This window comes from Actinophytocola oryzae (genome assembly GCF_004364325.1).
GTDB lineage: Bacteria > Actinomycetota > Actinomycetes > Mycobacteriales > Pseudonocardiaceae > Actinophytocola > Actinophytocola oryzae.
Map to the genome: position 1 here is coordinate 1 of NZ_SOCP01000015.1, position 113,049 is coordinate 113,049.

Annotated in this window: 113 protein-coding genes and 1 pseudogene (1 of these 114 only partly in view); 71 read left to right on the forward strand and 43 right to left on the reverse strand. The window is 71.5% G+C overall.

Going from position 1 to position 113,049, the window contains the following annotated elements; translation table 11 throughout:
- Positions 1-530: 530 nt before the first annotated feature.
- The 3 genes from CLV71_RS32800 to CLV71_RS32810 all read right to left on the reverse strand — a co-directional run bounded on the left by CLV71_RS32800 (position 531) and on the right by CLV71_RS32810 (position 4,321).
- Entirely contained in the window at positions 531-2,777 is a 2,247-nt protein-coding gene (locus CLV71_RS32800; protein WP_166664356.1) for an RCC1 domain-containing protein, read from the reverse strand.
- Positions 2,778-2,930: 153 nt separating this feature from the next.
- Complete coding sequence (locus tag CLV71_RS32805; protein ID WP_133906775.1) at positions 2,931-3,416, reverse strand: glutathione peroxidase; 486 nt, start codon at positions 3,414-3,416, stop codon at positions 2,931-2,933.
- A 68-nt stretch (positions 3,417-3,484) separates the two neighbouring features.
- Entirely contained in the window at positions 3,485-4,321 is an 837-nt protein-coding gene (locus tag CLV71_RS32810) for an aldo/keto reductase (protein WP_133906776.1), read from the reverse strand.
- Between the two features lie 110 nt (positions 4,322-4,431).
- Here CLV71_RS32810 and CLV71_RS32815 point away from each other — a divergent pair, with 110 nt between their 5' ends.
- Positions 4,432-5,040 carry a DedA family protein gene (locus CLV71_RS32815; RefSeq protein WP_208297866.1) on the forward strand — a complete coding sequence of 203 codons (609 nt, stop codon included), beginning with the start codon at positions 4,432-4,434 and terminating at the stop codon, positions 5,038-5,040.
- A 2-nt stretch (positions 5,041-5,042) separates the two neighbouring features.
- On the opposite strand, the gene CLV71_RS32820 is transcribed toward CLV71_RS32815, so the two are convergent.
- Positions 5,043-5,528, reverse strand: coding sequence for a WD40 repeat domain-containing protein (locus CLV71_RS32820; RefSeq protein ID WP_341771689.1), 486 nt, complete (start codon positions 5,526-5,528; stop codon positions 5,043-5,045).
- 227 nt (positions 5,529-5,755) lie between these two features.
- Here CLV71_RS32820 and CLV71_RS32825 point away from each other — a divergent pair, with 227 nt between their 5' ends.
- Entirely contained in the window at positions 5,756-8,479 is a 2,724-nt protein-coding gene (locus CLV71_RS32825; protein ID WP_208297867.1) for a glycosyl hydrolase family 95 catalytic domain-containing protein, read from the forward strand.
- Between the two features lie 151 nt (positions 8,480-8,630).
- On the opposite strand, the gene CLV71_RS32830 is transcribed toward CLV71_RS32825, so the two are convergent.
- The 3 genes from CLV71_RS32830 to CLV71_RS32835 form a co-directional block, all read right to left on the reverse strand.
- Positions 8,631-9,086: a GNAT family N-acetyltransferase gene (locus CLV71_RS32830; RefSeq protein ID WP_133906778.1), complete on the reverse strand. Its 456-nt coding sequence runs from the start codon at positions 9,084-9,086 to the stop codon at positions 8,631-8,633.
- 10 nt (positions 9,087-9,096) lie between these two features.
- On the reverse strand, positions 9,097-9,273 hold the full coding sequence (locus CLV71_RS48070; protein WP_166664357.1) for a hypothetical protein: 177 nt from the start codon (positions 9,271-9,273) through the stop codon (positions 9,097-9,099).
- 72 nt (positions 9,274-9,345) lie between these two features.
- Complete coding sequence (locus tag CLV71_RS32835; protein WP_133906779.1) at positions 9,346-10,014, reverse strand: esterase/lipase family protein; 669 nt, start codon at positions 10,012-10,014, stop codon at positions 9,346-9,348.
- A 229-nt stretch (positions 10,015-10,243) separates the two neighbouring features.
- On the opposite strand from CLV71_RS32835, the gene CLV71_RS32840 reads away from it, so the two are divergent.
- Both CLV71_RS32840 and CLV71_RS32845 read left to right on the forward strand, forming a co-directional pair.
- Positions 10,244-12,061, forward strand: a complete 1,818-nt coding sequence (locus tag CLV71_RS32840) for a pectate lyase family protein (RefSeq protein ID WP_133906780.1) — start codon at positions 10,244-10,246, stop codon at positions 12,059-12,061.
- Between the two features lie 70 nt (positions 12,062-12,131).
- The gene (locus CLV71_RS32845; protein ID WP_133906781.1) at positions 12,132-13,874 is read left to right on the forward strand and encodes an ABC transporter ATP-binding protein; all 1,743 of its coding nucleotides are present in this window, start codon (positions 12,132-12,134) and stop codon (positions 13,872-13,874) included.
- 4 nt (positions 13,875-13,878) lie between these two features.
- On the opposite strand, the gene CLV71_RS49595 is transcribed toward CLV71_RS32845, so the two are convergent.
- Positions 13,879-14,064 carry a hypothetical protein gene (locus CLV71_RS49595; protein ID WP_243866947.1) on the reverse strand — a complete coding sequence of 62 codons (186 nt, stop codon included), beginning with the start codon at positions 14,062-14,064 and terminating at the stop codon, positions 13,879-13,881.
- Here CLV71_RS49595 and CLV71_RS32850 point away from each other — a divergent pair.
- The 3 genes from CLV71_RS32850 to CLV71_RS32860 all read left to right on the forward strand — a co-directional run bounded on the left by CLV71_RS32850 (position 13,991) and on the right by CLV71_RS32860 (position 16,271).
- Positions 13,991-14,260, forward strand: a complete 270-nt coding sequence (locus CLV71_RS32850; RefSeq protein ID WP_341771694.1) for a Pvc16 family protein — start codon at positions 13,991-13,993, stop codon at positions 14,258-14,260. The two genes, CLV71_RS49595 and CLV71_RS32850, sit on opposite strands and share 74 nt — an antisense overlap.
- A complete protein-coding gene (locus tag CLV71_RS32855) occupies positions 14,239-14,568 on the forward strand; it encodes a hypothetical protein (protein WP_133906782.1) in 330 nt (109 codons plus the stop codon). The genes CLV71_RS32850 and CLV71_RS32855 overlap by 22 nt, the downstream gene beginning before the upstream one ends.
- Positions 14,569-14,777: 209 nt before the next feature.
- Entirely contained in the window at positions 14,778-16,271 is a 1,494-nt protein-coding gene (locus tag CLV71_RS32860; protein ID WP_166664358.1) for an arabinofuranosidase catalytic domain-containing protein, read from the forward strand.
- 40 nt (positions 16,272-16,311) lie between these two features.
- Here the strand turns inward: CLV71_RS32860 and CLV71_RS32865 are convergent, their stop codons facing one another.
- Positions 16,312-16,860, reverse strand: coding sequence for a hypothetical protein (locus tag CLV71_RS32865; protein ID WP_133906783.1), 549 nt, complete (start codon positions 16,858-16,860; stop codon positions 16,312-16,314).
- A 495-nt stretch (positions 16,861-17,355) separates the two neighbouring features.
- On the opposite strand from CLV71_RS32865, the gene CLV71_RS32870 reads away from it, so the two are divergent.
- The 5 genes from CLV71_RS32870 (at position 17,356) to CLV71_RS32890 (ending at position 24,746) form a co-directional block, all read left to right on the forward strand.
- Positions 17,356-18,393, forward strand: a complete 1,038-nt coding sequence (locus CLV71_RS32870; RefSeq protein ID WP_133906784.1) for a radical SAM protein — start codon at positions 17,356-17,358, stop codon at positions 18,391-18,393.
- A gap of 217 nt (positions 18,394-18,610) precedes the next feature.
- Complete coding sequence (locus tag CLV71_RS32875) at positions 18,611-19,195, forward strand: hypothetical protein (RefSeq protein ID WP_133906785.1); 585 nt, start codon at positions 18,611-18,613, stop codon at positions 19,193-19,195.
- Positions 19,196-19,328: 133 nt separating this feature from the next.
- Complete coding sequence (locus CLV71_RS32880; protein WP_133906786.1) at positions 19,329-20,078, forward strand: RNA polymerase sigma factor; 750 nt, start codon at positions 19,329-19,331, stop codon at positions 20,076-20,078.
- A gap of 129 nt (positions 20,079-20,207) precedes the next feature.
- Complete coding sequence (locus tag CLV71_RS50215; protein ID WP_133906787.1) at positions 20,208-23,798, forward strand: S8 family serine peptidase; 3,591 nt, start codon at positions 20,208-20,210, stop codon at positions 23,796-23,798.
- Positions 23,799-23,897: 99 nt separating this feature from the next.
- Positions 23,898-24,746 carry an RlpA-like double-psi beta-barrel domain-containing protein gene (locus CLV71_RS32890; RefSeq protein WP_133906788.1) on the forward strand — a complete coding sequence of 283 codons (849 nt, stop codon included), beginning with the start codon at positions 23,898-23,900 and terminating at the stop codon, positions 24,744-24,746.
- A 57-nt stretch (positions 24,747-24,803) separates the two neighbouring features.
- On the opposite strand, the gene CLV71_RS32895 is transcribed toward CLV71_RS32890, so the two are convergent.
- From CLV71_RS32895 to CLV71_RS49605, 3 genes are all read right to left on the reverse strand, one after another.
- Positions 24,804-25,106 carry an antibiotic biosynthesis monooxygenase family protein gene (locus tag CLV71_RS32895; protein WP_133906789.1) on the reverse strand — a complete coding sequence of 101 codons (303 nt, stop codon included), beginning with the start codon at positions 25,104-25,106 and terminating at the stop codon, positions 24,804-24,806.
- A 23-nt stretch (positions 25,107-25,129) separates the two neighbouring features.
- On the reverse strand, positions 25,130-28,396 hold the full coding sequence (locus tag CLV71_RS32900; RefSeq protein WP_133906790.1) for a DUF4132 domain-containing protein: 3,267 nt from the start codon (positions 28,394-28,396) through the stop codon (positions 25,130-25,132).
- A gap of 96 nt (positions 28,397-28,492) precedes the next feature.
- Positions 28,493-28,717, reverse strand: a complete 225-nt coding sequence (locus CLV71_RS49605; RefSeq protein ID WP_243866949.1) for a hypothetical protein — start codon at positions 28,715-28,717, stop codon at positions 28,493-28,495.
- Between CLV71_RS49605 and CLV71_RS32905 the strand changes: the two genes are divergently transcribed.
- Positions 28,646-29,356, forward strand: coding sequence for an AfsR/SARP family transcriptional regulator (locus CLV71_RS32905; RefSeq protein WP_279588772.1), 711 nt, complete (start codon positions 28,646-28,648; stop codon positions 29,354-29,356). The genes CLV71_RS49605 and CLV71_RS32905 overlap by 72 nt on opposite strands.
- Here the strand turns inward: CLV71_RS32905 and CLV71_RS32910 are convergent.
- Positions 29,325-29,606 (reverse strand): hypothetical protein, encoded by a 282-nt coding sequence (locus CLV71_RS32910; RefSeq protein WP_133906792.1) that lies wholly within the window; start codon positions 29,604-29,606, stop codon positions 29,325-29,327. The genes CLV71_RS32905 and CLV71_RS32910 overlap by 32 nt on opposite strands.
- Before the next feature lie 214 nt (positions 29,607-29,820).
- On the opposite strand from CLV71_RS32910, the gene CLV71_RS32915 reads away from it, so the two are divergent.
- The gene (locus CLV71_RS32915; RefSeq protein WP_133906793.1) at positions 29,821-30,741 is read left to right on the forward strand and encodes an AraC family transcriptional regulator; all 921 of its coding nucleotides are present in this window, start codon (positions 29,821-29,823) and stop codon (positions 30,739-30,741) included.
- A gap of 52 nt (positions 30,742-30,793) precedes the next feature.
- On the opposite strand, the gene CLV71_RS32920 is transcribed toward CLV71_RS32915, so the two are convergent.
- Positions 30,794-31,684 carry a hypothetical protein gene (locus tag CLV71_RS32920; protein ID WP_133906794.1) on the reverse strand — a complete coding sequence of 297 codons (891 nt, stop codon included), beginning with the start codon at positions 31,682-31,684 and terminating at the stop codon, positions 30,794-30,796.
- Between the two features lie 161 nt (positions 31,685-31,845).
- Here CLV71_RS32920 and CLV71_RS32925 point away from each other — a divergent pair, with 161 nt between their 5' ends.
- Positions 31,846-32,598, forward strand: coding sequence for an AfsR/SARP family transcriptional regulator (locus CLV71_RS32925; RefSeq protein WP_166664360.1), 753 nt, complete (start codon positions 31,846-31,848; stop codon positions 32,596-32,598).
- A 587-nt stretch (positions 32,599-33,185) separates the two neighbouring features.
- Positions 33,186-33,659 carry a DUF4383 domain-containing protein gene (locus CLV71_RS32930; protein ID WP_133906796.1) on the forward strand — a complete coding sequence of 158 codons (474 nt, stop codon included), beginning with the start codon at positions 33,186-33,188 and terminating at the stop codon, positions 33,657-33,659.
- Here CLV71_RS32930 and CLV71_RS32935 read toward each other — a convergent pair.
- Positions 33,647-36,343 carry an exo-rhamnogalacturonan lyase family protein gene (locus CLV71_RS32935; RefSeq protein WP_133906797.1) on the reverse strand — a complete coding sequence of 899 codons (2,697 nt, stop codon included), beginning with the start codon at positions 36,341-36,343 and terminating at the stop codon, positions 33,647-33,649. The genes CLV71_RS32930 and CLV71_RS32935 overlap by 13 nt on opposite strands.
- Before the next feature lie 274 nt (positions 36,344-36,617).
- Here CLV71_RS32935 and CLV71_RS32940 point away from each other — a divergent pair, with 274 nt between their 5' ends.
- A complete protein-coding gene (locus CLV71_RS32940; RefSeq protein WP_243866892.1) occupies positions 36,618-37,919 on the forward strand; it encodes a ferredoxin reductase family protein in 1,302 nt (433 codons plus the stop codon).
- 60 nt (positions 37,920-37,979) lie between these two features.
- Positions 37,980-39,059, forward strand: coding sequence for an acyltransferase family protein (locus CLV71_RS32945; protein WP_133906799.1), 1,080 nt, complete (start codon positions 37,980-37,982; stop codon positions 39,057-39,059).
- Here CLV71_RS32945 and CLV71_RS32950 read toward each other — a convergent pair.
- A complete protein-coding gene (locus tag CLV71_RS32950; protein WP_133906800.1) occupies positions 39,056-40,444 on the reverse strand; it encodes a serine/threonine-protein kinase in 1,389 nt (462 codons plus the stop codon). The genes CLV71_RS32945 and CLV71_RS32950 overlap by 4 nt on opposite strands.
- Positions 40,445-40,559: 115 nt before the next feature.
- Here CLV71_RS32950 and CLV71_RS32955 point away from each other — a divergent pair, with 115 nt between their 5' ends.
- From CLV71_RS32955 to CLV71_RS32975, 5 genes are all read left to right on the forward strand, one after another.
- Positions 40,560-41,696, forward strand: coding sequence for an acyl-CoA dehydrogenase family protein (locus CLV71_RS32955; RefSeq protein ID WP_133906962.1), 1,137 nt, complete (start codon positions 40,560-40,562; stop codon positions 41,694-41,696).
- Positions 41,693-42,829, forward strand: coding sequence for a CaiB/BaiF CoA transferase family protein (locus tag CLV71_RS32960; RefSeq protein ID WP_133906801.1), 1,137 nt, complete (start codon positions 41,693-41,695; stop codon positions 42,827-42,829). The genes CLV71_RS32955 and CLV71_RS32960 overlap by 4 nt, the downstream gene beginning before the upstream one ends.
- Positions 42,826-43,596, forward strand: coding sequence for an HTD2 family dehydratase (locus tag CLV71_RS32965; protein WP_133906802.1), 771 nt, complete (start codon positions 42,826-42,828; stop codon positions 43,594-43,596). Before CLV71_RS32960 ends, CLV71_RS32965 begins: the two co-directional genes overlap by 4 nt.
- 44 nt (positions 43,597-43,640) lie before the next feature.
- Positions 43,641-43,970 (forward strand): PH domain-containing protein, encoded by a 330-nt coding sequence (locus tag CLV71_RS32970; protein WP_133906803.1) that lies wholly within the window; start codon positions 43,641-43,643, stop codon positions 43,968-43,970.
- 61 nt (positions 43,971-44,031) lie between these two features.
- Positions 44,032-45,117: a carboxylate-amine ligase gene (locus CLV71_RS32975; RefSeq protein WP_133906804.1), complete on the forward strand. Its 1,086-nt coding sequence runs from the start codon at positions 44,032-44,034 to the stop codon at positions 45,115-45,117.
- A gap of 7 nt (positions 45,118-45,124) precedes the next feature.
- On the opposite strand, the gene CLV71_RS32980 is transcribed toward CLV71_RS32975, so the two are convergent.
- Positions 45,125-46,066, reverse strand: coding sequence for a helix-turn-helix domain-containing protein (locus tag CLV71_RS32980; RefSeq protein ID WP_133906805.1), 942 nt, complete (start codon positions 46,064-46,066; stop codon positions 45,125-45,127).
- 89 nt (positions 46,067-46,155) lie between these two features.
- Here CLV71_RS32980 and CLV71_RS32985 point away from each other — a divergent pair, with 89 nt between their 5' ends.
- The 5 genes and pseudogenes from CLV71_RS32985 to CLV71_RS33000 all read left to right on the forward strand — a co-directional run bounded on the left by CLV71_RS32985 (position 46,156) and on the right by CLV71_RS33000 (position 53,000).
- The gene (locus CLV71_RS32985; protein ID WP_133906806.1) at positions 46,156-49,437 is read left to right on the forward strand and encodes a S8 family serine peptidase; all 3,282 of its coding nucleotides are present in this window, start codon (positions 46,156-46,158) and stop codon (positions 49,435-49,437) included.
- 571 nt (positions 49,438-50,008) lie between these two features.
- Positions 50,009-51,880 (forward strand): DUF2339 domain-containing protein, encoded by a 1,872-nt coding sequence (locus tag CLV71_RS32990; RefSeq protein ID WP_166664361.1) that lies wholly within the window; start codon positions 50,009-50,011, stop codon positions 51,878-51,880.
- A 9-nt stretch (positions 51,881-51,889) separates the two neighbouring features.
- Positions 51,890-52,135 (forward strand): annotated as a pseudogene (locus CLV71_RS50740) (PadR family transcriptional regulator); the annotation flags it as partial.
- 170 nt (positions 52,136-52,305) lie between these two features.
- A complete protein-coding gene (locus CLV71_RS49610; RefSeq protein ID WP_243866894.1) occupies positions 52,306-52,545 on the forward strand; it encodes a hypothetical protein in 240 nt (79 codons plus the stop codon).
- Positions 52,546-52,685: 140 nt separating this feature from the next.
- Positions 52,686-53,000, forward strand: coding sequence for a YciI family protein (locus tag CLV71_RS33000; protein WP_133906809.1), 315 nt, complete (start codon positions 52,686-52,688; stop codon positions 52,998-53,000).
- Here CLV71_RS33000 and CLV71_RS33005 read toward each other — a convergent pair.
- Complete coding sequence (locus CLV71_RS33005; RefSeq protein ID WP_243866896.1) at positions 52,981-53,478, reverse strand: winged helix-turn-helix transcriptional regulator; 498 nt, start codon at positions 53,476-53,478, stop codon at positions 52,981-52,983. The genes CLV71_RS33000 and CLV71_RS33005 overlap by 20 nt on opposite strands.
- A gap of 85 nt (positions 53,479-53,563) precedes the next feature.
- Here CLV71_RS33005 and CLV71_RS33010 point away from each other — a divergent pair, with 85 nt between their 5' ends.
- Positions 53,564-54,361, forward strand: a complete 798-nt coding sequence (locus CLV71_RS33010; protein WP_133906811.1) for an MBL fold metallo-hydrolase — start codon at positions 53,564-53,566, stop codon at positions 54,359-54,361.
- 10 nt (positions 54,362-54,371) lie between these two features.
- Here the strand turns inward: CLV71_RS33010 and rox are convergent, their stop codons facing one another.
- Both rox and CLV71_RS33020 read right to left on the reverse strand, forming a co-directional pair.
- Positions 54,372-55,784, reverse strand: a complete 1,413-nt coding sequence (rox, locus tag CLV71_RS33015) for a rifampin monooxygenase (RefSeq protein WP_133906812.1) — start codon at positions 55,782-55,784, stop codon at positions 54,372-54,374.
- Between the two features lie 343 nt (positions 55,785-56,127).
- The gene (locus CLV71_RS33020; protein WP_133906813.1) at positions 56,128-56,592 is read right to left on the reverse strand and encodes an NUDIX hydrolase; all 465 of its coding nucleotides are present in this window, start codon (positions 56,590-56,592) and stop codon (positions 56,128-56,130) included.
- Positions 56,593-56,649: 57 nt separating this feature from the next.
- Between CLV71_RS33020 and CLV71_RS33025 the strand changes: the two genes are divergently transcribed.
- The 4 genes from CLV71_RS33025 (at position 56,650) to CLV71_RS33040 (ending at position 60,536) form a co-directional block, all read left to right on the forward strand.
- Positions 56,650-57,909 (forward strand): glucarate dehydratase family protein, encoded by a 1,260-nt coding sequence (locus CLV71_RS33025; protein WP_133906814.1) that lies wholly within the window; start codon positions 56,650-56,652, stop codon positions 57,907-57,909.
- 178 nt (positions 57,910-58,087) lie between these two features.
- Positions 58,088-58,324 (forward strand): DUF6403 family protein, encoded by a 237-nt coding sequence (locus CLV71_RS49615; RefSeq protein WP_341771695.1) that lies wholly within the window; start codon positions 58,088-58,090, stop codon positions 58,322-58,324.
- A 26-nt stretch (positions 58,325-58,350) separates the two neighbouring features.
- On the forward strand, positions 58,351-59,658 hold the full coding sequence (locus CLV71_RS33035; RefSeq protein WP_243866897.1) for a hypothetical protein: 1,308 nt from the start codon (positions 58,351-58,353) through the stop codon (positions 59,656-59,658).
- A gap of 80 nt (positions 59,659-59,738) precedes the next feature.
- On the forward strand, positions 59,739-60,536 hold the full coding sequence (locus CLV71_RS33040; RefSeq protein WP_243866899.1) for a hypothetical protein: 798 nt from the start codon (positions 59,739-59,741) through the stop codon (positions 60,534-60,536).
- A gap of 3 nt (positions 60,537-60,539) precedes the next feature.
- Here CLV71_RS33040 and CLV71_RS33045 read toward each other — a convergent pair whose 3' ends face one another.
- The gene (locus CLV71_RS33045) at positions 60,540-61,430 is read right to left on the reverse strand and encodes a LysR substrate-binding domain-containing protein (protein ID WP_243866901.1); all 891 of its coding nucleotides are present in this window, start codon (positions 61,428-61,430) and stop codon (positions 60,540-60,542) included.
- A 97-nt stretch (positions 61,431-61,527) separates the two neighbouring features.
- On the opposite strand from CLV71_RS33045, the gene kdgD reads away from it, so the two are divergent.
- Genes kdgD through CLV71_RS33065 form a run of 4 tightly spaced genes read left to right on the forward strand, consistent with a single transcriptional unit; the run spans position 61,528 to position 66,234 of the window.
- The gene (gene kdgD, locus CLV71_RS33050; protein WP_243866903.1) at positions 61,528-62,442 is read left to right on the forward strand and encodes a 5-dehydro-4-deoxyglucarate dehydratase; all 915 of its coding nucleotides are present in this window, start codon (positions 61,528-61,530) and stop codon (positions 62,440-62,442) included.
- Positions 62,439-64,022, forward strand: a complete 1,584-nt coding sequence (locus CLV71_RS33055; RefSeq protein WP_133906819.1) for an aldehyde dehydrogenase (NADP(+)) — start codon at positions 62,439-62,441, stop codon at positions 64,020-64,022. Before kdgD ends, CLV71_RS33055 begins: the two co-directional genes overlap by 4 nt.
- Complete coding sequence (locus tag CLV71_RS33060) at positions 64,019-65,341, forward strand: enolase C-terminal domain-like protein (RefSeq protein ID WP_243866904.1); 1,323 nt, start codon at positions 64,019-64,021, stop codon at positions 65,339-65,341. The genes CLV71_RS33055 and CLV71_RS33060 overlap by 4 nt, the downstream gene beginning before the upstream one ends.
- Positions 65,338-66,234 (forward strand): 2-hydroxyacid dehydrogenase, encoded by an 897-nt coding sequence (locus CLV71_RS33065; protein WP_208297868.1) that lies wholly within the window; start codon positions 65,338-65,340, stop codon positions 66,232-66,234. Before CLV71_RS33060 ends, CLV71_RS33065 begins: the two co-directional genes overlap by 4 nt.
- Here the strand turns inward: CLV71_RS33065 and CLV71_RS33070 are convergent.
- Both CLV71_RS33070 and CLV71_RS33075 read right to left on the reverse strand, forming a co-directional pair.
- On the reverse strand, positions 66,218-66,559 hold the full coding sequence (locus CLV71_RS33070; RefSeq protein ID WP_133906821.1) for a DoxX family protein: 342 nt from the start codon (positions 66,557-66,559) through the stop codon (positions 66,218-66,220). The genes CLV71_RS33065 and CLV71_RS33070 overlap by 17 nt on opposite strands.
- Complete coding sequence (locus CLV71_RS33075) at positions 66,556-67,371, reverse strand: NAD(P)H-binding protein (protein ID WP_133906822.1); 816 nt, start codon at positions 67,369-67,371, stop codon at positions 66,556-66,558. Before CLV71_RS33075 ends, CLV71_RS33070 begins: the two co-directional genes overlap by 4 nt.
- Before the next feature lie 133 nt (positions 67,372-67,504).
- Between CLV71_RS33075 and CLV71_RS33080 the strand changes: the two genes are divergently transcribed.
- Genes CLV71_RS33080 through CLV71_RS33105 form a run of 6 tightly spaced genes read left to right on the forward strand, consistent with a single transcriptional unit; the run spans position 67,505 to position 71,437 of the window.
- Complete coding sequence (locus tag CLV71_RS33080) at positions 67,505-68,002, forward strand: pyridoxamine 5'-phosphate oxidase family protein (RefSeq protein ID WP_133906965.1); 498 nt, start codon at positions 67,505-67,507, stop codon at positions 68,000-68,002.
- A 19-nt stretch (positions 68,003-68,021) separates the two neighbouring features.
- Positions 68,022-68,426, forward strand: a complete 405-nt coding sequence (locus CLV71_RS33085) for a YciI family protein (protein WP_133906823.1) — start codon at positions 68,022-68,024, stop codon at positions 68,424-68,426.
- 5 nt (positions 68,427-68,431) lie between these two features.
- A complete protein-coding gene (locus tag CLV71_RS33090) occupies positions 68,432-69,577 on the forward strand; it encodes an RNA polymerase sigma factor (protein WP_133906824.1) in 1,146 nt (381 codons plus the stop codon).
- Positions 69,578-69,603: 26 nt separating this feature from the next.
- Positions 69,604-69,942, forward strand: a complete 339-nt coding sequence (locus tag CLV71_RS33095; protein ID WP_133906966.1) for a YciI family protein — start codon at positions 69,604-69,606, stop codon at positions 69,940-69,942.
- Entirely contained in the window at positions 69,939-70,271 is a 333-nt protein-coding gene (locus tag CLV71_RS33100; RefSeq protein ID WP_133906825.1) for a YnfA family protein, read from the forward strand. Before CLV71_RS33095 ends, CLV71_RS33100 begins: the two co-directional genes overlap by 4 nt.
- Entirely contained in the window at positions 70,268-71,437 is a 1,170-nt protein-coding gene (locus CLV71_RS33105; protein ID WP_133906826.1) for an RNA polymerase sigma factor, read from the forward strand. Before CLV71_RS33100 ends, CLV71_RS33105 begins: the two co-directional genes overlap by 4 nt.
- Before the next feature lies 1 nt (position 71,438).
- Here the strand turns inward: CLV71_RS33105 and CLV71_RS33110 are convergent, their stop codons facing one another.
- Positions 71,439-72,620: a tyrosine-type recombinase/integrase gene (locus tag CLV71_RS33110; RefSeq protein ID WP_424923929.1), complete on the reverse strand. Its 1,182-nt coding sequence runs from the start codon at positions 72,618-72,620 to the stop codon at positions 71,439-71,441.
- 102 nt (positions 72,621-72,722) lie between these two features.
- On the opposite strand from CLV71_RS33110, the gene CLV71_RS33115 reads away from it, so the two are divergent.
- The 3 genes from CLV71_RS33115 to CLV71_RS49625 all read left to right on the forward strand — a co-directional run bounded on the left by CLV71_RS33115 (position 72,723) and on the right by CLV71_RS49625 (position 74,821).
- A complete protein-coding gene (locus tag CLV71_RS33115) occupies positions 72,723-73,793 on the forward strand; it encodes a hypothetical protein (RefSeq protein WP_133906828.1) in 1,071 nt (356 codons plus the stop codon).
- A 282-nt stretch (positions 73,794-74,075) separates the two neighbouring features.
- Complete coding sequence (locus CLV71_RS49620; protein ID WP_243866908.1) at positions 74,076-74,264, forward strand: hypothetical protein; 189 nt, start codon at positions 74,076-74,078, stop codon at positions 74,262-74,264.
- A 53-nt stretch (positions 74,265-74,317) separates the two neighbouring features.
- A complete protein-coding gene (locus tag CLV71_RS49625) occupies positions 74,318-74,821 on the forward strand; it encodes a monodechloroaminopyrrolnitrin synthase PrnB family protein (RefSeq protein WP_243866939.1) in 504 nt (167 codons plus the stop codon).
- Here CLV71_RS49625 and CLV71_RS33125 read toward each other — a convergent pair.
- The 4 genes from CLV71_RS33125 to CLV71_RS33140 all read right to left on the reverse strand — a co-directional run bounded on the left by CLV71_RS33125 (position 74,794) and on the right by CLV71_RS33140 (position 78,318).
- Positions 74,794-75,786: an inorganic phosphate transporter gene (locus tag CLV71_RS33125; RefSeq protein WP_133906829.1), complete on the reverse strand. Its 993-nt coding sequence runs from the start codon at positions 75,784-75,786 to the stop codon at positions 74,794-74,796. The two genes, CLV71_RS49625 and CLV71_RS33125, sit on opposite strands and share 28 nt — an antisense overlap.
- A gap of 4 nt (positions 75,787-75,790) precedes the next feature.
- Positions 75,791-76,405 carry a DUF47 domain-containing protein gene (locus CLV71_RS33130; RefSeq protein WP_133906830.1) on the reverse strand — a complete coding sequence of 205 codons (615 nt, stop codon included), beginning with the start codon at positions 76,403-76,405 and terminating at the stop codon, positions 75,791-75,793.
- 97 nt (positions 76,406-76,502) lie between these two features.
- Complete coding sequence (locus CLV71_RS33135; protein WP_166664362.1) at positions 76,503-77,585, reverse strand: helix-turn-helix domain-containing protein; 1,083 nt, start codon at positions 77,583-77,585, stop codon at positions 76,503-76,505.
- A gap of 79 nt (positions 77,586-77,664) precedes the next feature.
- The gene (locus CLV71_RS33140; protein WP_133906832.1) at positions 77,665-78,318 is read right to left on the reverse strand and encodes a hypothetical protein; all 654 of its coding nucleotides are present in this window, start codon (positions 78,316-78,318) and stop codon (positions 77,665-77,667) included.
- Positions 78,319-78,643: 325 nt separating this feature from the next.
- Here CLV71_RS33140 and CLV71_RS33145 point away from each other — a divergent pair, with 325 nt between their 5' ends.
- On the forward strand, positions 78,644-79,270 hold the full coding sequence (locus CLV71_RS33145) for a hypothetical protein (protein WP_133906833.1): 627 nt from the start codon (positions 78,644-78,646) through the stop codon (positions 79,268-79,270).
- A gap of 1 nt (position 79,271) precedes the next feature.
- Here the strand turns inward: CLV71_RS33145 and CLV71_RS33150 are convergent, their stop codons facing one another.
- Together CLV71_RS33150 and CLV71_RS33155 are read right to left on the reverse strand one after the other, a co-directional pair.
- The gene (locus tag CLV71_RS33150) at positions 79,272-79,910 is read right to left on the reverse strand and encodes a response regulator (protein ID WP_133906834.1); all 639 of its coding nucleotides are present in this window, start codon (positions 79,908-79,910) and stop codon (positions 79,272-79,274) included.
- A gap of 1 nt (position 79,911) precedes the next feature.
- On the reverse strand, positions 79,912-80,994 hold the full coding sequence (locus CLV71_RS33155) for a sensor histidine kinase (RefSeq protein ID WP_133906835.1): 1,083 nt from the start codon (positions 80,992-80,994) through the stop codon (positions 79,912-79,914).
- Positions 80,995-81,083: 89 nt separating this feature from the next.
- Here CLV71_RS33155 and CLV71_RS33160 point away from each other — a divergent pair, with 89 nt between their 5' ends.
- The 7 genes from CLV71_RS33160 (at position 81,084) to CLV71_RS33190 (ending at position 86,823) form a co-directional block, all read left to right on the forward strand.
- A complete protein-coding gene (locus tag CLV71_RS33160) occupies positions 81,084-81,983 on the forward strand; it encodes an ABC transporter ATP-binding protein (protein ID WP_133906836.1) in 900 nt (299 codons plus the stop codon).
- Positions 81,980-82,744, forward strand: coding sequence for an ABC transporter permease (locus CLV71_RS33165; RefSeq protein ID WP_133906837.1), 765 nt, complete (start codon positions 81,980-81,982; stop codon positions 82,742-82,744). The genes CLV71_RS33160 and CLV71_RS33165 overlap by 4 nt, the downstream gene beginning before the upstream one ends.
- Positions 82,745-82,764: 20 nt before the next feature.
- The gene (locus CLV71_RS48805; protein WP_208297869.1) at positions 82,765-83,994 is read left to right on the forward strand and encodes a TetR/AcrR family transcriptional regulator; all 1,230 of its coding nucleotides are present in this window, start codon (positions 82,765-82,767) and stop codon (positions 83,992-83,994) included.
- A 67-nt stretch (positions 83,995-84,061) separates the two neighbouring features.
- Positions 84,062-84,385, forward strand: coding sequence for an NmrA family NAD(P)-binding protein (locus CLV71_RS33175; RefSeq protein ID WP_133906838.1), 324 nt, complete (start codon positions 84,062-84,064; stop codon positions 84,383-84,385).
- A 15-nt stretch (positions 84,386-84,400) separates the two neighbouring features.
- On the forward strand, positions 84,401-85,633 hold the full coding sequence (locus CLV71_RS33180; RefSeq protein ID WP_133906839.1) for a hypothetical protein: 1,233 nt from the start codon (positions 84,401-84,403) through the stop codon (positions 85,631-85,633).
- A gap of 63 nt (positions 85,634-85,696) precedes the next feature.
- On the forward strand, positions 85,697-86,212 hold the full coding sequence (locus CLV71_RS33185) for a PadR family transcriptional regulator (protein ID WP_243866909.1): 516 nt from the start codon (positions 85,697-85,699) through the stop codon (positions 86,210-86,212).
- A complete protein-coding gene (locus CLV71_RS33190; protein WP_133906840.1) occupies positions 86,209-86,823 on the forward strand; it encodes a GyrI-like domain-containing protein in 615 nt (204 codons plus the stop codon). The genes CLV71_RS33185 and CLV71_RS33190 overlap by 4 nt, the downstream gene beginning before the upstream one ends.
- Here CLV71_RS33190 and CLV71_RS33195 read toward each other — a convergent pair.
- Both CLV71_RS33195 and CLV71_RS33200 read right to left on the reverse strand, forming a co-directional pair.
- Positions 86,820-88,250, reverse strand: coding sequence for an MFS transporter (locus CLV71_RS33195; protein ID WP_133906841.1), 1,431 nt, complete (start codon positions 88,248-88,250; stop codon positions 86,820-86,822). The genes CLV71_RS33190 and CLV71_RS33195 overlap by 4 nt on opposite strands.
- Before the next feature lie 123 nt (positions 88,251-88,373).
- Positions 88,374-89,042, reverse strand: a complete 669-nt coding sequence (locus tag CLV71_RS33200; protein WP_133906842.1) for a hypothetical protein — start codon at positions 89,040-89,042, stop codon at positions 88,374-88,376.
- A gap of 229 nt (positions 89,043-89,271) precedes the next feature.
- On the opposite strand from CLV71_RS33200, the gene CLV71_RS33205 reads away from it, so the two are divergent.
- Both CLV71_RS33205 and CLV71_RS33210 read left to right on the forward strand, forming a co-directional pair.
- Positions 89,272-89,769 (forward strand): RNA polymerase sigma factor, encoded by a 498-nt coding sequence (locus CLV71_RS33205; protein ID WP_279588773.1) that lies wholly within the window; start codon positions 89,272-89,274, stop codon positions 89,767-89,769.
- Positions 89,766-90,494 carry a hypothetical protein gene (locus CLV71_RS33210; RefSeq protein WP_133906844.1) on the forward strand — a complete coding sequence of 243 codons (729 nt, stop codon included), beginning with the start codon at positions 89,766-89,768 and terminating at the stop codon, positions 90,492-90,494. Before CLV71_RS33205 ends, CLV71_RS33210 begins: the two co-directional genes overlap by 4 nt.
- Positions 90,495-90,496: 2 nt before the next feature.
- Here the strand turns inward: CLV71_RS33210 and CLV71_RS33215 are convergent, their stop codons facing one another.
- A complete protein-coding gene (locus CLV71_RS33215; RefSeq protein ID WP_243866911.1) occupies positions 90,497-91,273 on the reverse strand; it encodes a glycerophosphodiester phosphodiesterase family protein in 777 nt (258 codons plus the stop codon).
- Positions 91,274-91,354: 81 nt separating this feature from the next.
- Between CLV71_RS33215 and CLV71_RS33220 the strand changes: the two genes are divergently transcribed.
- From CLV71_RS33220 to CLV71_RS33235, 5 genes are all read left to right on the forward strand, one after another.
- Positions 91,355-91,714, forward strand: coding sequence for a hypothetical protein (locus tag CLV71_RS33220; RefSeq protein WP_133906846.1), 360 nt, complete (start codon positions 91,355-91,357; stop codon positions 91,712-91,714).
- Between the two features lie 64 nt (positions 91,715-91,778).
- Positions 91,779-93,473, forward strand: coding sequence for a putative bifunctional diguanylate cyclase/phosphodiesterase (locus CLV71_RS33225; protein ID WP_243866913.1), 1,695 nt, complete (start codon positions 91,779-91,781; stop codon positions 93,471-93,473).
- Positions 93,474-93,565: 92 nt separating this feature from the next.
- Positions 93,566-93,760 (forward strand): hypothetical protein, encoded by a 195-nt coding sequence (locus tag CLV71_RS33230; protein WP_133906847.1) that lies wholly within the window; start codon positions 93,566-93,568, stop codon positions 93,758-93,760.
- Between the two features lie 577 nt (positions 93,761-94,337).
- Positions 94,338-94,649 (forward strand): hypothetical protein, encoded by a 312-nt coding sequence (locus CLV71_RS48075; RefSeq protein WP_166664355.1) that lies wholly within the window; start codon positions 94,338-94,340, stop codon positions 94,647-94,649.
- Positions 94,555-94,821, forward strand: a complete 267-nt coding sequence (locus CLV71_RS33235; RefSeq protein WP_166664363.1) for a M20/M25/M40 family metallo-hydrolase — start codon at positions 94,555-94,557, stop codon at positions 94,819-94,821. The genes CLV71_RS48075 and CLV71_RS33235 overlap by 95 nt, the downstream gene beginning before the upstream one ends.
- Here CLV71_RS33235 and CLV71_RS33240 read toward each other — a convergent pair whose 3' ends face one another.
- Positions 94,822-95,247 (reverse strand): VOC family protein, encoded by a 426-nt coding sequence (locus CLV71_RS33240; protein WP_133906849.1) that lies wholly within the window; start codon positions 95,245-95,247, stop codon positions 94,822-94,824. It lies immediately after the preceding gene.
- Positions 95,248-95,333: 86 nt separating this feature from the next.
- Here CLV71_RS33240 and CLV71_RS33245 point away from each other — a divergent pair, with 86 nt between their 5' ends.
- Positions 95,334-96,299 (forward strand): helix-turn-helix transcriptional regulator, encoded by a 966-nt coding sequence (locus CLV71_RS33245; RefSeq protein ID WP_133906850.1) that lies wholly within the window; start codon positions 95,334-95,336, stop codon positions 96,297-96,299.
- Here the strand turns inward: CLV71_RS33245 and CLV71_RS33250 are convergent.
- Positions 96,266-97,405 carry an FAD-dependent oxidoreductase gene (locus CLV71_RS33250; RefSeq protein WP_133906851.1) on the reverse strand — a complete coding sequence of 380 codons (1,140 nt, stop codon included), beginning with the start codon at positions 97,403-97,405 and terminating at the stop codon, positions 96,266-96,268. The two genes, CLV71_RS33245 and CLV71_RS33250, sit on opposite strands and share 34 nt — an antisense overlap.
- A 96-nt stretch (positions 97,406-97,501) precedes the next feature.
- On the opposite strand from CLV71_RS33250, the gene CLV71_RS33255 reads away from it, so the two are divergent.
- From CLV71_RS33255 to CLV71_RS33265, 3 genes are all read left to right on the forward strand, one after another.
- Positions 97,502-98,119, forward strand: a complete 618-nt coding sequence (locus CLV71_RS33255; RefSeq protein WP_133906852.1) for a TetR/AcrR family transcriptional regulator — start codon at positions 97,502-97,504, stop codon at positions 98,117-98,119.
- A 207-nt stretch (positions 98,120-98,326) separates the two neighbouring features.
- Complete coding sequence (locus CLV71_RS33260) at positions 98,327-98,539, forward strand: cold-shock protein (protein WP_133906853.1); 213 nt, start codon at positions 98,327-98,329, stop codon at positions 98,537-98,539.
- Positions 98,540-98,603: 64 nt separating this feature from the next.
- Positions 98,604-99,551, forward strand: coding sequence for an SDR family NAD(P)-dependent oxidoreductase (locus CLV71_RS33265; RefSeq protein WP_133906854.1), 948 nt, complete (start codon positions 98,604-98,606; stop codon positions 99,549-99,551).
- Between the two features lies 1 nt (position 99,552).
- Here CLV71_RS33265 and CLV71_RS33270 read toward each other — a convergent pair whose 3' ends face one another.
- Together CLV71_RS33270 and CLV71_RS33275 are read right to left on the reverse strand one after the other, a co-directional pair.
- Positions 99,553-101,298: an ABC transporter ATP-binding protein gene (locus tag CLV71_RS33270; RefSeq protein WP_133906855.1), complete on the reverse strand. Its 1,746-nt coding sequence runs from the start codon at positions 101,296-101,298 to the stop codon at positions 99,553-99,555.
- A complete protein-coding gene (locus CLV71_RS33275; protein ID WP_208297870.1) occupies positions 101,291-103,012 on the reverse strand; it encodes an ABC transporter ATP-binding protein in 1,722 nt (573 codons plus the stop codon). The genes CLV71_RS33270 and CLV71_RS33275 overlap by 8 nt, the downstream gene beginning before the upstream one ends.
- Positions 103,013-103,132: 120 nt before the next feature.
- Between CLV71_RS33275 and CLV71_RS33280 the strand changes: the two genes are divergently transcribed.
- Positions 103,133-104,014 (forward strand): sucrase ferredoxin, encoded by an 882-nt coding sequence (locus tag CLV71_RS33280; protein WP_133906856.1) that lies wholly within the window; start codon positions 103,133-103,135, stop codon positions 104,012-104,014.
- On the opposite strand, the gene CLV71_RS33285 is transcribed toward CLV71_RS33280, so the two are convergent.
- The 4 genes from CLV71_RS33285 to CLV71_RS33300 form a co-directional block, all read right to left on the reverse strand.
- Positions 103,992-104,429: a protein-tyrosine phosphatase family protein gene (locus tag CLV71_RS33285; protein WP_133906857.1), complete on the reverse strand. Its 438-nt coding sequence runs from the start codon at positions 104,427-104,429 to the stop codon at positions 103,992-103,994. The two genes, CLV71_RS33280 and CLV71_RS33285, sit on opposite strands and share 23 nt — an antisense overlap.
- Positions 104,430-104,556: 127 nt before the next feature.
- Positions 104,557-105,861, reverse strand: coding sequence for an SPFH domain-containing protein (locus CLV71_RS33290; protein ID WP_133906858.1), 1,305 nt, complete (start codon positions 105,859-105,861; stop codon positions 104,557-104,559).
- 85 nt (positions 105,862-105,946) lie between these two features.
- Positions 105,947-106,336, reverse strand: a complete 390-nt coding sequence (locus CLV71_RS33295) for an NfeD family protein (protein ID WP_243866914.1) — start codon at positions 106,334-106,336, stop codon at positions 105,947-105,949.
- A gap of 74 nt (positions 106,337-106,410) precedes the next feature.
- Entirely contained in the window at positions 106,411-107,223 is an 813-nt protein-coding gene (locus CLV71_RS33300) for a DUF3097 domain-containing protein (RefSeq protein WP_208297871.1), read from the reverse strand.
- An 83-nt stretch (positions 107,224-107,306) separates the two neighbouring features.
- On the opposite strand from CLV71_RS33300, the gene CLV71_RS33305 reads away from it, so the two are divergent.
- From CLV71_RS33305 to CLV71_RS33320, 4 genes are all read left to right on the forward strand, one after another.
- Positions 107,307-107,828, forward strand: a complete 522-nt coding sequence (locus CLV71_RS33305; RefSeq protein WP_133906860.1) for an RNA polymerase sigma factor — start codon at positions 107,307-107,309, stop codon at positions 107,826-107,828.
- On the forward strand, positions 107,825-108,730 hold the full coding sequence (locus CLV71_RS33310; RefSeq protein ID WP_133906861.1) for a VOC family protein: 906 nt from the start codon (positions 107,825-107,827) through the stop codon (positions 108,728-108,730). Before CLV71_RS33305 ends, CLV71_RS33310 begins: the two co-directional genes overlap by 4 nt.
- A gap of 66 nt (positions 108,731-108,796) precedes the next feature.
- Positions 108,797-109,396, forward strand: coding sequence for a TetR/AcrR family transcriptional regulator (locus CLV71_RS33315; protein ID WP_133906862.1), 600 nt, complete (start codon positions 108,797-108,799; stop codon positions 109,394-109,396).
- Positions 109,396-110,433: a winged helix DNA-binding domain-containing protein gene (locus CLV71_RS33320; protein ID WP_133906863.1), complete on the forward strand. Its 1,038-nt coding sequence runs from the start codon at positions 109,396-109,398 to the stop codon at positions 110,431-110,433. Before CLV71_RS33315 ends, CLV71_RS33320 begins: the two co-directional genes overlap by 1 nt.
- Before the next feature lie 262 nt (positions 110,434-110,695).
- On the opposite strand, the gene CLV71_RS33325 is transcribed toward CLV71_RS33320, so the two are convergent.
- Both CLV71_RS33325 and CLV71_RS33330 read right to left on the reverse strand, forming a co-directional pair.
- Positions 110,696-111,487, reverse strand: coding sequence for an SCO1664 family protein (locus CLV71_RS33325; RefSeq protein WP_133906864.1), 792 nt, complete (start codon positions 111,485-111,487; stop codon positions 110,696-110,698).
- 5 nt (positions 111,488-111,492) lie between these two features.
- The gene (locus CLV71_RS33330) at positions 111,493-112,068 is read right to left on the reverse strand and encodes a DUF3090 domain-containing protein (protein ID WP_133906865.1); all 576 of its coding nucleotides are present in this window, start codon (positions 112,066-112,068) and stop codon (positions 111,493-111,495) included.
- A gap of 179 nt (positions 112,069-112,247) precedes the next feature.
- Between CLV71_RS33330 and CLV71_RS33335 the strand changes: the two genes are divergently transcribed.
- Positions 112,248-113,049: the 5' end (the start) of a S9 family peptidase gene (locus tag CLV71_RS33335; RefSeq protein ID WP_133906866.1), read on the forward strand. It continues 1,121 nt past the right edge of the window; the window shows 802 of its 1,923 coding nt (coding positions 1-802); its start codon is at positions 112,248-112,250; its stop codon lies beyond the right edge, outside the window.

Below are 113,049 nucleotides of genomic sequence, written 5' to 3' on the forward strand. Positions count from 1 at the left end.
GGGCTCGTTCCTCGCGCAGGGACCTTCGTGCTCGTCAGTCCAGACGCCGGCGGCCCGCTCACGGTGACATTGGCTCGCTCCGCTCGCTGGTGAGCGGGCCTTTGTCCGGCGTCTTCCCTCCTGCGCGCGAAGGTCCCTGGGCTCGTTCCTCGCGCAGGGACCTTCGTGCTCGTCAGTCCAGACGCCGGCGGCCCGCTCACGGTGACATTGGCTCGCTCCGCTCGCTGGTGAGCAGGCCTTTGTCCGGCGTCTTCCCTCCTGCGCGCGAAGGTCCCTGGGCTCGTTCCTCGCGCAGGGACCTTCGTGCTCGTCAGTCCAGACGCCGGCGGCCCGCTCACGCGTTGCGGGGTTGCACGGTCTCTTCGCTTTGGATCGGGGTTTACCGGAGCCTGCGTTTTCCTCGCTGGGTTGGGTCGGCTTGTTCGCTTCCGCGCCCTCGCTGATCGGTCTGCCCCTGCGTTGGTGGGCCGCCCACGCGCTTCCTGGTTTCACCGTCCGCTTGGCTTTCTGTGCGGCGGGTGTCGGGTGGGTCACGGGATGAGTGCGTAGCCCCTGCCGGAGCCGCTGCCGATCGATCTCGCTTCCGTGACGCCGTGCACCGCGATCGGTACTCGGCTGGTTCCGGTTACTGTGCCGGTGCCCAGTTGTCCGTAGTCGTTGCGGCCCCACGACAGGACGGTTCCGTCGGCGCGCAGCACGTAGGCGCCGTTGTCGAAGCTCGCGACCGCGGTGGCGTCCGCTACGCCCGGCACCCGCACCGGTGACCACGTGACGCACGAGCCCTCGCACGCCGCGCCGGTGCCCAGTTGCCCGTCCGTGTTCAGGCCCCACGCCCACACCGTGCCGTCGTCCGTCAGCGCGTAGCCGTTGTCCCAGCCACCCGCCACCGACGTGACATGCGTCAGCCCGGCTACCTGGACCGGCACGGTCGACACGCACGACTCACCCGGCGTGCACGGGTCGCCGTTGCCGAGTTGGCCGGTGCCGTTGTAGCCCCACGCCCACGCGGTGCCGTCGTCGCGCACCGCGTAGCCGCCCATGGCCGCGCCCGCGATCGCCGTCACGCCCGTCAGGCCCGAGACCCTGACCGGTACCGCCGAGCCGTCGTCGTTCGTGCCGTTGCCCAGGCCACCCCAGCCGCTGCCCCACGCCCACACGGAGCCGTCGACCCGCAGCGCGTACGCGTTGGTGTGCGTGCGCGTCGCGGCGATCGCGACCACACCGGTCAGGCCGCTCACCCGGACCGGCACGGTCGCGTGGTCGTGTGTGCCGGTACCCAGCTGGCCGTTGAAGTTCTCACCCCACGCCCAGACCGAGCCGTCGCCACGCAGCGCGTACCCCGACGCCGCCCCCTCCGCGATCTCGGTCACGCCCGTCAACCCGACCACCGGCACCGGCACGGGCGACCCGCCGTACTGTCCCTGGACGGTCCAGCCGTTGCCGAGCCGGCCGTGGTAGTTGTCGCCCCACGCCCACACGGTGCCGTCCGCGCGCAGGGCGTACGTGCCGGTCGCCGCGCGGACCCGTGAGAGGCCGACGACCGGCGCGGGGGTGCCGGAGGAGCCGACGGTGGGCTCGGCGTCGGCACGTGGGCCGCCGCCCCAGACGTACAGGCAGTCCGCCGTGCACGGGTCCTCGTCGACCACGGCGAACACGCCCGCCAGGTCGGCCACCAGGTGGATCGATCCGGTGTTGTTGTAGAACGCGACGTCGCCGCCGTACCAGAACGCGACCGACGCCGCGTTGGCGACGGTCCGGCCAGGGGAGACGTTGAGGGTCGAGGTGCCGGGAAGGCTACCGACCGGCGCCGTGGCGGCCACGTACGTCGAGGCGGTCGCGTCGACGCCCGTCACGTTGAGCAGCACACCGGTCGAGCTGGTGGGGAGCCTCGCCCCGAGGTTCACGTACACGCTCGAGCCCGATCCGACCGGCCCGGCCTGCGCGCCGGTGCCGTCGCGGGTGTCGAGCACCCGTGTCGGGCTCACCGGGGTGAACGCCGCGCCGTACTGGGGGGTGTAGAAGCCGGTGAGGTCGGCGAGCAGGTCCGCGGTGCCCGCGTTGTTGTACAGGTTCACCCTCCGGTCCGGGCCCAGCGCGACAGTCACCAGGTTCGGCCGCGTCTCACCCGGCGTGACGTTGAGGTTCGACGCGTTGGGCCGAGGGGTGTCCGCCCGCCAGGCGGTCACGAACGTCGGGGCCGTCACGCCGGTGGCGGTCAGGTTCACGGTCACCGCGGTCGCCGACGCGGGGACGCGCCCGGTCAGGTCCAGCACCCTGGTCGCGCCCGCGCCGAGCGAACCACCGTTCGCGCGGGTGTCGAGCACCCGGCTCCCGGCCAGCGCGGTGTACTTCGCGCCGCTCGCGGGCGTCGCGTAGTACCCGGCGAGGTCGGCGACGAGGTGGACGGCGCCGTCGTTGTTGTAGAGGCCGACCTTCCGTTCCGTGCCGAGCGCGACCGTCACCTGGTTGGCCCTGGTGTCCCCGGCCGCCAGGTTGAGGTTCGACGCGGTCGGCACCGCGACACCCGCCGGGAAGACCGTGACGTAGGTGGGTGCCGTCGGCGTCACACCGGTGACGTTGAGGGTCACCGCGGTCGCGGTGGCGGGTACCCGCTCCGCCAGGTCGAGGGTGAGGAGCCCCTGTGCGCCGACGGGACCGGTGTCGCGGGTGTCGAGCACGCGCACGGGGGACAGCGGTGTGAACGTCGACGCCGTCGGCGTCTCGGGTGCCGCGCTCGCCGGTGGGCAGGCGAGCAGGGACCAGAGGACGGTGAGCATGCTGAGGACAGCAGGCAGCGACCTGCGCATTGTGTCGACCCCCCAGGTAGACAGATTCCCCCGACCCAGAACAGACGGTAACGACGAACCGGCTGTATGTCACGGGTGCGGGGGAACCAGCGGACGACCTCGCCGTCCGGTGCGCCTGAGAGGTCAGGCGGGCAGCACGGCCTCGATCGCGGCGATCACGGCGTCGTCCTCCGGCGTGGTGGTCGGTCGGAAACGCGCGACGACCTTGCCGGAGGGGTCCAGGAGGAACTTCTCGAAGTTCCACTGGATGTCGCCCGCGTTGCCGTCGCTGTCCGCGGTGTTCACCAGCTCGGTGTAGACCGGGTGCCGGTCGGGGCCGTTGACGTCGACCTTCTCCATCATCGGGAAGGTGACGCCGTAGGTGGTGGAGCAGAACGTCTGGATCTCCTCCGCCGTGCCGGGCTCCTGGCCGCCGAACTGGTTGCAGGGGAACCCGACGACCGAGAAGCCGTCGAACCGCTCGTGGATCCGCTCGAGCCCGGAGTACTGCGGGGTCAGCCCACACCTGGACGCGACGTTGACGATCATGACGGCCTGCCCCCGCAGGGCGGCCAGCGAGGTGGGTTCACCGGAAAGCGTGTGCAGCGGGATGTCCTGGACGTTCGTCATGGCGCCACACTAGATCCAGTCGCTCGCACTGCTCACGCCCCGGCATGGGGTCCGCGTCACACCCCGCTTCAGCTCTTGGTCAGCGCCTCCACCTCGGCAGGGGAGAGCCTGATGCCCGCCGCCGCGATGTTGTCCTCCAGATGGGACACCGTGCCGGTGCCCGGGATCGGGAGGATCGCGGGGGAGCGGGCCAGGAGCCAGGCCAGCACGATCTGACGCGGCGTCGCGTGGTGGTCGCCCGCGACGTCGTTCATGACCGAGTTGTCGAAGTCCTGGATCGGCGCCCACGGCAGGAACACCATCTGCTCCTGCTCGCACAGGTCGACGATCGACTCCGAGCTGCGGTCGGACAGGTTGTAGCGGTTCTGGATGGACACGACCGGCGTCAGCTTCTGCGCGCGCCGCAGCTCGTCCTCCGTCACGTTGGACACGCCGATGTGGCGGATCTTGCCCTGCTCCTTGAGCGTCACCAGCGCGCCGATCGACTCCTCGATCGGGACCTCCGGGTCCGGGCGGTGGAACTGGTAGAGCGGGATCTCGTCCAGTCCCAGCCGCCGCAGGCTGCCCTCGCACGCCTCGAGCAGGTGCTCCGGCCTGCCGTTCACCGGCCACCTGCCGGGGCCGGTCCGCTCCAGGCCGCCCTTCGTGGCGATGACGAGGTCGTCCGGGTACGGGCGCAGCGTCTCGCCGATCAGCTCCTCGCTGATGTGCGGCCCGTACGAGTCGGCGGTGTCGATGAAGTTGACACCCAGCTCGACCGCGCGGCGCAGTGTCGCCCTGGCCTCGTCCACGTTCGCAGGCGCACCCCAGATCCCGTCACCGGTGATCCGCATGGCGCCGTAGCCGAGGCGGTTGACCGTGAGGTCACCGCCGACGTCGATGGTTCCCGCTTCTCCAGCATGCACGTTTCCCGATTCTGGCACGGTCGCGCGGCCCGCGCCCCGTGGAGCGGCTCCAGGAGCGCCACCACCCGGCGGGACGTACGGTCGGGGGCACGCGTCGTCAGGAGGTACTGGTGCTGGACCAGCTGCAGCGGCTCGGCGAGCACGTCGGGGCGTGGCTGTATCTGATCGCGGGCGGACTGGCGTTCGCCGAGGCGGCGGTCCTCGTGGGGATGGTGCTTCCCGGCGAGGTGGCGCTGCTCGTGGCCGGGTTCGGCGCGCACCAGGGGTGGGTCTCGCTGTGGCCGATGGTCGTGGTCGCGGTCCTCGCGGCGGCACTGGGCGACAGCGTCGGCTACGAGGTCGGCAAGTGGCTCGGGCCGAAGTTGCTCGGGTCGGGGATCGGGCGGCGCATCGGCGTCGAGCGCTGGGCGAAGGCCGAGGCGTTCCTGCACCGCCACGGCGGCAAGGCGGTCCTGCTCGGCCGGTTCACCGCGGTGCTGCGGGCACTCACCCCCGGGGTCGCCGGCGCCGCGCACCTGCCCTACCTGCGGGTCTTCCTCCCGTGGAACCTGGCGGGCGCCGTCATCTGGGGCGGCGGCTGCGTGCTGCTCGGCTACGGCTTCTCGGCGTCCCTGGCGGTGGTCGGCCGCTACCTCGCGTGGGGCCCGATCGTGCTCGTCGCCGTGGGCCTGGTCGTGTACCTGGTCGTGCGGTCGGCCCGGCGCCGCCGCACGACCTGAGGTCACGGGCAGGGCGCGTCGAAGGGCAGGCCGGTGAAGTGCTCCTCCCACTGCGCCTCGGTGACGCGCGGAGAGGACGACGCGCACAGCCGGGAGGCGACGCGGTCCACGTCGACCAGCCACAGCCGGGCCGTGCGGTCCTCGCTCGCGGTCACGAGCCGCGTGCCGTCCGGGGCGAACGCCACCGAGTACACACGGTCCGTGTGGCCGGTCATCGTCGCGAGGCCGTGGGGTCGGCGCGGGTTCGTCACGTCCCACAGCCGGACCGTCCGGTCCAGGCTCGCCGACGCCGGCGTCCGGCCGTCGGGGCGCCACGCCACGCCGTCCACGCGGTCGGTGTGACCGGTCAGCTTCCCCAGCAGCTCGGGGCGACGCGGGTCGCGCACGTCCCACAGCGCGACCGTGGTGTCGATGCTGCCCAACGCGAGCACGTTCCCGTCGGGTCCGAACACCGCCGCCTTCACCGGGCCCCCGAGGCCGGTCAGCACCGCGCCGGGACGCGGCTTGTCCGAGTCGGCCAGGTCCCCGCCGGCCGGGGCTGAACAATCGCCACCCTCCCCGCCACGGGTGATGCGGACGGTGATTGATCGGATCTAATGGGCGATTTTCCCGTTGCTGTCGCGATGTTGCGTATTGACGTCCCATATACATCAGATGTTAACTGGGCGTGACAACGTCCCCCGTACACCTTCACCCCTGCCTCGGAAGGTGCGCCATGAGGTCGCTACGACTCCTGCCCGTCGCCGTGGTCATCGGCGCCGCGCTCACCGCAGTACCCGCCACCACCCCCGCGCTCGCCTCGCCGACCGACGCCGCCTTCTCCACCTCGGCCGGCCGTCTCGACGTCGACTACGCGAGCTACCTGGCCAAGCACGACATCGTCTACAACCGGCCCAACACCAACCCCGCCTACGGGCTCACGGCGGGCAACGGCCGGACCGGGGCGATGGTGTGGCAGGCCAACGGGCTGACCATGCAGGTGTCCAACGTGGACGCCTCACAGCAGACGGCGTTCGGCGCCGGGCTGGTCAACCTCAACACCTCGCCCGCCATGGACTCCGGCTACAGCGCCTACCAGCAGCGCCTGTCGCTCTACGACGGCACGCTGACCACGAAGTACGACAGCAACCGCACCGTCACCATCATGGGCCAGCCGGGCTCCGAGGTGATGGGCATCCACGTCGACGACACGCGCGGCGGCGTGAGCAGCGTGACCGTCGAGCTGTCGCTGTGGGACGTGGCGAACCTCGGCAACAGCGGCGACGTGCCGGACATCAACACCTGGCGGCAGGTCTCCAGCTACGCCGACTCGACCGGTGCCGGCATCAGCCGCGGCCAGAACGACCCGCAGAAGTTCGGCTACACCCTGGCCGCGACGGTCGAGGGCGCGAACTACAGCGCGTCGGTGGTCAACAACAGCCGGGTCCGGCTGACGATCACCCCGACGTCGAGCTACACGGTCTGGTTCACCGCCAGCACCAGGCTCAACGCGCCGAGCAACAACTCGATCAACCAGGCCAAGAACGCGCTGGCGTCGGTGAAGTCGACCGGCTACGGGACGACCTTCACCAACTACCGCAACTTCTGGCACAATTTCTGGGGCAAGTCGTTCGTGCAGTACGGCGGCCTGTCCGGCGACGCGGACTACCTCGAGAACGTCTACTACCTGTCCACGTACCTGATCGCGGCGGGCGGCTACGGCAACTACCCGTACCACTTCATCAACGGCGTGTTCCGCTCGACCGGCGACTCGACGAAGTGGAGCAACGCGTACTGGTACTGGAACCAGCGCGACGTCTACAACTCGTTCCTCGCGTCGAACCACACCGACCTGATGAACACCTTCAACAACCTCTACAGCCGCAACTACAACGCGCTGAAGTCCTACACCCAGACGAGGTACGGCGTCGACGGCCTGTGGGTGCCGGAGACCATGGGCTGGGACGGCAACGCCCGCGGCACGGTCGGCAGCGACTACACCAAGAACATCCTGTCGACCGGGTACGAGGCCGCGTACAACATGTACCTGCAGTACCGGTACACCAACGACGCCAACTACCTGCGCAACGTCGCCTACCCGTACATCCGCGAGACGGCCAAGTTCTACTCACGCATGCTGTCGGTCGACGTCAGCGGCAGGTACTACATGGCGAACTCGAACTCCCACGAGACGTACTGGAACGTGCGCAATGCGATCACGGACCTGGCGGCGGTGCGGAGCATCTTCCCGATCGCGCTGTCGGTGTCCCAGCAGCTGGGTCTTGACTCGGGGCTGCGGGCCGAGTGGCAGCGGGTCCTCGACAACCTGGTGGCCTACCCGCAGCAGAACGGCCAGTACCTGCCGCACGAGCCGCCGCTGTCGCAGACCCGCAACGGCGAGAACGTGGCGTCGGAGCTGATCTGGCCGTACAACGTCACCGGCATCGGCTACCCGGACTACCAGACCGCGGTGAACACGTGGAACGCCAGGCCTTTCCCTTACGGCAACGTGTGGGCCAACGACGCGGTCCAGGCCGCCCGGCTGGGCCTCGGTGACCAGACGTTCAACGGCATGAAGCGGATGCTGCAGCAGTACCAGAACTACCCGAACGGGTTCACCAACAACACCAACGGTGTCTTCGAGTACCACGGCGTGCACCTGTCCGCGATGAACGAGGCGTTGCTGCAGTCGTACAACGACAAGATCCGCGTGTTCCCGGCGGCGCCGAGCAACTCGAACTTCGTCGGCAAGTTCACGCTGCTGGCCAAGAACGGCTTCCTGGTCAGCTCGGAACGCGAGGCGAACGAGACGAAGTACGTCGGCCTCCGCAGCCAGTGGGGTGCGACCGCGCGGGTGGTGAACCCGTGGGGCACGCAGCAGGTGCGGGTGCGGCGCGCGTCGGACAACGCGATCCTGCTGACCTCGTCGTCGGCCGAGTTCGAGTTCGCGACGGCGTCGAACACGGTCTACGTCGTGGAGCGCACGGCGAAGCCGCTGACGTCGTACTCGACCACCAGGCTGACCGGCTCGCAGAACCAGGGCGCGAAGTCGCTGAGCGGCACCGCGTCGACGCTGGGCCTGAACGGGTCCGGCAGCAGCGGTCTGGTGAACGACACCGAGGGCACCTACGACAGCAACTGGCACCTGACCACGGCCAGGGGCTACGGCGACTACAACGACGACACCCACCACTCGACGGTCGTCAACGCCGCGGCGTCGTACACGTTCACCGGCACGGGCATCCAGTACCTGTCCGAACGCAACGGCGACATGGGTTCCGTGGACGTCTACCTGGACAACGCCTTCCAGGCCACGGTGAACCTCAACGTCTCCGGCGCGCGACAGGTACAGCAGGTAGTGTGGCAGAAGTCGGGCCTGTCGAGGAGCCAGCACACCATCAGGATCGTCAACCGCAGCACGTCGGTCGGCATGATCGACGCGTACCGGGTCACGGCGTAGTCCGCACCGACGGAGGCACCCTCCTCCCGGACCGGGGAGAGGGTGCCTCCGCGAGTGCGAGACGCGGTACGGGGCGAGGAGGTCCGAGACGACACAGGCGTTCCTGACGGCGGCCGGATCGATCACGTGCCGCCAGGCGGCGCCGTCGGAGCTAGAGGTCCCTGGTCATGAAGGTGTTGTGCGGGCTCGGTTCGTACTCGCCGAAGGCGTCGCAGTAGGTGAAGCCGAACTTCTCGTAGAGCCTGCGTGCCGGGAGGAAGAACTCGTCGGTGCCGGTCTCGAGGCTCAGCTTCGTGTACCCGCGCCGCCGTGCCTCGCCGACGAGGTGGTCGAGCAGCAGTGAGGCGACGCCACCTCGCGTCCGGTTCGCGCTGGTGCGCATGGACTTCACCTCACCGTGCGTCGGCGACAGCTGCTTGAGCGCCGCGCACCCGAGCAGGACGCCGTCGTCGTACGCCGTCCAGAAGGTGATCTCGGGCCGCCGCAGCTCGTCGAGGTCGAGGGCGTAGGCGTGCTCGACCGGCGTGATCGTCCGCATGTCGCGGAGGTGCTCGCCGAGCAGCTCGGCGACGTCGGCGCCGGTCAGGTCGTCAACCAGGATCTGCACGGTCGCCACCCTAGGACGGACCGGGGTTGTTCACCGTGCTCGTGTGGGTGACCTCTCCGTCGATGACCGTGAACAACCGGCGCCCCGGCAGGTCGACGAACGGGCACCCGGCCACGCCCTGCCGCGGCGTGGCCGACTCGTCACCGGGCTCGACCCGCAACGCTGGCAGCCCACGCGTCGCGGCCACGTCACACGCACGTCACCGCCCACCGGTACGGGAGCCGGTGGGCGGCGCGTCCTGCGCGTCCGATGTGGACGGTCAGGATCTCACGTAGTTCGCGATCTGCCCGAGCACGCCCACGTCGGTGAGGAAACCGATGTGGGTCTGGCAGGCGACCAGGTTGTTGGTCGCGCCGTCCAGGCGGGTGCTCGTGTAGGGGAGGATGACGCCGTCGCACGCGGAGTACCACGTGGCGTAGCGGGTGGCACCCGGCGTCTCGTCACCGGCGGAGATCTGCGCGATGAACGACGAGCCGGGGTACATCTGCTGGCAGGTGATGAAGACCAGACAGGCCCCCGCAGAGGTGGTGCCGTGGTTCGCGCCCGCGATCGAGGCGAGGTGGCTGACGCTCGACGCGCCACCCAGCACCTTCAGGTAGTACTGGCTGACCAGCCCACCCATCGAGTGGTTGACGATCGCGACCTGGGACGCGCCGGTCCGCGACTTGACCTGGTTGACGTAGGACTGGAGGCCCTGCGCGTTCGTCACGTTGCTGCCGTAGGAGTTGTACTCGTAGGCGAACAGGTTGCTGCTCGACCAGCCTGCCGACCGGAACACCGCCATGGCCGTGGTCCAGTTCGACGCGCTGCCCGTATAACCGTGCACGAAGATCACCGGCGTCGTCGTGGCCGCACTGGCCGACGGCGCCGGTGAGAACACGGCGAACGCGACCGCGAACGCCGCGACTATCCCGAGAATTCGACGCATGAATCCCTCCAAGCAGGGAAAAGAGGTGGGACTCATCCAGGGTGCACAACGCGAGCCGGCCGCAACATCGGCGTAATCACCAGTCTTCACGGCCGACACATCGCAGCTCGGGGTGATTGTCCGGTTGCGTTCCGTGTGTGGGGGTCGACGTGCGGATGGCGACCCGGTACAACATGAGAGCGCTTCCACGGGATGCGCGAAGACTTCCTCGCCGGAGAGGGTTCAACGCATGTCGAAAGCACGTCGCCGGATGGGCCGGGTCCTCGTACTCGCCGTGGTGGTGGCCGCCGCGGTGACGGTGCCCGCAGCGCAGGCGTCGCCGCCGCCGAACCTCGGGCCGAACGTGACGGTGTTCGAGCCGAGCATGCCGGTCGAGCAGATCCAGGCGACCCTCGACGCCGCCCACGCGCGCCAGGTCGACGCCGAGATGGGCACCGCGCGCCAGGCGTTCCTCTTCGCGCCGGGCACCTACGGCACCGCCGAGCACCCGCTGCAGATCAAGGTCGGCTACTACACCGAGATCGCCGGGCTCGGCGCCTCGCCCGACGACGTCGTGATCAACGGCAAGGTCGAGGTCTACAACCGGTGCCTCGCCGACGGCGGCACGAGCAACTGCCTCGCGCTGGTCAACTTCTGGCGCACCCTGTCCAACCTCTCGATCGACATCAACGCCACCGGCCAGGACGACTGCCGCGCGTCGGCCAACTTCTGGGCCGTGTCGCAGGCGGTCTCCCTGCGGCGCCTGGACATCAGGGGCGGCACACTGTCCCTGATGGACTACTGCACCGCCGGTCCGCAGTACGCCAGCGGCGGGTTCATCGCCGACTCGCGCCTGCCCGCGACCACCAACGGCTCCCAGCAGCAGTGGCTCACCCGCAACAGCGAGGTCGCGAGCTGGTCCAACGGCGTGTGGAACCAGGTGTTCTCCGGCGTCGTCGGCGCCCCCGACGACGCGGCCTTCCCCAACCCGCCCTACACCACGATCGACCGGACCCTCGTCAGCCGCGAGAAGCCGTACCTGTTCCGCGACACGCGTGGCCGCTACAACGTCCGCGTGCCCTCCGCACGCACGAACTCCCGGGGCGTCTCCTGGGCCGACGGCCTGACCCCCGGCCGCACCGTCCCGCTGTCGGACTTCTACGTCGCGAAGCCCGGCGACGACGTGCGGAAGATCAACGCCCAGCTCGCCAGGGGCAAGAACCTGCTGCTCACCCCGGGCGTGTACGACATCGCCCGGGGCATCGAGGTCAGGCGCCCCGGCACCGTGGTCCTCGGCATCGGCCACGCGACGCTCACCGCCGTGCACGGCGCCGTCCCGCTGGACGTGGCCGGGGTGCCCGGCGTGGTCGTCGCGGGTGTGACGATCGACGCGGGCCTCACGGAGTCGCCGGTGCTGCTGCGGGTCCGCGACGGCCGGTCCGACCCGCACGACCCGACCACCCTGTCGGACGTGTACTTCCGGGTCGGCGGCCCGCACGTCGGCAAGACGAGGACCGCGCTGCAGGTCGACGCGGACGACGTGCTCATCGACCACACCTGGGTGTGGCGTGCCGACCACGGCGTCGAGGGCTTCACCGACACCCAGCGGTGGCAGACCAACACCGGCCGGGGCGGCGTGGTCGTCAACGGCGACCGGGTGACCGCGACCGGCCTGTTCGTCGAGCACTTCCAGCAGTACAACACCGTCTGGAACGGCGAGAAGGGCACCGTCGTGCTCTACCAGAACGAGCTGCCCTACGACCCGCCGACGCAGGCCGACTGGATGAACGGGCGGGTCGAGGGCTACGCGGGCTACAAGGTCGGCGACCGGGTCCGCACCCACACCCTCCACGGCGCCGGGGTGTACGTGTTCAACCAGAACAACCCGTCGATCCACACCGAGAACGGGTTCGAGGCGCCGAACCGGCCGGGGGTGCGGCTGCACCACATCATGACCGTCAACCTCGCCGCGGGCACGATCGACCACGTGGTCAACGGCGTCGGCGACCCGGCGGACACCACGAAGGTCGGCGTCCCCGTGTACGTGACGGACTACCCGGCGTCGTGACCCGCCGCCTCCCCCTTCCCTTCAGGTTCAATGAGGGTGATGAACCTGGCGGGAAGGGGAGGGGCCGCGGGTGACCGTACAGCTTCAGACACCGGTGTGGCGGGTGCTGCTCGGGTATGTCCGGCCGTTCCGGTGGGTGCTGGTCGCCGGGGCGGTGCTGAGCCTGATGACCGGCGCGACCGGGCTCGCGCTGCCGCTGGTGGTGCGCGAGCTGGTCACCGGGCTGCAGTCCGACCAGGGCGTTGCCGGGCTGCTCGCGCTCATGACGCTGCTGATCCTCGGCAACGCGGCCATCGGCGCGTACGGGTCCTACCTGCTCGAACGCACCGCGGAGTCGGTGGTCCTGCTCGCGCGGCGCAGGCTCGTGTCGCGGCTGCTGTGGCTGCGGGTCCCGGCCGTCGACGCGGCGGAACCGGGTGACCTCATGTCCCGGGTCACGTCCGACACGACCCTGCTGCGGCAGGTCACGACCGGCTCGTTCGTCAGCGCGGTCACCAGCACGCTGACCCTCGTCGCCACGGTCGTGCTGATGGCGACGCTCGACCCGGTCCTGCTGGTCGTCACGCTCGGCGCGCTCCTCGTGGCGCAGGTCGTCATGCGCCTGGTGATCCCGCGGATCCGCAGGGCAAGCAAGCAGGCGCAGGAGTCCGTCGGGATCATGGGTGCCGCGCTGGAGCGGGTGCTCGGCGCGCTGCGCACGGTCAAGGCCTCCGGCGCGGAGGAACGCGAGCGCGACCGGCTGCACGCCGCGGCGGGTGACGCCTACGGCGCCGGGGTGCGTGCCGCGAAGTGGGAGGCGATCGTCGGGAACGTCGGCGGGCTCGTGATGCAGCTGGCGTTCATCACCGTGATCGGGCTGGGTGGCAGCCGGGTCGCGTCCGGCGCCATCGACATCGGCACGCTGGTGGCGTTCCTGCTGTACCTGATCTACCTCATGCCGTCGCTGCGTGAGCTCGTCAACGCGGCCACCCAGTACCAGCGGGGTGCCGCGGCCGTCGCCCGCATCAGCGAGGTGGAGTCGCTGCCGGTGGAGACGCCGGGGGAGCCGCCGTCGGTCACGCACGAGCCCGCGTCGGTGACGTTCGAGCGGGTGCGGTTCCGCTACCAGCCGGACCTGCCGGAGGTGCACCGCGGCGTCAGCTTCACGGTGCCACCCGGCGGGATGACCGCGTTCGTCGGGCCGTCCGGCGCGGGCAAGACCACCGTCTTCTCGCTCGTGGAACGGTTCTACGAGCCGGAGTCCGGCCGCGTGCTCGTCGACGGCACCGACGTGCGGGACTGGCCGCTGGCCGGGCTGCGTGCGGCGATCGGTTACGTCGAGCAGGACGCCCCGGTCCTGTCCGGCACGCTGCGGGAGAACCTGCTGTTCGGCGCCCCGGCCGCGACCCCCCTGGAGATCGACGACATCCTGGGCGTCACGCGGCTGTCCGCCATGGTCGCCAGGCTCCCCGACGGCCTCGACACGCCCGTCGGGCACCGCGGCATCAAGCTCTCCGGCGGGGAGCGCCAGCGCATCGCGATCGCCCGTGCGCTGCTGCGCAGGCCGCGGCTGCTGCTGCTCGACGAGGTCACCTCGCAGCTCGACGCCGTCAACGAGGCGGCGCTGCGGGCCACGATCGCCGACGCCGCCACCACGACCACGGTCCTGGTGGTCGCCCACCGGCTGTCGACGGTCACGATGGCCGACCGCATCGTCGTGATGGACGCGGGCGAGGTCCGCGCGGTCGGCACGCATGCCGATCTCGTCACCGGGGACCCGCTCTACGCGGAATTGGCGACGACCCAACTCCTGGCGACCGCGCACCTCGAGTGAGTGGTCAGTCCACCGGAATTCCGGTGACGGTCGTCCGAAATCCCCGGTCCACTGTGGACGATCTGGCCGAGAACGTCCCGGTGACCGGCCACAAGCTCACGATCTTCCTGTACGAGATCGCCGAGGACCCGACCTCACGCAACCGGCCGCCGGTCCGCGTGCTGCCGCCGAACGCGCCGACGTCGCGCAAGCCGCCGATGGCGTTGCTGCTGCGCTACCTGATCACCCGGTGGGGCGGCGACCGCCCTCGAGCTGGACGCGGCCTACGAGCGCGTCCACGCCTACGTCGTCGACAACCTGAACCGCCGGGCGCCGAGCGTGGCGCTCCTGGTGGCCGTCGGCGCGGAGACCCCGGCCGCCCCGCATGGCGATGCGCCGGGCGCTGAGCGCGACGGTACGGCTGCGGCGGAACGGCCTGCTGCGAGCCTACGGCGAGGCCCCGGTGGCGCTGGCGCAGGAGCTGGCTCTCGGCAACGGCGTGTTCGAGTACCCGATGGGCTGGGGCGGCGACGTCGGCCTGCTCGGCCACGACCCCGGCGAGGTGACCCTGCCCGAGGTGACGGACGCCGGCTCGATGACCACCCCGTCCCACGTGGCCTCGACACTCGTGGCGGGCCAGGACCGGGTCGGCAACGCGGCGGTGGCGGGCGCGGCGATGCGCGTGGTCCCGATGGCGGTCCCCAGCAAGGACTGACCCGCCCTGACTCGCCAAGTCTTGACACCACGATTGTTAGCGATAACACTCTTTAGTGACGCGACGCCGCTCACGCACATGATCCACCAGTATTCCTGCTACTGGCATGACTGTTTTCCGTCTCGGCATGTGCTCGATCCAGTATGAGCGTTAACACTCAGGCGGGTTTCCGCCGAGTACGGCGTTGCCTCACTCCCGAAAGGCTCACCATGAAGCTCTGGTCCTCGCGGACTGTGTGGCGAACGACCCTCGCCGCCGCCGCGACCGTGGCGGTGGCCGCCGCGGCACTGGTCGCCCTGCCCGGTGCGGCGCGGGCGGCGGGCACCCTGCCCTGCGACATCTACGCGAGCGGCGGCACGCCGTGCGTCGCCGCCCACAGCACCACCCGCGCGCTCTTCGGTTCCTACAGCGGCTCCCTCTACCAGGTGCGGCGCTGGTCCGACGGCGCGACGACCAATGTCGGCGTGCTCGGTGCGGGCGGTTACGCCAACGCCGCGACGCAGGACTCGTTCTGCTCGGGCACGTACTGCACGATCGTGCGCATCTACGACCAGACCTCGCGGCACAACGACCTCACGATCGCACCCGGTGGCGGCGCCAACCCCACCGCCGACCAGGGTGCCAACGCGGCGGCGCTGCCCGTGACGGCGGGCGGCCACAAGGTCTACGGCGTCTACATCTCCGCGGGCAACGGCTACCGCAACAACGCGACCAACGGAGTCGCCACCGGCAGCCAGCCGGAGGGCATGTACATGGTGACCGAGGGGACGCACGTCAACGACCGCTGCTGCTTCGACTACGGCAACGCCGAGACGAACAACCTCGACACCGGCAACGGCGACATGGACGCGATCTACTTCGGCAACCTGTGCTGGTTCTCCCCGTGCTCGGCGGGCCCCAGGGTCGCCGCCGACCTCGAGAACGGCCTCTTCGCCGGGGGCAACGGTTCCTGGACGGCGAACACCGGGCGGGGCAGCGCCTTCGTGACGGCCGTGCTCAAGAACAACGGCACCTCCACCTACGCCATCAAGGACGGCAACGCGCAGTCCGGCGGCCTGGCGACGCGGTACGACGGCGCGTTGCCGAGCCAGTCGGGCTACCGGCCGATGACCAAGCAGGGCGCGATCATCCTCGGGATCGGCGGTGACAACAGCAACGGCTCGGTCGGCTCGTTCTTCGAGGGCGTCATGACGAGCGGCTATCCCAGCGACGCCACGGAGAACTCGGTGCAGTCCAACATCGTCTCCGTCGGCTACGGCAAGAGCGTCACGTTCCCGGTGAACGGAGCCACCTACCGGCTGACGAACCTCGTGAGCGGCAAGGTCCTCGACGCGGTCAACTGCGGCACGGCCAACGGCACCCAGATCGACGTGTGGCAGTCGCTGGGCAACACCTGCCAGCAGTGGCGGTTCACCAGCGTGGGCGCGAACAAGTGGACCATCACCAACGTCAACGCGGGCAAGGTCCTGGACGCGGTCAACTGCGGGCTGGCGCTCGGCACGGCGGTCAACCTGTGGCAGTCGCTCGGCAACACCTGCCAGCAGTGGGCGGTGATCCCCGCGGGCAACGGCCGTTACGAGCTGGTGGTCGAGAACAGCGGCATGGTGCTGGACGACCAGAACTGCGGCACGGCGAACGGCACGAAGGCGCAGCTGTGGATGTGGCTCAACAACACCTGCCAGCTCTGGTCGATCGCGGCGTGAGGCCCGGCTGTGGCGCGGTCACCCGACCGCGCCACACGTCTCAGCCGCGGCCCCGGGCAGACACCCGGCGGCGCAGCTCCGCGATCCGGGTGAGGTACTTCCGCGCCAGCCGGGTGTCCTCGCCGCTCGCGGCCGTTCTGCGGTCCTCGGCGGCGGTCCTCGCCAGGTGCGCGGTGTGGTGCTCGTGCAGTGCGGCGAGCAGTGAGTCGGCCCGGGGCACGATCGGGCTCGTCGCGGTCGGGTGCTGCTCGACGCTGTAGACCGTGGTCCGGTCGGCCGCGAGGTCGGTGAGGCGGTAGCAGAGGAACAGGCCGCCGAAGCCCGCGTCGATGTCCAGGCACCGGCCGAGGGGAAGCAGGTCGCCGTCGCGGGAGAAGATCTCCCGTTCCAGGGCGGCCATGGGCGCGGCGGTCGCGGGCGGGTGGGGGAGCGCCAGCTTCCACGGCTGGTTGGTGACGTCGAACAGCAGCGTCGGGTCCGCCTCGGCGAGCACGAAGAACTCCCGGGGGAACTCGACGCCGTAGCACTCGTCGAGGACCTCGCCGGGGTCCAGCCCGGTCTCGTGGAGGGCCGTGGCGAGGCGGGCCATCGAGGGGTAGTCGTCGCGGGAGGCCGCGGCACGCAGGCGGTCGAGCTGGCTTTCCCTTATGGCTGTTCGCCTCCACCCGGTTCGGCCGTGACCCGTGCCGCGAGTCTATTGGCGGACGCGTGACCCTCTCTGAGGCGTCTCTGGATCCCCATCACCCGAAAGTCACGAAAAAGCCACCATAAGAGTGATCTTGACACGTCCGGGGTACCCGCCGGGCATAGCGGAGAAGAGCGGCGGTTGGGGTTGTGTCATGTATGAGCACCGTTTGCACCAGGTCGGAGGGTGGTCCACCAACACGGTCGCGCGTCGGCGCAGGCTTCGCGCGGCACGACGGCGAGTGACCGGGCTGCGTGCCCGGTTGGCGGAAGGTTGTATCACGTCGGCGGTTCCCGACGCGGTGCGTGAGGAGCAGACGCCCGGCGTGTGACGCCCGGTGTGCGGTTGGCGTCCGGATACGGCCGGAACGCACCCGGCGAGGTCGGATAGAACGTTCCCGTGCGGTGGAGCGGGCAGCGGACGGACAGGGTCGACGGCGGCACACTGCCGGGACTGGCGCGGCTGTCCGGCTTCGTGCGGAGCGTGCGGACACCCGAGTTCCGGGGCGTGACCTTCCACGAGGTGCACGCCAGGAGCGCGCTCAACCACGTGCCGGAAGACGCGCGGATGCTGCCCGGTGAGTGGACCCTCAACCCCTACCGGGGCTGCACCCACGCGTGTCAGTACTGCTTCGCCCGCCCGACCCACACGCGGCTCGGGCTGGGCGTCGCGGAGGACTTCGACCGCGAGATCATCGTCAAGACCAACATCGTCGAGGTGCTGCGGGCCGAGCTGTCGCGGCGGCGCAGGCTCCCGCCGCGTGTCGCGTTCGGCACCAACACCGACGTGTACCAGCGGGCCGAGGGCCGCTACGAGCTGATGCCCGGCATCATCGACGCGCTCGCGGGCCACCGGGTGCCGTTCTCGATCCTCACCAAGAGCCCGCTGATCCGCCGCGACCTCGACCGGCTGGTCGCGGCGAGCGCGGTCACGACCGTCCACCTGGGCCTCTCGATCTCCCTGCTGGACGAGGACCTGCGGGAGTCGGTCGAGTTCGGCACGGCCACCACGGCCGCCCGGCTCGCCACCGTCCGTGCCATCGCGGACGCCGGGCTGGAATGCACGGTGTTCCTGTCGCCGGTCCTCCCGCACCTCAACGACACCGAGGCCCAGCTCGAGGAACTGGTCGGCGCGGTGGCGGGCGCGGGCGCGACCAGCGTCCTGTACACGCCGCTGTACCTGTCCTCGGGCGTGAAGGACGTGTTCCTCACCTGGCTGCGGCAGGCACGGCCGGACCTGCTCGACGTCTACACGCGGCTCTACTCGTCGGGCTCGGAGGCAGTACGGTCGTATCGGGACGGCCTGCGCTCCCGCATCCTCCCGATCATCGAACGGCACGGCCTGCCGGCTCCCGACGAGACGATCGAGGACAGGTTCGCCCTGCACGGCTTCCGAGGCGGTCGCCCGCCGGAACCGACCGCGCTGACGCTCTTCTGACCATGCCCGGGTACGGGTGGCGCTGTCCCCCAGGTCACAGCGCCACCCGCCTTCCCCCCAGGTTAGGGCTCGAGAGGGGCACTCACGAGCCGTGGTCCCGGTCCCGTTCCTGTCTAACGCGACCGGGAGTTGTCCACGACCGCCAACCACGCCGGACAATTGATCTCGCGAGGTCGCGGGGGAAGAATGAGTGCTTCGCGGGTTCGGGAGCGATGTGATGCGCGAGGGCGCCGACGGCAGGACCGGTCTGGTGTTCGTCGCATCGTCGGCTCTGGTGGCACTCGTCGTCGGGCTCGTGCTCGGCCTGCCGTGGCCGGTGACCGTGCTGCTGCCCGTCGCGGCGGGCGCGACCGGGCTCGTCGTCCTCGCCATGTCCGCGGCGGGCACACGTCGCGACATCCTGCGCTGGCAGGACGCCGCGGTGGACGTGACCGCGTGGGCCGTGCGCCACGACGGCCGCAGTGACACCAGCGTCGCGGGGCTCGCCGGGTACGCGGTGGCCGACAGCAGGCTGTTCACCGGCGGCATCCTCGCCGCGGGCCGGCTGGCCGGGTTCGACGTCGGGGTCGCCTGTTTCGAGGTGACCGAGGGTCAGGGCGCCGTCTCGCCGCACACGGCGGTGCTCGTCCGGCTGCCGAGCCCGCACCCCCCGATGCGCGGCACGCCGGGAAGGCTGCCCGCGCGTGCCGAGTCCGTCCAGGTCGACGGCTACGACCTCCGGATGGTGTTCCGGGGGTGGCCACCCGCCGTCGACCTGGACCTTCGCGTCGGCGAGGCCGTGGCGGTGGCCCGCGGACTGTGACTCAGGGTCACGGCCGTTCGGACGATCTTCCGGAATCCGTGAGTTGAAACAGCAACCTTCGCCCGTGCTCGTCGTTTAGTGTGTGTCAGACCACAACGTGCACGTGCAGATGCACGATTCTGGGGAGGTGTGGATGCGCCAGGCCGTAGCCGGGGCGGGGACCGACGAGGTCGCCGGACGTAGCGACGCGGAGTTGACGGACGCGGTGCGGCAGGGCGACGCGACCGCCTACGCCGTGCTGTACGAACGTCATCTGCTCGCGGCCCGGCGGGCGGCGGGGTCGCTGACGGCCACTCCCGCCGAGCGGGAGGACCTGGTCGCCGAGGCGTTCGTCCGGCTGCTGCGGGTGCTGCGCGCGGGCGGGGGGCCCAGCGAGGAGTTCCGTCCGTACCTGATCACGACCATGCGGAACGTGCTGATCAGCTGGCGCCGCCGCGACGCGGCCGTGTCGGTGGTCGCGGACGTGCCGGAGGTGGCGCCGACGACCGGCCCCGAGACCGTGGTGGCGGGCAGGATGCACGCGGCGCTGGCCGCCGACGCCTTCGCGTGCCTGCCCGAACGCTGGCGCCTGGTCCTGTGGCGCACCGAGATCGAGGGCGAGGCCCCGGCGAAGGTCGCGAGGTCGCTCGGGATGACCCCGAACGGCGTCGCGGCGCTCGCCTACCGCGCCCGCGAGGGACTGCGGCAGGCGTACCTGGACCAGCACCTCCCCTCGGAGGTGCCGCGTGGCTGCCGGGGCATGGTGACCGAACTGGCCGGCTGGGTGCGTGACCGCTATGCGCCGCAGAAGATGCGGCGCATCGGCGACCACGTCCAGGCGTGCCCCGAGTGCCAGGAGATCGCCGAGGGCCTGCGCAGGCTCAACCAGGAACTGTCCAGCTGAACGTCCATCACCCGTTCGGGTTTCGTCGCGCTACGTGAAACGATCGACTCACCGTGCAACCTGGTTCCTCGCCACGACGCCTTACCTGCGTCGGGGAATCCCACACCACTCACGGAAGTTGGATCAGACTTGCGTAGGCAACGCTTTGCCCTGGTCGCCGCGGTGGCCGTGCTGGTTCTGCCGCCGGCGCCCGCCGTGGCCGACCCCCCGTCGACGGGCACGCCGCCTGCCGCCGCGTCGGCCACCGTCACGCTGATCACCGGGGACCGCGTCGCCGTGCGGGGGGACCGGGTCGTGTCGGTGGCGATGAACCCGCGCCGCGCGGCCGTGCGGTACTGGCGTGAGACGAGGAACGGGCACGACTACGTCATCCCCATGGACGCCGCTCGCGCACTCGCGGGCGGGCGGCTCGACGAGCGCCTCTTCGACGTCACCGGCCTCGTCCGCCAGGGCTACGACGACCGCCACACAGGCGCCCTCCCGGTGATCGTGGCCGCGCCGGAGGGCGCCAGGAGCGCGGTGCCCGCGGGCGCGCGGGTCACCACCGACCTCGGCCCGGTCGACATGCTCGGCCTGGACGTCCCCAAGGCCACCGCGGCCGACTTCTTCGCGACCGCGGGCGAGGCCAGGATCTGGCTCGACGCCAGGGTGTCCGCCACGCTCGACCAGAGCGTTCCGATGACCGGCGCGCCGCAGGCGTGGCAGGCCGGCTACCAGGCCGACGGGGTGCCGGTCGCGGTCCTCGACACCGGCATCGACGCCACCCACCCGGACGTGGCGGGCCGGATCGACGCCGAGCGGAACTTCTCCGACGACCCGGACACCGTCGACCACCACGGGCACGGCACGCACGTCGCCTCCACCATCCTCGGCAGCGGCGCCGCGTCCGGCGGCCGCTACCGGGGCATGGCCCCCGGCGCGCGGCTGCTCGTCGGGAAGGTCCTCGACAGCAGGGGCTCCGGCGCCGAGTCCGGCATCATCGCGGGCATGCAGTGGGCCGCCGACCAGGGCGCCCGCGTGATCAACATGAGTCTCGGCGGGTACCCCGACGACGGCACCGATCCGATGTCCGTCGCACTCGACGAGATCAGCGAGACCTCCGGCGCCCTGTTCGTGGTGGCGGCCGGGAACTTCGGCGAGGACGCCACGGTCAGCTCGCCGGGGACCGCCGGCCGGGCGCTCACCGTGGCCAGCGTGACCAAGTCCGGCGAGCTCAGCAGCTTCTCCAGCCGAGGTCCCCGGCTCGGCGACAACGGCATGAAGCCCGAGATCGCGGGCCCCGGCTCCGACATCGTGGCGGCCAGGGCGGCGGGCACGCTCGCGGCCGAGTCCGTGAACGCGAGCTACGCGAAGCTCTCCGGCACCTCGATGGCGACCCCGCACGTGGCGGGCGCGGCGGCGATCGTCGCCGGTCAGCACCCCGACTGGCGTGCCGAACAGCTCAAGAACGCGCTCGTGAGCAGCGCGAACCCGATCGACGACGTGAACGCGTTCGGACAGGGCGCCGGACTGGTCGACGTCGCCCGCGCGGTCACGCAGCCAACCCGCGTCGAACCTGCCGCGATCACCATGAACGCGACCACCGAGGCCGACCTGGTGTACGTCAACGACGGTGACGAGCCGCTGGACCTCACGGTGTCGGCGGACCTCCGCAGCCGCGACGGCGACCCCGCCCCGGACGGGCTCTTCGGCCTGAGCGACACGCTGCTGAGCGTCCCCGCCAAGGGCACCGCCACGCTCTCGCTGTCGGTCACGCCGCGACCACGGCAGAGCGGGCAGTTCGTCGGCACGGTCGACGCGACCGGCGACGGTGTCAGGCTGACCACACCCGTGTCGGCCACCCTCGCCGGCGAGGAGCACGCGTTCACCGTCCACCTGAACGACCGGCAGGGCAACCCGGCCGTCGCGAACGTGACCGTGCAGAACGAGACCACCGGCGAGTCGTACTCGGACATCGTGGAGGACGGCGTGTTCGCGCCGGTCGTGCCGGAGGGGCGGTACCGGGTCATCGGCCAGGTGCTCGACGACGGCTGGAACATGGCGGCGGTGACCACCTTCGCGCTGGCGGGCCGGGAGGTCGGCGGCGACACCGAGGTCACCGTCGACACGGCGGCGGCCGGGCGGGTCACCGTGTCGGTGGACGACCCGACCGCGCGGCCGGACATCTCCAACGGCGGCACCGGCGTGGTGTCCACGGTGGACGGGGACGCCGGCCCCTCGGCCGCGGGCGTGCTGTTCGGCGGCGGCCCCACCGTCCCGCTGTACGCGCTGGGCAGCCCCGAGATCGACGGCGTCGAGTTCGCACACGTCAGCCAGTGGCAGCGGCCGTGGACGACCGTGACCGTGACCGGCGAGAACGGCTACGAACTGGCCGACGCGCTCGAGCAGTCGAGTGCGGGCTGGGTCGGTGCCGTCACCGGCCCGCTGGTCGACGTCGGCGACGGCACCGCCCCGGGCGACCTGCACGGCAAGGTGCCGCTGCTGGCCATCGGCGCCCCGCCCGGCGACGAGGAGTTGGCCAGGCGCGTGCGGCTGCTGAAGGAGCACGGCGCGCGGCTCGTGCTGGCGTACGAGTACGTCGCGGACCTGAGCGTCCTGCCGGTCGTGCAGGTCTACGACCCGAAGGCGATCGCCCGGCTGCGTGCCGACCTGGCGAAGGGCCCGGTCGAGGTGCGGGTGGACGGCAGGCGGGACAGCCCGTACTCCTACCTGAACGCGGCCACGGTGCCCGGCGGCGTCCCGGACGGGTACGCGTTCCGGTTCGACAGGGCGGACATGGGCCGGATCGACGGCAGGTTCGCGTCGCTGCGGCAGAGCGACTACTTCGGCCGCATCCAGGTGTCGATGACCTCGGGTGAGCTGCGGGCGGGCTTCGAGGTGAACACCCGCTGGCCGCAGAAGCGGACCGACTACGTCTCGCCGGGCGCGCAGTGGCAGTACGCCACGGCGATCGGCTTCGACCCGCAGACCTACGAGTACAGCGGTTACGAGATCACGTCGGTGATCGACATGCGGGCGGGGGAGCGGCGGGCGCTGTGCCTGTACTGCGCGCCGTTCGGCCCGGAGCTGGCGGAGCCGCAACCGGACTCGCAGTCGGGCGCCCCGTTGCCGTGGGCCTACCGGCAGGGGGACAAGCTGACGTTCGAGGTGCCGATGTTCGGCAGCGCGGACCCCGGCACGTTCACGTTCATGGACTCGACGAACACGGGCACGACCGTGCTCTACCGCGACGGCCGGGAGGTCGGCCGCAACGACGCCCCCGGCCGCGGCCAGTTCGACATCCCCCGGGGTACCGGCAGGTACACGCTGGTCAGCGACGCGGCCAAGACGGGCCCGGAGTGGCCGCTGTCGGTACGCACGAGGGCGGAGTGGACCTTCGCCACCACCCCGTCGACCGAGCGGACCGCGTTGCCGCTGCTGGACGTCCGGTACGACCTGCCCCTCGACGGCCGCGACAGCGCACCGGCCGGTGGCGTCGCGGGACACGTGGACGTCGTCCGCCAGGGCGGCGGCGGTTCCTCCCTGGTCCGTGCGCTGTCCGTGGCGGTGTCGTTCGACGACGGCGCGACCTGGAAGCAGGCGCGGGTGTCGAGGGAGGGCGACCGCTGGAAGGTCGCCCTCCCCGGCGGCACCGGCTTCGCGAGCCTGCGCGCCACCGCGACCGACGCGCTGGACAACTCGGTGACGGAGACGGTCATCAGGGCCTACGCCGTCCGCTAGCCCCACTGTCTACGAAGGACGTTCAAAATTGGTGTGAACCACTCTCGTTACCTCTTCGTGTCCTGGGCAGAAGACACGTAGGACCGTTGAGGAGTGGCCATGTCCCAGTTCAGAAGCAACAGCCGGCATCGCAGGCGCGCGACCGTCGGCCTGGCGACACTGCTCGGCCTCGCGGGTATCGCCGTGGCCGTGGTCGCGTTCAGCGGCGGCAACGGCGAGGCGTCGGCCGCGGAGTCCTGCCAGGGCCTGGACACCGCGCTGCAGAACAACCTGAACTTCATCGCGCAGCAGCAGGCGAACCCCGACACCCAGTCTGCGGCGCGCATCGAGAACCGCGAGGCGGTCGTCGACCAGATCCAGCAGCGGCGGCAGGTTGCCGGCTGCAACGGCGAGCTGGTGGCGCAGCCCATCGACACCGGCTCCGGCGAGTCGTGCGCGGGCCTGGACCAGGCGTTGCTGAACAACCTGAACTTCATCGACGGGCAGCGCGCCAACCCGGACTCGCAGTCCGCGGCACGCATCGAGAACCGGCAGGCCGTCGTCGACCTCATCCAGCAGCGCAGGCAGGCGGCGGGCTGCACCGAGGACGTCCAGGCCGGCGGCCGGCCGCCCGCGGAAGCACCGGCGCAGGAACCCCCGGCGGAGGCACCCGCCGAGCAACCACCCGCCGAGGCCCCGGCCGAGGAGCCGCAGGCCGAGGGCGAGGTGGTCTGCGCGGGCTCCACGGTGACGCTCTCCGGTGAGGCGGGCGCCCCGGCGGCGTCGAGCAACCAGTTCCCGGTCGGCACGAAGCTCAGGGTGACCAACCTGGACAACGACAAGTCCGTCACCGTCGAGGTCACCGGCGCGTCGGGCAGCTGCGCGCTGCTCAACGACGCGGCCTTCGAGCAGGTCCGGGAGCCGGGCAAGAACCTCATCCGCCGCGCCGTGATCGAACGCGTGGGCTGAGAGACCCCTGGGGGTGCGCGGAACCCTGCCCGCGCGCCCCCAGGCCTCAGCGCTCGTTCAGTCGGCCTTGGGGCCGGCCTGCGTGACGACCTCGAACGACCACACCGAGGAGTCGGACGCCACGGGCCGGCCGCCGCCGCCGTGGTTGGCCTGGCCGGACATCCACTTCTGGAAGTCCTCGTCGCTGCGCCAGCGGGTGTAGACCAGGTACTTGTCGGTGCCCTCCACGGGCCGCAGCAGTTCGAACCACTCGAACCCGTCCGAGCTCTCGACCACCCCGGCCCGGGCGGAGAACCGCTTCTCCAGCGTCTCCCGCATCTCGTCGGGGACCGTCAGGGCGTTGATCTTCACGATGCTCATGCCGCCATCCTCCCGCACCCGGCTCAGGCCGTCAGTCCGGTGAGGTCGTCGAGCACCTCCGACGCGGTGACCGGATCGAGCGCGCCGAAGCCGGGCCCGGGACTGGGGGCCCACGCGCCCCGGCCCGTGCCGCTGAGCCAGACGTGCTGGACCGTCTGCTCCTCGACCGCGTCCACCGCGCCCACCGCCAGCCCGGGTTCCAGGTTGACGACCACGGCGTGTCCGTTCGGGACGGGGCGCATCAGCCACGGCTCGACACCGGCGTCCTCCGGCGCGGCGCGTTGCCAGCCGCGGCGGGTGAGGCCCAGGACCGCCCTGCTGGGGACCGTGCGTCCCTCGAACCGGCTCAGGTGGGTGCTCCCGGCCTCCGCCGCGGTCAGCTGGTGGACCGGGCGGTCCAGCTGGGGGAACGGCTGCGTGATCTGCTCGTCCGCGAACAGCGTGGCCCACGCCGGCACGGCCGCCGCCAGGGTGACGGGGTGCGCGATCCCGACGACGGCCGCCTCGGGCAGCGTCAGCGTCTCGCCCGCGAGGTCGGCGAACGTCCGGTCGTCGAGGACGCGGAACGCGGTGGTCTCGCCCTCGACCGTCCACACCAGGCGGCGCACGACGTGCCACAGCAGCGGGTGCTCGACGAACAGCCCCACGAACTCGTCGGCCGGCCACCGGCGGCCCGACACCATGGCCCGCTCGAGGCGGCGCACCTGTTCGGCCACGGCGGTGCGCGCGTCCTTCCTGAACGCGGTGAACCAGGCGTACGCGTCGGGTGCCAGCGCCGGGTCGTCGTGCTCGCCGGGCTTCGGCAGGTCCTCGCGCCGGGTGCCGTCCTCGGTCTCGACGTAGGGCCTGAGCCGTTCGTCGAAGCCGACCGTGAACCTGCGTGGCCCGTAGTCCAGTGTGAGGCCGCCTGCCGAGTCGAGCCCGAGGTCGGGGACCAGCCGGTCGCCGAGCTGGTCGGCCGACAGCTCCAGCTCGGCCGCGACGGCCTCGATCTTCTCCCGCGCCCTGGTCCGCAGCCCTTTGAACGTCACGGTCTGCGCGATCCCGTACAGGTGCCTCAGCGCGACCTCGGTGCCGATCGACTCCAGCACCTCCAGCGCGTTGACCGCCCTGGTGTGCCCGCCCTTGCCCGGCCAGGCGCGGATCAGCGGCGAGAGCCGCCGTACGGTGCCGTCGTCGCCGAACCGGCCGAGAGTCTCGAGCACCCAGCTCTCCTTCGCAGGCGCACCGGCTCCCTGCCACGCCTGGAAGAGCCCCCACGCGAAGTCGGCGAGCGACGCCGGTGTGCACAGCTGCCTGACCACGTCGACACCCGCGTACACCTCGCCGGGACGCGACATCACGAGCATCGTGAGGACGTGCCGGGCCGCGCTCGCAGGCAGCGCCCGGCCGCCGTCACGCAGCACGAGCCGAGGCAGCGGCCCGGGGTCGGCCCACTCGGGGACCTTCGGTGGACGCGCGGGCACCAGGTCGAGCGGGTCGGTGGCCAGCAGCACGCCGATCGCGGCCTCGGCAGGCCCGCCGTGGGCCTTCGCCGCCGACGCGACCTCGTCCGGCGGGAGCAGCCGCAGCGCGGCCTCCGCGCCGCGCCTTGCCCCGCCGGGCCTGGCGAGTGCGGGTGGCACCAGGTGGTGGGCCGCCGCGCGGGGGTGGCGGTGAAGCCATGCGAGCACCGACCGGCGCACCGACCTGAGGCCGAGCCAGTCGACCATCAACCCGGCGAGCTCCGCCCCGGCGAAGGGAACCAGCAGCCCGACGTGCGTGGCCGGGCCGGCCTTCGCGAGGTGGATCACGGCGGGCAGCGCGTCGCGCTCGTACCGTGCCGCGATCGGCGCGAGCCACCCCTCGAGGTGCCACGACCCGGCCGGCTGCCAGTCCGCCAGCAGCGGGCGCACGACCTCGGCCGGCCCGCAGCCGAACAACGCGGCCTCCTTGTAGGGCGGCAACCGGTGCGCCAGGTAGGCCTCGGCGTACTCGGCCCACGGCGTCGACGCCACGTCCTCGGGCTCCCAGCCCCGCCCGGCGAGCCAGTTCTCCCGCTCCCCGGGCGCCCAGACGACCTCGACGTCGTCACCGGACCGAAGGCCCTCGACGACCACCGGTGCGGTGGCCTTGTTCCCACGCGTCCACGGGGGTTCGACGAGCAGCGCGGGCAGCGCGTCCGGCGCCGCCTCCTCGATCCCCTCCGCCGACCCGGTGATCCCGTCCACCGCCGCGCGGACGTCCGCCGGGAGGTCCGCGGCGGCGAGTATGTCGTGGTTGCCGAGCACGTGGGTGCGCAACAGTTCCGCCGCGGCCGGGTCGGTGCTCCGTGCCAGCAGCCGCGCCGCCCGGACCGGGAAGCGGGTCGCCGCCTCGACCACGGCCGCCCGCACGTACTTCCGGCCCAGTCGCGTGAGGAGGAGGTCGAACGCCTCGTCGGTCGGCAGCATCGCGAGCATGGCGGCCAGGCGCTTGAGGCCGTCCGCGGAGGTGTGCGCCGAGTCGAGCCACACGGCCAGCGCCGGTGCCACACCGACGCCCGCGCCCTCGACCAGCGTCGGCAGCGTGCTCGTGTCGTGGGTGACGGTCCACCCGTCGACCTTCGCGGCCCGCTCGTTGACGACGTCGGCGGACGCCAGCGTCCACAGCAGGATCGGCGGCAGCGCGCCGGTGGCCGCGCAGGCGTCGGTGACCCAGTCTGCCCGGCCGGGCACGAGGTAGGCGGCCAGCAGCCGGTCGTCGACGTCGTCGCGCCGGGTGGCGAGTTCGGCGACCGCCGCGTCGTGGTCGGCGTCGGTCGCGACCGCGAGGTGGGCACGCAGGCGCCGGACGAGCGGGTCGGCCTCCCGGTGGTCGGGCGGCGTGGGGTCGAGGGCGGTGACGTAGTAGCTCGGCCGCATCGGACTGCCCCGCCAGCCGATGACGACTCGCTGGTAGGCGCGGACGGCGGCGACGGCGAACACGATGCCGTGGTCGGCGACCCAGGTGTCGACGAAGCCGGCCAGCTCGCCGGCACGCTTCCACGCGGTGCCCTCGGTGACGTACCGGGTCACCATCCTCGCGAGGACCGCCGCGGCGTCCGGGGTCGCCGTCGCGCCCCCGCTGTCCAGGTAGGCGAGCGCCGGTGCGAACGGCTCGGGCTCGTCGGTCGTCGCGAGCAGGTCGTCGATCCTGTCCCGGACCTCGGCGGCCAGCCGCCACCCCGCGGCACGGTCGGCCTTCAGCGCGGGCCCGGGCTCCCCGCCGCGGCGCGGGTGCCGCATCCGCCGCCACGACCCGGGGACGGTGAAGGTGTCCTCGTCCGGCAACGCCGACCTCCCCAGGGTGCGATGTGGCGCAACCCTACCGAGGCGTCCCCCCGCGGGGGACCTCGCCCGCACACCGGGCGAGGTCCCCCGCCTCGCTCAGTTGAACGGGTTGTCGTACGTGCCGGTGCGTGTGTAGAAGTGCGCGACGTTCTGGTTGTCGAACCAGACGCCGTCGACGAACAGGGTCGCGGTGCCGACGACCACGCCGGGCGCGGGCTCGCCGGAGATCTGGTAGGCCGTGTACTTGCACTGGGGGATGGAGACCGGCGAACCGCCGCCGGAGATCGGGACGCGGGCACCGCCGTTGACGGAGTACCACATGCCGAACCCGCCCCGGCGGCCGACCTCCTGCGGGAGGCCCTCGACCTCTGGCGCGGCCGGGCACTCGAGGACGTCCCGCTCGACGGGGAGTGGTTGGCACGCCTGGACGAGCTGACCGAGCGGCGGCTCGCCACCGTGGAGAGGTGGGCGCAGGCGGCGCTCGCCGCGGGCCGCCACCACGACGTGGCCGCCGAGCTACGGCGGGAGGTCGCCACGCATCCGTTGCGGGAACGACTGTACGAGCACTGGATGCACGCGTTGTGCCGGGCGGGCCGCCCCGCCGACGCGCTCGCCGCCTACGAGCGCCTGCACGCCGAGATGGCGGCCGAGCTGGGGGTCGCGCCGGGGCAGGCACTGGCAGACCTGCGAGCCGGGGTCCTCGCCGACGACCCCGTGCTGCGTCCGCGAGACGGCCGCGCGCCGGCCGTCCTGCCGCGCCAGCTGCCACCGGACGTCGCCGGGTTCACCGGACGCGCCGAGGAGATCGACCGGCTCGCCCGCGTCCCCGTCGCCGTGGTCGCGGGCCCCGGCGGGATCGGCGAGTCGGCGCTGGCCGTGCACGCTGCACACCTGATGGCCCACCGGTTCCCGGACGTGCGGACGCTGATCACGCGGGGACGACCCGTGCGGCGGCCGTGATGATGCTCCACAGCGGGCTGGTGGTGGTCTCGTAGTAGACGCGGCGGCTGCCGACCTCGCGGTGCTCGGTGAGCATGCCCAGGTGCACGAACCGGCGCAGCTCGGTGCCCGCGGCGCTCTGGGGGATCACGTCGTCCGGTGGTTCCGACTGGTAGAAGCGCTGCCTGCCGCGCTGGTGGATCCACAGCGCCACCCGCAGCCGGCACGGCCGCCCGAACAGGAGCCTGCCGATCTCGCTGACGTCCTCCACCGTGCCGCCCCCTCCAACAAACAAGACGCTAAGCCCTATATTGATTTCCGATACTACCGCCGGTGGGCGGGGGAGATCAACACCGTGACGACGCGAGCCGGCGGACACCCCGGACCCGAGAAAACCCGATTCCCGGGACACCGAGCCGCACACCGACCCATGATGTCCGCTCCAGAGGCCCGACTCCGGCGGGAGGCACGATGGCGGTGGTGACATGGCGGTGGTGACCCGGCCCGGTCCGGTGCCGGAGCTGTCCCTGCGCAGCAACGACCTCGACGAGACACGGGAGATCGCCACCCGCGTCCTGCACCCGCACCGGCTGACCGTCATCGGCGACCCGACCCGCTACGGCATCAACCTGCACATGGTGTCGCTCGGCGTGCTGGACCTCGGCTGGCTGCACTACGACACCGCGGTCCGCATCGAGAGCGACCACCCCGGGAGCTACCAGGTCAACGTGGCGGCCGCGGGCCGGATGGTGGCCACCTGCGGCGACCAGGAGGTGGTCGCGGGCGCGGGTCTCGCCACGATCTACAACCCGGACCGCCCGGCCGCGTTCACCGTCCCGGCGCCGGTGCTGGCGCTGCGGATCAGCAGGCAGGCCCTCGACCACGAGCTGGAGCAGCTCCTGGACCGCCCGGTGCGCCGGTCGCCGACCTTCGCGCTGGGCATGGACGTCGCGACCGGCCGGGGCGCGCGGTGGCTGGCGCTGGCCCAGTCGCTGTCCGGCACCCTGTCCGACGAGAACGCGCCGATACGGCAGCCGATGGTGGCCGCGCCGTTCGCACACGACGTCGTCGCAGGCCTGCTGCTGGCGTCCCGGCACGAGTACTCCGACGAGCTGGCCGCCCCGGTGCCGCCGGTGAGCACACCGGCGGTCCGCACTGCGCAGGCGTTCATCGAGGCGAACGCCGCGCGACCGCTGACGGTCGTCGACATCGCGCGTGCGACGGGCGTCGGCGTCCGCGCGCTGCAGCACGGTTTCCAGCGCACGCTGAACATGTCGCCGATGCGGTACCTGCGTGAGATCCGCCTGCGCGAGGCGCACCGCGAGCTGCGGGCTGCCGACTCCAGCGCGGCGGACATCGCGACCCGCTGGGGCTTCCACCGCCCGCGCGGCGCGTACCGGACGTGAGTGACCGGGTGCGCGTCCCGCATGGCGCGCACCCGGTCGGGGGGAGGAGGGCTCAGCCCGGGGTGTTGCCGTTCTTCGCCACCGGCAGGGCCAGCTGGTGGCGGCTGACGAGCGTCGCGGGCTCGGCGGGCAGGTCGGCCAGGAGCGGGTTGATGTGGCGCAGCTTCAGGTCGATCTGGTGCATGGCGGGTGCCACGACGTCGAACTTCTCCAGGTCGACCCACTGCACGATCTTCAGCACGTCGTCGGGGATGTCCTGGTTGTTCTTGCGCACCGGTACGCACAGCTGCCGGTTCGGCGTGACGTCGACCTTCGTCGGCGGGATGTCCGCGAGCACCGGGTTGAGCTGCGTCAGCAGCAGCGACAGGCCGAGCGAGGCCTGTGGTGTCTCCCGGTAGCAGACCAGGTCGACGTAGCGCACGAGCCGCAGTACCTCGTCGGGCGGCACCGAGTCGTTCTTGATCACCGGCACGCACAGCTGCTCGGGGGAGACCACGGTCACCTGCCTGCGAGGCAGGTGCGCGAGCTGCGGGTTGAGGTGGCTGAGCGTGAGCGGGAAGCCGACGGCCGGCCCGCTGATCCGGTAGCAGGACAGGTCGACGTACCGGACGAACTCCAGGACCTCCTTCGGTGGGAGGACGTCGTTCTTCGCCACCGGGGAGCACAGCTGGGTGCGTGGGCCGAGGGTCTCGACGGTCCAGCGCGGCAGGCCGGCGAGCACGGGGTTGAGGTGGCTCAGTGTGAGCGGCGAGTGCAGGGGCGGGGGAGTATAGGCGGAGGTCCGGAAGCACTCGAGATCGAGGTTCGACACGAAGTCCTTCGGGCTGGGCAGAGCAGGTGCCTTGGCCGAGGACGTGGTAGCCGCCGCCACGGCGGTGCCCGCGAGAGCCGCGGCGAGGACGAGTGCGGCGACGCCGATCCGGGTGCGCGATCTTCGAAGCATGCTGCCACCTTCCAGAACAGTCGGGAAAGACGGACAGGCCAATGAAAGCGCCGCCCGTTAAGGCGCTCTTAACGTGACCTGAGGGCAGGGGTGGTTACGGAACCCGGTGCCGCACACGACGTTCCGTGCAGGCGGGGGCGCGGTGCGGCGAAGGGAACGACGTGGACGGCGTGGTCGGCGTGGTCGGCCAACCGAGGGTGCTCCTGATCAGGACCCTCGGTGGTTTCCGGGTGCTGCGGGGCGGCGAACCGGTCCCGGCCACCGCCTGGCAGTCCCGCAAGGCCAGGGACCTGGTCAAGATCCTGGTCGCGAGACGGGGCCGCCCGGTGACGCGGGAGACACTGATCTCCCTGCTGTGGCGTGGCGAACCGGCCGACCGGGTGGGCAACCGCCTGTCCGTGGCCCTGTCCACGGCCAGGTCGGTGCTCGGTCACGGCCCCGTCGTGACCGAGGGCGACACCGTCCGCCTGGACCTGACCGTCGTGACCGTCGACGTACTGGCCTTCCTGGTCGATGCCCACCGGGGTTTGCGTGCGTGGCGGCACCGCCTGACGGGTGCGTGGCCCCTGTTGCGCGCCGCGGAGACCGCGTACACGGGAGACTTCCTGGAGGAGGACCCGTACGAGGACTGGGCGACCGAGCTGCGCGAGGAGGCGCGGCTGATGTACGTGCAGGTGGCCACGGTGCTCGCGGGCCACACGAGTGACCAGGGGGAGCACATCACGGCCAGCCGGTACTGCCTACGAGTCCTGGCCCGCGACGAGTACCACGAGCCTGCCCACCTGGTGCTGGTCCGAGCCCTGGCAGCGGCAGGCAGCCACGGCGAGGCCCGCCGCCGCTACCGCACCTACGTAACCCGCATGACCGAGATCGACATCGAGCCCCGCCCGTTCCCGGACACGATCACCCGCTGACAGCCGCCCAGCCCCCCCAACCGCGCCGATCGCCCGAGCACGGCCCGCAGCCCTTTGACGGCCGGCCGCGCACCGACGGCACCCGCCCGAAACCATCGACGACACCCACCTGCGGCGATCCACGACGGGGTGATCACCCGCAGGCTGCCCGATCGAACTCGGCCTCCCTACCGCGGTCGACGCTGGACGGGACTCCGCGCCGTCGGCGCGGAGTCCCGTCCAGCCGTGCCAGTAGCCACCCGCGTTGGCCTCGCACCGGCATCACGCCCTCACCTCCGGCCATCCGTCCATCCCCATCCCGCCTCTCCTTCCACTCCCCCATTCCTCCAGTCACGAATCAACTATCAACTATATAGATGTCCAATTATCTTGCGCCGTCGTGTCCCGCGGCGGACTCCCAAAAATGCCAGGACAGGAAAGGAACGGTCGGTTTGAATTCGTTCACCCCGGGTAACTCGTTCGCGTTGATCTTTGGGGAACCCGGTGTGTCGCCGTGTGCGTCTGTGTTGTTGGAGGCATGGTGGGCGGGCACCACTTCGGTGGGGCATTCCGGGCCCTTGTCGTGCGGGTGAGGGGAAGGTGCGCAGTTGCGGGAGTACACAGAGGCCCGTCGTGAGCCGGGTCAGGTCGTCACGCTGGTCGTGGCCGGGTTGTTCGCTCTGGCCGCGATTCTCGACGTCGGCCCCGGGGTTCTCGACAACCTCGTCCATCTGGGGTTCGCGCTCGTCGGGTTCGGACTGAGCCGCGACCCGAACTCGGCGCGGGGTTTCCTCATCGGCGGTGGGGTGGCGTACTTCCTCTTCTGGCAGTTCGGCAGTGTGCTCGACCCGTCGCTGGTGCCGCTCCACAGCACGAACGCGGGCCTGCACGTCGCGCTGGTCGCCAGCATGATCGGGCTCGCGGTCCTCGCCCGTGCGCCGCGGCCGGTGGAGTACGTCCTCGACGAGCCCGAGGTCGAGTACGACATCGCTCGTCCCCGGCAGACGCGCAGCCGCCCGCCGGGCCGGGACGACCGGCGTTCGTCGCGTGGTCGTCAGGTCGTGCTCGCCTACCGGAGCTGATCGCCGACCAGGGCGAGGCACTGGATGGCGGCGAGTCCGTACTGGGCCGAGGCGTTGGTGGACACGAAGTCGGTCTCGTCCACCGGCGCCAGGACCAGTGGTGGTGACACGGTCGTCGTCCGCCACGACACGGTCGGTCCGTAGCCCGCGCCGCCTTCGTGGAACTCGCGCCAGGCCCTGGCCGCCAGTGCGGGGTCGCCGGTGGACGCGGCGGCGCGGGCGGTGAGCCGTGCGTGTGCCTGTCGGAGGTTGAGGTTGCCGAACGACACGCCGAACTCGGTGATCTGTTCGGCCTCGGTGGCGTTGTAGTACCGGCAGTACCGCAGCCATTCTCGGGTGAAGGCCGGTTCGTCGATCAGTTCGGTGAGTTCGGCGCACATCTCGACGAGCCCGAACACGGCCGACAGGTGTGAGACGGACACGGCGGGCGGGGACGCGACGGCGAACTCGCCGGTGTCCAGGTCGTACAGTGCGCTGCCCTGCACGAACCCGTTGGTCTGGGCGCCGATGGTCCGCATGGTCGACCGCAGCCGTCGTAGCGCGCTGGGGTCGCCGCCGCGTTCCCACTCGGTGAGCCAGGCTGCGGCGAGGGCGCCCCAGTCGGTGCCGAAGCCCATGTCGAGTGCGTGCGGGTCGGGGGTGTAGGGGCCGGTGCGGATCTTGCGGATGGGGTCGACCTCGAGGAACGTGCGGTCGGTGTCGACGAGTGCGTGCATGAGTTCGCCGACGCGTTCGTCGGCGGTGAGGAAGTAGTAGAAGCGGCGGTTGGCTGCGGTGCTGATGCGGAGTTGTTTGGCGCTGTCGCCCCAGTGTTGGACGCCGTGGCGGGTGCCGAGGCCCTTGTAGCGGCCGAGGTGGTAGACGTCGACCTCGCCGGTGTGTCTGGTCATGGCCTCGGCGAACCGGTAGACGTCGGCGCGGCCGGTGCGCAGGTACTGGTACCAGAGCCAGATGTCGGTGGACAGTTCGGAGTTGTCCCAGGCGTAGCCGCCGATGTCGTAGCGCCACGTGTGGCGGTCGTTGTCGTAGGTGTGCATGACGTCGCCGTAGTCCCAGAACCCGTACCAGCCGTGTTGGTCGACCTGGCCGCGGTGGAAGTCGACGAGGAAGTCCAGGTGGTCCTCGATGTGGGCCTTGGCGGGGGTGGTGCGGTCGACGGGTGCCCAGTCGCCGAAGACGCCTGCGGCGTGGAGGTGTGCGGGTGGTGCGACGAGCTGTGGTGGTGTGCTGGTGGCTGCGGCGAGGGCGGCGAACCGTTCGGCGGTCGGGGTGGCCCGCAGTGCCCAGAACACGAGTTCGCTGGTGCGGGCGATGCCGTAGGGGGTGTCGTAGCCGGGTTCGTGGTCCTCGTAGGTGATCTCGAGGGCGTCGAGCTGTTTGTGGTAGGTGTCCTGACCCATGCCGTCGTGGTAGGAGCGCAGGTCCATGGGGGTGGTGTCGGGGGACCACAGCCAGAGGGTGAGTGAGGCTTCGGGGCCGGCGGCGCCGCGGATGTCGAGCTGGGTGGGGTGGAGCTGCCAGAAGTCCTTCATGCCGAGGGCGAGGCCGCCGCTGGGGCCGCCGACGTAGCCGAGGCCGGTGGCGCGGCCGCCGCCGTGGACGTTCACCCAGCCTTGGCCGTCGCCGGTGCGTTTGCGGATCTGGAACCCGTCCGCGGTGAGCTGGCGCAGGGTGTACTGGTCCCATTCGGGGATCCACTGGAGTCTGCCGGAGACGGTGGTGGCCCAGGTGGAGACGTCGGGGGTGGGTTGGCCGGCGACCTGTGCGGCGCGGACGGGGGCGCCGGGGTCGCGGCGTAGTCCGGTGATGCCCTGGACGGCTTCGGACAGGACGCCGTCGCCCGCGCCGGCGAGGCGGACGTGGCGGTTGTGGGGTTCGTCGGTGAGGGGGACGTGGAAGCGGATGCCGAGGCCTGCGATGAAGTCGCGGTCGTGGTCGCCGTCGAAGGTGAACGTGTGGACCAGCCGGACGCCGTCGCTGCCCGCGTAGAGGTAGAGGCGTACCACGAAGGGCAGCCAGGTGCGGTGGCCGTGGTCGGCGCGGTGGCTGCCTTCGAAGCGGACGACGGCGCGGACGGGTCCGGTCTGTTCGACGCGGACGGTGTCGATGGTGCTGGTGAAGGACTCGCGGCGGCTGGGGGAGTCGGGGTTGTCGGCGCGGTGGCAGACGAGGGTGCCGTCGCGGGCGATCTGCCTGCCGTCTCGGGTGATGGACCGTACGAGGGCGTTGCCGTGTGTGGCGAGGCGGACGCGGATGACGCCGGTGTCGACGTCGATGGTGTCGTGGCCGGTGGTGACCGACAGGGGAGTGGCGGGTGCGAGGGGTGTGCCGGGGGTCACCTGGTAGGTCGTCGCGGTCGGGTGGGGTGTGCTGATGGCGTGGGCGGTCCATTTGACGGAGCCGTCCGGCCACCATCCGGTGACCCAGGTCTGGGCGGGGATCTGGGTGCCGTCCGCTGTGGACACGGCGAGGTCGCGGTCGGCGGGGAGGTGGCCGCGTGGCCAGGGCATTCCCCAGGTGACGCCGGGGGTGGCGGCGGGGGCGGTGCCTTCCAGCCAGCGGGCCTGGCCGACCTGGCCGGGGTCGGACGCGGCGGACGCACTCTTTCCGGGCAGACCGAGTGCACCCGCCGCGCCGACGATCGCGGTCCCCATCAACAGGTTTCGGCGGGACAGCTCGGACATCGTCGTCCCTCTGCTGGAAGATCAGGAATGGGCTTTCCTTGCGGGTTCCTGTGACTCACGGTAGAGCTGGCGGCGCGTGTCGTCAACACGTCGCGCACGAGGTAAGCGCATTCCTGTCCGCTGAACCCTTCGGGTCACGGGCGCGTATCCCACTTGTCCGGGTTGTGATCGTCACGAGATCCGTCGTCGGACCGATGTATGGACACTGACTGACCCGTGTTGGGCGACCCGGAGGTGGGCGATGGTGGCGACGGTCCAGGCGCGCGGAGGTGTCGTGCCTCCTGTCGTGGTGGCGCGGTGGGTGATGTGGGTGTTCGTCGCCGTGAACGTGGTGGTCGTCGAGGTGCTGTTCTTCACGGAGGGGTCGGGCAAGAACGGCGTCCTGACCGTCGCGAAGTTCTTCGGCGTGCACGCGGCCCTGCTGTTGTTCTGCCAGCTCCTGCTGATCTCGCGGTTGCCGTGGCTGGACCGGCGCATCGGGATGGACCGGCTGTCGGTGTGGCATCGGTGGGTCGGGTTCACGCTGCTGTGGACGGTGCTCACGCACGGCACGCTCGTGATCCTCGGCTACTCGAGGCTGGGCGACGAACCCGTGACGAGGACCTTCGTGGTGTTCGCGGGTGTGCCGGAGTCGCTGATGGGCATGCTCGCCGCGGCCGTGCTGGTCGTCATCGCGGCCACCTCCATGCGCGGCGTGCGGCGCCGCCTGCGCTACGAGACGTGGCACGCGTTGCACCTGCTCGTCTACGTGGTGCTGGGTCTGGCGTTCGTGCACCAGCTGATCGAGACGACGACGTTCTCGTCCTCGGGTTTCGCGGTGGCCTACTGGTGGGTGCTGTGGCTGTTCTCGTTCGGCTCGCTCGTGGCCGGGCGGTTCGTGCTGCCGCTCGTGCGCAACGCCCGCCACGGGTTCCGGGTCGCGGCCGTGGTGCCGGAGTCGGACCGGGTCGTTTCGGTGTATGTCACCGGTCGTGACCTGCACAAGCTGCGTGCGCGGGCGGGCCAGTTCTTCATCTGGCGCTTCCCGGGCCACAACGGTTGGTGGCCGGCCAACCCGTTCTCGCTGTCCGCGGCACCCGACGGCCGTTCGCTGCGGCTGACCGCGAAGGCCGTCGGCGAGACCAGCGCGGGGCTGCGGCACGTGCCGGTCGGCGGCAGGGCGTACCTCGAAGGCCCGTACGGGGCGTTCACCTCGCTGCACCGGACCAGGCCGGGCACGGTGCTGATCGCGGGTGGTGTCGGCATCACGCCGGTGCGTGCGCTGCTGGAGGAGCACTCCGGCGGCAACGTGATCGTGCTGTACCGGGTCCGTGACGAGCGGGAGGCCGTGCTGCTCGACGAGGTCCGCCGGCTCGTGCAGGCCAGGGGTGGGCGGCTGTTCCTGCTGACCGGCCGCACCGCGGACGGTGTGCGGCCCTTCGACCCCGAGCGGCTGTACGCGCTCGTCCCGGACATCGCCGACCGCGACGTGTTCGTGTGCGGGCCGCCTGCCATGACCGCCACCGTCGAGGCCGCCCTGCGGCGGTTGCGGGTGCCCGGCCGTCAGGTGCACGCCGAGAAGTTCAGCCTGGCCTGAAACCGCGCGCGGGCGGGCCACGTGTGTAGTGCGAAGCGGTGATCGGCGGGGAGGCGGGGAATGGCGCACGACACGATGCCGGCGCGGGTCCGGGTCGTGGCGCGCCCTCGGCTGGAGGTGCTCGACGGCCTGCGGTTCGTGGCGGCGATCGTGGTGGTCGGTTACCACTACACGACCCTGGACCGGGTCTGGCAGCGGCCGGCGGCGCAGGTGTTCCCCGACCAGACCTTCGCCTACGGCTGGCTGGGTGTGTACCTGTTCTTCCTGATCAGCGGCTTCGTGATCTGCATGAGCAGCTGGGGCCGTGGGGTCGGGGCGTTCCTGGCGTCGCGGGTGGTGCGGCTCTACCCGGCGTACTGGCTGTCGGTGGTGGTCGTCGCGGCGGTGGCGGCGGTGTGGCCGTGGAGGCCGCAGCACGCCGGACTGGGTGCCACGCTGGTCAACCTGACGATGTTCCAGGACGCGTTCGGGGTGTCGCCGGTCGCGGAGGTGTACTGGACGCTGTGGGCGGAGCTGCGGTTCTACCTGCTGTTCTCCCTTGTCGTGTGGTGGGGCCTGACCTACCGCCAGGTCGTCGGATTCTGTGTGGCGTGGCTCGCCGCGGTGGCGGTGGCGAAGGTCGTGGTGCCCGACGGTGTCGGGGTGGTCCACACCGTGCTGATGACCGACTACGCGCCGCTGTTCGTGGGCGGCGTCGGCTGCTACCTGATGTACCGGTTCCGGCCGACGCTCGTGACGTGGGGGATCATCGGCGCGTCGTTCGTGCTGTCGGTGCCGACGACCCGGTTCCGCGCCGGTCAGGAGGCCTACCCGGGCCAGGTCGTGCCGACGTGGCCGGCGGTCGTGCTGACGGCGGTGTGCTTCGCGCTGGTCGCGGCCGTCGCGCTCGGGTGGCTCGCCTGGCTGCGTGGCCGGTGGCTGGTCGTGCTCGGGTCGGTGACGTATCCGCTGTACCTGCTGCACCTCGACCTCGGCGCGCCGGTGCTGTTCCGGTGGCAGGGGAGGGTGCCGCCCGCGGTGCTGGTGTGTGTGGTGGCGGCCGTGATGATCGGCCTCGCCTGGCTGGCACACCGGTTCGTGGAGCGACCGGTCGCACGCTGGTGGCGTGGCAGGAGGGAACGTGGTCCCGTGGTGGGCTAATGGAGGAACCCGCTCACCACGCCCGCGACCCCGACCAGCGCGCCGACGATCGCGATGGCCGTCGCGACGGCCTCCTTGTGCCGGACGTGCCAGGGGGAGAGCTGTTTGGAGAGCTTCTCCATCAGGGTCACCATCTGCGCGAGCGCGGCCACGCGGTCCGCGGACTCCTTCGCCTCCTCGGCCTCACGGATCAGCAGCACCATCGTGAGGCCGAGGAACCGCGCGTCGAGCCCCTTCAGCCGCGCGACGACCTGTTCGACCTCGACCACCATCGACCTCGTCAGCGCGTCCCGCTCGCCGGCGCCGGTGAGGATGCCCGCCGCCTGCCGCGCGACCTCCGGTGACCGCCCGGTCAGTCGACGGACCCGCCAGGCCGCCACCAGCGCCCCCACGGCGACCGCCACGCCGCCGACGACCGGCCACCAGAACCCCGGGTCGTGGCTGGCCGACCCACCGAGCCAGCCCAGCGCCGCCCCACCGACGCACGCGCCGGCCAGCACTGCCAGCAGAGGCCAGATCTGGCCCACCGCACTCGACGGGACCTGCCCCGCCACTCTGTCTCCCGGCGCCGGCCCAGTCCACGACGGCGGCCTGATCTGCCGGTAACCCGAGAGCGGGACCAGTGCGTCGAGCACCTCGCGCGCCGACTGGTAGCGCTGCTCCGGCTCGCGGGCCAGGCACCGCAGGAGCACGTCCCGCAGCGGTGAGGGCGGCACCTCGATCTCGGTGGACAGCCTGCTCGACAGCAGCTGGATGTAGTCGGCCGAGTCCTCGCCGGGGACGCTGCCGTGCAGGCACCGGTACATCAGCAGCCCGAGGCCGTACACGTCGCTCGCCGCGGTCTGCGGTGCGCCGAGTGCCTGCTCGGGCGCCATGAACAGGGGTGTGCCCGCGATCTCGCCCGCGTCGGTCTGCGCGACGTCCGGCTGGAGCAGGCCCACCGCGCCGAAGTCGGTGACCTTGTAGCCGCCGCCGACGGCGTGCAGCACGTTCGACGGCTTGATGTCGCGGTGCAGTACGCCGAGGCCGTGGGCGTAGGCCAGCGCGTTGGCCACCGAGATCCCCATCTCCACGACCTGCCCCACCTCGAGGTGGCCGAACGTCGCCAGCTCCACCTCCAGGCTGCGGCCCTCGACCCACTCCTGGACCAGGCAGAACCGTCCCTCCCACTTCGCGACGTCGAACGTGGCCACGATGCCGGGGTGGTCGAGGCGCCGGACGGTCTCCACCTCGCGGGTTCCCTGTGTGCCGCGCGCCGGGACCAGCTTCAGCGCGAAGGTCTGGTCGGCGTCGTCGAGCGCCCGGTACACCTCGGCCATGGTGCCTTCGGCGCCGACGTGCTCCACCACCCGGAACGGCCCCACCTTCGTGCCAGGTCTCAGCATCCGCCCATCCCCTACTGCGCGTGCGCCAGGAGTGGCCACTCTACGTGGTCGCCCGAGCGGGAGAACCGCGAGCTGATCGTCCCCGCGTCATGATGGGGGTGTGGCGACTGATGGTGTGACCGAGGACGAGGCCGCGATCGTGGCGGTGGTGCGGGAGTTCGTCGACCGGGACGTGCGGCCGGTGGTGCGCGAGCTCGAGCACGCGAACACCTACCCGGAGGCGCTGGTCGACCGGATGAAGGCCATGGGGGTCTTCGGGTTGGCGGTCCCGGAGCCGTGGGGCGAGGCACGCGTGTCCACCCCGTGCTACGCGGCCGTCACCGAGGAGCTGGCCAGGGGCTGGATGAGCCTCGCGGGTGCCATGGGCGGCCACACCGTCGTGGCGAAGCTGCTCGTCGACCACGGTACGGCGGAGCAGCGTGACCGGTACCTGCCGAGGATGGCCACGGGCGAGCTGCGCGCGACGATGGCGCTCACCGAGCCGGGCGGCGGTTCGGACCTGCAGGCCATGCGCACCACCGCCCGCCGCGACGGCGACGGGTACGTGGTCAACGGGTCGAAGACGTGGATCACCAACGCCCGCCGCGCCGGCCTGGTCGCGTTGCTGTGCAAGACCGACCCCGCCGCGACCCCCAGGCACCGGGGTATGAGCATCCTGTTGCTGGAAGGGGGGTTCCACGTCTCCCGCGACCTGCCCAAGCTCGGCTACAAGGGCGTCGAGAGCTGCGAGCTGGCGTTCGACGACCTGCGGGTGCCCGCCGACCGGCTCCTCGGCGACGTCGAGGGCAGGGGTTTCGCCCAGATGATGCGGGGCCTGGAGATCGGCCGCATCCAGGTCGCGTGCCGGGCGCTGGGTGTCGGGCGCGCCGCGCTGGAGGACTCCCTGCGTTACGCCCAGGAACGCGAGAGCTTCGGCCAACCGATCTGGCAGCACCAGTCCATCGGCAACTATCTCGCCGACATGGCCACCAAGCTCGAGGCGGCCCGCCAGCTCACCCACCACGCCGCCCGCCGCTACGACTCCGGCGAGCGCGCCGACCTTGAGGCCGGGATGGCGAAGCTGTTCGCGTCGGAGGTGGCGATGGAGGTGGCGTTGAACGCGGTCCGCATCCACGGCGGCTACGGCTACTCCACGGAGTTCGACGTCGAACGGTACTTCCGGGACGCGCCGCTGATGATCGTCGGCGAGGGCACCAACGAGATCCAGCGGGGTGTTATCGCCCGCGAGCTGGTCAGGCGGTACCCGGCGTGAGCGGTCACCCACTCGACGGGGTCACGGTCGTGTCGGTCGAGCAGGCCGTCGCCGCGCCGTTCGCGACCCGCCAGCTCGCCGACCTCGGCGCCCGTGTCATCAAGGTCGAGCGCCCCGGCGGCGACTTCGCGCGCCGCTACGACCGGACCGTGCACGGCCAGTCCAGCTACTTCGTGTGGCTGAACCGCGGCAAGGAGAGCGTCGAGCTGGACCTGAAGGACCCGGCCGACCGCGGCGTGCTGGACGCGTTGGTGCGTAGGGCCGACGTGGTCGTGCAGAACCTCGTGCCCGGTGCGGCCGAGCGCCTGCGCATCGACGCCGACACCCTGCGAGCCGCCCGGCCCGAGCTGGTCCACTGCTCCGTCTCCGGCTACGGCCCCGAGGGCCCGTACCGGACGAAGAAGGCCTACGACCTGCTCGTGCAGTGCGAGACCGGGCTGGTCATGTCCACCGGCACCGACGACGCACCCGCGAAGGCCGGCGTGTCGATCGCCGACATCGCGACCGGGATGTACGCCTACAGCGGGATCCTGACCGCCCTGTACGACAGGGAGCGGACCGGGGAGGGCGCGACCCTGCACGTCGCGATGATCGACGCGCTGGGGGAGTGGATGAGCCAGCCCGCCTACTTCTCCCGCTACGGCGGGGAACCACCGCGTCGCACCGGCGCGGCACACCCGTCGATCGCCCCCTACGGCCCCCACCGCACCGCGGCAGGCGAGATCTTCCTCGGGATCCAGAACGAACGCGAGTGGGCCACCCTGTGCGACACGGTCCTCGGTCGACCCGAGCTGGCCGCCGACCCGCGCTTCCACACCAACGACGACCGCGTGGCCCACCGCGCGGAGCTGACCGCGATCATCGAGGCGGCCTTCGCGGGCCTCGACGCGGACCAGGTCGCCGACCAGCTCGACCGCGCCGGCATCGCGAACGCCCGCCTGCGCACCCCCGAGGAGTTCACCCGCCACCCGCAGCTGACCGCCCGTGACCGCTGGCGTCCGGTCGAGGTCCCCGGCGGGATGATGGACGCCCTGCTGCCGCCCGTCGAGGTCACCGGCCGGCCCCCGGTGATGGGCCCGGTCCCCGCACTGGGCGAGCACACGGCGGCGATCCGCGCGGAGGTGGCCGAATGACCGAACGCACCGAGCTGCTGACCCCGGAACCCGCGCACGCCCTGGGCGCGCTGCTGGACGTCCCGGTCCCGGACCTCGAACGCGACGGCCTGCCGCTGCTGTGGCACTGGCTCTACCTGCTCGACCGCCCGGCCCAGGCCGACCTCGGCCCCGACGGCCACCCCACGAGAGGTGTCGTGCCCGTCCCGCCCGCGCCGGGACTGCACCGCATGTGGGCGGGCGGTCGCGTCACGGTCCACGGCCCGCTGCGGGTGGGCGAACCCGCGACCCGTCACTCGGAAACCCAGTCCGTGGAAGACAAACACGGCCGCACCGGGCCGCTCACGTTCGTCGTCGCCCGGCACCGGATCACCCAGCGCGGCGAGCTGGTGGTCGACGAGGAACAGCACCTCGTCTACCGCGACACCACCCCACGGCACGGGCCCTACGCGACCCCCTCGGTCCCGCCCACCGCGGACGAGTGGTCCATCGACGTGACCCCGACACTGCTGTTCCGCTTCTCGGCCCTCACCTACAACGCCCACCGCATCCACTACGACCGCGACTACGCCCGCGACGTCGAGGGCTACCCCGGCCTGCTCGTCCACGGCCCGCTGCAGGCCCTCGCGATGGCCGAGGCCGCGAGAGCGGGCGGCGGCACCCGCCTCGAGTACCGGCTCGTCGCCCCGCTGTTCGACCACCAGGGCCTGATCGTCAAGGCGGACAAGGGAAACACGACCGTCCGTGACGGCACCGGCCGCGTCACCGCGACGGGCACGCTGCGGTAGTTCGCCCGAGGTGCGAAAACCGTGGGCGGGGTTAGTGTGGAGGGGTGACCACGGACGTCCTCTACGACGACGGTCGGGTAGCTCTCGACAGCCGTGGCGTCACCCTGCGGCGCTACTACTTCCCGATCGGGACGAGCAAACACATCCCCTACCGACGCATCCGGCGCGTGTGGACCCGAGAGATGAGCTGGTGGTCCGGAAAGGGCCGCCTCTGGGGCACCGCGCACCCCGGTTACTGGCTGCCCCTTGACGGCAGCCGCCCACAGAAGGACACACTGGTCGTTCTGGACACCGGCAGCCCGGTCAGACCGGCGTTCACCCCGGACGACCCGGACCGGTTCGTCGAGATCGTGTCCGCGCACCTGGCCCACTGACCACGTTGCCAGGTCACGACCGGTCGGCGGGCGCGGACGGGAGCGTGGACGGAGGTCGGGGATGGCGGACACGCCTGCCTTGTGTGCCCGCGAGGAGTACCTGCTCGTCGACCCCGGCACCGGGCGCACGGCCGACGCCGCCGACGAGGTCCGCGGCTACGCCGACGCCCTCGACGCACCCGCCCCCGACTCTGCCGTCACCGCCGACCTGTTCGCCACCCGCCTCGAGGCGGGCACCGGCCGCTGCGCGGGACTCGACGAGCTGTCCGAACGCCTGATCCACAACCGGATGCGGCTCGCGACCGCGGCACGAGCCGCCGGCACCTGGATCGTCCCCAGCGCCACGGCCGCCATGGGCGGACCGGCGGCGCCCCGCGCGAAGTTCGGGCCCGTCGCCGACACCTACGCCGCCGCAGTGGCCGAGGTGACCTGCGGCTGCCACCTCCAGCTCGCCGCCCCGGACCCGGAGACCGCGGTGGCCGTCGTCAACCACCTGCGCCCCTGGCTGCCCACCCTCCTGGCGCTGTCGGCGAACTCCCCGTACCAGGACGGCGCCGACACCGGCTACGCCAGCTGGCGCCACGCGCAACGGTCCCGCCTGCCCGCGGGCGGGATGCCCCCGCACTTCGCGTCCGTCCGCGCCTACGAGGCGCGCGTGTCCCGCCTGGTCGAGATGGGTGTCCTGGTGGCCGAGACGGCCCCGCACTGGCTCGCGCACCCCGTCCCGCGCCGCTCCGAGGTCGAGCTGCACGTCGCGGACACCGGCGTCGACGTCGAGTCGACCGTCCTGCAGGCGGCACTGTCGAAGGCGCTGGTCCAGACCGCGCTGGCCGACCTCGCCGCGGGCCGCGAGGCCCCCGCGATCGGCGAGCAGGTGGCCGCCGCCGCGCTGTGGTCCGCGGCCCGGCACGGCATGTCCGGGCCCGGCATCCACCCCGTGCTGGAACGCACGGCCCCCGCGACCGTCCTGGTGAGCGAACTGCTCGCGGCCGTCCGCCCGGCACTGGAGGACAACGGCGACCTGATCACGGCGTCCAGCGGCGTCCGCAGACTGCTCAGGCTCGGCACCGGCGCCGCCCGCCAACGCGCGGCGGGCAACCCCTACGAGGCGACCGCGAAACTGGCGGCGAACGTGCTCCCCGCCTGACGCCTCGCTAGTCGACGAGCCACCCGTTCCGCGCGGCCATGACACCGGCGTGGAACCTCGTGCGCGCACCGAGCTGGTCGAGCAGCTCGGACACCCGTCGTGTCACCGTCCGGGGACTGATGCCGAGCTGCCGCGCGATCGTCTCGTCCTTCGCGCCCGCCGCGAGCAGTGTCAGCAACCCCAGGTCCGGCGGCGCGGCACCCGGCCCGGGCACCACCGGCGACGACTGCTCCCACAGCATCTCGAACAACACGATCAACGCGTCGAGCAACGCGCACTTCCGTACCACCACGGCACTTTCGAGCATGTCCTCCAGCACGAGCGGCAGCAGCGCGACGGACCGGTCCGCGATCGCGAGCTTCATCGGCAGCTTCGGGTGCATGCGCGACTGTTCGCCCTTCTCGATCGCGCGCCGCACCGCCTCGAGCGCGCCAGGCGGCTCCAGCGACTCCGGCGCGTACAGGCCACGCACCACGACCTCGTCGGACAGCCGCGTCGACACCTCCTCCTCCGCGGGTTCGATCGGTGCGGCGTAGGGCGGCCGGTCGATCACGAGCAGCTCGCGTTCGCAGTTGCGGACCAGCGCGGTGTAGCGGTGCCCGACCGCGCGCCTGCCGACGAGGATCTCCAGCAGCTCGTCCGGCTGGCGGGGGCCGCTCATCTGGGCGGCGAGCGCGCGGGCGTTGACCTGCAACGCGGTCAGCTCGCTCTGGCGTCGTGCGACGAGCAGGTCCACCGCGGTGTCCGGGCGGGCCGCGAGCAACCGCACCGGCCGGCCCGGCGCGCGCGTGACCAGCCCGTTCTCCTCCAGCTCGGTGACCGCCCGTCTGGTCGCCTTGACGGGCTTGTCCACGGTGAGTGCCAGCTCGGTCACGGTGCGCCCCGGGGCGGCGAGCAGCGCGCGGTAGACGGACTCGGCGAAGTTGCTGATGCCCAGAGCTTCGAGCATGCGCGCCATCCTGGCCAGTTCCCGCCATGGCGGCAACACGCCACGCCTGAATCGTTCCTTGCCCCATTCGGATGCCGTAGGACTGGGCCATGCATCAGCCGTGGCTCCCCGCACCTGTGGCGGTGGTGCTCACCTGTCTCCTCGCTGTCGCCGGCGTGTCGGCGTCAGCGGTCTCGGCCGCGCCCACGGCGGCCGCCTCGGTGGCCGGCCCGGCCTCGGCTCCCGCCGGGCCGGCCGCTGCGGTGACACTGATCACCGGCGACACCGCGACCCTGAGCAGGGACGCGACCGGCGAGCCCCGGGTGAGCATGACGCCCACCGGGGACCACCCCACCTCGTTCACGACCCTGCGCCGCGGCGCGGACCTCTACGTCGTGCCCGCGTCGGTGGAGAACCTGGTGCCGGACACGCTGGACCTGGAGCTGTTCAACGTCACCGGCCTGATCGCCCAGGGCTACGGCGACGCGGACACCGACACGCTGCCGGTGATCGTCCGCGGCGGCGCGTCCCCGCGGGCGGCGGGCAGCGACGCGGTGCCACTGTCGAGCATCGGGGCGACCGCGGTGCGGTTGCCGAAGAAGAACGGGTTCGCCACCACCCTCGACCGGGCGGCGGGTGGCACGAAGGTGTGGTTGGACCGGCGCGTGCGTGCCGCCGAGCTGGACGGCAACCTCACGCAGATCGGCGCACCGCAGGCGTGGGACGCGGGCCTGTCGGGCGCGGGGGTGGACGTCGCGGTGCTGGACACCGGCATCGACGTCGACCACCCCGATCTGCGCGGGAAAGTCGTACAGCAGGCCAACTTCACCGACGACCCGACCGCCGAGGACGGCCACGGACACGGCACGCACGTGGCGTCGATCATCGGCGGTTCCGGGGCGGCGGCGGGCGGCGCACGCAAGGGGGTCGCGTACGGCGCCCGCCTGCTGTCGGGCAAGGTGCTCGGCGCCGACGGCCGCGGCCAGCTGTCCTGGCTCATCGAAGGCATGGAATGGGCCGCCGCGCAGGGCGCGGACGTGGTCAACATCAGCCTCGGCGGCGACGCGGGCGACGGCGACGACCCGACCGCGCAGGCACTCGACGCCCTGTCCAGGGACACCGGCACCCTGTTCGTGGTCGCGGCGGGCAACGCGGGCCCCGGGTTCGCGACCATCGGCACACCGGGCATCGCGGCCGACGCGCTCACCGTCGGTGCCGCCGACCCCACCGGCCTGCCCCCGTACTTCTCCTCCCAGGGCCCGACGCGCGGGACCTACCGCGCGAAGCCCGACATCACCGCACCCGGCGTGGACATCACCGGCGCGCTGCTGGGCACCGACGGCTACACCACGCTCTCCGGCACCTCCCAGGCCACCCCGCACGTCACCGGCGCCGCGGCCCTGCTGCGCCAGGCACACCCCGACTGGGACTGGCAGCACCTCAAGAACGCGCTCATGACCACCGCGGACGCGCGGATCGCCGCCCCGGCCCCGTACGCGGAGGGCGCGGGCCTGCTCGACATCCCCGGCGCGCTCACCGACACCCTGCACCTCGACCGAGGCAACGTCGACTTCGGCTACCTCAAGTACGGGGCGAAGGCGACCACGCACGACATCACGCTGAAGCTGACCAACGACGCAACGACACCGCAACCCGTGTCGTTCACCGACGAGGAGACCGACCCCGCGGGCGCACGAGCCCCGGCCGGGATGGTGACCGTGACCCCGGCGACGCTGACCGTGCCCGCGGGCGGCACCGCGTCGGTGACCGTCCGGCTCACCCCCGGCGGGAACGGCGTGTACACCGGCGCGGTGACCCTCGCACGGCAGGGAAAGCAGCCGACCAGGCTGCCGCTGGGCTTCTACCACGAGGCACCCCGCCAGGACCTCACGGTGACCGTGCTGAACCGGCGCGGCGAGCCCGACGCGTACGGGACCGTGTGGCTCGGGAACATGGCCGAGATGAACCCGGAGACGGGCGGCGGCTTCACGATCCTGCAGCTCGACGAGAACGGCCGGGGCACCGCGCGGATGACCCCCGGCCCGATCAGCGCGATCGCCCGCGTGGTCACGCCCGCGTCCGGGAGGACCCCGGAGTCGGTGTCGTTCGCGGGCACCCCGGAGCTGACGCTGGACCGCGACCTCGCGTACACGATCGACGCGCGCCGGGCCAAACAGCTCAAACCCGTTGCGGTGGAAGGCGTCCGCACCACGGTGTCGACCATGTCCGTCCACTACGGACGCCAAGACGCCGAACGGGACGGCGGCATCAGCGACGGCATCTACGCCACCGGCGAGGAGTTGGCGCGCGGCACGGTGTTCGTGCAGCCGACACCGAAGGTCCGCAGCGGCCTCGCCACCTTCGAGACCCACTGGGAGCTGGCCCGCGGCGACGACCGGTACGCGGTGGTGCTCGGCTCACCGAACGTGCCGGACCCACCCGCGTTCACGGTGAGGCCGTCGAGCTTCGCGAGGCTCGACGCCGACTACCGGTCCCTCGGCGGGCGCCCGGACTCGTACCAGACCTACCAGGAGCCGTACACCGACCTGGTGTACGTGACGGGGCGGTGGGTGCACCCGCTGGCGGCGCCGACGAGGCGGACGGAGTGGGTCACGGCGAGCAAGGACGTGCGGTGGCGACAGTGTGTCGCGGGCCCCCAGGAAGGAGTAGCCGTGCTGTGCCAGCCGACGACCACCTACCGGCCGGGGGAGCGCAGGCCAGCGGTGTGGTTCCGCGCGCCGGTGCCCGCGGTGACGATGGCCTCGCACAACCGGGACCGCATGGAACTGCCGGTGGACCTCACCGACGGCGACCACGAGGGCTCGCTGTACGACGTCGACGCGGCGGGCACCCGGACGTTCCGCCTGTACCGCAACGGTGTGGAACAGCCGAGGTTCAACGACAGCTGGTACTTCGACACGGCCCCGGAACCCGCGATGTTCCGCCTGGAGTACACGTCGGAACCGGACACGAAGCGCCTCCCGATAGGGACCAGCACGTCGACCGCGTGGACGTTCCCGTCGGCCGCGCCCACCGACCCCGAGGCGTGGGACACGAAACCGAGGCTGCTGTCCGTCGACTACCAGCCGGGTGCCGACGGACAGGGACGGCTGCCCGCGTGGCGGATCCTGGACATGGGCATCCGCGTGACGTCCTGGTCGGCGGGGGAGACCCGGCTGGAGCCGGGCGCGATGCGGTTCTGGGCGTCGACCGATCGCGGTGTCCGCTGGCACCAGGGCATGGTGATCCCCAACCGGGACGGCAGCTACCGCGTAATAGTTCCGGGCGTGGTGACGAAACCAGGGCAGAAGGTGTCGGTGCGGGTGGAGGCGTCGGCGGCGGAGGGCCGCACGATCAAACAGACGGTGGTGGACGCCTACCCGGTGAGGTGACCGCATCGTGACACGGTCATGAGTAGTCGTACGGATTCGGCCGCTGTGGGTCGTTGCTGTACTGGCGGGTATGGCTGACCAGATATCGGCGTCCCTCCCGCGCCTGGCCGACGCTTTACTGGAGGTCGGCACCCGCCTGGGTGAGATCAGCGTGGAGCTACACGCCCTGACCCCCGCCACGGCGGTGACGCCGACCCGAGGAGCCACCCCGGGAACGGCGCAACCCGCGAGGCCCTCCATCGGAGCGGCGCAACACTCGGTGGCAGCGCCCGCCCCCTCGCAGACACCGGCTCCGCCCGGGGTGCCAACCTCCCCCGGAACTCGGCCGACACCAACCACATCCGGTGTCCCCGAGCCGGGAACCTCCTCGGCCCCACCCAGCGCCGCGGCCGAGACCTCCCCGCCGCCGTCGGGAACCCCACCGACGCCAACCGCGCCCGGCCTTCCGGCCACACCTCGACCCTCTTCGACGTCGGTCCCATCAGGCGCTCCAACCCCGATACCCCCGATGCCGGCCCAGCCGGGTACGCCCTCCGCACCCCGAACCCCGTCGAGTCCCGCCCTCCCAGCCGTGCCCGGGACCCCACCCACGTCGGCAGGTCCCGCCGTTCCAGTCGCATCCCCCGAACCCGGCCTTCCCCGGTCCACCTCCCCGCGGAGCGGTCCGACGCCGTCCACCGCGCAGGGCCCGACGAGTGCCCCGCCCGCGGGCGGGGAGCGGCAGAGCACGGCCGCCACCCACGCAGGCCCCCACCACCCCGGCGCCGGGCAGCCTTATCCTCAGCCCGGCTTCCCCGGTCCGTACGGCGGCTACCCCGGAGCCCACGCCGCCAGCCACCAACCGCCGCGGCCGTTCTGGTCCGGACAACCCGCCCGACCGACCGAGCCGACCCCGACCATCTGGGAACGCCTCAGCCGCGACGGCGCGGGCAGCCGCATCCTCGCCTGGGCGGGCGGCGCGGTCACTCTCGCGGGCGTCGTCCTCCTACTCATCCTCGCCATCCAGCGCGGCTACCTCGGACCGCTCCCACGGGTACTCCTCGGCGCAGGCCTCGGGCTGGTCCTCACCGGCATCGGCACCTGGCTGCACCGCACCCCCACCGCCCGCACCGGCGCCTACGCCCTGGCCGCCACCGGCATCGCCGTGGTCTACCTCGCCGTCGTCGCCGCCACGACCCTCTACCACTTTCTCCCCGCCTGGGGTGGCCTGGCCACCGGGCTGGTCGTCACCGCCGCCGGGATCGCGCTCGCCGGCTGGTGGGACTCCCAGCTGCTGGCCGTGTTCGTGGTCGTCTGCTGCGCGGTCTCCGCACCGGTCATCGCCGAGGGGTTCGGCACGCTCCTGCTCTGCTTCCTGCTCGTGCTGCAGCTCGGCACCACCCCGGTGCAGCTGGCCAGGAAGTGGAACGGCCTGCTCCTGGCCGCGGCGGTGCCACCGGTGATCGTCTGCTTCGTCCGGATCGGCCTCGCCGTCCACGACGGGCACCCCACGACCACCGCGGTCCTCGCCGGGGTCACCAGCGGCATCACCGTCGTCCTCGCGACGGCCACCGCCCTGCGCAGGCCCGACGACGAGTACCCGCTCGTCGTGCTCTTGGTCGCCGCCATCCCCGGGCTGCTGGCCGCCGTGCTGCTGCCCCGCCTCGGCGCGACCATCCTGCCCGCCGCCGTCGGCGTGCTCCTGCTCGGTGTCTGGGTCCTGGGCCGCGTCTCGCCGCTGCCCGGGACGTTCGCGCTCGCCGCGGGCGGCATCGCGTCACTGGCCTTCCTCCAGGCCACCGCCACCGGCTTCGACGGCGACGCCCGCGCCATCGCCTTCCTCGCCGAGGCGCTGATCCTCACCGCGGTCGCCGTGCGGCTGCGTCTGGGCGCCGCGCTGCTGCCCGCCGGCCTGTTCGCGCTCGTCGGGTTCGTCCTCGGGCTCACCTTCGCGGCACGGCCGGACCTGCTCGCACGCCCGATGCCCGGCGGGACCGACGTCGCCGCGGCGGTGTCGCTCGGTCTCACGGGCGCGCTGTTCGCGGCCGTCGCGATCACCCTCTGCTGGGCCGTGTTCCGCCTCGGTGTCCTGTCGGACGAGACGACCGCACCCCACGGCTGGGTGCCCGCGGGCCTCGTCGCGCTCTACGGCTCCACGGCCGCGCTGCTCGCGGTCGGCCTGCTGGTCTCGCCGGGCCGCGACGGGTTCCTGCTCGGCCACGTCCTGGTGACCGTGTCGTGGACGGTCGCCGCGCTGGCCCTGCTGCTGCGCGGCATCGACTCGGTGCCGCCGCGGGTCGCGGGCCTGTCGCTGGTGGTCGCGGCGCTCGCGAAGCTCGTGCTGTTCGACCTGTCCTCGCTCGACGGCATGGCCAGGGTCGTGGCGTTCCTCGTCGCGGGGCTGGTGCTGCTCGGCGCGGGCGCCCGGTACGCCAGGCTCGTGGCGGCACGCACCCGGTCGTAGCCTTGGCCCATGATCGTGGGCTCGACGAAACTGCTGGTGCTCGGGGTCGTCCGGGAGGCGGGTGGCCCCGTGCACGGGTACGACGTCCGCAGGACGCTGCTGTCCCGGGGCGCGACGTCGTGGGCGAACGTCGCCCCCGGCTCGATCTACAACGCGCTGAGGACCCTCGTGCGTGAGGGTTTCCTGGAGAATCTGGGCACCGACCGCCAGGGCGCACGCCCGGAGCGCACGTGTTTCCGCCTGACGGAGTCGGGGGAGGGGGAGTACAGCCGCCTGCTGCGCGAGACCCTCACGCAGGCCCGCCTCCCGAACCACCCGCTGCTCGCGGGCCTGGCCTTCCTCCCGGACGTCCCTCCCGCCGAGCTGGGGAGGCGCTGCGCAGCCGCACCGAGGCCCTGCGCGTCCAGGCCGCCGACAACCGCACCATGGCCGACGACGTCCGGAGCGCCGACAAGGACCGCGTCCCAGCCCACGTCGCCGAGAGCTACGAGCTGGTGGCCGCTCTCCAGGAGGCCGAGGCCAGGTGGGCGGCGTCCCTGGCCGCCCGGCTCACCCCCGACGATGACCAGCCGCGTTCGCGTCGCCGACCTCGCCACACGAACCGTGCGGGCTCGGACCCCTTCGGCAACCCCTGTGGACAGCGCCGAACCGACAGTCGACTGTGAATACTCAACGTTGAACAGTCACGCACGACCGTCGTGGGGCCGACCCGCCGAGTCCGCTGCCAGGAAGGTCGGCTCGCGGCGGACTGGAGTTTTCGTGGGCGTCCCGGCACGGCCGGCACCGGGTGGTGCACTATCTAGGTGTGAGTCCCGAAGATCCGGAGCGGTTGTACGTGGCGCTGGGGCACAACCGCGGAGACTTCTGTCCGGACGCGCCTGCCAACCGTGACCTGGTCGACCAGCACCTGCTCTGGTGCCTCGACCAACGGGAACGCGGGTGGCTGCTCCCGAGCCGGGTGCCCGTCGACAACCTGACGATCTTCGCGACCACCTCCAGATCCGAGCTGGGCCGCGCCCTCGACCTCGACCCGTTGGTCGCGGCGGGCGTGCGGCACTACGCGGTCACCTGTTACGCGCCCGCCCCTGCCGCCGGGCTGCTCAGCGACCCTCTCGGCTGACACTCGCGGCGAGGTAGGCCGCCCTCAGGCGTTCACGGACGCTCGGTGACCTCGGCGGGAGGTCGGCGCCGAGGTGGGCGTGGCGCAGTTCGTCCATGAACTCCGCCCAGAGCGCGGGGCCGCCCTCTTCGAGCAGTTCGGCACGAACACGCAGCACGCGGCTGGTGGGCCGGTGACGAAGCCCCCAGCTGCCGAGCTGCGCGAACACCGGCACGAGTTGGATCGCGGGTTCGGTGAGGCTGTAGCGCGCCCGCTGGCCCGCGCGTGTGTCCTCCCGGGTGAGCAGGTCCAGCTCGACGAGCCGCCTGAGCCGGTCGGCGAGGATGTTCGAGGCGATGCCCTCCTCCGAGCCGGCCTGCAGCTCCCGGAAGTAGCGGCGGTCCCCGAAGACGATGTCGCGCAGGACGAGCAGGCTCCAGCGATCACCGAACACCTCGACGGTGGCGTTGATCGGGCACCCCGACCGCGGCTCCTGCACTCTTCCCATACTGCTTGCATCCTACAACCGCTGGCACTACGTTCCCACAGCGAAGTGGTTGTCAATCGCAAGCGGAAGGACTGCCGTGCTGAGACAGGTCGCGGACGGCGTGCTCGTCCACGAGAGCGCGTTCTGCCAGAGCAACGCCGTCGTCGTGCGGGGCCGGGCCGGGGTGCTGCTGGTCGACCCGGGGGTGCTGGGCCACGAGCTGGACTGCCTCGTGAACGACCTCCGCGAGCTGGACCAGCCGGTCGTGGCAGGCTTCTCGACGCACCCCCACTGGGACCACCTGCTCTGGCGCGCCGGGTTCGGCGAGGCACCCCGCTACGGCACCGCCCGCTGCGCGGCCGCCGTCCGGGACCGGCTGTCGGACCCGGGTTTCAGGGCCCGCGTCGCCACCGTGATCCCGGCGGACATCGTCGAGCAGGTGCCGCTGGACCTCCTCGGCCTGATCACCGGGCTGCCCGCCGACGCCACCTCGGTCCCCTGGGACGGTCCCCGAGTCCGGATCATCGAGCACCCGGCGCACGCCCCGGGCCACGCGGCGCTGCTGGTCGAGGACCGCGGGGTCCTCGTCGCGGGCGACATGCTCTCCGACCTGCTGATCCCGATCCTCGACCTGAACGGCACCGCGGACCCGGTCGAGGACTACCTCGCCGCGCTGCGACTGTTCGACGCCGTCGCGGGCGAGGTCGACGTCGTCGTCCCCGGCCACGGCTCCGTCGGCGACGCCGACCAGGCGCGGGCACGGATCGACCAGGACCGCGCCTACGTGCGTGCCCTTCGTGACGGCGAGACACCCGCCGACCCGCGGCTCGCCGCGTTCGACTGGGTCTTCGACGCACACGAAGGGCAACGCCAGGGCCTGGCCCGCAGAAGCTAGCGCGACGACCTCAGCCGAACCAGCGGGCCAGGTGGACGTCCAGGTCCCGCTGGTCGTCGCCGATCCAGGCGACATGGCCGTCGGGGCGTACCAGGACGCACGGAACCGCCAGCGCCGCGGTGGGATCAGCGAGCTGGTCGACCCGGTCGGCCCAGCCGCCGACGGTGAGGCGACCGGTGCGGTCCAGGAGCAGGCCACGGCCGCGACGCAGCAGACCGTAGAGGCGCCCCTGCTTCACGTCGAGGTCGCGCAGGCGGCGGCCGAGCAGGTCCGGACCCGCACCGAAGTCGTACCGGATCCCGATCCCGGCGATCTTCTCGATCAGATGCCGGTTCACCTCGTCGAAGTCCATCAGCTCGCTGACCAGCCTGCGCACGGCCCGCGCCCCCGGCTCGGCGGACTGCAGCTCCGTCTGGGCACGCGTGTTGTCCAGCACGTCCTCGGCGACCGGGCGACGTTCGGCCTGGTAGGTGTCCAGCAGCGCCTCCGGCGCCCAGCCCCGGACCTGTGCGGCGAGCTTCCAGCCGAGGTTGACCGCGTCCTGAACGCCCAGGTTGAGCCCCTGCCCGCCGGTGGGCGGGTGGATGTGCGCCGCGTCGCCCGCCAGCAGTGCCCGCCCCACCCGGTACCGTTCTGCCAGCCGGGTGGCATCCCCGAATCGGGACAACCACCGCGGTGAATGCACCCCGAAGTCGGTGCCGGCGACGGCGCGCAGCCGGTGCCGGAAATCCTCGAGGGTCGGCGGCTCCGCACGGTCGCGGACGCCCTCGGCGGGCACCACGACGCTGTGCACCTTCTCGCCGTGGGGCCTGACCCAGAACGGCCTGTGGGTCTCGCTGACGGCGGCCACCCTGGCGGCGATCTCCTCCCGCGGCAGCCCGACCTCCATCTCACCCATCAGCGTCTCGGTCCGCGACGGCTCGCCGGGGAACCCGACGCCGAGCAGCTTGCGCACCGTGCTGCGCCCACCGTCACAGCCGACGAGGAAACGCGAACGCAGCCGCTCCCCGCCGGTCAGCTCGACGGTCACGCCCTCGTCGTCCTGTTCGAGCCCGGCCACGGCACAACCGCGCCGGACCCGCGCACCCAGGTGGACCGCGTGTTCCTCGAGGAGGCGGACGATGACGGGCTGGGGGATGCCCACCAGATAGGCGTGCGCGGAGTCCAGGCCCTTGGGGACGGGTTTGTCGATGGCGGCGAAGAACCCGGCGGCCGGCCGCCGTCTGCCGTGCTCGAGAACGCGGTCCAGCAGTCCGCGCATCGCCATCAGCTCGATGCTGCGCATGTGCAGACCGACGATGCGGACGAACGACGCGGGCTCGGGGTCCTTCTCCAGGACGAGTACCCGCACGTCGTGCAGCCGCAGCTCGGCGGCCAGCATGGCGCCGGTCGGACCGCACCCGACAATGATCACGTCGAACATCAGGTGTTGCCTTTCGGGAGTCGAGGCGCTCCCGGCGACACCTACGTCAGTCGCCCGGCCGTGACAGGCAGGGGGAGCACCCACATCGCTACAGCGTTCACGGGCCTCACCTCCTCGGGCGGTGTCACGGTCAACGGCAAGCTACAAGCCCGACCACCACCCGTCCAACCCTTTTCCGAGCCACGGCCCCTTCACAACCCACCCATCACTCCCCCGACGCTTCGGAACAAAAATCAACTAGTAACTATAAAGATGTCCAATATTTGGGCCGCTTGGCCGTGGGGGCCCGACAGCACCACCAGCCGGACCCACCCACAGAAGGCAAGAGAGGGGGGAGGGCCGGTCAGGAGGGGTCCGAGAGGTGGTCGCGAAGGGCGTCGAGCACCGGGAGCTGACCCTTGACGAGCTTGTCCCGCGCGACCTCGACGGTGACCCATTCGGCGCGGTCGACCTCGGGGAACTGCTGCATTCGCCCGGATCCGCGGGGCCATTCCAGCTCGAAGGTGTTGCTGCGGAACTCGTCGAGGTCGAAGTCGCCTTCGACGGCGAAGGTGGTGACGACCTTCCCGCCCGACTGCCTGACCGACCCGAGTGGGATGGGTGTGCCGTCGGGGGCGGGTGAGCCCATCTCCTCGGCGAACTCGCGTCTGGCGGCGGCGAGGGGTTCCTCGTCGGTGTACTCGCCCTTGGGGATGGACCAGGCGCCGTTGTCCTTGCGTGCCCAGAACGGTCCGCCCATGTGTGCGATGAGGACCTCGAGGGTGGGTCGGCGGCGGAACAGGAGCAGTGCGGCGCTGGTCTTGGGCATGTCGAGCACCTTATTGGCGTGGTTCGTGGGGTACCCGCCCGCTCCTAGACTCCGAGGGTGCGTATCGACGAGGTTCACATCACGCCGGTGGCTTTTCGGGATCCGCCGTTGTTGAACGCGGTGGGTGTGCATGAGCCGTTCGCGTTGCGGTCGGTGGTGGAGGTGGTGGCCGAGGACGGGACGTACGGGTTGGGTGAGAGTTACGGCGATGCTCGGCATCTGGCGCGGTTGCGTGTCGCGGCGGAGGCGTTGCGGGGTGTGGACGTGTGGCATGTGCATGAGCTGGCGCGTCGGGTTCGGGGTGGTCTGGATGACGGGGTGGGTGGGCATGGGATGGGGGGCATGGTCACGGGGAGCAGTGGGGCGGATCGGGTGTTGTCGCCGTTCGAGGTGGCGTGTCTGGACATTCAGGGCAAGCTGGTGGGTCGGCCGGTGAGTGATCTGCTGGGTGGTGCGGTGCGGGATCGGGTGGAGTACAGCGCGTATCTGTTCTACAAGTGGGCGGGTCATCCGGGTGGGGAGCCGGATGGGTGGGGTGAGGCGTTGGGGCCGGACGAGTTGGTGGCGCAGGCGCGGCGGATGGTGGGGGAGTTCGGGTTTCGGGCGATCAAGTTGAAGGGTGGGGTGATGCCGCCGGAGGAGGAGGTGGCGGCGGTTCGTGCGTTGGCGGGGGAGTTCCCGGGTGTTCCGTTGCGGTTGGATCCGAACGCGGCGTGGGGGGTGGGGACGGCGGTTCGGGTGGCTGGGGAGTTGGCGGGGGTGTTGGAGTACCTGGAGGATCCGACGTCGGGGGTGGCGGGGATGGCTCGGGTGGCGCGGGAGGCGCCGATGCCATTGGCGACGAACATGTGTGTGGTGGCGTTCGACCAGTTGCGGCCCGCGGTGGAGGTGGACGCGGTTCAGGTGATCCTGTCGGATCATCATTTCTGGGGTGGGTTGGGGCGGTCGCGGGTGTTGGCGGGGGTCTGTGAGGCGTTCGGGTTGTCGCTGTCGATGCATTCGAACTCGCATCTGGGGGTGAGTCTGGCGGCGATGACGCATCTGGCGTCGGCGACGCCGAACCTGTCGTATGCGTGTGACACGCACTGGCCGTGGAAGGCGGTGGAGGACGACGTGGTGGTGCCGGGGGTGTTGCGGTTCGAGGGTGGGGCGGTGCCGGTGCCGACGGGGCCGGGGTTGGGGGTGGAGTTGGATCGGGACGCGTTGGCGCGGCTGCATGAGCGGTATGTGGCGTGTGGGTTGAGGGAGCGGGATGACACGGGTTACTACCGGCGGGTGTGTGATGCGGGGTTTGATCCGGTGCCGCCTCGGTGGTGAGGGTGGGGAACCGGTGGGGGTGGTGGCGGCGTCTGTGACCTTTGTGGACGCCGTGGGGGTTGTGTCGTGGGCGTCGGGCAGAATCGGGTAACCGAGATTTCTGGAGTCGCTTGTGGCCTGGCTGGTGTGGGTGGTGGGGGTGTTGGTGCTGGTTGTGGCCGGGTTCGTGGTCGCGTATGTGCCGTGGGCGCGGGATCGGGGTCTGCGTCGGCGGACGGCGTGGTCGGCGGCGCGTGCGGCGATCGAGAGTGCGTCGGTGAGTCGTGATGCGGTTGGGGGTGAGTTGCCGGGGGCTGAGGAGTTGTTGGCGCGTGCGGTGCTGCTGGCGGCGCATCGGGGTGGGGTGGCGGCTGCGGAGGAGGCTGCTGACTGTGCGTCGCGGGCGGATGCGTTGTGGCGGGGGGTCGCGGGGTGACCGGGCGTTGGCGGGGTCTTCGGTGGGTGTTCCTGGGGGCGGCGGTGGTGTTGGTGGTGGTGTTCCTGTTGTCGCAGACGCAGGGGGATGTGGATGTCAGTTATGCGAGGTCGCCGTCGGGGAAGGACGCGGTGCGGGAGGGTGATGCGGGCGAGTGGTCGGGGGTGGGGTTGCCGTCGGTGGAGGAGATGACGGCGATGGTGCGGAGGGACAGGGTGGTTCGGTTGCCGGGTTCGGTGGCGTACTGGGACACGGGGCGGGTGGAGAGGGCGATCGGTGGTGCGGACATCCGCATTCTGGTGGCTCCTCCTGGGTTGAGTGACAGGCAGCAGGATCAGGTTCGTGATGTGGAGGCGGCGACGATCCGGATCTTGGGTTTGGACGTTTCGGGGTCGGTGTACGGGGCGGCGCCGGATGATCTGGCGTCGTGGCGTGGGGTGTTCGCGACTGGTGATGTGACGGGTTTGTTGTTGTCGTTGGTGGCGTCGGAGCGGAAGGAGTCGGCTCCGCCGGAGGTGGATTTGTTCTCGTGGCGGGTGCCGAGTGCGGGTGAGGTGGCTCCGGTGGTGGCGGATCTGCGTGCGGGCGGGGTCCATGTGGCTGCGGGGGCGACGCTGGGTGGGTTGCCCGGGGGTGCGGATACGGCGTTCGGGGGGCGGAGGCCGCTGGTGGCGGCGTTTCCGGTGCAGCCGTTCGGGCAGCCGGTGGCGGAGTACGGGCCTGCGTTGGTGAAGGCGTTCCCGGGTGTGCCGGTCGTGGTGATGTACGGGGACTGGGTGGCGTACTACGGGCCGTTCGCGGGTGATTTCGCGGAGGTGGTGGGTGCGGGGTTCTATGCGCGTTTCGGGAGCCGGTTGAGTACGTATGCGTATCCGCAGGGTGCGGTGTTGGGTACGTATCTGAACTCGGTGACCGATGTCCGTTTTGCGGGGTTGTTCGATCGGCCGTTGCCGTATCAGCCGTATGACCCGTTGCGGGTGGCGTTGCCTGCGTTGCCGTGGTTGTTCGGGTTGTGTGTGTTGGTGTTCCTGGTGTTGTCGGTGCGGTCGGTGTTGGGGTCGAAGGCGCCGCCGCGTAGGCCGCCGGGGCGTTTGGCGGGGTTGACGACGTTGGCGGTCGAGTTGTCGTCGTTGTCTCATGCGCCTGGGTTGACGCGGGCGTTGGGGAGGTTGGAGGCGGCGCGGTCGGCGTTGGCGGAGGGGTTGCCGGATCGGCATGTGGCGGGGTTGTTGTCGGATGCGCAGCGTGATCTGGATTCGGTGGCGCGTGGGTTGGGGCGTGCCGAGTACCGGCCGGTGAACTATCTGGCGGGTGGTGTGTCGTGGCGTGGCTGAGTCGTTCGGTGCGTACGCCGTTCGCCGCGGCGGTGTTGGGGTTGTTGGTGTTGGCGGGTTGGGCGGCGTGGTCGGCGGGTTTGTTCGACGGTGAGCTGGCCGGGCGTGTTCGGACGTCGTCGGTGTATGCGGCGCCGGGGATCGATCTGGATGTGGGGGCGGCGGAGCGGGTGGTGGGCAATCGGCGTCTGGTGGTGGTGTTCCTCGATGGGGGCGCGGATCTGTCGCAGGCGTGTGAGGACACGGAGGACGCGGCGGCGGGGACGTTGGTGATGTTCTTCCAGCCCGAGGGTGACGAGTTGGATCACTACGGGTGTTCGAGTCTGGTGAGGGACGACGACGAGGGTGACGCGTTCGGTAAGGCGTTCGTGGCGGAGAACGCGGTGGCTGGTGGTGCGGACCAGTTCGTGGATCGGCCGTTGGAGGCGGTGAAGGTGGTGGCGGTCAACTATGACGCGTTGGTGAAGGCGGGGGTGGTGCCGGATGGTGCGCGCACGATCGAGCCGTCGGCGCCTCGGTATGTGTTGGCGGTGGCTGCGGTGTTGACGGTGGTCGGTGGGGCTGTGGCGGTGTTCTTGGTGGGTCGTCGGGTGGGTCGGTTGGCGGCGGGTCGTTCGGGTGGGGGTGAGGCGTTGTCGGATGCGCGGGTGTCGTTGAACGCGAAGGCGGCGGTGTTGGCGCAGCGGATCATCGAGTTGGATCGGCGTCCGGTGTCGGATGAGCAGCGGAGGTTGGCGGCGGACTATGCGGCGTTGGCCGCGGACATCGCCGGTCAGGAGGGGAAGGTGGGGCCTGGGTTGGTGGAGCGGGTGAGGGTGTTGTCCGAGCGGGCGGACCGGCTGGCGGACCGGCCGGCGAAGCCCAGGCGGAAGTCCTGATGGTCAGGCGGTGGGGTCGGTGAGGTGTAGGAGTGCGTCGAGTGCGGGGTTGTCGTGTGCGGTGCGCCAGACGCAGTGGGTTTCGACGATGTCGGGTCGTAGTCCGGTGATGTCGGTGAAGGCGAGGTTGGGTAGTCGTAGGCGGGCGGCGGATCGGGGGACGAGTCCGACGCCGACGCCTGCGTCGACGAGGGCGAGGAGGCTGTGGACCTGGCTGACGTGTTGGACGTAGTGGGGTTCGACGCCTGCGTCGTGGAAGACGCTGATGACGAGTTCCTGCAGGTAGCGGGCGGCGATGGGGGTGTAGGTGACGACGTCGTGGTAGCCGATGTCGCCGAGGGTGGGTGGGTGGCCGAGTTCGGTGAGGGTGTGTCCGCGTGGGCAGGCGAGGATGAGGCTTTCGACGTGTACGCGGCGGGTGTCGAGGACTTCTGAGGCGGGGACGCCTCGGGCGAGGCCGACGTGGATGTCGCCTGCGAGGAGGGCGTCGATCTGGTCGCGGGTGACCATTTCGGTGAGGGTGAGTTCGACGGCGGGCAGGTGTTGGGTGATGGTGCGGATCCAGGTGCCGAGCACGGTGAGTGCGGAGATGGCGGTGAAGCCGATCCGGAGGGTGCCTGCGGTGCCTCGGGCGGCGTTGCGTGCGGTGATGGGGGCGGCTTCGGCGAGGCTGAGGATGCGTCGGGCTTCGGGGAGGAACGCGTCGCCTGCGGGGGTGAGGAGGACGGCTCTGGGGGTTCTGACGAGCAGTTGTACGTCGAGGGTGCGCTCGAGTTTCTGGACCTGGCGTGACAGGGGCGGTTGGGTGATGCGTAGGCGTGCCGCGGCGCGGCCGAAGTTGCCTTCTTCGGCGACGGCGACGAATCCTCGGAGCTGCTCGAGCGTAAAGGACATGTCGAGAAGGTATCGCAACATGCGTTGTGGGACTTGGACAGGTATCACGACCGGTCATACGCTCGGTGTAGTCGCCCCGACACCACTGGAGCCTGTCTTGACACTGAGTCCGGAATCCCTGCGCGTCACGCTCGGCACCGGGTTGTTGTCGTTTCCCGTCACGCACGCCACCGCGGAGTTCGCGTTCGACGAGGACGCCTACCGGGAGCATGTGGCCTGGCAGTCCTCCCACGGCGCGGCGGGCCTGTTCGCGGCGGGCGGCACCGGTGAGTTCCCGGCGCTGACCCCGGACGAGGTCGCGCGCGTGGTGCGTGCGGCGGTCGCCGCCGCGGGGAAGACCCCGGTGCTCGCGCCCGCGGGGTACGGGACCGCGCAGGCGGTGCTGATGGCCCGGGACGCCGAGACGGCGGGCGCGTCGGGGCTGCTCCTGCTGCCGCAGTACCTGTCGGAGGTGCCGCAGGAAGGCCTGGTCGCGCACGTCAGGGCGGTGTGTGCGGCGACGTCGCTGGGGGTGGTCGTCTACCACCGGGCCAACGCCCGGTACACGTTCGACACGGTCGCACGGCTCGCCGAGGAGTGCCCGAACCTGATCGGGTTCAAGGACGGGGTCGGCAACGTCGACCTCATGACGCGTGTGCATGCCCGGCTGGGGGAGCGGCTCCTGTCGATCGGCGGGCTGCCCACCGCGGAGACGTATGCGATGCCGTGGCTGGAGATGGGTGTCACGACCTACTCGTCGGCGATCTTCAACTTCGCGCCGAGGTGGGCGCTGGAGTTCTTCGCGGCGGTGCGGGCGCGGGACGCGGTGGGCGTCTACCGGAGGCTGGACGAGTTCGTGCTGCCCTACATCGAGATCCGTGACCGGCGCGCGGGGTACGCGGTGTCGATCGTGAAGGCGGGGCTGCGTGCGGTGGGGCGTGACGCGGGCCCGGTGCGACCCCCGTTGGCGGACCTGACGGCGGGCGAGTTCGATGAGCTGAACACTCTCGTGCGGAAGGTGGGTCTGTCATGACCGCGACGCAGGCACTGACCGGGTCGATGTTGATCGGCGCCTCGGATGTGCGGGGCGGTGCGGGTGAGGTGCGTGGCGTGAACCCGGCGACCGGTGAGGTGCTCGAGCCGGCGTTCGGGCTCGGTGACGAGTCCGACGTGGACCGGGCGGTGTCCATCGCGTGGCACGCGTTCCCCACCTACCGGGCCACGACGCTGGCGGCGCGGGCGGCGTTGCTCACCACGATCGCCGACAACATCGACGCACTCGGTGACACGCTCGTGGCCCGGGTCGTCGCCGAGACCGGTATCCCCGACCCTCGGGTGCGCGGTGAGCTGGCGCGCACCACCAACCAGCTGCGGTTGTTCGCGTCGGTCGCGGCGGACGGGCGGTTTCTCGGCGCGCGTCTGGACACCCCGGATCCCGACCGTTCGCCGTTGCCGAAGCCGGACCTGCGGCAGCGGAAGATCCCGCTGGGGCCGGTCGCGGTGTTCTCGGCGAGCAACTTCCCGCTGGCGTTCTCGGTCGCGGGCGGTGACACCGCGTCCGCGTTGGCGGCGGGTGCGCCGGTCGTGGTGAAGGCGCACAGCGCCCACCCCGGCACTTCCGAGCTGGTGGGTCGCGCGATCCGTGCGGCGGTGCGGGAGCACGACCTGCCCGAGGGTGTGTTCTCGCTGCTGTTCGGTGAGGGCCGCAGCCTCGGTACCGCCCTGGTGAGGCATCCGAGGATCGCGGCGGTGGGGTTCACCGGTTCCCGGTCCGGTGGTCTCGCGCTGGTGGCGGCGGCCGCGTCCCGGCCGGTGCCGATCCCGGTGTACGCGGAGATGTCGTCGGTGAACCCGGTGATCCTGCTGCCCGGTGCGCTCGACTCCGCCGCCGCGGCGCTGGGTACCGCGTTCGTGACGTCCCTGACCACCTCGGCGGGTCAGTTGTGCACCAACCCGGGTCTCGTGTTCGCGCTCGGCGACCCCACCGAGTTCCTCGCCGCCGCCCGCGAGGCCGTGGAGGCCGCGCCGGGTGCCGCGATGCTGAGCGCCACGATCCAGCGTGCTTACACCGACGGCACGGGCAGGCTCGCAGGCACCGCGGGGGTGACGGAGGTCGCGGCGGGCGGGGTGGCCGAGGCGGTGCCCACGTGCGGGCAGGCGAGGCTGTTCGCCACCGACGGCGACACCTTCCTCGCCGACCACAGCCTGCGTGAGGAGGTGTTCGGTGCCGCGTCGCTGGTGGTGCGGGTACGGGATCTGCCGCAGTTGGAGCAGATCCTCGACACCCTGGAAGGGCAGCTGACCGCGACGGTGCACGCGACCGACACCGACCACGACACCGTCGCGGCGTTGTTGCCGCGTCTGGAGCTGCTGGCGGGGCGGGTGCTCTACGGCGGCTGGCCGACCGGTGTCGAGGTCGGTCACGCGGTCGTGCACGGCGGCCCGTTCCCCGCCACGTCGGCGCCTGCCACGACCTCGGTGGGCACGCTGGCCATCGAGCGGTGGCTGCGGCCGGTCGCCTACCAGAACCTGCCGTCGGCGTTGCTGCCCGGGGAACTGCGGGACGGCAACCCGTTGGGTGTGGCGCGGCTGCGGGACGGGGCACCCGAGTGACCCCACCCGTGGTCACCGGCTACCGGGTCGTCCCGGTGGCGGGACGGGACAGCATGCTGCTCAACCTCAGCGGCGCGCACGGGCCGTTCTTCACCCGCAACCTGCTGATCCTCACCGACTCCGACGGCCGCACCGGTGTCGGAGAGGTCCCCGGCGGGCCCGCGATCACCGGCACACTCACCGAGGCCCGTGACCTGGTGGTGGGTGCGCCGGTGAGCACGCACCAGGCGGTCCTGGCCACGGTCGCGCACCGGTTCGCGGGCCGTGACGCCGCGGGTCGCGGGGTGCAGACGTTCGACCTGCGGGTCGCCGTGCACGTCCGCACCGCCGTCGAGGCCGCGATGCTGGACCTGCTGGGCCAGTACCTGGAGGTGCCGGTCGCGGCGCTGCTCGGCGAGGGCCGCCAACGCGACCGGGTGCGGGCGCTGGGTTACCTGTTCTTCGTCGGCGACCGCACGAGAACCGATCTCGACTACCGGGCCGGCGAGGGCGAGGGCTGGTTCGGTGTGCGGGACCGGGAGGCGCTCGACGCGGCCGGCATCCTCGCGCAGGCGGAGGCCGCGCAGGCCCGGTACGGGTTCACCGACTTCAAGCTCAAGGGTGGGGTCCTGTCCGGTGACGCGGAGGTCGAGGTCGTGCACGCCCTGGCCGGCCGGTTCCCCGACGCCGACCTGACGTTGGATCCCAACGGTGGGTGGCGGCTGGCCGACGCGATCCGCCACGGCAACGCCCTCCGCGACGTGCTGGCCTACGCCGAGGACCCGTGTGGCGCCGAGGACGGTTACTCCGGCCGCGAGACCCTCGCCGAGTTCCGGCGCGCCACCAACCTGCGCACCGCCACCAACATGGTCGCCACCGACTGGCGTCAGCTCGGGCACGCCGTGCGCCAGTCCGCCGTCGACATCCCCCTCGCCGACCCGCACTTCTGGACCATGAACGGCTCGGTCCGGGTCGCGCAGCTCTGCCAGGCGTGGGGCCTGACGTGGGGTTCGCACTCCAACAACCACTTCGACGTCTCGCTGGCGATGGTCACCCACGTCGCGGCCGCCGCCCCCGGCGAGGTCACCGCGATCGACACCCACTGGATCTGGCAGGACGGCCAGCACCTCACCACCGACCCCATCCCGCTGGTCGACGGGCACCTCACCGTGCCGGCGGCCCCCGGGCTGGGGGTGAGCCTCGACCTCGACCAGGTCGAGGCCGCCCACGAGCTGTACCGGCGTGCGGCGCTGGGGGCGCGTGACGACGCCGTCGCCATGCAGTACCTCGTGCCCGGCTGGCGGTTCGACCCGAAACGACCGGCTTTGGAGACCGTGTGACCGTCCTGCAGGTCTGCCCGCTGCTGCCCTCCCTCGAAGAGGCGCTGCGCGGCCAGTTCACCGTGGTGGACACCCCGTCGCCGGAGGTGGTCGCCGCCGTCACCTCCTCCCGGCACGGTGTCACCCGCGACCAGATGGACGCCATGCCCGCACTGGGTGCGATCGTCCACTTCGGGGTCGGGTACGAGACCACCGACGTCGACCACGCCCGCGTCCGGGGTATCGCGGTGAGCAACACCCCGGACGTGCTGACCGACTGCGTCGCCGACCTCGCGGTGGGCGCCATGATCGACGTGCTCCGGCGCCTGTCCGCCGCCGACCGGTTCGTGCGCCGGGGCGACTGGCTCACCGGCTCCTACCCGCTCGCGACCAGGGTGTCGGGCAGGCGGGTCGGGATCCTCGGTCTCGGCCGGATCGGTCGGGCGATCGCGCACCGGCTGACCGCGTTCGACGCCCGTGTGAGCTACCACTCCCGCCACCGGGTCCCCGACACCCCGTACCGCTACGTCGACTCCCCGGAAGCGTTGGCGGCGGCCGTCGACGTGCTGGTCGTGGCCACTTCCGGCGGCGCGGCGACCGAGGGGCTCGTGTCGGCGCGGGTGCTGGAGGCGTTGGGGCCTGCCGGTTACCTGGTGAACATCGCCCGCGGCAGCGTCGTGGACGAACCCGCGCTGGTGGCCGCCCTGACCGGGGGCACGATCGCCGGCGCGGCCCTCGACGTGTTCGCCGACGAACCCCGCGTCCCGTCAGTGCTGCTCGCGATGGACAACGTGGTGCTCCTGCCGCACATCGCGAGCGCCACCACCGAGACCCGCGAGGCCATGGGCGAGCTCGCGTTCGCGAACCTGCGCCAGTTCATGACCGACGGGACCCTGCTCACCCCGGTGCCGTGACCAGCACCGCGACCGCGAGCAGCAGGAACCCCGCGGGCAGCCCGACCATCCGGTCACCGGCGCGCAGGTGGGTGCCGATCGCCAACGCGAAGAACACCACCAACCCCGCGGCGGCGGCCACACCCGCCCAGGGCCTCGCCAACCCCGCCAGCAAGCCGACCACGGCGACCGCCTTGGGCACCCCCAGCCACGGCAGCGACCAGGCCGGCACCCCGATCCGCCACATCGACGACCGGATCCGTTCCGCCCGCGCGAAGTCGGCCGCCGCGGAGAACAGGTTCGCCGCGGCCGCGAGCACCACGACGACGACGTGCACGACGGTCACGCGCGTGTGAACAGGGCCGCGTGGTCGGCCACCCACTCCGCGAACGGTCGCGGCGGGCGCCCCAACGCCTTCTCGGCGTCGGCGCTCACGTGCGCCGGGCGCCCGGCCTCGCGCCGGTAGCGGTCCATCAACGCGGTGACGAACTCCGGCCGGTGTCCGTTGTCGACCAGCACCCGGGACGCGATCTCCACCGGGACCGGCTCCAGCCGCAGGTCACGGCCCAGGACGCGGCCGATCGTCGCGACCATCTCGGTGTGGGTGAGCGACTCGGGACCGGTCAGCAGCAGCTTGTCGCCCACCAGGTCGTCGGTGGTGAGCGCGGCGGCGGCGACGGCCGCGATGTCCCGCGGGTCGATCGGCGCCTCGGTCGCCTCCGGGAACGGCGCCCGGACCACGTCACCCCGCCGGAGCTGCCCGCCCCACGAGTACTCGGCGTTGACCGCGAAATAGGTCGGCCGCAGGCTCACCCATTCGAGGCCGCTGTCGATCGCCGCGGCCTCGACCTCGGCGTTGCGGTCGCCGTTGAATCGCGACGGCTGCTCGTCGAGCGGCTCGTCCACGTTGGACGCGGCCAGGACCACCACCCGCCGCACCCCCTGCTCCCCGGCTCGTGCCAGCAGGTCCGCGGCGTCGAGGCCGACAGCGCGGGCGTTGAGGAACACCCCGTCGACCCCGGTGAACTCCGGTTCCGTCACCACCTCCGCCCCGGGCAGCTCCGTCACCGAACGCGACACGGCCCGCACCCCGGACCCGCGTAGTAACTCGACCAGGGGACGCCCGACAGTGCCTGTGGCACCAGTGACCAGGTACATCGCCACACCTTCCTACGGTTTTCAGATGATACGAAAAACATAGTACATCGGGGTGTCGAGAATGCGTGGCGGGCTCCGTCCCAGGGGACACGAGCGACCGGACAGGCCGCGGGAAACAATGGAGGAGATGACGATGCGACAGGACGAGATCACCGAGATCCTCAACCGGCCGATCAGCAAGGAGCTGCTGGCGCGTGACCTGACCCGCCTGGCCTACGTCGCCAGGGACGGCACACCCCGCAACGTCCCGATCGCGTTCACCTGGAACGGCTCGCAGATCGTCATGTGCACCTCGAAGAACGCCCCGAAGCTGCCGTCACTGCGCGCGAACCCCGCGGTGGCCCTGACGATCGACACCGAGGTGCACCCGCCCAGGATCCTGCTCGTCCGCGGCCGGGCCGAGCTCGACGTCGTCGACGGCATCCCGGCGGAGTACCTGCAGATGAACGGCACCTACGAGATGACCGCCGAGCAGCGCGTCGAGTGGGAGAAGGAGGTGCGGTCCCTCTACGACGGCATGGTCCGCGTCGTCGTGACCCCCACCTGGGTCAAGCTGATCGACTTCGAGACCACCCTGCCCAGCGCCGTCGAGGAGCTCGCGCGACAGCGCGCCGAGCGCGAGAACGCCTGAAACCACCCGAGGAGCCACCATGAAATACCTGCTGCTCAAGCACTACCGCGGCGCGCCCGCAGCGGTGAACGACGTGCCGATGGACCAGTGGACCCCCGACGAGATCTCCGACCACATCCAGTTCATGCGCGACTTCGCCGACCGGCTCGAAGCCGCGGGCGAGTTCGTCGACGCCCAGGCGCTCTCCCCGGAAGGCACCTTCGTCCGCCACGACGGCGAGGGACGCCCACCGGTCACCGACGGCCCCTTCGCCGAGACCAAGGACCTGATCGCCGGCTGGATGATGATCGACGTCGACACCCACGAACGCGCCCTGCACCTGGCCGGTGAACTGTCCGCCGCCCCGGGTGCCGGCGGCAAACCCATCCACGAGTGGATCGAGGTGCGGCCCGTCTACACCGACCCGCCGACCGTCACGGAGTGACCTCGATGGACGAGGCACTGCTGCGCACGCTCACCCCCGAGGTGATCGGGGTCCTCGTCCGCCGCGGAGCGGACTTCGCGGCGGCCGAGGACGCCTTCCAGGACAGCCTGGTCGAGGCGGTGCGTGTGTGGCGGGACGACCCGCCGCGCGACCCCAAGGGCTGGCTGGTCACCGTCGCGTGGCGCAAGTTCCTCGACGCCACCCGCGCCGACGCCTCCCGGCGCAGGCGCGAGGTGGCCGTCGACGCCGAACCCGAACCCGAACCCGGTGAGGCCGTCGACGACACGCTGCGGCTGTACTTCCTGTGCGCGCACCCGTCCCTGACCCCGGCGTCGGCGGTCGCACTCACCCTCCGCGCCGTCGGCGGCCTCACCACCCGGCAGATCGCGCAGGCCTACCTCGTGCCCGAGGCGACCATGGCCCAACGCATCAGCCGCGCCAAACGGACCGTCGCGGGTGTCCGGTTCGACCGGCCCGGTGACGTCGCCACCGTGCTGCGGGTGCTCTACCTGGTGTTCAACGAGGGCTACTCCGGCGACGTCGACCTCGCCGCCGAAGCCATCCGCATCACCCGCCAGCTCGCCGCCATCACCGACCACGAGGAGGTCGCGGGACTGCTGGCGCTCATGCTGCTCCACCACGCGCGCCGCCCCGCCCGCACCGGCCCCGACGGGCGCCTCGTGCCCCTCGCCGACCAGGACCGCGGCCGGTGGGACACCGGCATGATCGCCGAGGGCGTCGACGTCCTCCAGAAGGCCCTCGCCCGCGACCGCCTCGGCGAGTACCAGGCCCAGGCCGCCGTCGCCGCGCTCCACGCCGACGCCCAGACCGCGGCGGAGACCGACTGGGTGCAGATCGTGGAGTGGTACGACGAGCTCGTGCACCTCACCGACAGCCCCGTGGCCCGCCTCAACCGGGCCGTCGCTGTCGGTGAGGCCGACGGCCCACGCGCCGGCCTCACCGCGCTCGCCTCGCTCGACCCCGCCCTGCCCCGCCACACCGCCGTCGCCGCCTACCTGCACGAACGTGACGGCGACCCCGCCACCGCGGCCCGCCTCTACAGCCAGGCCGCACAGTCGGCGTCGAACCTTGCCGAACGCGAACACCTCACCCGACAGGCCGCGCGGCTCAACGCGCGGCTGCGCGGGTAAGGAGCCCGCACGGCATGATCGACGCCATGAAGCAGTACCTGCTGAGCATCTACCAACCCGACGGCGCACCGGAGCCGGACGTGCTCGCCGAGATCAGGAACAACCTCGACGCGCTCAACGACGAGCTGCGTGCCGAGGGCGCGTGGGTGTTCGCGGGCGGGCTGCACCCGCCGGACACCGCGACCGTGCTGCGGGCCGGCGGTGAGGAGATGCTCGTGACCGACGGCCCGTTCATCGAGGCCAGGGAGTTCCTCGGCGGGTTCACCATCATCACGGCCGCGGACCTCGACGACGCCCTGCGGTGGGGCAGGCGCCTGGCGTCGATCCTCGCGCCGCTCGCGGTGGAGGTGCGGCCCTTCCAGTGACGGTCCTGCGTTCGCTCGTGTTGTTCGCGCTGGCCGCGGTCGCCGAGATCGGCGGCGCGTGGCTGGTCTGGCAGGGTTTTCGGGAACACCGCGGCCTGTGGTGGATCGCCGCGGGCGTGCTCGCGCTCGGCGCCTACGGCTTCGTCGCCACCTTCCAGCCCGACACGCACTTCGGTCGCGTCCTCGCCGCCTACGGCGGGGTGTTCGTCGCCGGGTCACTCGCCTGGGGAGTCGTGGTCGACAAGTTCCGTCCCGACCGCTTCGACTACCTCGGTGCCCTGCTCTGCCTCACCGGCGTCGCCGTGATCATGTACGCGCCACGTCGATGACCGTCGAGGAGATCTTCCGCCAGGAGTACGGCCGCGCGGTGTCCGTGCTGGCCAGAAGCCTCGGCGACCTGGGGCTCGCCGAGGAGTGCGTGCAGGACGCGTTCGTCGAGGCGCTGCGCCGCTGGCCCGACGGCGACCAGCCCCCGAGCCCCGTGGGCTGGCTGATCACCACCGCCCGCAACCGTGCCATCGACCGCCTGCGCCGCGAGTCCACCCGGCTCGAACGCCACCGGCAGGCCCTGGACCTGCTGGCGCCCGACCCCGAACCCGACCAGGGCCCCGTCCGGGACGAGCGGCTGCGGCTGATCTTCACCTGCTGCCACCCCGCGCTCGGGCTCGGCGTGCGGGTGGCGTTGACGCTGCGGCTGCTCGGCGGCCTCACCACGGTCGAGATCGCCCGCGCGTTCCTGGTGCCCGAGGCGACCATGGCCCGACGTCTCGTGCGCGCCAAGAACAAGATCCGCGACGCCGCCATCCCCTACCGCGTCCCCGAGGAGGCCGACCTGCCCGACCGGGTCCGCGGTGTCCTGGCCGTCGTCTACCTGATCTTCACCCAGGCCCACCTCGACCGCCCGTCCCTGGCCGCCGAGGCCATCCGCCTCGGCCGGGTCCTCGCCTCCCTGATGCCCGACGAACCCGAGGTCACCGGCCTGCTGGCGCTGATGCTGCTGAGCGAGTCCCGCCGCCCCGCCCGCACCACCGCCACCGGCGAGCTGGTCCTGCTCGCCGACCAGGACCGCACCCGGTGGGACACCGCGATGGTCGAGGAGGGCCAGGCGCTGGTCAGGGCGTGTCTGCGCCGCAACCAGCCCGGCCCCTACCAGCTGCAGGCCGCGATCGCCGCGGTTCACAGCGACGCCCCCACCACCGCCGACACCGACTGGCCGCAGGTCCTCGCCCTCTACGACCAGCTGATGGCGGTGACCCCGACACCGGTGGTGGCGCTCAACCGGGCGGTCGCGGTCGCCGAGGTCGCCGGCCCGGCCCGGGCGCTCACGCTGGTCGAGTCCCTGGACCTGGACCGCTACCACCTCTACCACTCCGTGCGCGGCAACCTCCTGGCCCGCCTCGGCCGCGCCGCCGAGGCCACCGTCGCCTTCGAGCAGGCCCTCACCCACGCCACCACCGACACCGAACGCGACCTGCTGCGCACACTCCTCGAATGACCTACCCGTCCAGGCCGAGGACGTCGCCGACCAGGTCGACCGCGCTGCGGGACGGGTCGCGGGCGGCGTTGTTGTAGACCTGTTCGGTCGTGTCGATGCTCGAGTGGCCCACGTCGGCCTGGATGTGGACCAGCTGGGCGCCCGCCTCGACGGCGGTCGTGACGTAGAAGTGCCGCAGCGCGTGGGGGTGCAGCGGTGCGTCGGCGGACAGGCGCCGCAACAGCTGCCACACGGCCTGGCGGCGGTAGCGGTGACCGGTGCGGGTCACCAGCAGCGGCTCGTCGACCGGCGCCCCGCGGCGGGTGACCGTCGTGCCCGCGGTGCCGGTGGTGTCGCGAGCACGCAGATAGGCGAGCAGGGCGTCCTCGGCGGCCTTGTGCAGGTAGACCACGCGGGTCTTGCCGCCCTTGCCGAGGACCCGCAGCGCCCGGCGGCCCCGGGTCACGTGCAGGTCGCCGCGGTCGAGGCCGCACAGCTCGCTGACCCGCAGCCCCAGCGTGAACAACGCGACCACCGCCGTCGCCCGCGCCGTGTCCAGGGTGGACGCGCCTCGTTTCGGGGTGGCCGCGGCGTCGTAGAGGGCCTTGACCTGCGCCGTCGTCAGCACGACCGTGCCCGTGGTGCTCGCCGCGTCACCCAGTCCCAGGCGGCGGCGGTTGAGGGCGGCCGGGTTGCCGGCGGCGAGCCCCGTGTCGGCCAGGTGCGTGTAGAGGGCCTTGACCGTGGCGAGCATCCGGTCGCGGGTCGCCGGCGCCGCGCCTGCGGTGTTCAGCGCGTCGAGCCACACCTTCACGTGGGTCGAGGTCGCCGTGAGCGGGTCGACGCCCGCGGTCGCGCACCAGCGGAACCAGTGCAGGTGCCGCAGCCGGCCTCGCGCCGCCGGGGGAGGACCGCCGCCGGGGGAGGGCCGGGCGCCGACCACCGCCGCGTACCGCGCGACCGCCGAAGCCCAGTAGTCAGAGCCGCTGACGGTTTTCGTGGGCGCCTCGGAGGCAGGCAACCAGTCGCGGAGGTCGGTGGCGGTTACGGGCAGGCCGAGCCCTTCGGCGTAGGTGCGTCTCGTGGCGCGGTTCCCGTAGCCGCCCAGCCACTCGGCGATCTCTCTCAGCAGCTCGGCGGGCCTGTCGACGCCAGGCCACGGCCCCTCTGAGGCTTTCGTCAGCTCGGTGGAAGTCACGCCCATCATCTTAGCTACAAAAGCACGGTTCTGTAGCCAACGATGGTTTAGGTTTCGATATCTGTAACCGGTAGATAAGGTTATGGGTACTGATACTAGGATGGTGGCATGGTCGATGTGGTCACCGAAACCGTGGAGTCCGACTCGCTGTGCGGGTTCAGTCATTGCCGGGCGCCGCTCCCGGCCCCGGGCCCGCGCGGCGGACGCCCGTTCGCCTACTGCCCGGACCGCACCTGGCCCGGCGGCAAGACGTGCAAACAGCTCGCCGCCGCACAGGACGCCCTCACCGAAGCCCTCGGGACCCCCGCCGACTCCACGATCACCGCGGCCGCCACCGCGTTCACCGCCACCGCGACCCGGCTGGCCGACCCGCTGCAGGAGGTCCTGTCGGTAGCGACCGCGCTGCGGGACTCGCTGGGCGCCGAACTGGCCACCGCCGCGGCCCGCGTCGCCGAGGCCGAGGAGACCGCCGCCCGCGAACGCGGCCTACGCGAACAAGCCGAGACAGCAGCCGCCGAAGCGACGACGCAGGCCCGGCGGGCCACCGAACACGCCGCCGCCACCGCCCGCGCCGCCACCGAGGAGGCGGACCGTCACCGTGCGGACCGCGACCGCGCGGTGAGCGACGCCGAGACCGCCACGCAGGCGCGAACCCAGGCGGAACTGGCGCAGGCCCGGGCCGAGGGCGTCGCCGCCACCGAGAAAACGCGGGCCGAACACGCCGTGCAGGCCGAACGGGCCCGCGCGGAAGCCGCCACGAAGGCACTGGCCGCCGTCACCGAGAAACTCGCCACCGCGAGGGCCGAACGCGACGCCGCCCGCGCCACGGCCGAGGACCTGCGCGTGGCCGTCGAGGAACGGCGCCGGGCCACCGACAACGCCGTCGCCGCACTCGCGACCGCCAGGACCCGCGAGGCGGAGCTGACCGCGGAACTCGCCAACGTCCGCGCCGCGGCCGCCACCGCCCTCACCCAGTCGAGCACCGAACTCGTCCAGGCCCAGACCGAAACCGCCGCAGCGAAAGCCGAGGCAACCCGAAACGCGGGCGCCGCACACGACCTCACCCGCCTACGCGCCACCACCACCGCCCTACGCGACGTCCTCCTGACCCCCGACCTCCCCGAAGGCGAACTGCGGACCCGCCTGCTCGCCGAACTCCTCACCGACCGGACCAGCTAGCCCCCGCCGGGCCGACCTGGCGGCCACCGTGGCACCTCGCAACCAGCTCACCCGTCGAACCCCGCCCCAGCACGAACCAATGCCCCAGCCCCCTCGATCCCCTGGCGGAGTGGATACCTGATCACCCGCCCGCCGACGGGCCCGGGTTCGTCTCCGCTCCCCGATGGCGACACCCCCTGTGCCGACGCCGGGTAGCGAGGGGTGCGCGAAAGAACCGGACCAGTCAGGCGCCCCCGAGGTGGACCTGGTCGCGGCCCGCGCCCGCCGGACACGATGACCACCATGCCCACCGACCTCGCCCGCTGGCTCGACACCGACTTCGTCGACGCCAACACCGAGCTGGAGCAGGCCTACTTCGCGGCGAGGACCGAGATCCTCCACGACGTCACCGACCTCGACCAGCGCAGACGCACCCTCCGCGACGACGGCGCCACCCTCGTCACCCGCCTCGCCGACACCGACCCCACCTAGCCCACACCGCCCTCGAGGAGGTCCTCGCCGTCAACAGGGCGCTCGCCGCCGAGCTGGACCCGGACCGCTTCTTCTTCAACGTCCGCCCCTACTTCAAGCCCCACGTGGTGTGCGGCACCGAGTACCGGGGTGCGAACGCAGGCGACTACTCGGCCGTCAACGAGATCGACCTCGCCCTGGGCCTGTGTGACCTGACCGACCCGTTCTACCAGCGGATCGTCGCCGAGAAGTACCCGTACGTGCCGCCGGAGGACCAGCCGAGGCTACGCACCCCACCGGCCGACCTGCGTCACCGCCTCGCACCGGGAGGCCCGAACACCGACCGGTTCCTCGCGGTGTGCCGCGCCCACGGCGCCGCCTACGCCTTCCACCACCACCGGCTCGTGAAGCCGTTCCTGCAGGCCCCCGCCGCGACCGTCCCACCCGACCGGCTCGCGAAGCTCACCGCCAGCGGCCCGCCCCTGGACGTCGTTGTCGCCACCCTGGCCCGGCTCGTCGACCTCTGCACCGCCCGATCCCGCAAACACCGTCAGGACAGCAGGTTGAGCACCAGGTAGGCGAGTGCCGCGACCAGTCCCGCGCCGGGGAAGGTCAGCACCCACCCGGTGGCGATCTCCCCGGCGACCGACCAGCGGACCGCCTTGCGTCGCTGTGTCGCGCCGACCCCCATGACCGCCGAGGTCACCACGTGTGTGGTGGACACCGGCGCCGCGAACACGAACGCCGTCAGGTACAGCACCGACGACGCCGAGATCTCCGCGGCGAACCCGTGCGCGGGCGTGAGGTGGAAGATTCGCCGCCCGAGGGTGCGCATGATCCGCAACCCACCCGACCACGTCCCGGCGGCGAGCGCGGTCGCGCACGCGAGGATCACCCACAGCGGCACGTGGTAGTCGTTCTGGTGGCCGGTCACCACGAGCGCGAGCACGATGATCCCCATGCTCTTCTGCGCGTCCTGCAGGCCGTGGCCGAGCGCGAGGCTGGACGCGGACACGATCTGCGCGCGCCGCAGCAGCCGGTTGGCCCGGTGCGGGTTCGCGGCCCGGAACGCCCACATCAACCCGATCATCACCAGGTAGCCGAGCGTCAGCCCGACCACCGGCGACACCACCATCGGGATGAGCACCTTGGCGACCACCCCCGACCAGTGCACGGTCGTCGTCGACACGAGCGCGGCGCCGACCATGCCGCCGATCAGGGCGTGCGACGACGAGGACGGCAGCCCGAAGTACCAGGTGGTGAGGTTCCACAGGATGGCGCCGACCAGCGCGGCGCCGACGACCGCCATGCCGTGTTCGGAGTGCGGGGTGTCGATGATGCCCTTCGCGACCGTGACCGCCACCCCGGTGCCGGCCAGGGCGCCGATGAGGTTCATGACCGCGGCGAGCGCGAGCGCGGCCCGCAGTGACAGGGCCTTCGTGGACACCGCGCTCGCGATGGCGTTGGCGGCGTCGTGGAAACCGTTGGTGTAGTCGAACCCCAGCGCCAGTGCGACGACGAGGATCAGCGCGAGCCAGTCCACCGCGTCAGGACTCTTTGACCGCGATGCTGTGGACCACGTCGGCGACGTGTTCGAACGCGTCCGCGGCCGACTCGAGCTGGTCGACGATCTCCTTGAGCTTCATCACGGTCAGCGGGTCGTGGCTGCCGTCGAACAGGAACTGCAGCAGGTGCCGGTACACCTGGTCGGCCTCGTTCTCCAGCTCGTTGATCTGCACCCAGAAGTCACGCAGGTTGCGCAGTGTCGCGAGCCGGGGCATGGCGTCGGCGGTGAGCTGCGCGCACTTGACGAGGATGTCGACCAGCGCGCGGACGTTCGCGGGCAGCGCCTCGGGGTTGTAGAGGGTGGTCAGCTCCACCGCGGCGTCCATGTAGTCGACGACGTCGTCCAGGCGCACCGCGAGCCGGTAGATGTCCTCGCGGTCGAACGGTGTGATGAACGCGCGGTCGAGCTGCTCGATGATGGCGTGGGTGGCGTCGTCGCCCGCGTGTTCTGCCTCCCGCATGCGACGTGCGAGCTCCGCGCGTTCCTCCGTGGGCACGGCGACGAACTCGGCCAGCACGGCGGTCGCGGTGGCGATGTTCGCGCCTGCCACGCTGAACAGGTCGAAGAACTTCGTGTCGCGTGGCTTCAGCCGCATAAGGCGTCCCCGATCATGGCCAGATTATTAACAGCGCATGAACCGGCCCTGAACGGGGATACCCCTTCGGATGGCGCTACACGGTCAAAACGGGCGCTCAGACCAGGCGTAGGTGTGGGCGCGGGGCCGCCATGCCGAGCAGGTCACGCAGTCGGGGCAGCGGCAGGTGCAGGCGGGCTGCGAGCAGCGGCAGCGGCAGACCGTGCCCTGCGGCCAGTTCGGCGGCGCGGACCAGCAGCTCGGGGCGTTCGCCGGGGTAGCGGGACCCGACGGGCTCGTCGGTGCGCCACCCGAGTCCGGTGAGGGTGGCCATGACCCGCCGCAGGGTCGACTCGCTGTAGACGCCGAGGTCCTTGCCCCGGTAGGCGAGCGCGGCGACCGACACGCCGTAGCCGTCGGCGGTCTCCTTGAGGGCGGTGACGTCGACGGGGGTGGGGAGGCGGTCGCGGATCTCGGCGGCGGGCATGAGCAGCTCGGCGGCGAAGGTGTTGGCCTCCCGCTCGTGCACCCGCGAGCCGGGCGCGGGTTCGGGGTGGAGCAGCAGGTGGCCCAGCTCGTGGGCGACGGAGAACCGCTGCCGCATCGGGTTGCCCTTGTGCGACAGCACGATCATGGGTCGGCCGTGGAGGGCGGCGGAGAACGCGTCGATGGTCTCGGCGTCCACTCCGGGCAGCTGGGTGAGCACGATCCCCCGGCGTTCGAGGGTGCGCACGAGGTGCACGACCGGCCCGGACGGCACCCCCCAGGCCTCGCGGACCAGGACGGCGGTGGCGGCGGGGTCGCTTGCCGCGGCGTCCGGTCCCAGGTCCACCGCTGGCAGCTCGATGACCTGGTCGAGCTGGTCGATCAGCTCCCACAGCAGCTCGACGTGGGCGAGTGCCTGCTGGCGCTGGTGGGCGGTGGTGGAGCGCAGGGACCGGAAGTGCGCGCTCGCGGTGTCCAGCCGCAGGTGCGGGCGGCCGGTGGTGAAGAACGAGACGGGCACGTCCAGTGCGGCGGCGCAGCGGTGCAGGGTCTCGCCGCTGGGCCGCGACTGTCCCAGCTCGTACTGGGAGACCGCGGCGGCGGTGCGGTCGATGGCGTCGGCGAGGTCGCGTTTGCGCATGCCGGCGAGCTCGCGGGCCATCGTGAGCCGGGCGGGCGCGAATGCCTGCGCGACGGCGGCGGCATCCGGGTGCACGGCAGGACCTCTCGGGACAGGGGTGGTGGTCCGTGCCATGGTGGTCCAGCACGGAGAGTGGTGATCTTCGGGGCGATGCTCAGCCGGACCGGCGACCGTCTTCCGAGTGACGGGGACGCAGCGGCAGTGTGGGCTCGGACACGTCGAAGATCGTGGGGTCCAGCGGCCCGGTCCGGCGGGGCACGCCGGTCGCGTTCGTCATGTCGAGCAGGTAGTCGCACCAGTCCCAGTCCACACGGTTGTCGACCAGCTCGCCCTGGCCGATCCAGGCGCCGGTGAGCCCGTGTTGTTCGGCGCCGGTCCACACGAGCGCGAGGCGTTCCCGGTCGCCGAACAACGCGTCCGGGCGGCTGAACAGGGCCTGGTGGTCGGCGCCGTTGAGCAGTTCGCGGCGCAGGTCGCTGGCGTCGGCGAGTGAGCCGTTGGGGCCGCCGTGGACCTGCATCTGGTAGATCCCGACCTTCGGCAGCTTCAGCGCGACGGTCTGGAACGCCCACTCGACCTGCAGGTCGGGCAGCTGCGCGGTGAGCGACTCGGCGGTGCGGACGAGGAACTGGTAGCGGTCGGTGCCGAAGCTGTGGCTGTTGTTCCAGTCGCCGCGCGGACCGGACAGCCGCAGCCGCTGGTGCTCGGCGGCGACCTCGTGGGCGTCGCGCAGCCACTCGCAGAGCACCGACACCAGCGTGGGTACGGGAATCGGGTCGATCAGGGCGGCCAGCCGGTCCACGGACATCCCCCTACTTGATCCGCCACTCGCGTTTCGAGTCGACTGACTTGATTCTCACGCGTGATCCGGTCACGGCGGGGGAGGTGGGACGGCGTGTCGGCCACTCGCTAGTGTCGCTGGTCCAGCCTGGTCGCACCGCGCGGCGACCCCGACCTCTGTTCGGAGCAGCGATGCCTGCGGATGTGCCGGTCGAAGTACCTGGTCTCGGCGCCGCCGATGCGGTTGTGTATGCACGGGAAGGTCCTCTTGTACCGGTGGCGGCTCGGCTCCGACCAGCCCCCCGCGGTAGACGCGCCGCCACCGCCCTCTCCCCGATGTGGAGGTCGTGGACGTGAGCGGGCTCGCGAGTGTGTTCGCCGACGGGCACGTCGACGGCTGTGAGCTGGCCGGCTACCACGCCGGGCTGTCCGCGGGCCTCGGCAAGGCGCTGGTGGACCTGGACGACACCGAGCTGGTCGCCGCCGCGCGAGGCGGGTTCGCCGCGGTGCCGGCGGAACGCGTGCACGAGGACGCGACGGTCGTCGAGCACGGCATGGTCGCCGCCGAGGGCGTCGCGATCCTGGACGTGCGGCTCCCCGCGGGACTGACCGTGCTGCGCCCGGCCGGTGACCGGCCCGAGGTGGTGGGGCTGCGGCTCGCGGCCGTGCGGATCGGGTTGGTGCGCAAGGTGCTCGACCAGGCGCTGGCCCGCCAGACCGACGAGAACTCGCTGCTGCGGTGGCGGATCGGGCTGCGTGCCATCGGCGAGATCCGCGCGGTGTTGGAGGGGCTGCGGTGGCGGCTGGTGGGCCTGGCCGGGTTCCCGTCGCGCGCGGACGTCGCGGAGGTGCACGCGCGGCTCACCGACCTGGACTGGCGGGTGGCGCGGCTGTTCTGGCCGGAGGGCTACCGCGAGGACCGGCGGGTGCGGGCGTTGTTCGTCGGCGAGCTGGTGGCCACGACCTGGGTCGGCGCCTGAGTCAGCCCGCGTCGCGGACGAGCAGCGCGACCTCGACCCGGTTGACGCAGCCGAGTTTGGACAGCACGCGGCTGACGTAGGTCTTGATGGTCGGCTCGCTCATGTGGACGCGGCGGCCGATCTCGGCGTTGGACAGTCCCTGCGCGACCAGCCCGGCGATCTCGGTCTCGCGTTCGCCGAGCACGGCGAGCCGCTCACCGGCCCGCTGCCGGCGACCCGCGGCGGGGGTGACCATGTCGAGGACGAGGCGGGTGACCTCGGGGGACAGGTAGGCGTCGCCGGTGTGGGCGGCGCGGACCGCGCGGATCAGCTCGTCGGGGGCGCAGTGTTTGAGCACGAACCCGGCGGCGCCGTCGTGCAGGGCGGCCAGCACGTTGGGTTCGGTGCCGAACGAGGTCAGCATGACCGCCTTGACCGCGGGCACCTGGCGGCGCAGCTCGCCCAGGGCGGCGAGCCCGTCGAGGACGGGCATGGTGATGTCGAGCAACACCACGTCCGGTCGGTGCCGCAACGCCTGCGTGACGGCGGTGTGGCCGTCGGCGGCGGTGGCGACGACCTCGATGTCGCCCGCCGACTCGAGCACGGTGGCGATACCCGCGGTGATGAGGGGTTCGTCGTCGGCGACCAGGACACGCAGCACCTCAGCCACCCATCCCGACGACGAAGCTGACCGGCATCAGCACGAACAGCAGCGTGGCGGTGGAGACGCCCAGCAGCGCGAGGCGGGTGCGGGTGAGGCGAGGTACCGGCGGCAGGTCCGGTGTGGCGGTGGGGAGCATCGCCACGAGCCGGAACTCGCCGTTCTCGACGCGGTGGTCGACGAACCCGCCCGCGGCGGCGGCCCGCTCGGCGAGCCCGACCAGCCCGTACCCGCCGCCCGCTGTCGGGCCCGCGGTCACGGGGTTGGTCACGGTGACCAGCAACACGTCGGTTTCGCGGGTCAGGTGTATGGCGACGGGTCGGCCCGGGGCGTGCTTGGCGGCGTTGGTGAGGCCCTCCTCGACGACCCGGTAGGCGGTCCGCGACACCGCGACCGGCAGCGGCGCGTCGGGGTCGCCGGTGACGCTCACCGCGACCCCGGCCGCGCGGAACTCGGTGACCAGGGCCGGGATCCGGTCCGCGCCGGGCCCGTCCGCGGCGGCGCCGCGCAGGGAGCCGATCAGCTGGTACAGCTCGGTGACGGCGTCGCGGGCGCTTCGGGCGAGCGCCGCCACCGCCTCGCTCTGCCGCGCCGGCAGGTCACCCACTTCGAGGGCCGCGGCCTGCACGGACACCAGACCGAGGCGCCGGCCGAGCGAGTCGTGCATGTCGCGGGCGATCCGCAGCCGCTCCCGCAGCTGTTCGCGTTCGGCGAGCAGCGCCCGTTCGGTCCGCAGCGCCCGGTTGTGCGCGTCGAGGGTCCGCACGAGGCGGCGGTGCTGAGCGAGGTAGCGGCCGACGAGCACCGGCAGGACGGTGAACACGACGAACCCGGACACGTGCTGGGGTGTGGCGGCCGGGTGGGCGGCGACCTGCGCCGCGGCGGCGGCGAACGCGGTGCCGACGACGACCGCGAGGTCGGTGCGTGCGGGCAGGGTCAGCCCGGTGAGGTAGGCCGTCCACACCAGCAGCGCGTACCCGAGCAGGGTCATCATCCCGAAGGGCCCCTGGTTGGCCTGTGCCGCGGCGACGAACACCGCGAGGTTGGCCACGAGCACGGCGGCAACGGCGAGAGGTCGGCCCATGCCGAGAAGGCTACGGGTCGACTTTCGTCGACAGTACGGGCGACTTTCGACGACAGCGGCCGACGCCCCCGGTTTCCTACGGTGCCGGTGTGATCGAAGTGGAAGGCCTCAGCAAACAATACGGTCGTACCGTCGCGGTCGACGACCTGTCGTTCACGGTCAGACCGGGTCTGGTGACCGGGTTCCTCGGCCCCAACGGCGCGGGCAAGTCGACGACCATGCGGATGATGCTCGGCCTGGACCGGCCCAGCGCGGGCCGGGTCCTGATCGACGGGCGCCCCTACGCGGGCCTCACCGACCCGCTGCGGCAGGTGGGCGCGTTGCTGGAGGCACGGTCGGTGCACGGCGGCCGCCGCGCCCACCACCACCTGCGGTGGCTGGCGCAGACCAACCGGATCCCCACGGCCAGGGTGGACGAGGTGCTCGAGCTGGCCGGCCTGACCGGGGCGCGCCGCAAACGGGTCGCCGGGTTCTCCCTGGGCATGCACCAGCGGCTCGGTCTCGCCGCCGCCCTGCTCGGCGACCCGCCGGTACTGCTGTTCGACGAGCCGGTCAACGGCCTCGACCCGGAGGGCATCGTCTGGCTGCGCAACCTGATGAAGGGCTTCGCCGCCGAGGGCAGGACCGTGTTCGTGTCCAGCCACCTGATGAGCGAGATGGCGATGACCGCCGAGCACCTCGTGGTGATCGGGCGAGGGCGGCTGCTCGCGGACACGACGGTCGAGCGGTTCATCGCCGACAACACCCAGTCATACGTACGTATCGCCACCCCGGAGCCCGCGCGGCTCCGGGAGGCGCTGACCGCGGAGGGAATACAGGTGACCGACACCGACGACGGCGCGCTCGCCGCCCACGGCACCGACACGACGAAGGTGGGTGAGCTGGTCGCGCGACACGGGGTGGTGGTGCACGAGATGGCGGCCCGGTCGGCGTCGCTGGAGGAGGCGTTCGTGCAGCTGACCGGCGAGCACGTGGAGTTCGGCCGATGAGCGCGTTCGCCGGGGTGCTGCGCGCGGAGTGGACCAAGGTCGCCACGGTCCGGTCGACCTGGTGGAGCCTGTTCACCACCACGGTCCTGTGCGTCGGGCTGGGTGTGCTGCTGGGGTTCCAGGTGGGCGGCGGGTCGTCGGACGGGCGGGGTGATCTCGAGGCGCTGATCGCGTTCTTCCCGTTGGTGATCGGGCAGATCGCGCTCGTGGCGTTCGGCGTGTTGGTGGCCGGCGCCGAGTACTCGTCCGGGACCGTGCGTGCCTCGCTCGTCGCGGTGCCGGCCCGCGGTGTGTTCCTCGCGGCGAAGACCTTGGTCACGGCCGGGGTCGCGGGCGTGGTGTCGGTGGTGGTCGCGTTCGGCACGTTCTTCGCCACCCAGTGGGGCCTGGGCGAGCACGGCGTGTCGCTGTCCGATCCCGGGATGACGCGGGCGGTGCTGGGTGCCTGTGTGTACCTGACGGCGATGTGCGTGTTCGCGATGGGTGTCGCGACCGTGCTGCGCAGCTCCGCGTTGTCGCTGGGGATCCTGCTGCCGCTGCTGTTCCTGAACTCGCAGGGACTGTCGAGCGTGCCGGCGATCCGCTCGGTGACCCAGTACCTGCCCGACCAGGCGGGCGCGGGGTTGATGCGCGTCGGCGGCACGAGGTGGTTCATGGGCGAGCTGACATTCGGCGTGCTCGGGTCGCTGCTGGTGCTGTTGGGCTGGGTGGCTGCCGCCCTCGCGGGTGGTTACCTGTCACTGCGCCGCCGCGACGCCTGACCTGCGGGTACCGTACCCGGGTGGCTCAAGCGCCCCCGCCCGGCCGACGCCCCGGCCGGCCACCGTCACTGACCCGCGACGGCGTGGCACGCGCGGCCCTGGAGCTGGGGGTGGCCCAGCTGTCGATGCCGGTGGTCGCCCGCAGGCTGGAGGTCGGCCACTCCACGCTCTACCGGTACGTCCACGACCGCGACGATCTGCTGCTCGCGGCGCTGGACCTCGCGATGCGGGAGTTCACGTGGCCGCGCCGGGACCAGCCGTGGCGGGAGCTGCTGACCTCGTTCGCCGACGCGGTGTGGCGGTTCCTGACCCGCTACCCGGGCATGGGGGAGGCGTCGCAGGCCGTGCCCGCGCTGCCGCCCACGGCACTGGAGATGGGTGCGGACTACGTGTCGCGGCTGTGTGCGGAGGGGATGTCGCGGCGCGACGCGATGATCGCGGTGAACTTCACCGCCGAGCTGACCGTCGCCGCCGAGATCGGTGTGCGCCGCACCAGGCGACTGATCGAGTCCGCGCGCGGCAGCCGCAGCCTGCAGGAGCTGTACGCGCCGGCAGACGACCGCATGGACCGGCGGGGCTGGCTCGACGACAAGCTCGCGATCATGCTCGACGGCCTGGCCAGCCGTCTCGGCGAACCCGGCGCGACCACGTCTCCCGCACCGGCTCCGGTGCGGGAGACGGCGGAGCCGACGAGGGACGAGGTCGCCGGCGCGGGCCGCCGGATCGCGCGCTGCCTGGGACTGCCCGCGGTGTCGGTGCACGCGGTCGCCCACGAGCTGGGAGCCGACGTCAACGCCGTGCGCCGGGTGGCGGGCGACCGCGACGGTGTCGTGGTCGCGATGCTCGACGCGGTCGCGGCCGACGCGTCCGCCGCCGTACCCGACCCGACCCCGGAACCGCGCGACGAGCTGCTGGCCGTGGCGACCACCGGGTACACGGTGCTGGCGGCCGACCCGTGGGCGGTGATCGCGCTCGCGGTGGACGGACTGGCCTCACCCGCGGTGATGCCGTTGGCGGAGCGGGTGTTCGTGGCGTTCCACAAGGCCGGGGTGCCCGACGAGTCGGTGGGCCACGCCAACCGGATCCTGTGGGGGCACGTGTACGGCACGGTCCTCAACCAGTCGGCGGCGGGCACGTTCGCCCGCCGGGTCGCGATGAGCGTCGACCTCCCGCCGCCGACGGGCCCGACCCGTTCGACGCTGGGCATCGAGATCGTCGTCGACGGGTTGCTGGCGCACCTGGCGACGTGAACGAGACGTGCACGAGACGGCAATCGCGGCGGAGTTGGCTCGGTGGTGACCCGAAAGGAGATCCCCGATGACCAAGAAGATCATCGCCGTGGTCGGTGCGACCGGCCAGCAGGGCGGCGGCGTGGCCCGCGCGATCCTCGACGACCCGGCAGGCGAGTTCACCGTCCGCGCCCTGACCCGCAACCCCGGCTCGGACGCGGCGAAGGCGCTGGCCGCCCGCGGCGCGGAGGTGGTGGCGACGGACCTGGACGATGGGCCGAGCGTGCGTGCCGCGCTCGACGGTGCCTACTTCGTGAGGGGCCGCGCGCGGGTCGAGGACGGTCCCGGCGCGGTGCGGGACGCGCTGACCAGGCTCGTCCGCTCGTTCAGCGGGGTGCCCGTGACGGCTTAGGATGATCGTGTGCGCGTGACATCCAGCACCGTCGGCGTGAACACGACCGACTTCCTGGCCGATCCTCTCGGCCCTGCGACCGTCGCGGGCGCGCTGGTGCAGCAACCCGGCGAGGGCCGTCTGCTGTGGGCCGCGTACACGACGGCCCACGACGTCGACATCCCCGGCGTCACCAGCACGCTCGCGTGTGACGAAACCCCGGATCTGATCGTGTGGGGGCCCGCGCGGGACTGTCTCGCGCACCGGTATGTGCGTGACAGCTCGCCGGGGCGTCGTCGACTGTGGACGCTCACCCCGCAGCGCCTGGCCCTGCACACCGAGGTCGCGGCGCCGCTGCCGGAGCCGTCGCAGGGTGCGAGCCTGCTCGCGAAGGTCGCGAAGCTGGGCCGTGAGCTGGCGGAGAAGGTGAACGAGACCCGCCTGCGGTTCGGCGCGAACGTCGAGGACGAGCCGGTCGCGCTGCCGACGCTGGAGCCGCTCGCGGAGATCCCGAGGTCGCGGATCGCCGGTTTCGAGGTCGCGCACCGCGGTGACACGCCGGTGCTGCGGTTGCGGCTCGTGGACCGGTCCGGCATCGACTTCCTGGTGGGCATGACCGACCGCGACGAGTGCGAGTACGCGGTCGGGCTGGCCAACGGCGAGCCGTCGCTGCGGCCGGGGGCGCGGGCGGAGTGGGTGGCGAAGCTGGCGGAGAAGTCCCGCAAGCTGGCCGAGCGGCTGGTGCGCCCAGGTGAGCAGGTGTTGCTGGCGGGCACGAACAACCACGGGTACGTGGGGGTGCAGCTGGGCCGGGAGCTGCGGGTGCCGCACGCGCCGCTGGGCGTGATGCCCGCGCTGAACCTGACGAAACTGCGGTGGCCGAGGCCGGCGCCGACGTCGCAGAACCCGAACGGGTGGCTGGACGACCCGACGATCGCGTTCTGGGTGCAGGCCGACCACGCGGGGCGGGACGCGGTGGCGCTGGCGGACATGCTGGCCCACACGAGGGGTGTGGCGCGGCTGGTGCTGACGAGGGCGCGGCTGGCGTTGGTGGCGGCGACCAAGCTGCTGGCCACGCCGCCGGACCCGGGCCCGCCGATGACGTCGGTGCTGGAGCTGCCTGCGACCCGGATCAGGGCGGTGGCCGCGGAGTACGCGGGCCACAGCCTGCCGCCGAAGCCGTTGCTGCGTCTGGACTTCACGGACGGTTCGACGCTGCGTCTACGCGACCCGATCGCGGCGCGTCAGGCAGCACTGATCGGCAGGTAACCCACACTGCCGCTTCGACAGCCGGTTGCGTCGCCCAACTATTCTAGTACTAGGATAGCTGCTGTGGAGCTGACTCCGGCCGAACTGACCCTGCTGGGCCTGCTGGTGGAGAAACCCCGCCACGGCTACGAGCTGGAGGAGGTCATCACCGCCCGCGGCATGCGTGACTGGACCGAGATCGGCTTCAGCTCGATCTACTACCTGCTCACGAAGCTGCGCGCGAAGGGCCTGATCGCGGAGACGGGTGAACCCGCCCGCGGCAAGGCCCGGAAGGTGTACGCCCCGACTCCCGAGGGATTCCGGGCGTGCGCGGCCGGCGCGGAGGAGACGATCGCCACGCTGACGCCGGTGTTCCCGCCGGTGCTGGTCGGCCTGGCGAACCAGCCGACCATCCCGGCGGCGCGGCTGCACGACGCGCTGGCCCGACGAGCCGAGGCGCTGGCGGACAAGATCACCGAGGTCCGTGCGGCGGCGGCCCGGGAGCGGGTCCCACCGTTCGTGCGCGCCATCTTCGACTACTCACTGACCCAGCTGGAAGCCGAACAGCGCTGGCTGGCCGCCTACCGAGGAGAACTGTGACCCCCTACGACGTGAAACGCGAGCTGAGGTCGCTGTACGCGCCGAGGAACCGCGACTGGCAACTGGTCGAGGTGCCGCGCCAGCAGTTCGTCGCGGTCGACGGGGTCGGCGACCCCAACACCTCCGAGGACTACGCCGACGCGGTCCAGGCCCTGTACGCGGTGGCCTACACCGCGAAGTTCACGAGCAGACAGGCCGGCCGGGACTTCGTGGTGGGCCCACTGGAGGGCCTGTGGTGGTCGCCGACCCCGGAGGTGTTCACCACCCGCGCCAAGCACGCGTGGCACTGGCGCATGCTGATCAGCCAGCCGCCGTGGCTGACGCAGGACGACATCACGGCCGCGACGGACACCGCGTTCGCGAAGAAGAAGCTCCCCGCGATCACACGCGTCCGCCACGAGACCCTGAACGAGGCCACCAGCGCGCAGGTCCTGCACGTCGGCTCCTACGACGACGAGACCCCGCTGCTGGCGGCCCTGCACGACGACTACCTGCCCGCCAACGACCTGACCATGACCGGCCACCACCACGAGATCTACCTCGGCGACCCCCGCAGGGTCGCGGCGGACAAGCTGCGGACGGTGATCCGCCAGCCCGTCGCGACCGCCTAGAGGATCGCCGGTTCCGGGTTGCCGACCGCCTGGATGGCGCGGCGGACCGGGACGAAGAACATCAACGTCAGCCCGACGAAGAAGAACACCACCAGGGAGATGATCGCCGGCCGGTAGGAGCCGGTCGCGCCCGCGACCGCCGCGAACAGCAGGGGCCCCATCCACGAGGTGGCGCGCTCGCCGATCTCGTAGATCGAGAAGTACTGGGCTTCCTTGCCCGGCGGCATCATCTGGCTGAACAGCGACCGCGACAACGCGTTCGTGCCGCCCAGCACGAGCCCGATGCCGCCGGCGAGCAGGTAGAACTGGATCGCCTGCCCGGCCTGCACGAAGTACGCCGCCGCGATCACCACCACCCACACGCCGAGGCTCATCATGATCGTGCGTTTCGCGCCGAAGCGCCGGGCCGCGATGCCGTGCAGCACACCGCCGGCGAACGCCACGAACTGGACGATCAGGATGGTCGTGATCAGGACGGTGTCCTCGAAGTTCAGCTCCTCGGACCCGTACTGCGCCGACACGTTCGCCACGGTCGAGATGCCGTCGGTGTAGATCAGGTAGGTGCCCAGGAACGCCAGCGTCAGCGGGTAGGCGCGAGCCAGCTTGAGGGTGTTGCCCAGCTCCCGGAACCCGCCCGTGATCACCCCGCCGACGCCGTGCTCGCCGCCGTGCGGGCGCTGGTGGTCCTTCAGCCGCCGCAACGGGATCAGCGTGAACGCCGCCCACCAGAGCCCGGAGGTCAGGAACGCGATCTGCGCGGCGCCGCCCTCCGACAGGCCGAGCGCGTCGTGCGCGAGGTAGATCACCAGCTGCAGCAGCAGCGCCGCCCCGCTGCCCAGGTACCCGAACGCCCAACCGCGGGTGGACAGCGCGTCGCGTTCGTCGGCGGTCGCGATCTCCGGGATGAACGAGTAGTAGATCACCACCGAGGTGCCGTAGCCGATGTTGCCCAGGATGAACAGGACGACGCCGAGCTGCCAGTTCGTGCCGCTGACCAGCGACATCAGCAGTGTGGCCGTCGCGCCGCCGAACGCGGAGATCGCGAGCATCCGCTTCTTGTTCTGGGTGCGGTCGGCGATGGCGCCGAGCACCGGCACGATCAGCACCTGCACGACCGTGGCGACCGCGAGCAGGTAGCCCCACAGCGAACCGGCCTGGAAGTGCAGGCCGACGATGCCGATCTGGCAGTCCACCAGCTTGTTGGTGCCGCCGTCACCGTCGTCCGGGCACGGGTTGGTGCCGTTGGTCGCCGTGTCGGCCATCGCGGCCTGCGCGGCGACCGCCGTCAGGTACAGCGACCCGAACACGGTGATCACCGAGGTCGGGAACACCGAGTTCGCCCAGTCGTACCAGACCCAGCCGCGCTGTTCGCGTTTGCGGTCCGGGGCGCTGGGCACCGTCTCGCGGCCGTCGTCCACCACGCTCATTGATCCTCCGCGCCACGCTGTCCGGGCCGGCAGTTCGAGCCAGCACGCGCGGACCCTACCGGGGGAGGGTGAACACTGGTGATCGTCGGGGCCCAGCTGATGCGAAACAGTGCCCATGCGGGCCTAGTTGGTCCTCCGGTGGCGGCGTGCCAGGAACACCGCGAGCGCGATGGTCGCGAGTCCGCCCGCGAGCACCAGCCACACCGGCAGGTCCGTGCCGGGCGGTTCGGCGACCGCGTTGCTCCGGGGCGCCACGTCCTGGGCCGTCTCCGACGGCCTGGTCACCGCGGGCGGCGCGGCCCCGGGGACGGCCCCGGTCGCCGCGTCCGGACCGGGCGGCGGGAACGACGGGTGCACGGCACCCCACTCGTAGGGGGCGCGCGACTGCGTGCTGCTCGGCTCGATCCTCGCCGCGCCCGGCACGGTGACCGTGGCGACGAGCGGGTCGGGCATGAGCACCTCGTGCTGCGAGCCGATGGACCACTCGCCGTCGTGCGGGAACAGGACCTCGGCCGAGTAGTGCCCGGCCGTCGCGGTCGCGACACCCGTGAAGTCGATGATGGTGCCCTTCCCGTCGGAGGCCCGCAGCGCCGTCGGCCCGAGGTCACCGCCCTGGTACGGGTAGGAGCCGTGCTGGAGGACCCAGTACCCGAACGTGTAGGTGACGCCTGCCTCGATCCGCGCAGGCGGCGGGTCCAGCAGCGTCTCCTCCCAGTTGCCCGCGGACGCGGGCGTGGCCGGCAGCAACCCGGCGCCGAGCACGGTCAACGCCACCACGAGGATTCTTCTCATGACGGCACCCCGACCGCTCCGCTACACCGGCGCCCTCCGCAGTCGAGGTGCCGCCCCGAACATCGATGACTCGCTCCGCAAGCTCCGTTCATGCCCTGACTACACCGGTGGAACCGATCTGGTTCCGGCGGTGTAGCCAGGGGTAGTTCGGCCGAGCGGAGCGGACATCATCACGGAGGACGAGGCCCTCGAACGGGCACGGTCAGGTGACCGGGACGCCTACGCGTTCCTGGTCGCCCGCTACCGCGCGCTCGCACACCGCACCGCCTACCTGCTCGGTGCGGGCGCCGACGCCGAGGACGTGACGCAGGAGGCGTTCGTGAAGGCCTACCGCGCCCTGGACACGTTCCGCCCTGGGGCACCGTTTCGGCCCTGGCTGCTGCGGATCGTCGCGAACGAGACCCGCAACCTGCACCGGTCGTGGCTGCGCCGCACGTCGCTGGAGCTGCGGGTCGCCCTCCGCCAGGACGAACCCGACCTGACGCCCTCACCGGAGCAGTCCGCGGTCTCCGCCGACACGGCCGCGGTCCTGCTGGCCGCGATCGAGTCCATGTCCCACCGCGACCGGCTCGTGCTGACCTGCCGCTACTTCCTGGACCTGTCCGAGGCCGAGACCGCGCAGGTGCTGGCGTGGCCGCGCGGCTCGGTGAAGTCGCGGCTGTCCCGCGCGCTGGTGAAACTGCGCCGCGCACTGCCAGAACAGCTGGCCGAGGAGGTGGCCCGGTGAACGACGACCAGCTCGAGACCGCGCTGCGTGCCCTGGGCGCCCGCCTCGACGTCCCCGACCCCCCGGACCTCACCGACGCGGTCCTCGCCCGCCTCGACGACGAACCCCGCTGGCAGCCCGCCACCGTGCACCGCATCGCCGCGGCCGTCCTCGCCGCCGTCGTCGCTCTGGCCACCGCGATGACGCTGTCCCCGACGGTCCGCGCGGCCGTCTACGACTTCTTCCGGATCGGCGGCGTGGAGTTTTACGTCAACGAACCCGCCCCCACGAGCCCCCCGCCGTGGGCCGACCCGCTGCTGCCCGGCGAGCACGACGTGTCCCTGGCCCAGGCCCGCCGCGACGCCGAGTTCCCGCTGCGCCTGCCCGCCACCCTGGGGCCACCGACACTGGTGCGGGTGGTCGACGACGCCCGCGTCGTGTCGATGGCGTTCGGCGCGCACGGCGAGGTCCGTGTCGACCAGTTCGACGGCGGCCTCGCCACCATGTTCGGCAAGTTCACCCGCGCCGAGGACATCGTCCACGTCACCGTGTCCGGCGACCCGGCCGTGTGGGTGAACCGCCCGCACCCCGTCCTCTACACCGGCCGCGACGGCGTCATGCGCCAGGCGAGCGCCCGCGTCGCCGGCAGCACCCTGATCTGGGAACACGACGGCATCACCTACCGCGTGGAGGGCGACCTCACCGCACCACAGGCGATCGAGGTCGCCGAGTCACTGCGGCCGTGACCTCAGACGGCCGCCCACAGGCCCCGCTCCCGCAGGACCTCCCGCAACACGCCGGGCCGGTCGGTCATCAGCCCGTCCACCCCCAGGTCGATCAGCTCTTGCATCTGGCCGGGCTCGTCGACGGTCCACACGTGCACCTCGATGCCCCGCCTGCGCGCGGCCGCGACCAGCCGCCGGTCCACCACCGTCAACCCGCCCTGCCGGACGGGGACCTGCGCGATCCGCTGCAGTCCCCGCGCCCACGGCAACCCGGGCAGCCGGCCCGACGCCCACAGCCGCGCGATCGCCCGCGTCCCCATCGACGTCAGCAACCCGTCACCGGCGCTGCGCCGCACCCGCGCCAGCCGCGCCTCGGAGAACGACGCCACACACACCCGCCCGAACGCGTTCGCCCGCCGCAGCACGTCCACCAGCGGCTGGATCGCGGCCTCGGCCTTGACGTCGATGTTGAACAACGCGTCCGGCAGCTCCTCCAGCACGTCCTCCAGCCGGCTCACCGGCTCCCGACCGCCGATCTTCGCGGTACGCACGACCTGCCACGGCAGCGCCGCGATCACCCCGGACAGGTCGGTCGTACGGTCGAGCACCGCGTCGTGGTGCACCACGACCACCCCGTCCGAGGTCGCGTGCACGTCGGTCTCCAGGTAGTGGTAGCCCTCGGCCACGGCACGCCGGAACGCCGACAGCGAGTTCTCCATCCCCTCGAGATCCTCGTAGTGCCAGCCGCGGTGGACGAACGCACGCGGATACGGGCCGGAGAGGAACGCGTGGTCATGCACACTGTCCAGTGTGGCCCAACGGCGTGGCTCTCCGGTACACGCACAGTGTCCGGATAGCGTCGCAGACATGAGGTTCGAGAGGTGATCACCCCAGAACGCGTCAAGACCCGCACCGAGACCCGCCACTGTGGCTGGTGCGGCCAGCGGCTGCCGGAGGACAGCAAGGCCGGCAAAGTCGGCCGGCCCCGCCGGTACTGCTCCCAGTCCTGCCGCCAGCGCGCCTACGAGCGCCGCTCCGCGGTCCAGCGCGGCGGGCTGCCGGAGGACGCCGTCGTGCTGTCCGCGGCCGAGCTCGCCGACCTGCAGGACCGGCTGTTCCAACTGAGGTGCGCCGCCGAGGACGTCATGACCGCCGCCAACGACGGCGCGAGCCCCGCCGAGCTGCGGTCCCTCGCCGACGCGGTCGTCAAGAACGCACATGGCCTGGAGCGGCTGCGCTGAACCCACCCGGTCGACTACGCTTCGTGCGCGCACACGCCAAGCAGGACGACCAAAGGCACCCGAAATGGACATCGACGGCACCTCAATGGGTGAGGTGCTGGACACAGCCGACACAGCCCTGGCGGTCACCGACGAACGCTGCCAGGTCCGCTGGGTGAACCGCGCCATGGCTGACCTGCTTGAACTCGAACCCCGGCAGTGCGCGGGCCGATCACTGCCCGCCCTGCTCGCGGGCGCCTCCGAAGGCCCCCACCCCGGCCTGGTGCTGTCCGTGCGAACGGGGGAGGACCGCCACACGTGGCTCGAGGTCCGCTGCGACCCCCTCAACGAGGGTTACCTCTACCGGGTGATGGACGTGACCCGATGGCGTGAACGCGGTGTGGGGCCTGCCGAACGCGACGAATGGCAGAAGGCCCTCATCCGGATGGCCGACGAGGACCCGCTGACCGGGCTGCTCAACCGCCGCGCCCTCACCAGGGAGCTCGAACGCCAACTCGCCCTCGGCCGCGACGGCGCGCTGCTGCTGCTCGACCTGGACAACTTCAAGGACATCAACGACCTGCGCGGCCACCCCGTCGGCGACCGCGTCATGTGCACCCTCGCCAACGTCCTGCGCGACCGCCTCGGCAACAGCCACATCCTCGGCCGCCTCGGCGGCGACGAGTTCGCCGTCGTCCTGTCCGGCACCGACGAGGCCGCCGCGGTGCGGATCGCCGACCGCCTGCGCAACGCCGTCGCCGCGATCCCGGTCACCGGCGGTGTCGGCACCACCCGCATCACCGTCAGCGGCGGCGTGGCCGGGTTCCGCTCCGGCGACGGCTGGCAGGCCGTGCTCGCCAACGCCGACCTCGCGCTCTACGCGTCCAAGGACGCGGGCCGCAACCGCGTCACCGTCTACGAACAGGGCCACTACGCCGACACCGCGCTGCGTGTCACGGTCCTGGACCGCCTGCGCAACGCACTCGCCGGCGACGGCCTGGCACTGCACGCCATGCCGATGGTCAAGCTCGGCAGCAACCGCGTCGTCGGGCACGAACTGCTGCTGCGGCTGGAAGACGGCCACGAACCGCGTCTCGGACCGGGCGAGTTCCTGCCCGCGGCCGAACGCAGCGGCCTCGTCCTGGAGATCGACCGGTGGGTAGCGGGCACGGCGATCGACGCGCTGGTCGCGCACCCGTACCCGGGCCTGCGGTTCAACGTGAACGTGTCGGGCCGCACCCTGGAGGACGAGGACTTCGGGGACTTCGTCCTGGACCGCATCGGCGCCGCCGGTGTCGCGCCGGGCCGGTTGGGTTTCGAGATCACCGAGACCGCCGCGGTGACGAACCTGACCGCGGCCCGCATGCTCGCCCAGCAACTGCGTGCCAGCGGCTGCCGCATCTCCCTGGACGACTTCGGGGCGGGTTTCGGCTCGTTCGTGCACCTCAAACAGCTCCCGATCACCGGCGTGAAGATCGACGGCGAGTTCGTCCGCGCCATCGACTACGGCAGCCGCGACACCGTGCTGGTGCAGGGCATCGTCGACATCGCCCGCGGTTTGGGGGTGTCGGTCGTCGCCGAGTGGGTGGAGCGGGCCAGTCAGGTCGACGCGCTCAAGCGTCTCGGGGTGCGGGTGGCGCAGGGTTTCCACCTCGGGAAACCGGAGCCGCTGCGGGAGCTGTTGTCCCGGCCGCACGGCACGTGGATGCGGCGCCCGAGGCTGATGCGGGGGGACAGCGACGGCGTGGAGCTGGGGCGGCTGTCCGAGAACACTCCTTGACATCCTCGACCGTCGCTCAAGTACCGCCCGGTACACATAAGGAACGATCCGTCTGGGTCGTGGGAGATCCCTTTCGTGGGCGGTGGTGCGCTATGTCCAACTCGAACCCAACGGCGGAGATCAGCGGGCTACAGATCTGCATCGTCAACACCGACGCACAGATCGACGCGGCGCTGGACAACGGGGACCGGCGCGCGTTCAGGGTGTGGTGCCTGCGCAGGGCGTCGCTGATCGCCAGGGTGGAACGCGTCCTGGTCGAAGCCGCGACGATGCCGCAGGCCGCGTAGTTCTGCGCTGGTGTTCTCGTTCTCGTCGGTGTTCGTTCGTGCCTTGTCGTCTGCCTCCGGCGCCCTGCCGTCCATATCGTCACGTGACGAAAGAGTGTCGGGGTCAGGGGAACGGCAGGGGAGTTGCGTGGGCGGCCTCCGGCCCCCGGAATCCAGCCTAGCGACGCCCACCGACGCGATCGACTCCTCAGGATCGCCTGTGCACAACCTGGGGTGTCGAGCCTGAGTGAGAGTCCCACCGATGCAGCCTGGTGACCTGCTTGACGACCCGTCGCCTCCAGGGCGCCCGGAGAGTCGGACGCGCTCGTCGGACGTTTGTCTCGGGAACGAGGCCGGGGTTCGCGCGGTTTTCCCAGGCGCCGACTCTTGGTCCGCCGAGGGCTGTCGAGTGGCTCGATGGCGAGAGTCGGGCCGCATACGGTTCGCCCAGAAGCATCCTCCTGAGATTTCGCCGCCTCGAGGTGTCTCGGTGAACCTCGACCGCTGCCATCTCGGCCCTCCGCGAAAGTTCGATAATCTACATTATGTTAAGTAAGACGTTCGAACGGCTCCCCTCCGACGGGTGTGGAATAGCAGGATGAACCCGGACCACGAGGTGGTTTCTCTCGCGCAGCGGCTTGTCCGTACCCCCAGCGAGAATCTGTCGGTGGCCATGTCGGACCCAACGCCGGGCCGGCCCAATGTCCGCCCGGCGTTGGGTGTGAAGGCCATCGTGGCGATGGCTCGGCTGTTGACGCTCGACGTGTTCTCCTCGACCGAACCGCGGCATCCCCTGCTGGGTTCACCGACTGCCAGTGTCAACACCATCGCTCGTCGCCGCGGCGCAGGTCGCGGCGACGCGGACGTTCGGTTCGGCTCGGCCGTTGCGGGGGGTCGCCTACTTCAGTGACGCGTCCGTGCTGTCGCCTCCTCGCAACTTGCCGACCATTCTGTTCGGCCCGGGTGCGGAGTCCCTGATGCATCAGCCGATCGAACGTGTGTCGTTGACCGCTCTCGGCGAGGCGACGCGGTTCCTCGCCGCTCTGCCGGGAGCGGTGTTCGGTCTGCTCCCTCGCACCTGATCACTGTCCGACCGGCTGCGGTTGGGTGGTGGCGAGGACCTCCAGGTAGTGCGGGTTGCTCATGATGCCGATGACGTTGCCGAACGGGTCGACGACCGAGGCGGTGGCGAAACCCTCCCCTCGTGGTGTGATGCCCTGCAACTCCTTGGCGCCCATCGAGATCAGGCGTGCGAGAGTGGTGTCGAGGTCGTCGACGTGCCAGTGCATGATCACGCCGGCGCCGGGTGTGGTGTCGTGCGGGGCGAAGCGGCTGTCGATGATCCCCAGCTCGGCCTGGTAGTCGCCGATGCGGTATTCGAGGTAGGCGGGTCGGCCGTCGGCGTCGCGCCGGAAGTACGGCGGGGTGCCCAGTACCCGGGTGTACCAGGTTTCGGCGGCGGTCATGTCGTCGGCGAAGTGGTTGATGGTGGCGAAGCCGCGGAACATGTCGTGGTCCTTTCCGGGAGGTCTGTGCTTACTCTCCCGCCGAAAGTGCGCACCGTCTGAGCACTTTGTGCGGCAGACTTCGGGTCATGCGTGCCGATCGGCTGGTGGCCACTCTCCTGTTGATGCAGTCGCGTGGTCGGGTGACGGCTGCGGAGGTCGCCGGGGAGTTGGAGGTTTCGGTGGCGACGGCGCGACGGGACCTCGAGGCGTTGTCGGCCGCCGGTATCCCGGTGTACCCGCAGCCGGGGCGTGGCGGTGGCTGGTCGTTGGTCGGCGGCGCCCGCACCGACTTGTCCGGGTTGTCGTGGGTCGAAGCGCAGGAGTTGTTCCTGCTGGTGGGTCCGGCCGCGGCTGTCGCTCCCGACGCGAAGGCGGCCCTGCGCAAGCTGGTCCGTGCCCTGCCCGACACCTTCCGCGCCGACGCCGAGGCCGCCGCGTCCGCCGTGGTGATCGATTCGGCGCGTTGGGGTGAGCGCACGAGGGTCCGGTCGGGCGCCTTGGAGTTGCTGCAGCAGGCGGTGGTGGGGCGCCGGAAGATGCGGTTCGGGTACGCGAGTCGTGGCGGGGACCGCGGGGAGCGGGTGGTGGAGCCGTGGGGGCTGGTCGACAAGGACGACGTCTGGTACCTGGTCGCCGGCACGAACAGCGGGCAGCGCACGTTCCGGGTCGATCGTATTGCCGACCCCGCGGTGACCGGTGAGGGGTTCGAGCGGCCTGCCGGGTTCGACCTGTCCGAGGTCTGGGACCGGGTGGTGGCCGAGGTCGAGGAACGCCGGTCGGGGGTGTTCGTCACGGTGTTGGTGGCGGCCCGGTTCGTGGGGGTGCTGGTCGACCGGTTCGGTCGGCACTGCGAGGTGCTCGGCACGCTCGACGACGGCCGGGTGCGGGTGCGGGTGGGGGCGCCGACGCCGCTGATGGTGGCCCAGCCGCTCGCCGGGTGGGGTGGGCTGTTGGAGGTCGTGGACTCCCCCGCCGTCGAGGCCGAGCTGGCGCGCCTGGGTGCGGAGCTGGTGGCGCGTTACGCGCGGACGGGCAGCTCGCCCACGTCGTAGGCGTAGAGCCAGCCGGTGGCCTTCTCGTAGAAGTGTTTGAGGCCGAAGGTCATGACGGCGTCGGTGACGCGCCTGCGGACGGGTCCGACGGCCTTCTTGTGGGCCCGGTTGTCCTTGCCCACCTTGAGCATCCTGGTGATGCGGGCGCGGCGGGCGTCCTCGTAGGAGGCGAGTGCGGTGGGGACGGGTTCGGTGGCGAGGCGTTGTGCCAGCACGATGACGTCCTCCATGGCCATCGACGCGCCCTGGCCTGCGCCGACGGGGTGGGCGGCGTCGCCGACGAGCACGATGCGGTCGCTGCGCCACCGGGGTACGGGGGCGACGACGTGGTCGCGGGTGGGTCGGCGCATGTCGGTGACGTCGGCGAGGAAGGCGAGGGCCTGGGGCTCGTGGCGGTAGCGGTCGCGCAGGGTGTCGAGGTCGACGGCGTCGAGGTCGGGGTTCGGGTCGATGACCTGCGCGGCCCACCAGGTGGTGTCCTCGCCCGCGCCGAAGAGGAACGCTCCCCCGCGTCCCATGACCATGTTGAAGACGCCGGGTTCGGTGGGGGTACTGCTGTGGCCGAAGACGGTGTAGATGCCGGAGTAGGCGGGGCGGGGTGCGTCGGTGTCGAGGACGCCGCGGACGGTGGACCAGATGCCGTCGGCGCCGACGAGCAGGTCCGAGTCGACTGTGGCGCCGTCGTCGAGGGTGGCGTGGACGCGGTCCCCGGTTTGGGTGGCGTCGACGACGCGTCGGCCGGTGACGATCTGGGCGCCTGCGCGGACGGCGGCGTCGCGCAGGACTCGGACGAGGTCGGCGCGCGGGATGGTGATGCTGTGGATCGGGTCGATCGACCTGCGTCCGCGGAGGTTCTCGGCGAGCAGTCGGCCGGTGCTGGACCAGATCCGCTGGAGTGGGATGTCGGCGCCATACGCCTGTACGGCGTCGAGGCAGTCGACGGCGGCGAGGGCGCGCATGCCGTTGTTGGCGATGCTGACGAACCCGCCGAGGGCCGCGGCCGGGTCGGGGTAGGCCTCGTAGACGGTGACGTCGGCGCCGATGCGGCGTAGGGCGATGGCGCTGACGCTTCCGGCGACGCCTCCCCCGGCGATGGTGACCTGCATGTCATCCTCCTGAATCATCGTTCGGTGAATCTATATTCAGTGAAATCTGGTTCAGTATGATGTGCTGGACGAGAGCGTGTCAACAAGGGAGTTCGCATGGGTGGTGTGCGCAGGGCGAGGGCCGCCGAGACACAGCAGGCGCTGAAGGACGCGGCACGCAGGCTGTTCGCCGACCGCGGCTACCTGAACACGAAGATCACCGACATCACCTCGGAGGCGGGCCGGTCGACGGGCTCGTTCTACGACCACTTCCCCAGCAAGGAGGCGTTGCTGCAGTCACTGCTGGCCGACATCGACGACCGCGCGGACTCCGAGGTGGAGGGCTGGTCGCATCCGGACGACCACGACCTGACCGACCGCGCGCAGCTGCGTGACCACGTCGGGCTGAGCTGGCAGGTCTTCCACGAGCACCTGCCGGTGATCGTGGCGCAGATGCAGTCGATGATCGCCGACAACCCCGGTCGCGGCCGGGCGTGGCAGGCCCTGACGAGCCAGACCGACGAGATCCGCAGACACCTGGAGTTCCTGCGCGACCGGGGCGACACGCTGCCGGGTGACCCGACGCTGGTGGCGGCGGCGTTCGGCGGGATGGTCAGCATGCTCGGCTACGCGGTCCTGACCAGCGACGACACCGCCTACAGCGACGAGGAGGTCGTGGACACGCTGACGTCGCTGCTGCTGCACGGCCTCGCCGGACCAGCCGTCGACAAGTAGACATAGCGACATGTCAACGGGCGCCGGGTGGTGCGGTACCCGGAAGTTGATCACGGTAGCCCAGCTCGACGAGGGGCGCCACGCCAATGCCGACGCACCTCCTTCGGGTGAACATCGCGTCGGTGGGGCGGCGGCCCGGCCACGGGTGGACAAGACTTTCCCACGGGCCACTTTCGGCCACCGACGAGACAGGATCCTGGAGCGGACATGGCCGAGCGGCAGAACGGCGTCGTGAAGTGGTTCAACGACGAGAAGGGCTACGGCTTCCTCACCCCGGACTCCGGTGGCGACCTGTTCGTGCACTTCCGCGCGATCGAGTCCAACGGGTTCAAGTCCCTCAGGGAAGCCCAGCGGGTCAGCTTCGAAGTCGTCCAGGGCGACAAGGGGGCACAGGCCGACAAGGTCCGCGTGGAGGAGTGACGCGGCGGTGAAGGCCGTCACGCCGAGTTGAGGTGGTGTGCGCTCCAGGTCATAGCGTCGGTGTATGACCACTCCACAGCACAAGATCGGTTCCGGGTTCGGGTACCACTCGACCGCGGCCGAGGTCGCCGCGGGCGTCGACCTGACGGGCAAACTCGCGCTGGTGACGGGCGGCTACTCCGGCATCGGCCTGGAGACCACCCGGGTACTGGCCGCCGCGGGCGCGCGGGTCGTCGTCCCGGCGCGGCGGCCGGCGAACGCGGCGGAGGCGCTGGCCGGCATCGACGGTGTCGAGGTCGACGAGCTGGACCTCGGTGACCTCGATAGTGTCCGCGCCTTCGCCGACCGGTTCCTCGCCACGGACCGGCGCATCGACGTCGTGATCGCCAGCGCCGGGGTCATGGCCATGCCGCAGACCCGGGTCGGGCCCGGGTGGGAGGCCCAGTTCGCGATCAACCACCTGGGGCACTTCGCGCTGGTCAACCGGTTGTGGCCGGCCGTCGCGGACGGGGCGCGGGTGGTGATGGTGTCCTCCCGGGGCCACAACTTCTCGGGGATCCGCTGGGACGACCCGTGGTTCGCCGACGGCTACGACCGCTGGCTCGCCTACGGGCAGGCCAAGACCGCGAACGTGCTGTTCGCCGTGCACCTCGACGCGCTCGCCGAGGCCCGGGTCCGGGCGTTCGCGCTGCACCCGGGCCGCATCAGGACCGCGCTGCTGCGCCACGTCGACACCGACGACATGCGGGAGCGGGGCATGGTCGACGCCGAGGGCAACATCGTCGGCGACTGGAAGACCGTCGGCGAGGGCGCGGCGACCCAGGTGTGGGCGGCGACGTCCCCGCAGCTCGCCGGCATGGGCGGGGTCTACCTGGAGGACTGCGAGATCGCCGAGCCCGCCCGGCCCGACGACCCCATGCACGGGGTCCGTGACCACGCCACCGACCCGGCGCAGGCCGCCCGCCTGTGGGCGATGTCGGCGGAGCTGACCGGGGAGAACGCGTTCGCGTGACTCAGTCGCCGTGCCAGTGGTGCCACAGCGCGGCGTACTCGCCGCCCTCGGCGACCAGCTCGGTGTGGCTGCCCAGCTCGGTGATGCGCCCCTCGGCCATGACCGCTACCCGGTCGGCGTAGTGGGCGGTGTGCAGGCGGTGGGCGATCGCGATGACGGTGCGGCCCGCGAGGACGGCGGCCATCGCCCGCTCGGCGTGACGGGCCGTCGCGGGGTCGAGCAACGCGGTGGCCTCGTCGAGGATCACCGTGTGCGGGTCGGCCAGCACGACGCGGGCGAGCGCGAGCTGCTGGGCCTGCGGCGCGTCCAGCGTCATGGCGTTGGCGCCCAGCTCGGTGTCCAGCCCCTGGGGCAGGTCCCGCACCCAGGTCGCGTCCACCGCGGCGAGCGCGGCGAGAATCTCGTCGTCGCGGGCGTGGGGGGCGGCGATCGCGAGGTTGTCGCGGACGGTGCCGAGGAACACGTGGTGTTCCTGGGTGACCAGCACGATCCGGCGGCGCAGCTCCTCGGGCGACAGCAACGCCACCGGGGTGCCGCCGACGGTGATCCGTCCCGCGCGGGGGACGTCGACGCCGGCGAGCAGCCGCCCGAGGGTGGACTTGCCCGCGCCGGAGGGCCCGACGATCGCCAACCGCTCCCCCGGCCGCACCGACAGGTCGACGCCGTGCAGCACGTCCCGGTCACCGCTGTAGGCGTACCGCACCCCGGTGACCTCGAGCCGGTCGTCGCGGGGTGCCTCGGCGCCGACAGCGGCGGGTGCGACCTCGCCGAGGCCCTTGAGCCGCGCGAGTGAGGCGCCGCTGCGCTGCACCTGCTCCATCCACATGAGAACCTGGTTGACCGGGTTGATCAGCTGCATCGCGTACAGGCCGGCCGAGATCACCGCACCGAGACTGACCAGGTCCCGCACATACAGCACACCGCCGGCGAGGAGCACCGCGACCATCGCCGCGATCGACGCGAAGTCCACCGCCGGGAACAGGACACACCGCAGGAACAGGGTCCGCACCCTGGTCAGGAAGCCCTCGCCGACCCGGGCGTCGCCGTCGGCGACACGGCGCGCGCCGAGGTCGAACGCCTCGATGGTGCGGGCACCGTCCACGGTCGCGGCGATCGACTCGGACAGGTCGGAGGTGGCGGCGCCTTCGGCGAGGTAGGCGGTCCTGGCGCGCTTGAGATACCAGCGGGCCGCGAACCACAGCCCCGACACCGACACCATCGCGCACACCGCGAGCGGCGGGCTGACCAGCAGCATCGCGCCGAGGATGAGGACGGTCTGCAGGGTGCCCATGAACACCTCGGGCACGGCGTCACGCAGCGCGCCCCCGACCGTGGCGACGTCGGCGGTGGTGCGTGACATCAGGTCACCCGTACCGGCACGCTCCACCACCGACGTCGGCAGCGCGAGGGTGCGGTCGACGAACTCCTCCCGCAACCTCGCCAGGGACCGCTCGGCGAACCGGTAGGCGAAGTAGTGGGCGAAGCGGGTGAGCACCATGTGCGCCACGGCGAACGCGACGATCGCGACGGCGAGCAGGTCGACGGTCGACGTGTCGGGGGTGCCGGACTCGACGTTGTTGACGATCCGGCCGATCAGCCACGGCGCGCCCAGCCCTGCCAGTGACGCCAGACAGGTCGCGACGACCACGAGCGCGGTGGCGCCGGGATCGACGCGGACGATGTCGCGGGCCGCGCGGCGCACCCCTCTGGCGTCGGCGACGGGCAGCCGCCACTCGGTGTCAGTCACTGACGAGCTCCTCGTCGCTTCCCCGGAACGCCAGCGTCCGGTACCCGGGCTGGGTCGCGAGCAGGTCGGTGTGCGTCCCGGTCGCCACGACCCGCCCGTCGACGAGGTAGGCGACCCGGTCGGCCCGGTCCAGCAGCAGCGGCGACGTCGCCACCAGTACGGTCGTACGGCCACCGCGGGCCTTGACGAGCCGTTCGGCGATCACCGACTCGGTGTGCGCGTCCACCGCCGATGTCGGCTCCACCAGCAACAACACCTCCGGGTCCGCGAGCAGCGCCCGCACCAGCCGCAGCCGTTGGCGTTGACCACCGGACACCGACCGGCCCTGCGCCTCCACGAGCGAGGACAGGCCGTGCGGGAGCGCGTCCACGATGTCCTGCGCCATGGCGACGTGGATCGCGGCCCACACGGCGTCGTCGTCACGGCGGTCCCGGGGCGACACCGCCTCCCGCAGCGGGCCCGCGAACAGGTAGGCGTCGTTGTCGGCGACCAGGATCCGGTCCCGCACCGCCGACAGCGGCACCGCCGAGAGCGGGGTGTCGCCCCAGGTGACGGCCGAGTCGGTGTAGCGGCCGAGCCGGTCGACCAGGTCGGTGGCCTCCACCGGGGTCGCCGCCGCGACCGCGAGCAGCTCACCCGGCCACACGGTCAACCCGCTGTCCGGGTCGTACAGTGCCGCGGGCCCCGGCGGCGCCGACGCGGTCGGGGTGTCCGCCACCGCGGGCTCGATCGCGAGGACGGTGGTGACCCGACGGGCGGCCACCACACCACGGCTGATGTCCTGGGCGCCCTCGATCAGGAAGAACACCGGAGTGGCGAGCACCGCGACATACCCGTACACCGCGACCATCTCCCCGACGGTGATCTCCCCCGCCGCCGTCATCCGCGCCGCGAGCCAGGTGACGGCGGCGAGGAACAGACTCGGCAACCCGACCGCGACACCCTGGATCCAGCTCGACACCGCCCCCACCCGGTAGCCCTCGACCCGCAGGTCCTGCGACCCGCGCCGATACCGGTCCGCGAACATGTCCTTGCCGCCGATCCCGCACAACACCCGCAACCCCGCCACGATGTCCCCGGCACGGGCGGTCAGACTGCCCTGCCGCTCCCGGTAGGTGGACTCGGTGCTGCGCAGCCGGTTGAGCAACGGCCCCACCGCCACGACCAGCAGCGGCACCCCGACCAGCACCACCGTCGCCAACAGCGGCGAGATCCCCACCAGCAGGACCGCCACCGCCACATAGGTCACCGCCGCCCCCACCCCGGGGCCGGTGGAAGTCATGGTGCGGGCGATCCGGTCGAGATCCGCGGCACCGATACTCACCACCTCACCGGAGCTGACCCGCCTCGGCAACTCCGCACCGACCCGCACCGCGTGCCGGATGACCACCTGCACCGTGCGGTAGCTGGCGTCGGTGCGGATGAACGTCATCGTGCGGTGCCGGGTGATGCCGATCAGCGAGTTCGCCGCCCCCGTCACCGCCAGCACCGCCACCCATACCCCGAGCGCCCCCAGGTCACGGGCCCGCAGACCGTCGTCGATGGCGCGGGCCATCAGGTACGGCGGCAGCATCAGCAGCACCATCCACGTGATCGACAGTGCCGCGCCGCGCGCCACCCGCCACCGCTGGCACCGGACCAGCCACCACAGGAACCGCAGCGGGCCGCGTGCGTCGGGCACGCCCGGATCGGCGTAGGGAACCTGCAGGCGCATGTCTCCCACCCTAGGCAGGCACGTCACCGATTTTCGGGCCACCCGTCAAGCTCGTGGCGTAGCGACACCGACCGACGCCTCGACACCACCCGCGGTACCGGCCGTGAGAGTCTGGAGTGGATGGACGGGATCCGCTGCGCCGAATCAGCCGAGGCACTGGGGGAACCACTGGCCGGCACGTCGGCGGTGGCCACGACCTGGCTCGCGCTCGAACAACCCGGGCCGTGGGGACGTGACGCCCTGTCCGCGAGCCACCTCGACACCGGCCTCGCCCGCGAGCTGGCGTCCGCATCCGCAGGCACAGGGGTGCGGATCGTGCTGATCCGCAGGCCCGGCGCCCACCCCGACCGCCACCGCCCCAGCCCCCGCAGCGTCTACCTCGCCCACACCACCCCCGGCCGCACCCGGCTCGAACGCACCACGTTCACCGACCCCAAGGAACTCCTCGACCTGGACTTCACCCGCGCAGGCGAGGGCACCACCGGCCTCGCCTGCACAGCCGTACCGCAACCGCTGCTGCTGGTGTGCACCAACGGCAGACGCGACGTGTGCTGTGCACTGCGCGGCCGACCCGTCGCCGCCGCCCTGGCCGCCACCCACGGCGACCAGGTGTGGGAATGCACCCACATCGGCGGCCACCGCTTCGCCCCCACCGCCGTGCTCCTGCCCACCGGATACTCCTACGGTCGACTCACCGCCGACACCGGCGCCCGCCTCCTCGCGGGCGACCCGCTCCCGGGCGACTGCCGGGGCCGCTCCACCTGGTCGGCCGCCGGTCAGGTCGCCGAACTCGCCGTCCGCGGCCTCATCGGCGACACCGACCCCGACACCCTCACCGTCGACGACCAACCCGACAACGACGTGCACGTCACCCACAGCGACGGCCGGGCCTGGCGTGTCACCGTCGCCGAACACACCGGCCCACCCCGCCCCGCCAGCTGCGGCGCCGCCCCCAAACCCGCCGTCACCCTCACCGCGGTCAGGGTCCGAACGTGGCCGTGACCCACCGCCGCTGCCACGGCGTCTCCACCGCCCGCCGGTGATAGTGCGCCCGCGCCCACGCCACCGCCTCCCCCGCGGGCACCCCCGACAACACCGCCAACGCGGACACCACCGTCCCCGTCCGCCCGATCCCCCCACCGCACGCGACCTCGACCCGCTCCCCCGCACCCGCCCGCCGGTGCAGATCCCGGATCGCCGCCACCGCGGCCTCCCCGTCCCGAGGCAGCCGGAAATCCGGCCACTCCAACCACTCGTGCGGCCACCCGAACACATGCCGCGCCCGCAACCGCCCAGAACCCAGATACAGCCCGAAATCCGGGGCAGGCCCACCCGGCGCGGGGTTCCGCAAACCCCGGCCACGCACCCACACCCCGTCAGGAAACCGCACAGCGCCGTCCAGACGCGACTCCGTCACACCGGCAACTATCACCCACGAACACCCCGCCCGGAACGGAATTCACCGCACCGCGAACACCCAATTCCCGGCAACAAAACCGGCCCCCGACTCCACACCGGAATCAGGGGCCGACCAACACCGAAACTCACTGATAGCGCGGCGGATCATCCGACAGCTCCGTCGACTCCGCCGGCCGCTGCGGCGGCCGCTGCGGACCAAGACCCGGCGACTGCTCACGCGGCTCCGGCTCGAACGACGGCGGCGCATACCCCGGCGGCACCACCGCCGCGGGCGGCTCCGGCGCACGACCGATCGCCGGCCGCGTCACCGACGCCGACGACGCCGCCAACGGACCAGGAACCTCCTGACGCGCCACCGCCTCCGCCGCCCGCACCGCCTCGGCCACCTTCGGATCAGTCGACGTGTCGAACCAGCTCGCGATCTCGTCCTCGTCGTCGTCCCGACGCTGCGGCGGCTCGTAGGCAGGCGGCTCGTACCGGAACACCCCGTCATCACCCGGCGCACCCAACGTACGCGCGAACCCCTCCAACGCCTTCCCGAAGTCGTTCGGCAACATCCACACCTTGTTCGCGTCGCCCTGCGCCATCTGCGGCAACGTCTGCAGATACTGGTAGGCGAGCACCTCAGGCGTCGGCTTACCCGCCTTGATCGCGTCGAACACCTTCTCGATCGCCTTCGCCTGCCCCTGCGCCTGCAGATACCGCGCCGCACGCTCACCCTGCGCACGCAGGATCCGCGACTGCCGCTCACCCTCCGACGCCAGGATCGCCGCCTGCTTCGCACCCTCGGCCGCCAGGATCTGGCTCTGCTTCTGCCCCTCGGCCGTCTTGATCGCCGCCTCCCGCGTACCCTCCGCGGTCAGGATCATCGCGCGCTTCTCCCGGTCCGCACGCATCTGCTTCTCCATCGAGTCCTGAATCGACAGAGGCGGATCGATCGCCTTCAACTCCACCCGAGCCACCCGGATCCCCCACCGCCCGGTCGCCTCGTCGAGCACACCACGCAACTGCCCGTTGATCGAGTCACGCGACGTCAGCGTCTCCTCCAGACTCATCCCACCCACCACGTTACGCAACGTAGTCGTGGTGAGCTGCTCGACACCCACGATGTAATCCGAGATCTCGTACACCGCGTCCCGAGGATTCGTCACCTGGAAGTACACGACCGTGTCAATCGACACCGTCAGGTTGTCCTGGGTGATCACCGGCTGCGGCGGGAACGACACCACCTGCTCACGACGGTCGATCCGCGCCCGCACCCGATCCAGGAACGGCACCAGGAAGTTCAACCCCGGCTCCGCCACCGACCGGAACCTGCCGAGCCGCTCGATCACCGCGGACTGCGCCTGCGGGATCACCAGGATCGACTTCACCACGACCGTGATGACGAACAAGACAATGACCACGACGATGATGAGAATGGTCAACATGCCTCCACTCCGGACGGCGCTTCCTGGCCGATGTTCAGGAAGTAGATCACACAATCCCCCAGCACACGGGCACGACCGGCGCCGCTCACTCCGCGTCCGCCAACACCACCGCGGTCGCACCCGCGATCTCCACGACCGTCACCTCCCGGCCCGCCGCGATCGGCCGCCCCGAATCGAACGTCCGTGCGGACCACACGTCCCCACCCAACCGCACCTGCCCGCCATGCCCGTCCACCGCCGACACCACCACCGCCCGACGCCCCACCAACGCGTCCACGTTCGTGGCCACCAGCTCACCGTGCATCCGCCGCTTCAACCACGGCCTCGCGAACGTCACCAACCCGATCGACACCACCGCGAACACCACCACACTCACGACCGTGTTACCGAAAACCCCCTCCGCACCCGCACCGGCCAACGCACCGACACCGATCATCAACAGGAAGAAATCCCCGGACAGTATCTCGGCAGCCATCAACGCGAATCCGCCGAGGAGCCACAACAATGCCGCCATAGTTCAATGATTCCACCACGGAACCGCGCAGGACACTACTCTTCGCCAGTTGTCACGAAATCGATCAGCCGCTCCACCGCACCGATCAGCGGCGTCTCCAGGTCCCGGTAACTACCCACCCCCGACAACACCCGACGCCACCCCTCCGCAGGCTCACCCCACCCCAACCGCGCACACACCCCCTCCTTCCAGTCCACCCCACGCGGCACCCTCGGCCACGCCGCGATCCCCACCGCCGCCGGCCTCACCGCCTCCCACACATCCACGAACGGATGCCCCGTCACCAGCACATTCACATCCCGCAACCCCGCCACGATCCGCGACTCCTTGCTCCCCGCCACCAGATGGTCCACCAACACCCCCAACCGCCGATGCCCCGCCGGACCGAACTCCGCCACCCGCGCCGCCAACTCGTCGATCCCGTGCAACGGCTCCACCACCACACCCTCCACCCGCAGGTCATGCCCCCACACCCGCTCCACCAACTCCGCGTCGTGCACCCCCTCCACCCACAACCGGCTGTCCCGCGCCGTACGCGCCCGCAACCCCGCCACCCGCACCGACCCCGACGCCGACACCACCCGCCCCGGCGCCTGCGACCGCGACGGCCGCACCAACGTCACCGGCTCCCCGTCGATCAGAAACCCCGCAGGCGCCAACGCGAACAACCGCGTCCGCCCATGCCGGTCCTCCAACACCACATGCCCCTGCTCGAACCCCACCACCGCCCCGCAGAACCCACTCGCCGGATCCTCCGCCACCACCCCAGGCTCGGCCACCACCTCCGGCACCGACCTCCGGGCCCGACCCCGCCCCACCATGTCACCGCCATAGCTCTCCGCTCGCACGGCGAGTCACCCTATCCAGTACCGATTGAAAAAACCCGCACCTCAGCCGTCGGAGAACACGTGTCCCGGACGACGATGAAGACATGGGCACGCGAGAAGGCGTGGCGCCCGACCCGGCGCTCGGCCTCCTGGAGCTGTACGACGAAGCACTCCCGCACGTCTACGGCTACCTCCTCGCCCGCTGCCACGACCGGCCACTCGCCGAGGACCTCACCGCCGAAACCTTCCTCGCCGCCGTCACCGCCACCCGCAAACCCGACGCACCCGACCCCACCACCGCCTGGCTCATCGGCGTCGCCCGCCACAAACTCGCCGACCACTGGCGACGACTCGAACGCGAACAACGCGGACTACGCCTCCTCGACAACACCACCGACGACACCACCGACCCCTGGGACCACACCCTCGACGCCATCCGCGCCAAAGCCGTACTCGCCCAACTCGGCCCACACCACCGCGCCGCCCTCACCCTCCGCTACCTCGACGGACTCCCCGTAGCCCACGTCGCCGAACACCTCGGCCGCACCCTCCACGCCACCGAAGCACTCCTCGTGCGAGCCAGAGCCGCATTCCGCAACAGCTACCGGGAGGAGGGCTCGCCATGACCGACCCGTTCGAAGCACTACGCGACCCCACCACCCCGGCCACCCCGGACCCCGCCTTCGCCGCCCGCCTCCGCGACCAACTCACCCGCGCCGTACTCGACCAACCACCCCGAGGAGACACCATGACCACCCACACCACCCCACGAACAACCGCCTGGCCACCCACCCTCACCCCCTACATCGTCGTCTCCGACGCCCGCGCCGCACTCGCCTGGTACACCGAAGTCCTCGCCGCCACCCCACGCGGCGAACCCCACGTCAACCCCGACGGCACCATCGGCCACATGGAAATCGCCCTCGGCGACGCCGTCCTCATGTTCGCCGAAGCCTCCGACCTCTGGCCCGACGTCCCCGTCCAAGCCCCCGACAACCCCACCACCTTCAGCCACTCACTCCACCTCGACGTCCCCGACGTCGACGCCACCATCGCACTCGCCCGCAGGCGAGGCGCCACCGTCCAACGCGAACCAGCCGACCAGCCCTACGGCCGAGGCGCCACCATCGTCGACCCCTTCGGCCACCGCTGGCTCATCGTCACCCCACCACCCACCGCCACCCGCGCCCGCCAGGGCGACATCGTCCAGGTCACCATGGTCACCCCCGACGCCACCCGCACCAAGACCTTCTACGAAGCCGTACTCGACATCCCCTTCACCACCGCCAGCGTCGCCGGCGCATGGGACGCCCACGACACCAACCCCCGCTTCGGCACCTGGACCCCCGACAACACCCCACCCCAGACAGAACTGTGCTTCAAGGTCGACGACATCACCGCCGCCGCCGACCGCGTCCACACCGCCGGCGGCACCACCGGCGACATCAACCGCCGCCCCTACGGCCTCACCGTCGAATGCGTCGACGACCAGGGCATCCGCTTCCAACTCTGGCAACCAGCACCCTGACCAGCACACCGTGGCCCACGCCACCCATGACGACCGTCAGCCCCGACGCGTACCGTCACCAACACCATGCCCAGAAAGGTCGACCACCACACCCGCCGGGCCGCCATCGCCGAGTCGGCATGGCGGCTGACCTCGCACGGCGGCATCGAAGCGGTCACCATGCGACACGTCGCCGCCGACGCGGGCATGTCCCTCGGCCAGGTCCAGCACTACTTCACCACCAAGGACGCACTCCTCACCTTCGCCTACCAACTCCTCACCGAACGAATCACCACCAGAACCACCACCACCCGCCACCCCGGTGACGAAGAACCCGAACCCCACGACGTCCTCCGCCACGCCCTCGTCGAACTCCTCCCCCTCGACGAACAACGCACCCTCGAAGCCCACGTCACCACCGCCTACCTCGCCCACGCCACCGTCACCCCCGACATGGCCGCCCAACTCCGCAAAACCCACACCACCCTCGAGAACCTCATCACCCACCAACTCCGCCGAGGCCAACACCGCGGCAACGTCCCCGTCCACCTCGACACCACCCGCGCCGCACGCACCCTCCTCGCCCTACTCGACGGCCTCACCGCCCACGTCCTCATCGGCACCCACACCCCCACCGACGCGGAACACGCCCTCGACACCCACCTCGACGAACTCTTCACCACCTGATGGACACCCTCACCCCACGAGCACTCAACCGCGCCACCCTCGCCCGCCAACACCTGCTCACCCGCACCGACCACACCGCCACCGCCACCGTCGAACACCTCGTCGGCATGCAGGCCCAGGCACCCTTCCCGCCCTACACCGGCCTCTGGACCCGCCTCACCGACTTCCACCCGAACGAACTCGCCGACGCACTCCTCAACCGGCACGTCGTCCGCATCGCACTCATGCGCGGCACCGTCCACCTCGTCACCGCCGCCGACGCCTGCTACCTCCGCCCCCTCGTCCAGCCGCTCTTCGACCGCGACCTCGCCACCAACACCCTCCACGCCCGACACCTCACCGGCCTCGACCTACCCCAACTCGCCGCCACCGCCCGAGAGGTCCTCGCCGACCACCCCCACACCGCCCGACAACTCGGCACCGCCCTCGCCCGACACTGGCCCGACCGCCACCCCGACGCCCTCGCCCACGCCGCCCGAGGACTCCTCCCCCTCGTCCAGGTCCCACCCCGCGCCGTCTGGGGCCGCAGCGGACAAACCGCCTACCACACCGCCGAACACTGGCTCGACCGCGAACTCGACCCCGCGCCCGACCCCAGACACCTCATCACCCGCTACCTCGCCGCCTTCGGCCCAGCCACCATCGCCGACATCCAGACCTGGGCGGGCCTCACCCGCCTCCGCGACCTCACCGACACCCTCGACCTGCGCACCTACCACACCGACGGCCGCGAACTGTACGACCTGCCCGACGCCCCACGCCCCGACCCCGACACCCCCGCACCCGTCCGCTACCTCCCCGAGTTCGACAACGTCCTGCTCTCCTACGCCGACCGCACCCGCCTCATGACCGAAGAACACCGCAAACGGCTCTTCGGCGTCAGGAACGGCGTCCTCCCCGGCACCTTCCTCGTCGACGGCCTCGTCCGCGGCTCGTGGCGCGTCACCAGACAACGCAGGTCAGCCGTACTGACGATCACCCCGTGGGCCAGGACCAGCAAGACCGACCTGGCCGCCCTCACCGGCGAAGGCGGCTGACTCCTCGACTTCCTCGCCGAGGACGCCGAGACCAGGGACATCCAGGTCGAATCCTGAATCTTTTCTTCTGTGCTGTCTTTTTGGGTGTAGTGCAGGTGGAGGTCCGGCCGCCGACGAGTCGGCAAAATAATTGGACATCTTTATAATTAATAGTGGATTTGTGGTCAGGGAGGTGGGGGAGCAGGGGCAGTGGTGATGAAGGTGGCGGGGTCCGTTCAGCGCGGCGACCGGGCTCTTCCGCGGCGGCTTGCGGGAGGCTGGGTCAGAACGCGGGCCACGGGATGGCGCGGTAGTCCGCTTCCGGCGACGGGAACCGGTCGGTGTCCAGGAACTCGTGCAGGCGGCGCCGCAGTGCGCGGATCTCGCCGCGGGTGATGTGCTCCGCGAGCGTCTGGGAGACGTCGTCGAGGCCCGCACGCAGGGTCTTCAGCATCCCGACGACGTCCTCGGGTAACCGCTCCCCCATCCACCCCCACAGCACGGTCCGCAGCTTGTGCTCGACGTGCAGGCAGATGCCGTGGTCGACGCCGTACACGTTGCCGTCCGTGCCGTGCAGTACGTGGCCGCCCTTGCGGTCGGCGTTGTTGAGCACCACGTCCAGGGCGGCCATGAGCCGCACGGCCGAGTGGTCGGCGTGCACGAGGACCGCGGGGTCCCCGAACCGGTCGTGTGCGTGGAGCACCGTGCGCCAGCCCTGCGGCACGTCCACCGGGGCGAGCACGTCGACCAGGTCGTCGCCCTCCTTGGTCTCGATCCACAGCTGCACCATGCCGGGCCCGAACGGGCCGTCCCGCAGCACGGTCGGCGGGATCACCGACAGGCCGGCGGCCTGGCACACCAGGTAGGAGGCGACCTCGCGGCCCGCGAGCGTGCCGTCGGGAAAGTCCCACAGCGCGCGCTCGCCGCTGACCGGCTTGTACACGCAGTTGGCGTGCGCGTCACCGCCGGTGATCTCACAGAAGAGGGTGGCGTTGGAGGCGTCGACGAGGCGCCCCTCGATCTCGATGCGTCCCCGCGTGAGCAGTTCGGTGACGCCCCGGTCAGCAGGCAGCAACGTCCTTATTCCGCCTCGTCTTCCTCGGTGCGCCGGTAGCCGTTCTGCCGAGGGCAGACATGCCCGTTCGGGTCGAGCGGCTCACCGCACAGTGGACACGGCTTGCGGCCTGCGTTGATCACCCGGTCGGCGCGCTCGGCGAAGGCCCGTGCCTCGGCGGGGGTGAGGAAGACCCGCACGGCGTCCGGTCCCTCCTCGGTGTCGTCGAGCACGATCGACTCGTCGACCTCGCTCTCGGTGATCGCCAGGAGCTCGATCACGACGGCGCTGGTCTCCGAGTCCCATCCCAGACCCATCGTCCCGACGCGGAACTCCTCCTCCACCGGCACGTTGAGCGGGTCGGCGTCGACCAGCTCCGTCGGTGTCTCGTCCGGCAGGTCCGCGCCGAAACGGCGGTGGACCTCCTCGAGCAGGGATCCGATTCGCTCTGCCAGCACCGCCATCTGCTGCTTCTCGAGCGCGACGCTGACGGTGCGGGCGCTCTCGGACGCCTGGAGGTAGAACGTGCGGTCGCCTGGTTGCCCGACCGTGCCTGCGACGAAACGATCGGGTTGGCGGAAGACATGAATGACTCGAGCCATGGCACCTCCGACCCTACGGCAAACGTCGTGTTCGAGCAGGCCGGTTCCCGAGCCGACACGCCCTGCACCGGGAACGTTATCGCCAGGTGGGTGCGGCCCACTACAGCGGTTGTGCCCGTCCGTGTTGATGTTGGGTCCACCCACTCTGTCGGGTTACCCGGGCGGGTTAGGGTCTGCGCGTGGTAAAGAACGCACAGTTCGGTAGCTGGGAGTCGCCGCTGACCGCGACGACGGTGGCCGCGGCCGGGGTCTCACCCCGCTGGGTGGACGTCCACGACGGTGTCGTCTGGTGGGCGGAGAGCCGTCCGACCGAGGACGGGCGGGTCGCACTGATGCGCGAGGGGCCGGACGGGAAGCCGGTCGAGGTGCTGCCCGCGCCGTGGAACGTGCGCAACCGGGTGCACGAGTACGGCGGCAGGCCCTGGGTCGTGCTCGGCGACACGGTCGTGTTCACGAGCTGGGCCGACCAGCGCGTGTACCGCTACACCGAGGGCGAGGACCGGCCGGTCGCGATCACGCCGGAACCCGAGCGGCACCACGGCCTGCGCTACGCCGACCTCTCCCCCGGGCACGACGGCACGTCCGTCCTGTGTGTCCGGGAGACGATCACCGGCGACCGCCCCGTCGACGTGGTCCGCGACATCGTGGAGCTGCCACTGGACGGGTCCGGGCCGACGTCGCTGGTGGCGAGCCACCACTTCCTCGCGGGTCCCCGCCTCTCCCCCGACGGCACGCGGCTCGCGTGGCTCGGCTGGGAGCACCCGAACATGCCCTGGGACGGCACCGAGCTGTGCGTGGCGACGCCGGGCGAGCCGCACCGGGCCCTGGCGGGCGGGCCGAGGGAGAGCGTGTGCCAGGCCGAGTGGGAGTCGGACGACACACTGCTCGTGCTCACCGACCCGCGGGGCTGGTGGAACCTGTTCCGGATCGGGCTCGACGGCACCGCCGTGAACCTGGCGCCATGCGAGGAGGAGCTCGGCG

What these genes read in the sequence shown, in the direction of transcription:
- CLV71_RS32800 (WP_166664356.1), bottom strand. Translation starts at nt 2,777, where the DNA reads ATGCTCACCGTCCTCTGGTCCCTGCTCGCCTGCCCACCGGCGAGCGCG.
- CLV71_RS32805 (WP_133906775.1), bottom strand. Translation starts at nt 3,416, where the DNA reads ATGACGAACGTCCAGGACATCCCGCTGCACACGCTTTCCGGTGAACCC.
- CLV71_RS32825 (WP_208297867.1), top strand. Translation starts at nt 5,756, where the DNA reads ATGAGGTCGCTACGACTCCTGCCCGTCGCCGTGGTCATCGGCGCCGCG.
- CLV71_RS32835 (WP_133906779.1), bottom strand. Translation starts at nt 10,014, where the DNA reads ATGCGTCGAATTCTCGGGATAGTCGCGGCGTTCGCGGTCGCGTTCGCC.
- CLV71_RS32840 (WP_133906780.1), top strand. Translation starts at nt 10,244, where the DNA reads ATGTCGAAAGCACGTCGCCGGATGGGCCGGGTCCTCGTACTCGCCGTG.
- CLV71_RS32855 (WP_133906782.1), top strand. Translation starts at nt 14,239, where the DNA reads ATGGCGATGCGCCGGGCGCTGAGCGCGACGGTACGGCTGCGGCGGAAC.
- CLV71_RS32860 (WP_166664358.1), top strand. Translation starts at nt 14,778, where the DNA reads ATGAAGCTCTGGTCCTCGCGGACTGTGTGGCGAACGACCCTCGCCGCC.
- CLV71_RS32865 (WP_133906783.1), bottom strand. Translation starts at nt 16,860, where the DNA reads ATGGCCCGCCTCGCCACGGCCCTCCACGAGACCGGGCTGGACCCCGGC.
- CLV71_RS32875 (WP_133906785.1), top strand. Translation starts at nt 18,611, where the DNA reads ATGCGCGAGGGCGCCGACGGCAGGACCGGTCTGGTGTTCGTCGCATCG.
- CLV71_RS32880 (WP_133906786.1), top strand. Translation starts at nt 19,329, where the DNA reads ATGCGCCAGGCCGTAGCCGGGGCGGGGACCGACGAGGTCGCCGGACGT.
- CLV71_RS32890 (WP_133906788.1), top strand. Translation starts at nt 23,898, where the DNA reads ATGTCCCAGTTCAGAAGCAACAGCCGGCATCGCAGGCGCGCGACCGTC.
- CLV71_RS32895 (WP_133906789.1), bottom strand. Translation starts at nt 25,106, where the DNA reads ATGAGCATCGTGAAGATCAACGCCCTGACGGTCCCCGACGAGATGCGG.
- CLV71_RS49605 (WP_243866949.1), bottom strand. Translation starts at nt 28,717, where the DNA reads ATGTGGTACTCCGTCAACGGCGGTGCCCGCGTCCCGATCTCCGGCGGC.
- CLV71_RS32915 (WP_133906793.1), top strand. Translation starts at nt 29,821, where the DNA reads ATGGCGGTGGTGACCCGGCCCGGTCCGGTGCCGGAGCTGTCCCTGCGC.
- CLV71_RS32920 (WP_133906794.1), bottom strand. Translation starts at nt 31,684, where the DNA reads ATGCTTCGAAGATCGCGCACCCGGATCGGCGTCGCCGCACTCGTCCTC.
- CLV71_RS32935 (WP_133906797.1), bottom strand. Translation starts at nt 36,343, where the DNA reads ATGTCCGAGCTGTCCCGCCGAAACCTGTTGATGGGGACCGCGATCGTC.
- CLV71_RS32945 (WP_133906799.1), top strand. Translation starts at nt 37,980, where the DNA reads ATGGCGCACGACACGATGCCGGCGCGGGTCCGGGTCGTGGCGCGCCCT.
- CLV71_RS32950 (WP_133906800.1), bottom strand. Translation starts at nt 40,444, where the DNA reads ATGCTGAGACCTGGCACGAAGGTGGGGCCGTTCCGGGTGGTGGAGCAC.
- CLV71_RS32965 (WP_133906802.1), top strand. Translation starts at nt 42,826, where the DNA reads ATGACCGAACGCACCGAGCTGCTGACCCCGGAACCCGCGCACGCCCTG.
- CLV71_RS32975 (WP_133906804.1), top strand. Translation starts at nt 44,032, where the DNA reads ATGGCGGACACGCCTGCCTTGTGTGCCCGCGAGGAGTACCTGCTCGTC.
- CLV71_RS32980 (WP_133906805.1), bottom strand. Translation starts at nt 46,066, where the DNA reads ATGCTCGAAGCTCTGGGCATCAGCAACTTCGCCGAGTCCGTCTACCGC.
- CLV71_RS32985 (WP_133906806.1), top strand. Translation starts at nt 46,156, where the DNA reads ATGCATCAGCCGTGGCTCCCCGCACCTGTGGCGGTGGTGCTCACCTGT.
- CLV71_RS49610 (WP_243866894.1), top strand. Translation starts at nt 52,306, where the DNA reads ATGGCCGACGACGTCCGGAGCGCCGACAAGGACCGCGTCCCAGCCCAC.
- rox (WP_133906812.1), bottom strand. Translation starts at nt 55,784, where the DNA reads ATGTTCGACGTGATCATTGTCGGGTGCGGTCCGACCGGCGCCATGCTG.
- CLV71_RS33020 (WP_133906813.1), bottom strand. Translation starts at nt 56,592, where the DNA reads ATGCCCAAGACCAGCGCCGCACTGCTCCTGTTCCGCCGCCGACCCACC.
- CLV71_RS33045 (WP_243866901.1), bottom strand. Translation starts at nt 61,430, where the DNA reads ATGTCCTTTACGCTCGAGCAGCTCCGAGGATTCGTCGCCGTCGCCGAA.
- CLV71_RS33055 (WP_133906819.1), top strand. Translation starts at nt 62,439, where the DNA reads ATGACCGCGACGCAGGCACTGACCGGGTCGATGTTGATCGGCGCCTCG.
- CLV71_RS33075 (WP_133906822.1), bottom strand. Translation starts at nt 67,371, where the DNA reads ATGTACCTGGTCACTGGTGCCACAGGCACTGTCGGGCGTCCCCTGGTC.
- CLV71_RS33080 (WP_133906965.1), top strand. Translation starts at nt 67,505, where the DNA reads ATGCGACAGGACGAGATCACCGAGATCCTCAACCGGCCGATCAGCAAG.
- CLV71_RS33085 (WP_133906823.1), top strand. Translation starts at nt 68,022, where the DNA reads ATGAAATACCTGCTGCTCAAGCACTACCGCGGCGCGCCCGCAGCGGTG.
- CLV71_RS33090 (WP_133906824.1), top strand. Translation starts at nt 68,432, where the DNA reads ATGGACGAGGCACTGCTGCGCACGCTCACCCCCGAGGTGATCGGGGTC.
- CLV71_RS33095 (WP_133906966.1), top strand. Translation starts at nt 69,604, where the DNA reads ATGAAGCAGTACCTGCTGAGCATCTACCAACCCGACGGCGCACCGGAG.
- CLV71_RS33105 (WP_133906826.1), top strand. Translation starts at nt 70,268, where the DNA reads ATGACCGTCGAGGAGATCTTCCGCCAGGAGTACGGCCGCGCGGTGTCC.
- CLV71_RS33110 (WP_424923929.1), bottom strand. Translation starts at nt 72,620, where the DNA reads ATGGGCGTGACTTCCACCGAGCTGACGAAAGCCTCAGAGGGGCCGTGG.
- CLV71_RS33115 (WP_133906828.1), top strand. Translation starts at nt 72,723, where the DNA reads ATGGTCGATGTGGTCACCGAAACCGTGGAGTCCGACTCGCTGTGCGGG.
- CLV71_RS49620 (WP_243866908.1), top strand. Translation starts at nt 74,076, where the DNA reads ATGCCCACCGACCTCGCCCGCTGGCTCGACACCGACTTCGTCGACGCC.
- CLV71_RS33130 (WP_133906830.1), bottom strand. Translation starts at nt 76,405, where the DNA reads ATGCGGCTGAAGCCACGCGACACGAAGTTCTTCGACCTGTTCAGCGTG.
- CLV71_RS33140 (WP_133906832.1), bottom strand. Translation starts at nt 78,318, where the DNA reads ATGTCCGTGGACCGGCTGGCCGCCCTGATCGACCCGATTCCCGTACCC.
- CLV71_RS33155 (WP_133906835.1), bottom strand. Translation starts at nt 80,994, where the DNA reads ATGGGCCGACCTCTCGCCGTTGCCGCCGTGCTCGTGGCCAACCTCGCG.
- CLV71_RS33165 (WP_133906837.1), top strand. Translation starts at nt 81,980, where the DNA reads ATGAGCGCGTTCGCCGGGGTGCTGCGCGCGGAGTGGACCAAGGTCGCC.
- CLV71_RS33175 (WP_133906838.1), top strand. Translation starts at nt 84,062, where the DNA reads ATGACCAAGAAGATCATCGCCGTGGTCGGTGCGACCGGCCAGCAGGGC.
- CLV71_RS33195 (WP_133906841.1), bottom strand. Translation starts at nt 88,250, where the DNA reads ATGAGCGTGGTGGACGACGGCCGCGAGACGGTGCCCAGCGCCCCGGAC.
- CLV71_RS33200 (WP_133906842.1), bottom strand. Translation starts at nt 89,042, where the DNA reads ATGAGAAGAATCCTCGTGGTGGCGTTGACCGTGCTCGGCGCCGGGTTG.
- CLV71_RS33225 (WP_243866913.1), top strand. Translation starts at nt 91,779, where the DNA reads ATGGACATCGACGGCACCTCAATGGGTGAGGTGCTGGACACAGCCGAC.
- CLV71_RS33230 (WP_133906847.1), top strand. Translation starts at nt 93,566, where the DNA reads ATGTCCAACTCGAACCCAACGGCGGAGATCAGCGGGCTACAGATCTGC.
- CLV71_RS48075 (WP_166664355.1), top strand. Translation starts at nt 94,338, where the DNA reads ATGAACCCGGACCACGAGGTGGTTTCTCTCGCGCAGCGGCTTGTCCGT.
- CLV71_RS33240 (WP_133906849.1), bottom strand. Translation starts at nt 95,247, where the DNA reads ATGTTCCGCGGCTTCGCCACCATCAACCACTTCGCCGACGACATGACC.
- CLV71_RS33245 (WP_133906850.1), top strand. Translation starts at nt 95,334, where the DNA reads ATGCGTGCCGATCGGCTGGTGGCCACTCTCCTGTTGATGCAGTCGCGT.
- CLV71_RS33250 (WP_133906851.1), bottom strand. Translation starts at nt 97,405, where the DNA reads ATGCAGGTCACCATCGCCGGGGGAGGCGTCGCCGGAAGCGTCAGCGCC.
- CLV71_RS33255 (WP_133906852.1), top strand. Translation starts at nt 97,502, where the DNA reads ATGGGTGGTGTGCGCAGGGCGAGGGCCGCCGAGACACAGCAGGCGCTG.
- CLV71_RS33260 (WP_133906853.1), top strand. Translation starts at nt 98,327, where the DNA reads ATGGCCGAGCGGCAGAACGGCGTCGTGAAGTGGTTCAACGACGAGAAG.
- CLV71_RS33265 (WP_133906854.1), top strand. Translation starts at nt 98,604, where the DNA reads ATGACCACTCCACAGCACAAGATCGGTTCCGGGTTCGGGTACCACTCG.
- CLV71_RS33275 (WP_208297870.1), bottom strand. Translation starts at nt 103,012, where the DNA reads ATGCGCCTGCAGGTTCCCTACGCCGATCCGGGCGTGCCCGACGCACGC.
- CLV71_RS33280 (WP_133906856.1), top strand. Translation starts at nt 103,133, where the DNA reads ATGGACGGGATCCGCTGCGCCGAATCAGCCGAGGCACTGGGGGAACCA.
- CLV71_RS33290 (WP_133906858.1), bottom strand. Translation starts at nt 105,861, where the DNA reads ATGTTGACCATTCTCATCATCGTCGTGGTCATTGTCTTGTTCGTCATC.
- CLV71_RS33295 (WP_243866914.1), bottom strand. Translation starts at nt 106,336, where the DNA reads ATGGCTGCCGAGATACTGTCCGGGGATTTCTTCCTGTTGATGATCGGT.
- CLV71_RS33305 (WP_133906860.1), top strand. Translation starts at nt 107,307, where the DNA reads ATGGGCACGCGAGAAGGCGTGGCGCCCGACCCGGCGCTCGGCCTCCTG.
- CLV71_RS33310 (WP_133906861.1), top strand. Translation starts at nt 107,825, where the DNA reads ATGACCGACCCGTTCGAAGCACTACGCGACCCCACCACCCCGGCCACC.
- CLV71_RS33315 (WP_133906862.1), top strand. Translation starts at nt 108,797, where the DNA reads ATGCCCAGAAAGGTCGACCACCACACCCGCCGGGCCGCCATCGCCGAG.
- CLV71_RS33320 (WP_133906863.1), top strand. Translation starts at nt 109,396, where the DNA reads ATGGACACCCTCACCCCACGAGCACTCAACCGCGCCACCCTCGCCCGC.
- CLV71_RS33330 (WP_133906865.1), bottom strand. Translation starts at nt 112,068, where the DNA reads ATGGCTCGAGTCATTCATGTCTTCCGCCAACCCGATCGTTTCGTCGCA.